The following is an 84,637-nucleotide window of genomic DNA, read 5'->3' on the forward strand; positions in this document are numbered from 1 at the left end:
GCTTGCGCCCAGCGGGTGGCTGGGATGTTCCGTCACGTCTGAACATGGCGCGTCAGTGTCTGGCCCACGCGCCCGAGCGGGTCGCGTTGATTGATCTGACCGGGGCAGGCGAGGAGCGCGTCACCTATCGGCGGCTCGCAGAAATGACGGACGGGCTTGCGCGCGCGTTGTTGAAAAAGGTGCAGCCGGGCGACCGGGTAGGCGTTCTGCTCAGCCAGTCGACCTGGTGCGCGGCGTCACATCTGGCGATCTGGAAAATCGGCGCGATCTCGGTGCCTTTGTTCAAACTGTTCAAGCAAGACGCCCTTCGATCTCGTGTGGGCGATGCCGGGGCGCGGGTCGTTCTGACCGACCCGGAAGGTGCTGCGCTGCTGGGGGATCTGGCCGAGCCGTTGATGGTCGATCAGATAGGCGAGGAAGGTGATCCGGTGCCCTTCGCCGACACCGGCCCCGAGGACCCGGCGGTCCTGATCTATACGTCCGGTACGACAGGCAGCCCAAAGGGCGCGTTGCATGGCCATAGGGTTCTGACCGGGCACCTGCCGGGCGTCTCGATCAGCCACAACAACCTGCGCGAAGGAGACTGTCTGTGGACACCCGCCGATTGGGCCTGGATCGGAGGGCTGTTTGACGTTCTTATGCCCGGTCTCGCACTGGGCATCCCGGTCGCTGCCGCGCGCCTGGACAAATTCACTCCCGAGGCCTGCGCAGACGTGATCGCGCGTGGCGGAGTGCGGAACGTATTTTTCCCTCCAACTGCGTTGCGAATGCTCAAGGCGGCGGATCAGTCCATTCCGGGGTTGCGGTCTGTTGCCTCGGGGGGTGAGCCCCTGGGGGCCGAGATGCTGGCCTGGGGTCAGCGGGCGTTTGGCTTGACGATCAACGAGTTTTACGGGCAGACCGAATGCAACATGGTCGTCTCCTCCTGCTCGGAAGACTTCCCGGTACAGCCCGGCTGCATCGGTAAACCGGTGCCGGGGCACGAGGTTGCGGTGATCGACGAAGACGGCACTCCGACCGACGAAGAGGGTGACGTGGCGATCCGGCGAGGCTCCGCCTCGATGCTGCTGGAATACTGGAAGCGCCCTGAGGCGACTGCTGAGAAATTTCACGGCGACTGGCTGATCACCGGCGACCGCGGCGTGTGGGAGGGCGACTATCTGCGCTTTGTCGGTCGCGATGACGATGTGATCACGTCCGCTGGCTATCGCATCGGTCCGGCCGAGATTGAGGATTGCCTGCTGACCCACCCGGCGGTGGCGACAGTGGGCGTCGTCGGCAAGCCCGATCCCCTGCGGACCGAGATTGTGAAGGCCTATGTGGTGTTGAAACCTGAGGCACAGGCGACGGGCGCCGAGTTGCAGGATTGGGTCAAGGACCGTCTGGCGCATTACTCCTACCCACGCGAGGTGACGTTTCTGGAGGAATTGCCGATGACAGTGACGGGTAAGGTGATCCGTAAGGAATTGAAGGCGCGGGCGGCGGGGGAAGTTATTAAATGATACGTTCGTTAATCTTGTTAGTGTTCGTTCCGACAGTTACTTTTGCCCAACAAGCTTCAGTGGATGACGCCTACATCCGGCAGTGTTTTTCCCAGGAACGGACGGGGACGAATGTACCTGAGTGCACAGGACAAGCAGCAAACACTTGTCAGGCTTCGCCGGGGAATGACACGACGATTGGGATATCTCTGTGTATTCAGGCAGAAACTGCGGTTTGGGATGCGCTTCTCAATGAACAATACAAGCTACGTCGCTCAGAATTAGCTGAACAAGACCCAGAACTGGCAAACCAATTGCGAGATGTCCAGCGGGCGTGGATCAGATTCCGGGATGCTGAGTGCGGGTTGCAATATAGCTTGTGGTCAGGCGGGACGATCCGAACGATCGTAGCCGCAAACTGCTATTTGGTTGAAACTGCTGAACGTGCGTTGGAACTACGCGATTTGGGGAATATGGAATGAAACTCACATCCAAAGCCATGCCCGCCTCCGAGGGCTTCAAGGCAAACCGATCTGCACACCTCGACGCGCTGGCACAAATCTCTGCCGCTGCCGAAGCGGCCCGCATGGGCGGAGGCGAGAAGTCCCGTGCGCGGCATGAATCGCGCGGCAAGATGCTGCCGCGTCGCCGCGTGGCAAACCTGCTCGATCCGGGGTCTCCGTTTCTGGAAATCGGTGCAACGGCGGCGCATGGGATGTATGGCGATGCTGCCCCGAGTGCCGGTGTTGTCGCGGGCATTGGCAGGGTGCAGGGACAAGAGGTCATGGTGGTGTGTAACGATGCCACCGTGAAGGGCGGCACCTATTACCCGATGTCGGTCAAGAAGCACCTGCGCGCGCAGGAGATCGCTGAGGAAAACAATCTGCCCTGCATCTATCTGGTCGATAGTGGCGGCGCCAACCTGCCCAATCAGGATGAGGTCTTTCCCGACCGCGACCACTTCGGCCGCATCTTCTACAATCAGGCGCGGATGAGCGCGAAGGGCATCCCTCAGATCGCCGTGGTCATGGGGTCGTGCACAGCGGGTGGGGCTTATGTGCCAGCGATGTCGGACGTGACGATTATCGTGAAAGAGCAGGGCACGATCTTTCTCGCCGGACCGCCTTTGGTCAAAGCGGCAACCGGTGAGGTGGTCAGCGCCGAAGATCTGGGGGGTGGCGATGTTCATACCCGCCTGTCCGGTGTGGCGGATTATCTGGCCGAAGACGATGCACATGCTCTGGCGTTGGCGCGTCGGGCCATGGGTTCATTGAACCAGCGCAAGCCGCAGACAGTGGATTGGGCCAACCCCGAAGATCCCGCCTATGACCCCGAGGAAATCCTGGGCGTCGTCCCTGCCGACCTACGTACGCCTTACGATATCCGCGAGGTGATCGCGAGGCTGGTCGATGGCTCGCGCTTCGATGAGTTCAAGCCCCGGTTCGGTGAGACGCTGGTGACCGGCTTTGCTCATGTCAAAGGTTGCCCGGTTGGGATCATTGCCAATAACGGCGTGCTGTTTTCGGAGGCCGCGCAGAAGGGCGCGCATTTTGTCGAGCTATGTTCGCAGCGCAAGATCCCGCTGGTGTTCCTGCAAAACATCACCGGGTTCATGGTCGGTCGGAAATACGAAAACGAAGGCATCGCGCGGCATGGGGCCAAGATGGTGACGGCGGTGGCCACAACCTCGGTCCCCAAGATAACCATGCTCGTTGGTGGCTCGTTCGGTGCTGGAAACTACGGCATGGCCGGTCGTGCCTATCAGCCACGCTTCCTGTGGACCTGGCCGAACTCGCGGATTTCCGTGATGGGCGGTGAGCAAGCCGCGGGCGTGCTGGCCACCGTAAAACGCGACGGGATCGAGCGGCAGGGCGCTACCTGGTCGGCTGAAGAAGAGGCTGAGTTCAAGCGCCCGACGCTGGAGATGTTCGAGGAGCAATCGCACCCGCTTTATGCTTCGGCGCGGCTATGGGATGACGGCATCATCGACCCGCGCAAAAGCCGCGATGTTTTGGCTCTGTCGCTGAGCGCCGCACTGAATGCGCCGATCGAGGAGACACGTTTCGGCGTGTTCAGGATGTGAACATGCCAACGTCATTCGAAAAACTGAGCATTGATTGGAATGCCGATCCAAATGCTCCGCTGCCCAAGGTAGGAATTGAGAAAAACCAGTGTTGGCTGCGTTTTGCTCCGAACGTATGGAGCAATCCAGCTGAGTTGTCACAAGGCGCGCTGTATTTGCAATTCGATAAATGCCACAGGTTCCGGTTTTTGCCATTAAATGAGGAAGGTTGGTACAAGGGACAATGCCGCTTCAGCAAACTCGCGCCGGAATGGGGAGAGTTCTTTGCTGTGACCGGTGATCTCTTGGAGGAACAGGAAAAAACTCCCTGGGTTAGGGTTGGAGAAAAGCCGACGCTTGCCAACCACTACTTATTCTATTTTCGTGATGAAACGTTCGAATGCACAGCGTCTTCATGGGATCTCAAAACTGAAATGCCAATTGGCGTGTCATTCGAAGGGCCGGTTTACAATGTTCACTAAAATCCTGATTGCGAACCGGGGTGAAATTGCCTGCCGGGTCATGGAAACGGCTCAGAAAATGGGCGTGTCCTGTGTGGCGGTGTATTCAGACGCTGATGCCTCGGCAAAGCATGTGCAGATGGCGGATGAGGCGGTCCATATCGGCGGCGCGGCCCCCGCCGAGAGCTATCTGAAGGGGGATGTGATCATTCAGGCGGCGCTGGACACAGGCGCGCAGGCGATCCATCCCGGTTACGGCTTTCTGTCCGAGAACCCCGATTTCGTGGATGCGGTCGAGGCCGCTGACCTGACCTTCATCGGCCCGTCGGCAGATGCGATCCGCAAGATGGGCCTGAAGGACGCCGCAAAGGTTTTGATGGATAAGGCAGGGGTGCCTGTCGTGCCGGGTTATCACGGCGACAATCAGGACCCTGAGCATTTGGCCGGTGCGGCTGACACGATCGGATACCCGGTTTTGATAAAGGCCGTTGCTGGCGGAGGCGGCAAGGGCATGCGGTTGGTCGAGCGTCCGGAGGATTTTGCCTCGGCGCTGGACAGTGCCCGGGGTGAGGCGCGGACCGCGTTTGGCAATGATGCGGTGCTGGTCGAAAAGTTTGTCGCCAAGCCGCGCCATATCGAGGTGCAGGTGTTCGGCGACGGCGCTCATGCTGTGCATCTGTTTGAGCGGGATTGTTCGCTGCAGCGTCGGCACCAGAAGGTGATCGAAGAAGCCCCGGCCCCCGGCATGACACCTGAGATGCGCGAGGCGATGGGGCAGGCGGGCGTGCGCGCAGCCGAGGCAATCGGTTACAAGGGCGCGGGGACGGTTGAGTTCATTGTGGATGCCTCGGACGGCCTGCGCCCGGACCGGTTCTGGTTCATGGAGATGAACACGCGCCTTCAAGTGGAGCATCCGGTAACAGAGGCGATTACCGGCGTGGATCTGGTGGAATGGCAGTTGCGTGTTGCATCAGGCGAGACGCTGCCGAAGCGTCAGGAGGACCTGTCGATTTCGGGCCATGCGTTCGAGGCGCGCCTGTACGCCGAGGATGTGCCGAAAGGCTTTCTGCCAGCGACTGGTACGCTGACACATCTGCGGTTCCCGGCGGATTGTCGCGCCGACAGCGGCGTGCGAGCAGGCGATACAATCAGCCCCTGGTACGACCCGATGATCGCCAAGGTGATCGTCCACGGCCCCACGCGTGCCGTCGCGCTGGAGCAGTTGCATCGCGCTCTGCAAGGCACCGAAGTCGCGGGAACAGTGACGAACCTCAGCTTTCTTGGCGCGCTAACCAGGCACGAGGGATTCGCCGCTGGTGATGTGGATACAGGTTTGATCGGGCGCGATCTGGGCGCTCTGGTTCAGGAGACCCCAATCCCGGCGACATCCATGGTTGCTGCCGCCATGACGGCATTGGATCTGGTCGATACCGGTGAGGAAACGGGATTTTCGCTTTGGGCCCCGCTGCATCGGGCCGTTCAGTTGCGTTCTGAGGACGTCATCGATCTGGATGTGCAGGTCGAGGGCCCAAACCGACAGCTTTGGCAGGTGGGCGGCGAGACCATCCTGTCCGAGCGTAGTGCAGGTGGATGGACTATCGGTGGCGAGGCGATGCCACGCGTTTCCATCTCGAGTTCTCGGATCACGGTATTCCGGAACTATGGGCAAGCCATTGATATCGTTGACCCGTTGGATCGGGATTCCAGTGCTGCCGGCGATACTAATGTGATCGAAGCCCCCATGCCAGGTCTGGTCAAAGCGGTCTTTGCCGAAGTGGGGCAAGCGGTGCAAGAAGGCGACCGGCTGGCAATTCTGGAAGCGATGAAGATGGAGCATTCCCTGTTGGCCGCGCGCGATGGTGTCGTTGCCGAGGTGCTGACGGGCGCGGGGGCTCAGGTCGAGGCCGGCGCCGCTCTGGTCCGGCTGGAGGAGGAATGATCTGTCCCGTTTCCGCGCAACGTGGCACAGTCGGTTTGAATACGGCAATCAGAAAAGGGCACAGCCATGGGTGATCGGGTCGAAATCTTTGAGGTGGGTCCGCGAGACGGATTGCAGAACGAAAAGCGAGAAATACCAGTCTCCGAAAAGGTGGCTCTGGTTGATTGCCTCAGTCGGGCCGGTTTCAACCGTATCGAAGTGGCCAGCTTTGTTTCACCCAAATGGGTGCCGCAAATGGCAGGCAGCGCGGATGTGTTGGCGGGGATTAAGCGGGCCGATGGAGTGCGCTATGCTGGGCTGACACCAAACATGCGGGGCTACGAGGACGCGCTAGCGGCCAAAGCGGACGAAATTGCGGTGTTCGCTTCCGCCTCCGAAGGATTTTCGAAGGCAAACATCAACGCTACCATCGAGGAGTCTATTGAGCGCTTTACGCCGATCTTAGAAGCCGCGCGCCATATTGACCTGCCGGTGCGTGGCTATGTGTCCTGCGTCACCGATTGTCCCTACGACGGTCCAACTCCGCCTGAAAAAGTGGCTGAGATCGCGGACCGGCTGTTCTCGCTGGGATGCTACGAGGTCTCGTTGGGGGACACGATCGGGCAGGGGACACCCGACACCATCGCCCATATGCTGCTGGCGGTGCGTGAGCGTGTGCCGATGACCCGCTTGGCAGGTCACTTCCATGACACCAACGGGCGGGCGATTGACAATATCGACGCTGCGCTGGCGCTTGGCGTTCGGGTTTTTGACAGTGCTGTCGGTGGGTTGGGTGGCTGTCCTTACGCGCCCGGAGCTGCAGGGAACGTGGCCACCGAGGCCGTCGTCGCCCACTTGGAAAGGCTTGGATATCAGACTGGGATTGACCCGGACGTCATCGAAGAGGCCGCGCAGATGGCGCGCGCCATGCGGTCGGAGTAAGGAGCAGTCATGTTCGAAACGATTTCGGTGACCGCGGACGCCCGCGGCGTGGCCACCCTGACTTTGGATCGCGCTGAAAAGCACAACGCCATGTCGGCGCAGATGATCACCGAGTTGACACAGGCGGCTGGTCAGCTTGGGGCGGATAATGCTGTGCGGGTAGTTGTGCTAACCGGTGCGGGAAAGAGCTTTTGCGCGGGAGGCGATCTGGGCTGGATGCAGGCGCAAATGGCAGCCGACCCCGAAACGCGATTTGTCGAAGCGCGCAAGCTTGCGGAAATGCTGCAGGCGCTGAACTCACTGCCCAAGCCTCTGATCGGCGCGATACAGGGCAATGCGTTTGGCGGCGGCGTCGGGATGGCATCGGTCTGTGATATGGCGGTTGGTGTCGATACGGTCAAAATGGGACTGACGGAAACCAAGCTGGGTTTGATCCCCGCGACGATTGGTCCCTATGTCATCGCTCGCATGGGTGAAGCCCGCGCGCGGCGCGTGTTCATGTCTGCTCGGCTATTCGATGCAGCTGAAGCAGTGGAGCTCGGACTGCTGGCCAAAACTGTGCCCGCCGATGGTCTTGGCGACGCGATCGAGGCGGAAGTCTTGCCCTACCTTTCCTGTGCGCCGGGGGCGGTTGCATCCGCAAAACAACTGGTTCGGCAGCTGGGGCCATGCATTGACGATGCCGTTATCGATCACACGATCCGCCAACTGGTTGAGAGGTGGGAAACCGACGAGGCCAAAGAGGGAATCGGCGCATTCTTCGAAAAACGAAAACCTGCATGGATTAGTTAGGTTTAGGCGCTACTTGCGAAGCGTTTGCGACTGGATGTGCAAAGCATCTGCCAGCGGCTGCGCCGGGACGAATATTAGTCGCCTGCGCGTTTCTGTTCGGTTGACCCTCTGACCCCGCGCGGATAGAGAATGTCCAGTCAACACGCCAATTGACGGCGCACCCGTTCAGGGTATGCGCAGGAAAGGAGCTGTACGTGGAAGACCTATTGCGGGAGTACCTCCCGATTCTGGTGTTTCTGGCCGTAGCTGTAGGCCTTGGAATCGTCCTGATTCTGGCTGCTGTCGTTCTGGCGGTCCGTAATCCCGACCCCGAAAAAGTCAGCGCATATGAATGTGGTTTCAACGCCTTTGACGATGCGCGGATGAAATTCGATGTCCGGTTCTATCTGGTCTCGATTCTCTTTATCATCTTCGATCTGGAAATTGCCTTCCTGTTCCCGTGGGCCGTCGGCTTCAAGGACATCAGCGACGTGGGGTTCTGGTCCATGATGGTGTTCCTGGGCGTTCTGACTATCGGCTTTGCCTATGAATGGAAGAAGGGGGCCCTGGAATGGGAGTGATGACGGGCGCAAACACCGCTGGCGTCGACAAAGAAGTCGCCACCCAAGCCCTGAACGCCGAGTTGCAGGACAAAGGGTTTCTGCTGACCTCTACCGAGGACATTATCAACTGGGCCCGCACCGGTTCGCTGCACTGGATGACCTTTGGTCTGGCCTGCTGCGCGGTTGAAATGATGCACACCTCAATGCCGCGCTATGATGCTGAACGGTTTGGCATCGCGCCGCGTGCGTCGCCCCGTCAGTCTGACGTGATGATCGTGGCGGGCACACTTACCAACAAAATGGCTCCGGCGCTGCGCAAGGTTTACGACCAAATGCCCGAGCCGCGCTATGTCGTTTCGATGGGCTCCTGCGCGAATGGCGGTGGTTATTATCACTATTCCTATTCTGTTGTGCGCGGCTGTGATCGTGTCGTTCCGGTGGACATTTATGTGCCCGGCTGCCCTCCGACTGCCGAAGCACTGCTGTATGGTCTGATGCAGTTGCAACGTAAAATCCGCCGCACCGGCACAATCATACGCTGAGGAGAGAGCTGATGAGCGAAGCACTCAAGGAACTCGGCGCGCAGCTGGAACTGAAGCGGGCAGACTGCGTGTTGTCATGGGATGTGACCCACGGTGAGCTGAACGTGGATGTTGCCCTGTCGAACGTCGTGGAATTCATTGAATTTCTGAAGTCCGACCAGAACTGCAAGTTCACGACCCTCGTGGATATCACTGGTGTCGATTACCCCGAACGCGCCAAGCGATTCGACGTGGTTTATCACTTCCTGTCGATGTACCAGAACCAGCGCATTCGCCTGCGGGTCTCGATCCGCGAAGAAGATATGGTGCCCTCAATCACTGACGTTCACCCCTCGGCCAACTGGTTCGAGCGTGAGGTGTTCGACATGTTCGGCATTCTGTTTTCCGGCCACCCGGATCTGCGGCGCATCCTGACCGACTATGGGTTCCGCGGCTATCCGTTGCGCAAGGACTTCCCGACCACCGGCTATACCGAAGTGCGATACGACGAGGCGCAAAAGCGTGTGGTCTACGAACCGGTCAGCCTTGTTCAGGAATACCGTCAGTTTGATTTTATGTCCCCATGGGAAGGGGCGAATTACATTCTGCCCGGGGATGAGAAACAGGAGACCTAATCATGTTCGAGTTCCTGATCTGGATAGTTTTGGTGGTGGCAACGGTCGTTCCGATGATCAAGCTGCTGCCGCATTTCGGGATCAACAAGAACTGGGCGTTTGCATGCATCATCTCTCCAGTCGTGATCGTCCTGCTGTGGATGATGGCCATGAAGCTGCAAGAGATGGAGCGCCGCTGACATGATAGGCGAATTGATCGTTTTGGGCGCGCTGGGGGTGCTGCTGGCAGGGGCCGCGGCAAAGGCGGCTGAGGCGGAAAAGGTCCGGGTTCGGGCCGAAGCGAAAAAGAAACGGGGGCGTTGATGGACGGCTCAAGATACGATGACGGCAGCACGGACGCGCTGAGCGGAGAACAGAAGATCCGCAATTTCAACATTAACTTCGGCCCGCAACACCCTGCGGCGCATGGGGTTCTGCGTCTGGTGCTTGAGCTGGACGGCGAGATCGTCGAACGCTGCGATCCGCATATTGGTCTGCTGCACCGTGGCACCGAAAAGCTGATGGAAAGCCGGACGTATCTGCAAAACCTGCCGTATTTCGACCGTCTCGACTATGTGGCGCCGATGAACCAGGAACATGCCTGGTGTCTGGCCATCGAAAAGTTGACCGGTGTCGAGGTGCCGCGCCGGGGCTCACTGATCCGGGTTCTGTATTCCGAGATCGGGCGCATCCTGAACCACCTGCTGAACGTGACCACGCAGGCGATGGACGTGGGCGCGCTGACCCCGCCTCTGTGGGGGTTCGAGGAACGCGAAAAGCTGATGGTGTTTTACGAGCGTGCCTGTGGTGCGCGCCTGCACGCCGCTTATTTCCGCCCCGGGGGTGTGCATCAGGACCTGCCGCCGGAACTGCTGGACGATATCGAGGCATGGAGCCATGAATTCCCAGCCGTTCTGGATGATATCGACGGTCTGCTGACCGAAAACCGCATCTTCAAACAACGCAACGCCGATATTGGCGTGGTGACCGAGGATGACATCCAGAAATACGGCTTCTCGGGCGTGATGGTGCGTGGATCGGGTCTGGCATGGGACCTGCGTCGCGCGCAGCCCTATGAATGCTATGACGAGTTCGAATTCCAGATCCCCGTAGGCAAGAATGGCGACTGCTATGATCGCTATCTCGTCCGCATGGAAGAGATGCGCCAGTCGCTGCTGATCATCCGTCAGGCCATTTCCAAAATCCGTGAATGCCCCGGTGACGTTCTGGCCCGTGGCAAGATCACCCCGCCGAAACGCTCGGACATGAAGACCTCGATGGAAAGTCTGATCCATCACTTCAAGCTGTACACCGAAGGCTTCCACGTCCCTGCGGGCGAGGTCTATGCCGCCGTCGAGGCCCCCAAGGGCGAATTCGGCGTCTATCTGGTCGCCGACGGCACCAACAAACCTTACCGGGCCAAACTGCGTGCCCCGGGTTATTTGCATCTGCAAGCCATGGATCATGTCGCTAGGGGCCACCAACTGGCCGACGTCGCCGCGATTATCGGGACGATGGATGTTGTGTTCGGGGAGATTGACCGGTGACCAAGGCCGTTCTGATCCTGAGTATTGCTGCTGCCTTCAACGCGGCGGGCGTTGCCGCCGCGCAGCACCCCACTGCTAAGGTATTGGAGGTGATGCGTGAAAGCGGTTGTCGACTACATACAGCGAATGCCGAAAACGCGTTCTCTTCGCGAGGATTGACTCCAGAGGATGTCAGCGCTGTGATCAATGGCTGGGCCGAACAAGGGCTGGCTGGCTTGGATGGCTCGGTTTTTGAGATTGCTCCGGCGATTTGTGGCGCACATGGTCTGGCGGCGGAGGATGCCGAGGGTCGTGTAGATGCGTTGTATGAGTTCGTTCGCCTAAACGGGTGCCGCATGGGGGAAGAGGAGGCCGAGATCAAACTACGGCCTGCTGGTTTCACCGAGACCGAAACTCCGGTCCTGATAGACCGGCTGATCGCTGACGGCCGTGCGCATCAAGAAGATCCCTATATTATCGTGATTGGAGATGCCTGCTAATGCTGCGCCGTCTGCACCCCGAACAACCCGAGAACTTTGCCTTCACCGCTGCAAATCAGCAGTGGGCCGAAGCGCAGATTACGAAATATCCCGAAGGGCGTCAGGCCAGTGCGGTCATCCCGCTGCTGTGGCGTGCACAGGAACAGGAGGGCTGGCTGAGCCGTCCGGCGATTGAATCCGTCGCCGACATGCTGGGCATGGCCTATATCCGCGTGCTCGAGGTTGCGTCGTTCTACTTCATGTTCCAACTGCAACCGGTTGGTTCAGTTGCGCATATTCAGGTCTGCGGCACGACGTCGTGCATGATCTGCGGGGCCGAGGATCTGATTGCGGTCTGCAAGGAAAAGATCGCGGCCAAGCCGCATGCGCTGTCAGCCGACGGCAAACTGAGCTGGGAAGAGGTCGAATGCCTTGGCTCCTGCACCAATGCGCCGATGGCGCAGATCGGCAAGGATTACTACGAGGACCTGACCGCCGAGAGTTTTGGTAAGATCATCGACGATCTGGTGGCGGGAAAAGTGCCGGTTCCGGGCCCGCAGAACGGGCGTTACGCGGCAGAGCCATTGAAGGGGCTCAGCAGCCTGAACGAATATGAAGCCGGTAAGCCTCAGTATAACGCTAGTGTCGAACTGGCGACCGATTTGGGCGATACGGTCAAGCGCATCGACGGCACCGAAGTGCCGATCCTGACGCCTTGGCTCGGCCAAGATGGCAAGGCAGCGGCGTCCAAGGCGGCCCCGAACCCGCCAAAAGCCCCTCAACCCGCGAAACCCGCCGTAAAACAGGCGGAGGAGGCAAAGGCTAAGGAAGAACAACCCGAAACGCTAAGCGAGGCTCGGGGCGGCCAGCCGGATGACCTCAAGCTGCTGAAAGGTGTTGGGCCGAAGCTGGAAGAGACGCTGAACGAACTGGGCTTTTACCACTACGACCAGATCGCGAAATGGACACCGGAACAGGTGGCCTGGGTTGATGCCCGTCTGAAGTTCAAGGGGCGGATCGAACGCGATGGCTGGATCGAACAGGCTGGTAAACTAGCGGCGGGTGAGGAAACCGAGTTCGCCAAACGTGCCAAGGAAGACGGTACTTACGAAGACTAATATTGCGGTGCCCATCCGGGGTATCAAGGTGAGATGGACAAGGAAAAAGAACAGGCCATAGCCCGCAAGGGCCGACATATCGGGGTGGTCATCGCCGTGACCATGCTGCTGTGGCTTGCCATGTCGCTGTTCATCGGCCCCGCGCTAGGATTGCCGGGGCGCTATGCGCTGCTGTTTGATTTCGCCGCTCTGGCGGGGTTTATCTATGCGGGCGTGAACATTTTTCAACTCTGGCGCATGCGTCAGGACAGCTGAAGGTTAGACACGATGCTGAAGGATCAGGACAGGATCTTTACCAACATCTACGGGATGCATGAGCGCAGTTTGAAAGGCGCGCAGTCCCGCGGGCATTGGGACGGCACCGCTGGCCTGATCGGGAACGGGCGCGACTGGATCATCCAGACGATGAAGGACTCGGGCCTTCGCGGACGCGGTGGTGCGGGTTTCCCAACCGGTCTGAAATGGTCGTTCATGCCCAAGGAAAGCGATGGGCGTCCGGCCTATCTGGTCGTAAACGCAGACGAATCCGAGCCGGGAACCTGTAAAGACCGTGAGATAATGCGTCATGATCCGCATACGTTGATCGAAGGCTGTTTGATCGCGTCTTTCGCGATGAATGCGCATACCTGCTACATCTACCTGCGTGGCGAGTACATCCGCGAACGTGAGGCGCTGCAGGCGGCAATTGATGAGGCTTATGACGCGGGCTTGCTGGGCAAGAACGCTGCCGGATCGGGCTGGGATTTCGATCTGTTCCTGCATCACGGGGCCGGGGCCTATATCTGCGGTGAGGAAACCGCCCTGATCGAAAGCCTTGAGGGCAAAAAGGGCATGCCGCGCATGAAACCTCCGTTCCCGGCTGGGGCGGGGCTTTACGGCTGTCCCACGACTGTGAACAATGTGGAATCCATCGCCGTTGTGCCGACGATCCTGCGTCGCGGGGCGGACTGGTTTGCAGGCTTTGGCCGTCAGAACAACGCGGGCACCAAACTGTTTGCCATCTCGGGCCACGTAAACAACCCGTGTGTGGTCGAAGAGGCGATGTCTATCCCGTTCGAGCAGCTGATCGAAACCCATTGCGGCGGTATTCGCGGCGGTTGGGATAACCTGCTGGCGGTGATCCCCGGTGGTTCATCGGTGCCTTGTGTGCGCGGAGAGGACATGCGCGACGCGATCATGGACTTCGACCACCTTCGCAACGACTTGGGGTCGGGGCTTGGAACAGCGGCGGTGATCGTGATGGACAAGTCCACCGACATCATCAAAGCGATCTGGCGTCTGTCGAAATTCTACAAGCATGAAAGCTGCGGTCAGTGCACGCCCTGCCGTGAAGGCACGGGCTGGATGATGCGCGTGATGGATCGACTGGTAAGGGGCGAGGCCGAACTGGAAGAGATCGACATGCTGTTTGACGTGACCAAGCAGGTCGAAGGCCACACGATCTGTGCTTTGGGAGATGCGGCCGCCTGGCCGATCCAGGGCCTGATCCGCAACTTCCGGGAAGAGATTGAGGACCGTATCAAAGCGCAAAAATCGGGGCGCATGGGAGCAATGGCGGCGGAGTGATTGGAGTGCGTAACATCGAGCCAATCTCAAGCCGCGTTCTGGTGAAGGAGTAATGTCATGGAGACTTTTGCGGAGTATTCACACGCCATCGCGTCCCTCGTGATCTTTACGGTGATCATCCTGTTTTTGTCGCCGTTTTCAGCACTGGCCAAGGCTGGAAAAGGATTGGCTCCAGGCGCTACGCCGGATCAGGATTATTCGGACAAGGCCTATCGACTGAACCGGGCCTATCTGAACGGAACCGAAACGCTACCCGCCTATCTGACCGTCACAGTCGCGGCCATCCTGTTGGGTGCCAGCCCGTTCTGGGTGAACCTGCTTGCCTCGCTGGCCCTGGTTGCGCGCATCGTCATGTTGGTTATTCACATGCGTGGAATCGGAAAACCTCATAGCGGTTTGCGATCCGTGTTTTACGTCATCGGATGGGCCTGCATGGTCCTGATGGGCGTCATGGCTTTGGTGGCGGCATTTTGATGAATAAGAAAGGTATCCCTTCGTTGGCAGGAAGAAGTTTCTGGATAGGACGCGCGGCATTGGCCGGCGCGTTGGGCGTGCTGACGATCGTCTCAGCCTGTGGAATCGTGTCGCCCTCCGACGACCGAATTCTCTTTGACGGCAAGCCATTCCGGGCCAAAGCGAAAGCCGTTGATAAGAAAAAAGCGCCTGCGGATTTCACCGTGGTTGTGAACGGGGTGTCGGCTTCGTTGGATGGCGCGCGCGAAGCTGGGCGCTATGAGGGCACCAAGTTCTGTATCGCAGCCTTCGGCACTTCGAAAATCGACTGGAAAGTCGGGCCCGAGACCGAACCGCAAAATCTGCGCATCGCCGACGATAAAATGACCTTTGCCGGAACCTGCCAGCGACCATGAAGCGGTTTTTTGCATATCAACCAGCGGCATCGGGGATGTTATTGAATAGCGCCCCGAGCGCAGATCGTTTTGGAGGTTCCAAGACGAAAGGATTTGTCATGTCTGGTTTGAAACTGCTCGCTCTGCTGTTGGTGCTTGCGCTTCCGGCCGTTGCGGAAGCAAAGTCGCCCTTGCGCGAAGTCAAGGAGATTGACGACGAGCTTTATTACATCGCGATTGCAAACGAGATTTCGGAATACTGCCCGTCGATCAGCGGGCGTCGACTGAAGGCGATCGGAGTGATGTGGGGGCTGAAGTCCACAGCAAACAATCTGGGGTACTCGGACAGCGAAATCCGGGCCTACGTGGAATCGGATGCCGAAAAGAACCGGATGCGCGCCAAGGGCGAGGCTTATCTGGCCCAGCACGATGTGTCCTACGACAACCCCAGTTCCTTCTGCACGCTTGGGCAGGCGGAAATCGAAAGAAACAGCGCCATCGGCGTGTATTTGAGGGCGAACTAGACCATGTCTGACCTCCGCAAAGTGAATATCGACGGGCAGGAAATCGAAGTCGATGGTGCGATGACGCTGATCCAGGCTTGTGAGGAGGCCGGGGTCGAGGTGCCGCGCTTCTGCTATCACGAACGTCTGTCGATTGCCGGGAACTGCCGGATGTGTCTGGTCGAGGTTGTGGGCGGCCCGCCGAAACCGGCGGCCTCCTGCGCGATGCAGGTGCGCGACTTGCGTCCGGGGCCGGAAGGTCAGGCACCCGAGGTCAAGACAAACTCGCCCATGGTCAAAAAGGCGCGTGAAGGCGTGATGGAGTTTCTGCTCATCAACCACCCGCTGGACTGCCCGATCTGCGATCAGGGTGGCGAGTGCGACCTGCAGGATCAGGCGATGGCCTATGGGCTGTCGGGCTCGCGCTTCAAGGAAGCAAAGCGTGCGGTGGATGATCTGGATCTGGGCCCGCTGGTTGGCACTGCGATGACGCGCTGCATCAGTTGCACCCGGTGTGTACGGTTCACCACCGAGGTGGCCGGGATCACCCAGATGGGCCAGACGGGGCGTGGCGAGGATGCCGAGATCACGTCGTATCTGAACCAGACGCTGGATTCGAACCTGCAAGGCAACATCATTGACCTGTGCCCGGTTGGGGCACTGACCTCTAAGCCGTACGCCTTTACCGCGCGGCCTTGGGAGCTGACCAAGACTGAGAGCATCGATGTCATGGACGCTCTTGGCTCGAACATCCGTGTGGACACTAAGGGGCGCGAGGTGATGCGCTTCCTGCCGCGCAACCATGACGGCGTGAACGAAGAGTGGATCAGCGACAAAACCCGGTTCGTTTGGGATGGTCTGCGTCGTCAGCGTTTGGACAAGCCCTATGTGCGCGAGAACGGTAAATTGCGCCCCGCGAGCTGGCCAGAGGCGCTGACGAAGGCGGCGGAAGCTCTGAAAGGGGCTGAGAAACCTGCCGGAATCGTGGGTGATTTGGCCCCGGTCGAAGCTGTTTTCGCGCTGAAACAGATGATTGAGGGGCAGGGCGGTGTTGTAGAATGCCGAACCGACGGGGCGAAGTTGCCGTCCGGCAACCGTGGGGCCTATGCCGGGACAGCCGCGATTGAGGATATCGACACGGCGGAACGTATTTTGCTGATCGGCACAAATCCGCGGGATGAGGCACCGGTTCTGAATGCGCGCATCCGCAAGGCTTGGGCGCATGGGGCTGAGGTGGCTCTGGTCGGCCCTCTTGTCGATCTGACTTATGACTATCACCACGTCGGCGACGATCGTGCAGCCTTGCAAAAGGTTGTCGATATGGGAGGCGATGATGAGATCAAGGGCAAAGCCTCACTGGTTATTGTCGGGCAGGGCGCACTGCAAGAGGCCGACGGCGCAGCTGTTCTGGCCGCCGCGCAAGCCATTGCAACCAGTACCGAAAGCGGGCTTTTGATCCTGCACACCGCGGCGTCGCGTGTGGGTGCCATGGATGTGGATGCCACCAACGAAGGCGGCATGGATGCGGTCAGCACAGCGGACGTGATCTATAACCTCGGTGCGGATGAGGTCGAAATCGGCGACGGTGCCCTTGTGATCTATCAAGGCAGCCATGGTGACAGGGGCGCGCATCGCGCCGACGTGATCCTGCCGGGCGCTGCCTACACCGAGGAAAACGGCCTGTTCGTCAACACCGAAGGCCGCCCGCAATTGGCCATGCGTGCCGGTTTCGCTCCGGGTGAGGCGAAAGAGAACTGGGCCATTCTGCGGGCGCTGTCCGCCGAACTGGACGCCACGTTGCCTTTTGACTCGCTGGCGCAACTTCGCACCGCGTTAGTCGAAGCCTTGCCACATCTGGCCCGTATCGACGAAGCGATCGAGAACGAGGCGCAATCTTTGGAAGCGGCCCCGCTGGGCACGGCCACGTTCCGTAACGCGATCAAGGATTTCTATCTGACCAACCCGATTGCACGGGCATCGCAACTGATGGCCGAACTTTCCGCTCAGGCTCAGGCCCGAAATAACGGAAAGATCGCGGCCGAATGAACCAGACCCGTTTCATATCGCTGTTTGAAACCGGTGCTGCAATCCGCAGCGCGGGTGACAAGGAAATGCGCATGAGACTCAATGAAAAGGGTGGCGTGTGGGCGGCAGATGCTGTTTACACCTGCGTGCCGACCCAGCCGCAGTTTGCGCAGGCACATGGCCTCAGCTTCGCTCGCGGTAAACGGAATACCCACGGTGTGAGGACCAATGGCTGATTTCTTTAACACCCCAGGCGGAATAGCCATCATCATTCTGGCGCAAGTGCTCGCTGTAGTTGCGTTTGTGATGATCTCGCTGTTGTTCCTCGTTTATGGCGACCGAAAGATCTGGGCAGCGGTTCAGATGCGCCGCGGCCCCAACGTGGTGGGCGTTTATGGCTTGCTGCAATCGGTGGCTGACGCGCTGAAATATGTGGTTAAAGAGGTGGTCATCCCTGCCGGGGCCGATCGCACCGTCTTTATCCTTGCGCCGCTTACGTCCTTCGTTCTGGCCATGATCGCCTGGGCGGTAATCCCGTTCAATGATGGCTGGGTCCTGTCGGATATCAACGTCGCCATCCTCTATGTCTTCGCCGTATCCTCGCTGGAGGTTTATGGCGTGATTATGGGCGGTTGGGCGTCAAACTCAAAGTACCCGTTCCTGGGCTCGCTGCGCTCTGCCGCGCAGATGATTTCCTACGAAGTCTCCATCGGCCTGATCATCATCGGCATTATCATCTCGACCGGTTCGATGAATTTCGGAGACATCGTCCGCGCACAAGATGGCACTTTCGGGTTCTTCAGCTGGTATTGGCTGCCGCACTTCCCGATGGTCTTCCTGTTCTTCATCTCGGCACTGGCAGAAACCAACCGCCCGCCGTTCGACTTGCCCGAGGCGGAATCGGAACTGGTCGCCGGTTATCAGGTGGAATACTCGGCCACGCCCTTCCTGCTGTTCATGGCAGGCGAGTACATTGCAATCTTCCTGATGTGCGCGCTGACTTCGCTGCTGTTCTTTGGTGGCTGGCTGTCGCCGATCCCTGGGCTGCCGGACGGCGTGCTGTGGATGGTCGCCAAGATGGCGTTCTTCTTCTTCCTCTTCGCGATGGTCAAGGCGATCACGCCCCGCTACCGCTATGACCAGCTGATGCGGCTGGGCTGGAAAGTCTTTCTGCCGTTCTCGCTGGTCTGGGTCGTGTTTGTAGCTTTTGCGGCGAAATTCGACTGGTTCTGGGGCGCGTTTGCCCGCTGGGGTACAGGGGGCTGAGTAGTTGGGTATCGATTATACAGTCTTCTCCAAACTCGTCGATTTCTCGACGCAGTTTAAGCCTGTGTCCCGGACTCTCATGCTGGGGCGTCAGGATTTCCGACGCCCGCGCCCGCCGCGGGTCTACCTTCAAAAGCTGGGCGAAGCGGGTCTGGACCATCTTCAGCTTGACGACCTCGAACAGCCGGACGGCTTCAGCGAAACGTTTTTTCGCCATTTGGGGTTTGGCGAAATCGAAACCCTGGACTTTTCCGACTATGAAGGCGCGCAGATCCTGCATGATTTGAACCGGCCAATTCCTAAAGAGCTGGAAGGGCAGTTTGATTTCATCTTCGACGGCGGGACACTTGAACATGTTTTCAATGTACCGGTTGCGTTTCAGAATGTGTTTCACATGCTCAAGCCGGGCGGAAGGTTTGTTTCGGTGAATGGACTGAACGGTTGGCCGGGGCATGGAATGTATCAGTTCAATCCCGAGTTGGTGTACACGTTCTGGCACCGCAACGCCGGCTGCAATGTAATCCAATGCCAGGCCATTCGGCAAAGCCGCAATTTGCATCAGCAGGCCATCGACCTGTTAGATCCTGCGAGCGAGGAACGTCGAATGGAATTGGGCGACCACATCCCCGATGGGCCAGTATACTTGTATTATGAGATCGAACGCACACCAGACGCCGCTCTCAAGGATACGATCCTGCAAAGCGACTATGAAACGGACTGGCGTGAATACTCCAATGCCGGAGAAACCCGATACGATCAGAAGGTTACTTCTCCATGACCCAAATCGACTACACCCGCGCGGCCAAGTACTTTCTGCTGCAAGACTTCTGGGTCGGCATGAAGCTGGGCCTGAAGTATTTCTTTGCTCCAAAGGCCACCGTGAACTATCCGCACGAAAAGGGCCCTCTTTCGCCCCGTTTCCGGGGTGAACACGCACTGCGCCGCTATCCGAACGGTGAAGAACGCTGCATCGCCTGCAAACTGTGCGAGGCGGTCTGCCCGGCGCAGGCGATCACCATCGACGCCGAACCACGCGAAGACGGCAGCCGCCGCACCACGCGGTACGACATCGATATGACCAAGTGCATCTATTGCGGCTTCTGTCAGGAAGCCTGCCCGGTTGATGCCATCGTCGAAGGTCCGAACTTCGAATTCGCCACCGAGACCCGCGAAGAGCTGTTCTATGACAAGCAAAAATTGCTCGACAACGGCGAACGCTGGGAAGCCGAGATCGCCCGCAATCTGGAAATGGACGCGCCGTACCGATGAATGACAGCCCGACAAATCCGTTCGAGCTGATGATGAAACAGGCTCAGGACATGGCCAAGGCGATGAACCCGGCGATGGAGAACTTCTCGCCCAAGGGGTTCGAGGCGCTGTGGCCGACCATGCCGAAAGAGGTCATGGAAATGATGTTCGGCAATACCGTCAACAAGGACGGGCTAGACGCCAAGACCCGGCTGTTGCTGACATTGGCCGGGCTGACCTGTCAGGGCGCGCAGGCGGACTCAGCGGTGCGCCAGACCGTGCGTCATGCGCTGGAAGCCGGCGCCAAGAAACAAGAGATCGTGGAAACGATCGGTCAGATGTCGGTCTTTGCCGGCATCCCGGCTATGACCCGCGCGCTGGATCTGGCGCAAGAGGTCATGGGCGATAACGAGGATGAGGATCAATGACCGTCTTTGCCTTCTATCTGTTTGCCATCAGCGCCATCACCGGCGGGCTGTTCACGGTGATCAGCCGTCAGCCGGTGCACTCGGTTCTGTGGCTGATCCTGTCCTTCTTGTCCGCAGCGGGGCTGTTCGTTCTGCTGGGGGCTGAGTTCGTGGCGATGCTGCTGATCATCGTCTATGTGGGCGCGGTCGCGGTTCTGTTCCTCTTCGTGGTGATGATGCTGGATGTGGACTTCGCCGAGCTCAAGGCCGAGATGGCGCGCTATATGCCGCTGGCCCTACTGATCGGTCTGGTCATCCTGATGCAGTTCGTCATGGCCTTCGGGGCTTGGGACAGCGCGCAGGGTGCTGCGGCCAATCTGGCGCAACCCGTTCCAGCGGACCGCCACAACACCGAGGCGCTCGGCGTCATTCTTTATGATCAATACTTCCTTCTATTCCAACTGGCGGGACTGATCCTGCTGGTGGCCATGATCGGCGCTATCGTTCTGACTCTGCGCCACCGCAAGGACATCAAGCGTCAGGACATCGTCGGCCAGATGATGCGCGACCCGGCCAAGGCGATGGAGTTGAAGGACGTGAAACCGGGGCAGGGACTTTGAGACGATGATCGGACTTGAACACTATCTTACGGTCGCGGCGACACTGTTCGTCATCGGCATCTTCGGTCTCTTCCTGAACCGCAAGAACGTCATCATCCTGCTGATGAGCATCGAACTGATGCTGCTGGCGGTGAATATCAACCTCGTGGCGTTTTCCAGTTTCCTCGGCGATCTGGTCGGGCAGGTCTTCACGCTGTTCGTGCTGACCGTTGCGGCGGCCGAGGCGGCGATTGGTCTGGCCATTCTGGTCTGCTTCTTCCGCAACCGCGGCACCATCGCGGTTGAAGACGTCAATATGATGAAGGGGTAAGAGAACATGGAAACCACCATCCTCTTTGCCCCGCTGGTGGGCGCGCTGATCTGCGGTTTCGGCTGGCGGTTCATTGGCGAGAAAGCCGCCATGTGGACCGCGACAGGTCTGCTGTTTCTGGCCTGTCTGCTCAGCTGGATCGTCTTTTTCAGCTTTGACCCGTCGGCTTACCCCGGTGGCTCCTACTCGGTGCCCGTGCTGCGGTTCATCGAAAGCGGCTCGCTGTCAACCGAATGGGCGATCCGACTGGACCGGCTGACCGCGATCATGCTGATTGTGGTGACAACGGTTTCGGCCTTCGTGCACCTCTATTCCTTTGGCTACATGGACCACGATCCACAATGGCGCGAAGGCGAAAGCTATAAGCCACGGTTCTTTGCCTACCTGTCCTTCTTTACCTTCGCGATGCTGGCGCTGGTGACGGCAGACAACCTCGTGCAGATGTTCTTTGGCTGGGAAGGCGTGGGCGTCGCATCCTACCTGCTGATCGGATTCTACTATCGCAAACCGTCCGCGAACGCTGCGGCGATCAAAGCGTTTGTTGTAAACCGCGTGGGTGACTTTGGTTTTGCGCTGGGAATATTCGCGCTATTCTTCCTGACCGACAGCATCAACTTCTCGGACGTTTTCGCTTCGGCGCCGACTTTGGCCGAGACGCAGCTGAATTTCCTTTGGGGTGAGTGGAACGCCATCGAAGTCATCTGTGTGCTTCTGTTCATTGGCGCGATGGGTAAGTCGGCGCAGTTGATCCTGCACACATGGTTGCCAGACGCGATGGAAGGCCCGACACCTGTGTCCGCCCTGATCCACGCTGCGACTATGGTGACTGCAGGAGTCTTCCTGGTCTGCCGCATGTCGCCACTGATGGAGTTCGCGCCGGGTGCGACCGGGTTCATCACGGTGCTGGGGGCCTCGACCGCGTTCTTTGCCGCGACCGTGGGTCTGGTGCAAACTGATATCAAACGCGTCATTGCGTATTCGACCTGTTCGCAGCTTGGCTACATGTTTGTGGCGGCCGGTGTCGGCATGTACTCGGCGGCGATGTTCCACCTGTTCACGCACGCGTTCTTCAAGGCGCTTTTGTTCCTTGGCGCGGGTTCGGTGATCCATGCCATGCACCATGAGCAGGAGATGACCGAGTACGGCGGGTTGCGGAAAAAGATCCCGTATACCTTCTGGGCCATGATGATCGGAACGCTGGCTATTACCGGCGTGGGCATTCCGCTGACGACGATTGGTTTTGCCGGGTTCCTGTCCAAAGACGCCATCATCGAAAGCGCCTATGCGAGCGGTTCCAGCTATGGCTTCTGGATGCTGGTGATCGCGGCTGCGTTCACCTCGTTCTACAGCTGGCGCCTGATCTTCCTCACGTTCTACGGCGAGCCGCGCGGTGACAAGCACACCCATGACCACGCGCATGAAAGCCCGATGACCATGCTGGTCCCGCTTGGCGTGCTGTCCTTGGGAGCTGTCTTCGCCGGAATGATCTGGTACGGCAACTTCTTCGGCCATGCGGACAAGGTCGGCAAGTTCTATGGCATTCCCGTCGCCGAGGCGTCAGAACACGCCGAAGCCGGTGATCACGGAACGGCTGACGCGCACAGTGAGGACATTGCCCACACGGATGAGGGCCATGCGGACGATAGCCACGCCGATGCAGGCCACGCCGAAGAGGGCGCGCAGGGCGATAAGGCCGCGAAAGGTGGCGATCACCACTATGTCTTTGCCGGTCAGCCGGGTGAGGGTGCGATCTTTATTGCGCCGGACAACCATATTCTGGACGACGCACATGCTGCTCCGAAGTGGGTCAAGGTTTCTCCGTTTGTCGCGATGCTGCTGGGCTTTGTTGTGGCGTATTGGTTCTACATTGTGAACACCACGCTGCCAGCGCGTCTGGCACAGAACCAGCGTCCCCTTTACCTGTTCCTGCTTAACAAATGGTACTTTGACGAGATCTATGACGCGATCATCGTCAAGCCCACGGTGGCGCTTGGCCGATTCCTGTGGAAACGCGGCGATGGCAACACTATCGACGGCTTCCTGAACGGTGTCGCCATGGGCGTTGTACCCTTCTTCACCCGCCTCGCAGGCAAGGCGCAGACGGGCTACATCTTTACTTACGCCTTCTGGATGGTTCTGGGCATCGCCGCCCTGGTCACCTGGATGTCGATCGGCGGAGGCGCACAATAATGGATAATATCCTCTCCATCGTCACCTTCATCCCCGCAGTGGCAGCAGGCATTCTGGCCCTGTTCCTGCATGGCGATGATGTGGCCGCGCAGCGAAACGCAAAATGGGTCGCGCTGGTGGCTACCACGGTGACATTCCTGGTTTCGATCGGCATCTATACGGGCTTTGATCCATCCAATACCGGCTTCCAGATGGTGGAAGAAGGTGAGTGGTTGATGGGCCTGAAATACAAGATGGGTGTCGACGGGATCAGCGTTCTGTTCGTGTTGCTGACCACCTTCATCATGCCGCTGACCATTCTGGCCAGCTGGCAGGTCACCGACCGCGTCAAGGAATACATGATCGCCTTCCTGCTGCTGGAAACGCTGATGCTAGGTGTGTTCATGGCGCTGGATCTGGTGCTGTTCTACCTGTTTTTCGAAGCGGGCCTGATCCCGATGTTCCTGATCATCGGCATCTGGGGCGGCAAGGATCGCATCTATGCCAGCTTCAAGTTCTTCCTTTACACCTTCCTCGGTTCGGTGCTGATGCTGGTAGCAATGGTGGCAATGTACTCGGATGCAGGTACCACTGATATCGAAGCGCTGATGAGCCACCATTTCTCCTCCGAGGGGTTCAGTGTCTTGGGCATCTATGTCGTCGGTGGGTTGCAGACGTTGATGTTCCTGGCTTTCTTTGCATCCTTCGCGGTGAAGATGCCGATGTGGCCGGTACACACCTGGTTGCCGGATGCCCACGTTCAGGCGCCGACGGCCGGATCGGTCGTGCTGGCAGCAATCCTTCTGAAAATGGGTGGCTACGGTTTTCTTCGTTTCAGCTTGCCGATGTTCCCGGTCGGATCAGCGGTGATGACCGATCTGGTGCTGTGGATGTCGGCAATTGCTGTGGTCTACACCTCGCTTGTTGCGCTGGTGCAGGAGGATATGAAAAAGCTGATCGCATACTCCTCGGTCGCGCATATGGGGTTCGTGACCATGGGCATTTTTGCTGCGAACCAGCAGGGGATCGACGGAGCCATCTTCCAGATGCTCAGCCACGGGTTCATCTCGGCCGCGCTCTTCCTCTGTGTGGGCGTTATCTATGACCGGATGCACACTCGTGAGATCGAGGCTTATGGCGGACTGGTGATCCGGATGCCCGCCTATGCGCTGGTCTTCATGCTGTTCACAATGGCCAATGTGGGCCTGCCGGGCACCTCAGGCTTTATCGGAGAATTCCTGACGCTGATGGGGACCTTCCAGGTCAACACTTGGGTGACGGCTGTGGCCGCGACCGGTGTGATCTTCTCGGCCGCTTATGCGCTGTGGCTGTACCGCCGCGTGGTGTTTGGCGATCTGATCAAGGAAAGCCTCAAGGCGATGACCGACATGAGCTCGCGCGAGCGGCTGATCTTTGCACCGCTCATCGTGATGACCATCCTGCTGGGTGTCTATCCGTCGCTGGTGACCGATGTGATCGGCAATTCAACCGCCGCGCTGATTTCGAACTATGACATGGCTCTGGCCGCGGCTGAGGCTGCGACCCAGTCGGCCGCTTCGCATTAAGGGGGCTTTGGAGACATGATCCAGGCTGATCTGACAATAATCCTGCCGGAAATCGTTCTGGCCGTGTATGCGATGGCGGCGCTGATCGGGGCTGTCTACACGACGAAAGACGGGCTGGCACCATTGCTGGTCTGGACAACAGCGGGCCTGATGGCGTTGCTGGCGATCTGGATTGCAACCAACAGCGACGGCACCCGCGTGGCGTTCAACGGCATGTTCGTGGACGACGGGTTCGCAAGGTTCTCGAAAGTGGCGGTGCTGCTGTCGGCCGCAGCCGTTCTGGTGATGAGCCAGGAGTATATGGCGCGTCGCAACCTGCTGCGGTTCGAATTCCCTTTGCTGGTCGCATTGGCCGCTGTCGGCATGATGATGATGGTCAGCGCGGGCGATCTGATGTCGCTTTACATGGGGCTCGAACTGCAGTCCCTGTCGCTGTACGTCGTTGCCGCGCTACGTAGGGACAGCGCCAAGTCGACCGAGGCTGGCCTGAAGTATTTCGTGCTGGGCGCGCTCAGCTCGGGGCTTCTGCTGTACGGCGCGTCGCTGGTCTATGGCTTTACCGGCACCACGCTGTTCTCGGGTATTATCCAAACTGTCCATCACGGAGACGTCTCGGTTGGCCTGTTGTTCGGCCTGATCTTCCTGATCTCAGGGCTTGCGTTCAAGGTATCCGCCGTGCCGTTCCACATGTGGACGCCGGATGTCTACGAAGGTGCGCCGACGCCGATCACCGCTTTCTTCGCCACCGCGCCGAAAGTCGCCGCGATGGCGCTGTTTGCGCGCCTGATGCACGATGCCTTTGGCGGTATCATCAAGGATTGGCAGCAGGTCATCGTGCTGCTGTCAGTTCTGTCGATGCTGCTGGGCGCGGTTGCTGCGATTGGTCAGCGTGACATCAAGCGACTGATGGCGTTCTCGTCGATTGCCCATATGGGCTATGCGCTGATCGGTCTGGCGGCAGGCACCGAGACGGGCATCAAGGCGATGCTGATGTATCTGGCCATCTATGTGACGATGAATATCGGTACTTTCGCGTTCATCCTGATGATGGAGCGTGACGGCAAACCGGTGACAGATATCGATGCTCTGCGCCAGTACTCGAAGCGTGAGCCGGGCAAAGCGCTTGCAGTACTGATCCTGATGTTCAGCCTTGCGGGTGTGCCGCCGATGCTGGGGTTCTTCGCCAAGTTCGGAGTCTGGCAGGCCGGTGTCGATGCCGGGCTGACCGGGTTGGTGATTGTGTCGGCCATCGCCTCGGTGATCGGTGCATTCTATTACCTGCGGATCGTGTTCTACATGTATTTCGGGGCCGAGAACGAAGATCCGATCGAGACGCATTCCTCGCCAGTTCTGTGGGTCGCCCTGATGGGCTCGGCCGCCTTGATGCTGGTCGGTGTGTTCTATCAGTTTGGTATCGAAGGCGCGGCGGCAGCTGCGGCGGCGACACTTGTCAACTGATACACGTAACTTCTCAACGAGAGGGGCTCGGTCCACGGACCGAGCCTTTTTGACATGACAGACTGGCCACAGGGATACGGCCTGCACGTTCTGCAGGAAGTAGACAGCACTTTAAACGAAGCGGCACGCATCGCGCCAACCACGGCAGGCTCGGTGTGGATCATGGCGCATCACCAGACCGCTGCGCGCGGTCGGCGTGGTCGCGCCTGGGCAAACCCGAAGGGCAATCTGGCCGCGACTTTGTTGATGCGTCCGCAGGGTAACCCGGAACAAGCCGCGCTACGCAGCTTCGTGGCGGCTCTGGCTTTGTTTGACGCCTGCGTGGCAGTCACGGGGCGGGCGGCTGGGCTGTCGCTCAAATGGCCCAATGACGTTTTGCTGAACGGTGGCAAACTGGCCGGAATCTTGTTGGAAAGCACCGGGCAGGGGCGCGGCGTTTCGCATCTGTCCATCGGTATCGGTGTGAACCTTTCCGAAGCGCCCGGAGCGGATGTGGTGGAACCCGGCGCAGTTCGCCCGGTGTCGCTGCTGTCCGAGACCGGTGCCAATGTGACGCCCGAGGATTTCCTGACCGAACTTGCCGCCGCCTACGCCGGATACGAGATCCAGTTCACGACCTACGGATTTGAACCGATCCGTACGGCGTGGTTGGCCCGCGCCGCTAAGCTGGGAGAGGTGATTACCGCCCGTACCGCAGCGTCGGAAACGGTTGGGACCTTTGAAACGGTGGACGCAGGGGGCAACCTTGTCCTAAACACCGCCAAAGGCCGCGTCAGCATTCCTGCGGCGGATGTGTTTTTCTAAAGGAGGCTCAGATGCTTCTGGCTATCGACTGCGGTAACACAAACACCGTTTTCTCGATCTGGGATGGCGAGAGGTTCCTGTGCACCCTGCGCACCTCGACCCACCATGCGCGCACGGCGGATGCCTATTTCACGTGGTACTCGACGCTGGTGAAACACTACGGGATCGAAGCGGAAATCACTGATGTGATCATTGCCTCGACCGTCCCGCGTGTTGTTTTCAACCTGCGGGTCTTTGCGGACCGGTTCTTTGGGTGCCGCCCGCTGGTCGTTGGCAAGCCAGAGTGCTTGTTGCCGATGAACCCGCGCGTTGACGAAGGAACTGTGCCCGGGCCGGATCGCCTTGCCAACGCGGCAGCCGCGTTTGATCGCCACGGCGGCAATGTTGTCGTGGTCGATTTCGGAACGGCAACAAACTTTGACGTGGTCGCGGCAGACGGGGCCTATGTTGGCGGGATTATTGCCCCCGGTGTGAACCTCAGCCTCGAGGCGCTGCACCAGGGGGCCGCAGCTCTGCCGCATATCGATATCACTCGTCCCGAAAAAGTGATTGGCACGAATACGGTTGGCTGCATCCAGTCCGGCGTGTATTGGGGCTATTCCGGATTGATCGAGGGACTGATTTCCCGGATCAAGGCGGAGTACGGAATGCCGATGAAAGTCGTTGGAACCGGTGGGCTCGCGCCTCTGTTCGATCAGGCCGACGTGGGGTTCGACGCAATCGAAGATGATCTGACGATGCACGGGCTGACCGTGATTCATCGCTATAACAAGGACAATGGCTCGATATGAGCAGTGAAAGACTGATCTACCTGCCGCTGGGCGGTGCCGGCGAAATTGGCATGAACGCCTACGTCTATGGCTATGGTAAGCCGGGGCAGGAGAGGCTGATCCTTGTCGATCTGGGCGTCACGTTCCCCGATATGGATACGACGCCGGGCGTTGACCTGATCTACGCTGACATTTCTTGGTTGCAGGAACGTGCGGACCGCTTGGATGCTGTGTTCGTGACACACGCGCATGAGGACCATGTGGGTGCCGTGGCCCATTGTTATGACGCTTTGGGGGCACCGGTTTACGCACGTGCCTTCACAGCGAACATCGCCCGTCGCAAGATGGAAGAATATGGCCACCCTGAGGACGCTGTGCGGACCGTATCCGCGTGGCCGGAACAGATTGACGTAGGCCCGTTTAAGGTTGGTTTTTTGCCCGTCTCTCACTCGATCCCGGAAAGCGCAGCACTGGTGATCGACACCCCTGAGGGGCGGATCGTGCATTCCGGCGACTTCAAGCTGGACGAAAACCCTGTTGTGGGCGAACCGTTTGATCCGGATCTCTGGGCCGAGGTCGCCAAGCCCGGTGTCAAGGCGCTGGTGTGCGACAGCACCAACGTGTTCTCGCCTCATGCTGGCCGTTCGGAATCAGAAGTAGGCCCCGAGATCACAAAATTGGTCCAAGAGGCCAGCGGCATGGTCGTGGCGACCACATTTGCGTCCAATGTTGCGCGGGTGAAAACGCTGGCGGAAGCCGGCGAAAGGGCGGGGCGCTCGGTCGTTTTGCTGGGCCGAGCGATGCGCCGGATGATCGAGGCCGCAACGGAAACAGGTATTCTGACCGGCTTTCCTCGTGTCGTCAGCGCCGAAGAGGCCGTCGATCTGCCGCGCCAGAACCTGATGCTGATCGTGACCGGTAGTCAGGGTGAACGACGCGCCGCCAGCGCGCAACTTGCAAGGGGCAAGTATCGCGGACTGGAATTGAAAGAGGGCGACCTGTTCCTCTTCTCATCCAAGACCATCCCCGGCAATGAGCGGGGCGTGATTTTCATCATGAACCAGCTCAGCGAAAAGGGCGTCGATGTGGTGGATGACAGCTCAGGGCTGTATCACGTATCCGGCCACGCCAACCGTCCCGATCTTGAGAAAGTGCATGCGCTGATCGACCCGCAGATGGTTATCCCGATGCACGGAGAACACCGTCATCTGCGTGAACATGCCAAACTGGCCGAAGCCGGCGACCGCACGGGCATTTTGGCGGTGAACGGCACGATGGTCGACCTGTCCGGCAACGCGCCGCAAGTTGTCGATTATATCGAGACCGGGCGGACCTATCTGGACGGGACCGTCAAGATCGGTGCTTTGGACGGCGTTGTGCGCGACCGGATTCGCATGGCGCTGAACGGGCACGTGACAGTTACGGTCATTTTGGACGAAGAGGACGAACCACTGGGCGAGCCGTGGTGCGATACGATGGGGCTGCCCGAATTGGGATCGTCCCGTGCCGCGTTGATTGAAGTTCTGGAAGAGGACTTGAACCAGTTCCTCATGCGGGCCGACGCCAATACGTTGCGCGATGATGACAAGCTAGAAGAGGCTATGCGCCGGATCGTTCGCCAGACGGCGAAAGCCGAGATTGGCAAGAAGCCAGAAGTGACAACTGTTATCAGTCGAATGAAATAGATGTATCTGAGGGCCTTAGGCCCTCAGTCCGCTTCGGGCATGGGATAACCGCGAAGTTTGAGGAACAGGCTTTCTTCTTCGTTATTCAGAAAGAACGGCACGGAATCCGGTGGTGTCGGGTCGGTGACCCGCGCTGCGATCTCGGCCAGGACAACCTCGGTAATAAAGGGCAGGTCGAATTCACGCGCCCGATCCAGCGGGACCCATTGCAGGTGGGACAACTCGTCCGAAGCGTGGCTGAAATCGTCTAGATCGCCTTGGATCGCTCCAGCGTCGACCAAAAAAAAGCGCGCGTCGAAACGGCGTGGCCGGCCCGGTGGAGTGACCGCACGAAACACGAACTGAAGCGCTTGCGCGGACGGGCGATATCCCATTTTCGCGAAGGCGGCCCAATCATGAGCAAGTGGCCCCACCCAGTTTTCAGGTTGGCCCAGGATCAGCCCGGTTTCTTCCCAAAGCTCCCTGATTGCAGCAGCAGCAAGCGCATTCTGCAACCCTGTCTCGGAACGTTCGGCAAGACGCTCATGGCACAAGGGCGTGAGGTCGGTGGCAAGCCGTACGTCTCCATCGGCAGCGTCGACAGCGCCACCGGGAAAGACAAATTTGTTGGGCATGAAGGCAGCCTTTGCACCGCGCTGCCCCATCAAAATGGTTGGCTTGGTTTGGCGGTCGCGCAGAACGATAACGGTCGCCGCGTGTCGTATTGCCGTTTTGTCGACTGTCATTCGCAGGCCCGGATCACTTAGAATCGTCAAAGCCGTGCATGCGGCGCGCCCATTGATAGGCGACAACAACGCCCTTCAAACGCGGCAGCAGGAACAGCGATAAGGCCGTGCAGCCAAAGGCGAAGATCAGGAACATCGTCAGTGGCTCGGGCCGCCAATGCACATAGGATACATGCAGCGCCGGTGCCAGCAGGTGACCCACCAGCAGAATGGTCAGGTAGGCTGGTCCGTCATCGGCGCGATGGTGGAACAGTTCCTGTCCGCAGTTGGAGCATTCGTCATTAACCTTGAGATAGTTGTGCAGCAGCTTGCCCTCGCCGCATTTCGGGCAACGGCAGCGGAACCCTTTGGCCAACGCAGGCCATGTCGGGCGCTCATCCACGTTTGTGGTATCGATCGTCTGGTCTGTCATTGTGATCTCGTGCCTTCCAATGATGAGTGTATAACGCTTGTTTGATCAACCGGGAAAGGGGGTGCGTCGCTTTGCATCGCCGTGGGGGTTTCAAAAAAGTTTCCTTTCCCGCGACGGAATGTGTGGCCTGTTCCGTTTGAACCTATGTAAGCAGCGGCAATGACGCCGCGAAAACAAGGGAAAAACGTTATGAAAAGCGTCAAGTTCATTCCGGCAATTGTTGTCTCAGCGATGGCAATTACCGGCACATCCGTTTTGGCCGCTGGCCCGAAAGACCGCGAACCTGTGACCTTTCAGGAGTTGGACGCCAACGGCGACGGTCAGGTGACACAGGAAGAAATGCAGCTTCACCGGAATCAGCGTTTCACCGATGCCGACGCCGATGGCGATGGTCAGTTGAGCCTCGAAGAGATGCAGGCCGCAGGCCAGAAAAAGGTCAATGACCGTGTCGCGAAGATGTTTGAACGCCATGACGCCAACAAGGACGGATCTCTGAGCGAGGACGAGTTGCCCAAACCACGCCGTGCTGGCAAGATGTTTGACCGAATGGACGCGAACAACGACGGCGCGATCTCGGAACAGGAATTTGCCGATGCAAAAGAAAAAATGGGCAAGCGCCACAGGAAAGGTGGCAAGGCGAACTCTGACGACAGCTGATGCGGGATGGAGGATCTGACCTCTATACCACAGGACGTTCGCGGCGCGCCATGCGCCGCGGACGAGTCCGGCGACGATGCGCTGCTGAAGCGGTTTGCCGATGGGGACGCCGCTGCAGCGCGGGTGCTCACGGATCGCCTTGCGCCACGCAGTTTATCAGTGGCGCTGCGGTTTCTGGGCAATCGGGCCGAGGCGGAAGACGTCACGCAAGAGGCGATGATGCGCCTGTGGCAGATGGCACCCAAGTGGGAGCCGGGCCAGGCGAAAGTGTCGACATGGCTCTACCGCGTGACATTGAATCTGTGTGTTGATCTGCGCCGAAAAAAGACACCGGACAGGTTGGCTGACGTGCCCGAGCCCGAAGATGAAGAGGCGAGCGCGGCTGAGCGATTGCAGGACGCCGCCCGCAAGGACGCGCTGCAAACAGCGCTGTCGCAACTGCCCGAGCGTCAGAGACAAGCCGTTGTTTTGCGGCATATAGAAGAATTGCCTAACCCGGAAATCGCGGGAATCATGGGCATTTCCGTGGAAGCGGTGGAAAGTCTGACTGCGCGTGGAAAAAGGTCTCTGACCGCGATTTTGGACGGACGGCGCGATGAACTGGGGTACGACGATGACTGAAGACAAAGACAATCTGGATCTGTTGTTCGCCCAAGCCCGGGAGAACCGCCCGGAACTGCCGGATGACCTAACCGTGCGCATTCTGACGGATGCGGAAGCCGTTCGGCTGGACCGCATGAAGCCTGATCAACCGAAGGCGAAGCCGCTGTGGACACGTGTGCTCGCCGGGCTCGGCGGCTGGCAGGGAATGGGCGGTCTGGTTGCCGCCAGTATGGCCGGCGTCTGGATCGGATTTTCCGCACCGGGGTTTCTTCCTGACCCGGCCAATTACATTTACGCACAGGATGTCAGCTTTGTGGTCGCAGATCTGAGCCTGGATACGAGTTTTCTGGAGGACGCGGAATGAGCGATAATCCCAAACCCAAGAGTCGCTGGATGTCTGTTCTGCTGGTCATCTCGCTGGCTTTGAACCTGCTGGTCGTCGGTGTTGCGCTGGGGACTGTGCTACGGGTCAAAGGGGGCGATCACGCGAAGGCACCGCCGGGCTTCGGGTCAGCGCTCTATCGTGCATTGCCGAAGGACGAGCGTAAAGCCATGCGGGGCGAGCTATTTGATCGCCATAAAAAGGGTGCAAAAACCCGGTCTCAGGATTTTGCAGCGCTCAGTTCGGCTTTGCGGTCAGACCCGTTTGATCCGGCGGCGGTTCAGGCATTGTTGGATCAACAAGCGCAATTCATGGCTGATCTTCAGGATGCCCTGCAAGCGGAATGGTTATCGCGCGTCGTGGCCATGAGCGATGAAGAGCGCCTGATTTATGCGGAGCGACTGGAAGAAGTCGTCAAACGCGGCCCGCATGGGCACAAGAAAAAGGACTGAGTGACTCAGGCCGCGTTCTGCCTGATTCTGACTTGGTTGCGCCCGGCCTTCTTTGCCGCATAAAGCGCTATATCGGCAGATTTGATAACCCGTTCTAAAGGTTCACTGCTGGGCAAAGGTGGGTTGGGCGCCGTCAACCCAATACTGATGGTGACGGGGACCGGGGCAGACGCATCCGGCAGCGTGAATGGCGTCTCGCTGATGCAGTCGCGCAGTGTCTTGGCCAGCTCAATTGCTTTTTCCGGAGAGCTGTCGGGCAAGCCGATCATGAACTCTTCGCCCCCAATCCGTGCAACAAACCCTGCCGATCCAAGGGCGCGCTTCATGCGTTTTGCAGCTTCGGTCAGTACAAAGTCACCGCCAATATGTCCAAAGCGGTCGTTGATGGTTTTGAAGTGGTCCAGATCAGCCAGCATGACGACGAAACCGTGCCCAAGCTGTGATGGCTGGCGGGCCATCTGATCTATTGCCCGCATTGCGTAACGGCGGTTGTGCAGTCCGGTCAAAGGGTCGACCCAACTTTCTGCTATCCCGCGGCGCAGCGAGGCGCGCATCTGATCCGTGCGGGCTTTTCGGGCGATTTGGTTCTCCAATCGCAGCAGAACCTCGTCGGCACAAAACCCGCCCATGCAAACGGCATCAGCTCCACGATCCAGCGCTTCGGTTGCCAAAGAGGCGTCGTCCTCCGCCAGAACGGCGATCAACACTGTGTGCCGGGTGGTTCCGCGTGATTTCAGATCGGCCAACGTGCTTAGACCGGGGGTGGTTCTGCCGATTTCGACTACGACCGCGTCCGGAATCAGGCCAGACAAAAGTGCGTGCATGTTCGAAGACACATGTGTCGAAAGGCTGTGGCGCAACCGACCCGACAATGCCTTTTTCCACAAAGCTCCGGTTCGGCAGGTGTGCGCCAGAATGGCCACCCGGGCTGATTTTGGTGCCGCAATCAGGGCTGTGGCTGGCTCGGCGAAACCTATCGGGTGTGATCCGTTGCCGAGCTTCAGGTCCTGTGTTTCAGCGCGAGATCGCAGCAGGCTGCGCACCCGCGCCAACAACAACGTGTCCTTAAACGGATGTGCCAGAACATCATCCAAACCATCGGCGAGCGCCTTCAACCTGGCCGCCTTGTCATTTTGCGGTGCGATTGCGACGACCGGTACGTCCGCCAGGTCCGGATCTGCCATCAGCAACTTTTTGACGTCAGCGGCTGTGCCGTCTGGCAACGTCTGCGCAACCAGAACCAGATCGGGGCGCGTGCGCCGCAGCAGCCCGGCCAGACCGTGCAGCTTTTCCGCCTGAACGACGTGATACCAGGCCGCAGTAAGCTGAACCTTCAGCATTATGCGATTGGTCGAAGTCCCGTCGAGGACAAGGATGGTTCCCTGCACGGACATATCAGTCACCGTTGATTGCATGCGTTGCCAAAGTGTTTATGAGTCTGGTTAACAAACCCTTTCCAAGCACACGTCCGAGGCCTCTTTATGCCGATCACCGCCCAATCTGCCGAAACGCTGGCCCTGAATGTCCTTGGGTGGCTGGTCGGGAACGATGAACTGTTGCCCGTTTTTCTTGGGTCGACGGGTGCATCAACCGACGACCTGCGGGAAAGGGCTGCGGAGACTGAGTTCCTGAGTTCCGTCCTTGAATTCTTGATGCTTGACGATTCGTGGGTGATCGCCTTTTGTGACGTCAACTCCGTGCCCTACGACCTGCCGGGTCAAGCGCGGACGGTATTGTCCGGTGGTAGCGACGTTCACTGGACCTGATCCAAACTTCTGACAGGAGCATGCAATGCCCATCGACGCGATCTTGTTCGACAAGGACGGAACTCTGTTTGATTTTGCGAACACATGGGGCGGCTTCGGTCGCAGTTTGATGGAAAGACTGTCAGGCGGTGATCCCGAGCGTGCAGCGGAACTGGGTCGGGCCATCGGGTTCGATCCGGTCACTGCGGAATATTCCGAAGACAGCATTGTCATCGCTGGGACCGTGGAAGAGATCGCCGAGGCGCTTGCTCCATACTTCGCAGACACGCCGCGTGATGAGCTGATTGACGTGCTGAACACGGAATCAGCGACGGCCCCCCAGGCACCGGCCGTCCCGTTGATTCCTTTTTTGGAGGGCCTCAGGCAAGCCGGTCTCAAGCTGGGTGTGGCGACGAATGACGGAGAGGTGCCCGCGTTGCAGCACCTGGCGTCTGTGGGCATTCGCGATCACTTTGAATTCGTCGCCGGTTACGACAGCGGTCATGGGTTCAAGCCCGGTCCCGGTCAGTTGATCGCCTTTGCCGCTCATGTCGGCGTCGATCCGTCGCGCGTGGCCATGGTGGGGGACAGCCTTCATGATCTGCAAGCCGGGCGCGCCGCCGGGATGACCACAATTGGCGTTCTGACAGGGTTGGCTCCGGCCGAGGTTCTGGCGCCGATGGCGGATGTGGTGTTGCCGGATATTGGTCACATTCCCGATTGGTTGGCGGCAAATTGATCTGCTTCGGACCGATTTCGACGGTCCGGGACATAAAACCGACAGAGTTTGTCGCAGACAGAACGGCGATTGCACCGGCTTCCGGGCTTGCTTGGGGAAAGCAAGTTCCGGAGGTTTCCAATGGCTGACACACAGACTCGCAAACGCCGGGGTGGGGGACGGGCCGGCGCGGCGGCGCGCAGGGGCAGTGCGGTGATCGACCAGATGCCGTGGAACCCGCCGGTCAATATCGACAAACCCACCGAACCGCTGGATCAGTCCGGGATCGAAGCGATACATGACGGTGCAATGCGCATCCTCGAAGAGATCGGCATCGAGTTCTACAACGAAGAAGCCATCGGTATTCTAAGAGAGGCCGGTTGCACGATTGACGGTGACAACGTCCGCATGGGCCGGGACTTTGTCATGGAAATGGTTGCTAAGGCCCCGTCGAAGTTCTCGATCACGCCACGAAATCCCGACCGGACGATTGAGGTTGGTGGCAAAACCATGCTGTTCGGAAACGTGTCGTCTCCACCAAACTACTGGGATCTAGAGATCGGCACCAAGGTGGCTGGTAACCGTGAGATGTGCCGGAACCTGCTGAAGCTGACGCAATATTTCAACTGCATCCACTTTGCAGGCGGATACCCAGTCGAGCCGGTCGATATCCACGCAAGTGTCCGGCATCTGGACGTTCTCTATGACAAGCTGACGCTGACTGATAAGGCGATGCATGCCTATTCGCTGGGCAAGGAACGCGTCGAAGATGTGATGGAGATGGTCCGGATCGCCGGTGGTCACAGCCATGAGGAGTTCGAAGCGACTCCGCGCATGTATACGAATATCAATTCGACCTCGCCACTGAAACACGACCATCCGATGATTGACGGCTGCTTGCGTCTTGCGCGGCGCGGGCAGGCGATTGTCGTGACGCCGTTTACGCTGGCTGGGGCGATGGCTCCTGTGACGATGGCTGGCGCGGTTGCGCAATCGCTGGCCGAGGCGCTGTGCGCAATCGCCTTGTTCCAGTATGTCCGTCCCGGAATTCCCTGTGTTATCGGGACGTTCACGTCCAATGTTGATATGAAATCGGGTGCCCCTGCGTTTGGCACACCGGAATACATGCGCTCAACCCAGATGACCGGGCAAATGGCGCGGTACTACGGTCTGCCGATGCGGTCTTCGGGCGTCTGCGCGGCGAACGTGCCCGATGGTCAGTCCGTGTGGGAGACATCGAACTCTCTATGGGCTGCGGTGCAGTCGGGAACCAACATGGTGTACCACGCAGCCGGATGGTTAGAGGGCGGCCTGATCGCCAGCCCCGAGAAATTTATCATGGATTGTGAAATACTCCAGCAAATCCAAAGGTATATGCAGCCTGAGATTACCGCGACCGGCCCGGATGAGATTGCACTGGATGCAATCAAGGCGGTTGGAAACGACGGACATTTCTTTGGCATTCAGCACACGCAGGATCGATACACCACTGCATTCTATCAGCCGTTCCTGAGCGACTGGAAAAACTACGAAGGGTGGGATGTGGCGGGCGGCATCTGGACCGCCGAACGCGCCCATCACATGTTCAAGGAAATCATCACCAGCTTTGAACCTCCGGCAATGGACGAGGGCATCCGGGAGGAACTGGCTGACTTTGTCGCACGCCGCAAGGCCGAAGGCGGAGCTCCGACGGATTTTTAGTTTAGGCGCAACGACTTCAACATGGCGCCGCTGTCAGATTGTCACCAATACGGTGCGAATTTTGGCTATTTATTAAGGATTGTCTGACCAGATTGGAGGGAAACCAATCTGGGGCATCTCATGCATGGTCTGATCAATCGGGCGATACAATCCTTTGTATGCGCGACCTACGGGCAACCCTGCTGGCTGCGGGTGACCGAGGTGGCAGGTCTTGGCTTTACCGAATTCGAGGCGATGCTGGTCTACGAAGACGAAATGACAACGCGGGTTCTGGATGCGCTTTGTGCGGACCTGAACCGCCCACGCGCGGAAATTCTGGAAGACCTGGGAACCTATCTGGTTTCGCACCCCAATATGGAAGACCTGCGCCGTCTGCTGCGTTTTGGCGGTGTTAATTACGTTGAGTTTCTGCATTCTCTGGATGATTTGTCAGACCGGGCGAGGTTGGCCGTCTCGGACCTCCGTTTGCCGATGCTGGAGCTTCGGGAGGTCTCTCCGGCGGAATATCAGTTGTTCTGTTACCCTGGCCTGCCGGGCTATTCCAGCGTGATGGTCGGCGTGTTGCGAGCGGTTGCGGATGACTATGGGGCGCTGGCCATGCTGGCGCATGATGGGCAGCACGGCGACGCCGAGGTCATCTCGATCGTTTTGGTGGAAAGTGCCTTTACCGAAGGCCGACATTTCGATCTGGGGGCGCGCAAATCATGATTGAAGCCGCCGAACTGTCTGCACTGCTGGATACCCTGTGCCCTATGTTCGTGTTGGTGGATAAACGGGGCAAGATTGTAAATGCCGGGCCGACGTTGCAAAAACTGCGCCCGGATGAGCCGATGCAGGGCAAGGACTTTTTGGACGTGTTCGAACTGGTTCGACCACGAACCGTGACCACAATCCCGGCTATGCTGTCTCTGGCCGGAGGGAAGGTACATCTGAAATTGCACGACGAACCGCGCACCGCGCTGAAGGGGTTGATCGCACCACTCCCCAATGGACACGGAGCCATCATCAACTTATCCTTCGGGATTTCGGTACTGGATGCGGTCCGGGACTACGCTCTGACCAGCGCGGATTTCTCGGGGACAGATCTGGCGATTGAACTACTGTATCTGGTTGAAGCGAAATCAGCCGCGATGGAAGCTTCGCGGTCTTTGAACCTGCGATTGCAAGGCGCCATGCTGGCCGCTGAAGAGCAGGCGGTTACGGACATGTTGACGGGGTTAAAAAACCGTCGCGCAATGGATGTGGTTCTGGGGCACCTGATCTCTGGCAATTTTGCCTTTGCGCTCATGCATTTGGATCTGGATTTCTTCAAAAGCGTCAATGACCACCTGGGTCATGCGGCTGGAGACTTTGTGTTGCAGCAAGCCGCCCGGATTATGGAAGAAGAAACGCGAAATGAGGATACGGTTTGTCGCATTGGTGGCGATGAATTCGTTATTGTTTTTAAGAGCCTAGTCGACGAAAGTATTCTCTCCGATATTGCGTCGCGCCTGATCGGCCGTTTGCGCCAGCCTATAATGTTTGAAAACACCCCATGCCAGATTTCAGCAAGCATCGGAACGGCGCTGTCCACGCAGTTTAGTTCACCCAATGCCGCAGAACTGCTGAACGCTGCGGATCAGGCGCTGTATGAGGCGAAACGGCGAGGAAGGTCGCGGCACTGCTTGTACTCGACGCTTGTTGAGCCTGAGTGAAAACTTAGTTCGCATACAGTTTTCATCCGAGAAAACTGCGCAGGATACACATTCGATCAATTCTGCGAAAAAGCTTTGGTCAGAGAGTTCGCGATATGGCGTTTGATCGTGGGGAGTTCGCCGACCACGGGCATCACGTGCCCGCTGAAATCAGCGCGATCCAGCTCTTGCGGAACGTCATCCAGAACATGACCACCTGTGCAGGCAAAGAAGGGCAGGCATAAGGCCTGATCGCCGGCGCCCGACGCCGCCTCGGATATGGAAGGGGCTTGCTCAACAAAGCCAGGGCGGATGGAGCGGAAGGAAATAAACTCCGCCAATTCCTCTGAAAACGCGGTGGCTACTTCAGATGGGTTGCGACTGCGGCCAGAACCGTGCGCGGCCAGAACAAGATCAGTCGCAGTAGCCTCCCAATGCCGGTCCGACAGGGTATCGCGCAATGATTTCGCGACCAACGCGGGCAAATCAGGATCGACACCCAAAGGGTCCAGAATTCTGATATCACGGTCGCCCAATCGTTTGGGCAGAGCGCTTGTTACGAACCATCCCTTAGCCATGAAAAGGGGATAGATTACAGTGTCTTCCGGAAGTTCGTTCAGGCGAGTTTCCAGCATTTCCGGCGCCGCAAGCGTAGCCGAGTGGATGCTGACCCCATCGCAATATCCATCGACCTCGGCAGCATAAGTTGCCAGCGCCGCTTCGGCGGGATCGGGGTCAGAGGGTTGACCGTGGGCGACGATAAGTGCGTGCGGCATTAAGGAGAGTCCTGTCTGTTTTTTCGATAGGTGATTTGCGATGCAACAAAGTCAAGCCATAGCCATTAACGCTAGCCCAACAATGTCAGCCATAACCAGACGGTCAGGATCGAGACAGCAGTTCCGACCAGAACCGATGAGGCCGCAACCCTTTTTGCCCGCCCATACATATTGGCAAAGATGTAAGCGTTAAAGCCGGGTGCCATGGCAGCGTTCAGCACGCCCGACCGGAACAAATCCTGTGGCAGACCAACCGTTGAGCCGAACAGCCAAACCAGACCGGGATGCAGCATCAACGAAACGGCACAGACAAAAGCAATGGCACGTAGGTCTCCTTCGGGTTTGTATTTTACCAGCACGCCACCCAGCGCGAACAGCGCCCCGGGCAGTGCGGCGCGGGTCACAAGGCCCAGTGCTTCGTCCACGACTGCGGGCACGCCTACGCCCGACAGGTTGACCACAAATCCTAATGCGATGCCCAGGATCAATGCGTTGCGGAACATGGCGGACAGAATGGATTTGACCATGCGCGGGCCGCCGTGGCCCCGGTTTCGTATCACCTCCATAACCGTGATGCCGACGCCATAACAAAAGGGCGAGTGGAAGGCGATGATCGCGTAGTTGCCGGTCAGGTTTTCAGGGCCATACGCGCGCTCCGTGATCGGCAGGCCCAGCAGAACCGAATTCGAGAACAGGCAGCAAAACCCGATGGCAACACAGTCTTCCCAATCCCGGCCAAAGATAAAACGCGCGCCGAACAGGCCGGCAGTGAAACACAGGCCAGCGGCGGTATAAAAACTTGCCAGAAGTCGTGGATCAAAGCTGGCACTCAGGTCCAGATGCGAGATTGCAAGGAACAGCAGGCAGGGGATCGCAAACCCCTGGGTAAACTTCATTAACCCGTCAATGTGGATTTCCTTGAAGTACCCCGACCGGGTCGAGGCATAACCTGCTCCGATCACAAGGAAAACCGGTAGGATGACGTTGATCAGGCTTTGGAGCATCTCACCACATTGCAGGCTGCGCTGACACAAGGCCGCCGCGAGTTAAGTCGGTTGAACGAGGTCTCATAGCGCCTGATGGATCACCATTCCGTCATAGGCCGGGGTAATGTGGTCTGCGGTCTCCGCATCGACCGTGGCATAGTCCAGATCGATATGCATGTTGGTCAGGACTGCGCGTTTTGGTTCCAACTGTTCGATCCAGCCCAATGTCTTTTCCAGATGGGCATGAGTTGGGTGCGGCGACCGGCGGAGGGCGTCGATTACAAGGCAATCCAGCCCTTCCATCATCGACCAGGCATCGTCGTAGATCTCAGCGACGTCGGGCAGGTAAGCTAGTTTGCCCATGCGGAAGCCTAGCGAGTCGATTGACCCGTGGTTGACTTTGAATGGATGGAAGGGGATGGGGCCGCCGGGGCCGTCGACTTCGAATGGACCGTCAATGGTTTTGAGGTCGAGGATCGGCGGGTAGGGCGAGCTTTCCGGCTGAACAAAGGCATACCCGAACCGGCCAAGCAGGTCATTTTGCGTATCACCATCTGCCCAGACCGGCACCCGTTCACGCATGTTGAACACGATCATGCGCAGGTCGTCGATCCCGTGCACGTGGTCCGCGTGCGAGTGGGTATAGATCACCCCATCCAAACGCCCGGTGCCGGTGTCGAGCAACTGGCTGCGCATGTCCGGCGTGGTATCAATCAGAACCGAGGTCGTGCCGTCGGGGCCCTCGCGTTCCACCAGCATCGAACAGCGGCGGCGGATGTTCCTGGGGTTCTTCGGGTCGCACTCACCCCAGTGCCCGCCCAGCCGGGGCACACCGCCGGAAGATCCGCAGCCAAGGATTGTGCAGCGCAATTCGGTCATGCAGCCGCCTTGTAAGTCGCGGCTTTGGTGAACAGCCGGTCGAAATTGGCCTGCGTCTGTGCGGCGAAATCAGTGTAATCCATTCGGAACACTTCGGCCCCTTTACGCGCCGTGTGTGCGGTATAAGCGGGCTCGTTGCGTTTGCCGCGATAAGGCGGCGGGGCCAAGTATGGCGCGTCTGTTTCCACAAGGATACGGTCGACCGTCGCGGCAGCGAATATGTCGCGCAGTTCCTGGCTCTTGGGGAAAGCGGCGATACCGGACATGGAAAGGTAGAACCCTAGGTCCAAAGCGGCTTTCGCCAGTTTGGCGGAAGACGAAAAGCAGTGCATGACGCATGAATAGGGCGCGTTTCGGTATTCTTCGGCCAGAATGCAGGCCATGTCGTCGTCGGCTGCGCGGGCGTGGATGATCAGCGGTAAGCCAGTGCGCTGAGCAGCTTCGATATGGACCCGCAGCGACTGCTTCTGCACTTCTGCGCTGTCGGCTGTGTAGTGGTAATCCAGTCCGGTTTCGCCAATGCCCACAAATTTCGGATGTTGAGAAAGAGTGACCAGTTCATCTGCACTCGCCATAGGCTCGTCAGCTGCGCTCATGGGGTGTGTTCCGGCTGCGTAGAACACCGGTGCATGTGCCTCGGCAATGGCGCGAACGGAGGGTTCGTTCCGCAGGCGCGTGCAGATTGTCACCATGCGGGTCACGCCAGCTTCGGCGGCATTGGCGATGATCTGGTCCAGCTGACCTTCGAAATCGGGGAAGTCCAGATGACAATGGCTGTCGGTGATTTCGGGGGTATTGCTCATCTGCTCTGACCGGCGGTTTCCTGTATCTTGAATACCGTATCTAGGACCAGAGCCGCAGGGTCAAGGTTCACCGCCTGCCCGTGACGCGCCCGAGCTGTGATCACCGCTGCGACCTCGGCCCATTTGCGGGCCTGGTGTGGTGTTGCCGACAGGCGGGTCAGTGTTTCGGCCTCGTTTGGGGCGGCTTCGGGCATCGGGGCGCTACCGGTTGCGCCGGTCAGAGCCAACCGAGACAGGGCGACATCAATCAGCGTCAACAACAGCTCAAACCGCTCGGCCGCGCCGCGTTGAGCAGCGGCCTCGGCCAATGCCAAAGCGCGCTGGCGATCCATGCGGGGCAGGGTGCCCAGAATCGCGATCAGTTCGGCGTAAATCTCCAACCCGCCCAGAGTGATCAGGCGCACCGCATCGCCCACGGAACCGGCCGCCAGTGCGGCCAGATGTTCGGCATGTGCGGGCAGCTCTGCGCCAGTCTGCATCAGCGCCGCCTGCAAATCCTCGGGTCCCAGCGGCGACAGGCGCAACGTGCGGCAGCGCGACCGGATCGTCGGCAGCAGGCGCGAGGGCTGGTGCGAGATCAGCAGCAGTGTAGTACGCGCGGGCGGCTCTTCGAGCATTTTCAGCAGGGCGTTGGCAGCGCTGACATTCATCTCATCCGCCGCGTCCACGATGACCACCCGGCGGCCTCCGTCGGCCGAGGACAGGCCGAAGAATTTGCCCAGTTTGCGGATATCGTCCACGACGATGTCGTTCCGCAGCCGCCCCTGATCGTTCAGAGACCGGGTAATCGCGGCCAGACCGGGCTCGGCCCCAGCCAGAATGCGGTGGGCGACGGGGTGGTCTGGATTGACCTCAAGGCTGTCGGGCGGCGGCGGGGCGCCGAACAACCCGTCGTGCTCAATTGGCGGTGTCGCCAGAAGGAACCGGGCGATCCGCCAGGCGAGTGTGGCCTTACCCACGCCGCGCGGACCAGTGATCAACCAGCCATGGTGCAGACGTTCCGAAGTGTAGGCACTCAGAAATGCGTGTTCCGCCGAGTCCTGCCCAAACAGGCGCTGGGTTTCGCGCGGGTGCGGGGCACCAGGTGCCTGATCCGGGGTTGGGGTGTCGTCGCTCATCTATCGTCTATCGCAAAGCTTGCAGAACGATATCTGTCACATCCTGTGCAACGCTGTCTATGTCCCGGTTGCCGTCGATCACGCGGAAACGGTCGGAAAATTCGTCCGCAAGCGCCAGAAACCCTGCACGCATCTGCTGTTGCAGATCGAGGCCAAAGTCTTCGAATCTTTCCTCGGTTCCCTGACGCCCCTTGGCGCGGGACAGCCCGGTTTCGGGGTCCATGTCGATCAATACGGTCAGATCGGGTTCACGCCCGATCATCAGACTGTGCAACTGGTCGACCAACCCTCGAAGATCGCCGCGCGACAGGCCCTGATACATTCGCGTACTGTCTGCAAACCTATCGCAAATCACCACTTTGCCCTCGGCCAGAGCGGGCAGGATCGTGCGTTCCAGATGGTCCCGGCGCGCAGCGGTGAACAACAGGATTTCAGTTTCCGCAGACCAGCGATCCGGGTCACCTTCCAGAACGAGGCTACGGATTTCTTCCGCGCCTGCGGAACCTCCGGGTTCGCGGGTCAAAATGACATCGTGACCGAGGTCGCGCAAGTGTTCGGAAAGCATTCGCGCTTGCGATGACTTTCCAGACCCGTCAATGCCTTCGAAGGTCAGAAACAACCCGGCCTTCGTCACATTGCCCCCAGCGGATTACCGATCACGTCATTCACAACAATACCGCCCACGGTTTTCATGCGTACAACAAATCCGCCGACCGGAACTTCCTTGACCGCGACCAAGGGGCGACGGATTTCCGGCAGCCCTTCAGGCTTGATAACCAGTTCGGCCAATTTCTGACCCTTTTCCACCGGAGCGTTGATAGGGCCGTCATAGACAACCTCGGCCTCGATATTCTTGTCATTCAGAACAGGAAACAGCAGGGTCAGGTCGCCTTCGGGCACCAGACCAACGGTTTTTTCGGCACCCATCCAGATCTGAGCTTCGGCTATCGGCGAGTCGGCGTCGGCAACTGTCCTCTCGACAAAATTGCGAAACGACCAGTTAACCACGGCCTCAGCCTCCTCTGCGCGGCGTGCGGTGCTGTCGAGACCTGAAAGAACAAAAACAACGCGGCGGTCGCCTTGCTTTGCTGATCCGACAAGGCCGTAGCCCGCCTCTTGCGTGTGACCGGTTTTCAATCCGTCCGCCCCTATACCCAGCTTCAACAGAGGGTTGCGGTTGCGTTTGTTTGAAGGCGCACGGCCATCGAACTCAAACTCTTCTTCCGCGAACAGCGGGTAGTACTCGGGGAAATCCGAGATCAAACGGTCCGCCAGAATGGCCAGATCGTGAACGGACATCATATGGCCGGCGGCCGGCCAGCCGTTTGAATTGGCGAAGTTTGAGTTATCCATTCCCAACTGTTTGGCCCGTTGCGTCATGTAGCGGGCAAACCCGGCCTCAGTTCCATCGGGGCTGAGCGCCTCGGCGATCACCACGCAGGCATCGTTGCCGGACAGAACGATGATGCCGCGCAACAGGTCTTCGACCCGAACCCGGTCCTGCGTATTCAGGAACATGGTCGAGCCGCCATAGCTCATGGCGTGTTCCGAAACAGGCAGGGTTTCATCCAGTGTCAGACGCCCATCGCGCAGCGCTTCGAACGCTACGTAGAGCGTCATCAGCTTTGACATCGACGCAGGCGGCAAAGGCTGATCCGCTTCCTTGGACAGCAGCACTGTTCCGGTTGTCTGATCCATCACGTAGGCCGCGCGAGCCGTCGTGTCGAAAGCATGGACGGGCAGGGCGAACAGCGCCAGCCCAAGGGTCAAAACAGATGATCGCAGTGAGGACAGCACAGGAGCCTCCTTTGTTTCAGTTTTTGACGGTGAACGCATCGGAAAAGCCCAGATCCTTGACATCGCTTTGGATTGCGTTGCGTTCCGAGCGGGTCGAGGCCGGGCCGACCACAACTCTCCAGACGGACTTACCATCTGACTTCAGTTCGCGCACCTCGGCAGGCAACCCGTTGCGGCGTATCTTGGCGGCGGCGCTGTCGGCATTGGCCTCGACCCCGAACGTGCCCACCTGGACGAATGGTTTCGACAGCGATGATCTCGATGCGGTCGCGGTTGCCGCAGTGCTGGCCACGGGGGTAGGTTCGGACGCTTCGATCGCTGCTGCGGCGCCTGCAATCGGGTCAAGCGGGGTTTCAGTAATTTCATCCGCTTTTTTCTTTTGCCACCATTTCCGCTTGGCTGGCTTTTCAACTGGTGCCGTAACTTCGGGGTCGACCAGGACCGGGGTCGCTGCGGCTTCGGCAACGGTTTCGGTGGCCTCGGTTGCCGCTTCCGCAGTTGCGTCTGCCGCGGCATCCGTCGCGACAACGACGGCAGTCGCAGCGCCTGCAGCGGCAGCTGGTTTCTTTTTCTGCCACCATTTCCGTTTGGTAGGCTTTTCGGTCTCGGTTGTCTCAGTTTCGGCGGCGTCAGCTTGTGGTTGATCCGCATCTGCAGAAGCTGTTTCCGTTTCGACCACCTTTTCGGGTGCTGCTTCAGCTATCTGTTCTTCTTCGACCGGTTCTGGCTCGGGTTCTTTGCGGCGCAGGGCGACGACTTCAACTTTGGTCGGTGCGCCCGCCAGAATGCCCAACTTTTCCGCCGCCGCTGATGAAAGCTGCAATGCCGGACCCGGCAGGTTTCTTTCGCGGCGGAACAGGGCGCCGGTTACGGATTTGTTGTTCTTCGCGTTTTTGATGCGGACACGCTCGGGTTGGGTCACATCGGGATGAGCCACCCAGATGCCACCCAAAGATGGGCGGCCGTCCCACAATCCGGCTTCGGTCACCTGAAACACATCGGGTGCCTCGACATCGTCCTTCGGGTTACCGGCCAGTTCGGGAAAAAGCTCGACAGGGCCGTCAGAGTCGGTTTCGGAACTTTGGGCATCCGCTGAAACATTGTCTGGGGAAAGTGCCTCATCGCAACCAGCCAAACCTACGGAAACCATCGCCAGAACCGCCAACGCTCGCGGATTTGCGCGTTTCTCTGTCGCTCGCTTCATTTTGTCATCCCTTGCCTGAATGGGTCCCGTTTCCCGAGACCCGCCGCCGATTGCTGGTTCTGTATTGCCAGCCTGCTCCGGTCTTTCCTGCGGATCATAACGCGGCCAATGTGTCATGGAAAGACCGCAGCATGGGCTTCGGCAAGATTTCCCTATTTGGGCTTGCCACCGGTTCGCGTTGGCCTTAGACCCGGCCTCACGCGGGGAGGTGGCAGAGTGGTCGAATGCGGCGGTCTTGAAAACCGTTGAACGTGAGAGCGTTCCCAGGGTTCGAATCCCTGTCTCCCCGCCATAAAAATATGGCAAATCCGACCACCCTCTGACCACGTTTTGAAACCGTCGATTTTGCGGTTTCCCAAAAAGTTTCCCGCGTTCATGTTCGGTTCTTGTTCTGGTCCCGCTTGGTCTGGGCCTGCTTCGCGAGTCGCTTTTGGCTGGCGCCCTTCGAGTATTTTTGAACCATAGACAGGCTTTTGTGACCGGTGATGGCCGCGATCTGGTGGTCAGTACACCCGGCCTCTGCCAGTTCACTCGCTGCGCTGTATCGCAGGCCATGAAGACTGTAAGCGTCGAGGCCCAGCTTCTTGCGTTCTGCGATCGTGGCCTTCTGGATTTGGTCGTAGTTGAGTTTGCGGCCGTGGTCGTCGCATAGGATGTATCGAAGACTACGCCGGGGTGTTGCTGCCAACACGTCCCGAAGTCGATTGGTGAAGGGAATCCAAAGACGGGCTTCTGTTTTCCCCTGCGTGACCCAAATCCCATCATCTTCAATATGGGCCCATTCCATAAGCGTCAGATCCGTTGCGCGCTGCCCGGTCCCAATAGCCAGCTCAAAAATCAGTAGCGGCAGGCCCGAAACCTTGCTGCGGTAGGTGTTGATCGCAGACGCGGGCCAAGGTTTGTGACCATCGCCCGTTTTCAGCTTCTCGATTCCCTTTGCGGGATTGTCGCGCTGCCAATCCAAGTCGATAGCGTGTTCAAACAGGATGGAAAGCATATGAGGAATGTAGTTGGCGAACCTGGCTCGGTGGCGGTTGGCCATTTGCGCATCAATGATGGTCGAGCGCCGCATCTTGGTAGGGTCCTTTTTCCCCACCGTATCGGATAGGTATTCAAGGACTTTCGAATAGTCCGATTTGGTGCGGGGCGCGAGCCTTTGCCATTTCGGACTTTGCTTATAGCTGGCGATCAGCTTCTCAAACGTGGACCGGTTTGCAAGCTCACTACCGCCACGCATCAATCGCCAGTATTCGCGATCATACTCTTCACTGTTTGGGTCATCAGGCAAGCGCACGTACCGGCCATCCTTTCGGAAGTACTGGTATGTCCGGCCTTTGATGACCTTCGAAGCCGTGAATTTCTTCTTCACCATTTGACGTCCTCATAGCCGTCGATCATCTGGCCCCGCAGAATGGCGCGCAGCTCGTCCGCGTCCCAGCGTTCGTGTGGGCCGATTTTGCGAGGCTTTGGCAAGATGCCATCAGTCACCAAGTCTCGAAAGCTACCGACCGGCATATCGAGCATCTTAGCGGCATTCCTTTCGCTGACGGCGATTGGTGAAATCTGGCTCATGGTAGCGTACCTATGCCGCTTTGCGTTTCGGGCCCGGTCTCGAAGCCCCGGTCAGTTTCATTTTCAGCTTGGCGGCGTCCTTGTAGACGATGCTATCGGACACGCCGAGGCGCTGGGCGATCTCCGGCGCGGTCAGGTGCGAGTTGATCAGCTTCGCAACCTTATTGCGGCGCTGATCCAGCTCGTTCATGCGGGTTTCGGGTTCGTCGTCTTTCTCGCGCGGTGTGCAGCGGATGAGGTGTTCGCCGCGCCAATCTCGTTCGTTGGTGGTCATGCTGCCCCCATCCGATCTATGGCGACTGCGATGTGCCGAGTGTAAACCGACACTGCCTTCCAATAGGCTGCCATAGGTGCCTTATGAGTTTTCCACGCTTTACTTGCACGTTGCCGCGCGTCGAGCGAAATCTCACGCAAAATGTTCGCCAGCGCGACTTGTGCAGGCTTCGGCAGTCTAGCGATGCTCTTGGCAGCAGGCAGCGCAAGAACGGGGTTTCGTACCTCCGGCCGATTTGACCTCGTCATCATTGCGCAACCTCGGCATAGGCCTTACCCAGCCCTATGTTGTTCGCGAAACCGTACAGCAAAGCGCGCAGTTTCGTTTCAAGCTCGGACACGTCGGCGGGTTTGTTGGCCTCCTTGGCTACTTCAATGCGGCGCAACAGATTCCCGGCATCACGAACAACAGTTTTCGGATACCCTTTGTTCCCTGCGTCCCCTGCGATGGCGTCTTGCATTGCGCTGGGTTTTCCAAGTCCGACCTCATGGTGTTGGGCATATTCCCGTCCAAACTTCATGACCTCGGCCTCGGTGGCTTTCCACGCTTTGACTTTGACGGCGAGATCTTCCGGGGTTTCGACCAGATGGCTAGAAACGCTCATTCTAAATCACTCCTTAAGGGTGGGTAGACAGTGACGAAACCGTCGTCTTCGATCTGAGGCGCTGGGCGGCTGTCGGTGCCCCTGTCGCGCTCTGGGTGGTCTTGAGCGGACAGGGGCCGGCCGCCGTGAGTGGCATCAGGGGATTGCATGGCCGATGGCCTCGTATTGGCCGGGTTCTAGGCGCACTTGCTCGGCGTTTCGGTCTTCGACCTCGATAATGCCGGTGCCGAACTGACGGCCGCGCACAATGCCCGTTTCCGGGTGGTGGGTTGCAGAACGCTGGAACCGCACCTCGTCGCCCAACTCAGGCGTTCCCGTGGGCGGTGGAGTGGTCTGTTCACCCTCTTGCTCGGACAGGATGTTGTAAGCCGCGATCAACCAGTTCTTGGGCAGTTCCTCGACGTCCTCGGCCATCGCATAGACACCGAAGAGTTCGATCGACTTGATAAGCGGGTCATATTCGCCGTGTGCGCTGGGCAGATCCCAACGACCGCCGTTGTGAATAGCCAGGTACTTGAGAACGGGTAGCTTGCGCACCGGCGCGGTCAGTTCCAATTGCTCGACCGCAACAATGATGCGCTTTATGTCCAGACGGTCGCTCATGCCGCCATCCAGTTGGCGTAGTAGAATTCAGCATCAACATGCATCGATCACGGTCCTCTAGGAGAAAGCCGTCGTCACTGTTGACTTAGCTGCCGGTGACTGCGTCGTAACCGCGCCGAGAAAAGGGCCAGTGGGACCGGTGCCCCGCAAGATGCGCTTGCACAGCCTCGACGAGATCCGGGGGGCCTATCAGGTCCAGATCGGTTTAGCAGCAACCGACCCCGTCGCAAAAGACATCGCCGACGCCCTGAAATTCGCTGGTCAGCAACTCAAAGCTCAGGGGAAGTAATCACATGGAGCGCATGACGGCCAAACAGCTTCGCGTTCTACAGGGCGCGGAGACACCCAAAGAAGACAAGCGCCGTGTCCGTGGTGCCCAGCGCGTCACGGTCGACGGCATGACCTTTGACAGCAAAGCCGAGTATGCCCGTTGGTGCGAATTGGAGCTGCTACAGAAGGCGGGCAAAATCTCGGGCCTGCGTCGCCAGGTGGAAATTCCACTTGAGGGCCGCGACGGGCCAATTATGACAGACAGCGGTAAGCGTCAGCGGGTTTACCGTGCGGATTTTGTGTATGTCGACCACGCGCTGGGCGTTCAGGTGATCGAAGACCGCAAGGGTTACGCGACTGACGTGTTCAATCTGAAAAAAGCGATCCTTGCTGCACAGGGTATCGACGTGGTGCTTACATGACTATGACGGCGGAACTAGCGCCCCCGCTTCCAGACAGTGTTGCGGAAATTGCCGAAGTCATCGGCCGGGATCAGGCATTGCATTTGATCGGTTCGTTGCCGCAGTCGGGGTCTCGTGCCTGGCGCAAGTGCTTCTATGTGCCAAAGAGCCTTCCCTCTGTTGATCATCCCCTTGTTCATGTTCTGGGCTGGAATGATGCAAACAAGCTTGTGAATGCCTTTTCTGGGATGATCTTACAGCCTTCAAACTGCAGGTTTCTTGTACGTGCCGCTCGCAATCGGCGAATACGAGAAATGGCTGATGAGGGGTGCACAGCAAAAGAAATCGCGCACGGTGTTGATCTATCAATTGATCGCGTGCGTGAGATATTGGCGAAACCGAGTTCTCTGTGAGCGTATTCTGGAAAACTCCCGGCTTCGCTCAGTAAAACAACAAGAAATTGGAGATTTCTTTCCCAGCAACCGCTCGTCAAATTGCTGCCAAAGTTGCTAAAACTGAAAACAGAATTTTAAGCTCAGATGGCAGTCAAGTTGTTTGCTTTGCGGATCATAGCCACCAGTTCGGCAATCCGTTCTCGTAGGTCAAGGATATCAAGATCGGCGGCTTCACTGCAGATGATGTTTGCAGCCTTCACTTTATTCCCTTCTTTAAAGGTCTTTCGTTGGTCCGGCTTTTTGGGGTCTTTCCTCATGAAATAGAACGCATGATCGTACTGGCCGGTCTTTCCTTGGGCAACGTACAGTTGAGAATGAATGGTTTTCATCGCAGCTTGAAGCTTTGAACCATCAATGTAGTTCTCAACTTCACGCCCTGCGGTGACCCAAACAAGGTTTGAACCTTCACTCATTTCATTGACGATCCGAAATGCGTGCAACTTCAGGTCATCTGATGCAGAACTCCTGTCACTGTCTAGGAGAATAGCCATATTTCTATTGAGCTTTCGCAAATTAATAAATTCCGTCAGCTCTTCATCTGATGTCGTCAGATGGCTAACTAAACCTCCTCCGTAGAACATAATGCTGTAGTGGACGCCCTCAGTTAGGCTATCGTCGTATGCGCTTAGCCAGTGATTGAGATAAATGCGGTCTGATGGACCTTCGACCCAAATCACAGCGTTTGATTGGAGCAAATCAGAGGCTTGGCATCCCAAGTCATCCAATATTGCTCTGTGCTCGTTTTTGCTCAGCGCAGGTTTCACATAGGTCTGAATACCGTCATTGGAAACGTGAAAAATTGAGGAGTTCTTGGCATCAATAAATGCAGACGAGTGAGTGGCTATGAAGTACTGACTGCTCGTGTTCTCAAGCAAATAGTTGACAAGTTTTTTCTGAAGAAGCGGGTGAAGGTGTATCTCTGGTTCCTCAATGCACATAATGGACCCGTCGTGTATTGTGCAAAACGCGGCGATCAGTACAACTTCATGAATACCTGTTCCAAGGGACGAAAGTGGAAGCACTTTGTTGTCCATGTGAACTAGCAAGTGTTCCCTTTCACTGGGAACCTCTAGGAGAGCATCAGGTTTTCCTGTTATTTCACGCAAAAATTGATTGATACGCTCAAAACGAACCCGATCATCCTGTTGATCCCATTTGGGGTTTTGAAGGCTTGCCAAATGGTCAATCAATCCCCGGCCACTCAGATCTTCGAGGACCTCACCTTTTTCACCGAGCTGTCGCTTCGCGGGAATGAGGTGAATTTTGGGTAGCTCTAGGCGTACCGAACTGGCAATTGCACTAAGGGTTTCTGGCACCCAATGCGCCAAAGGACTCCCACCGCCTTGGCCGGTCAAAATCTGCCAAAAGTACTGCCATTTGTTGCTCCACTGGGCGGCGTCTTCGATATCAACAGTCGGAAACAACTCGAGATTGTTATTAATGTTCTTTGTAAGCCAAAGCATGTCATTGTGACACAGGCGGTCAAAGATATAGTTTGCGCTATCGGCCAGCTCTTTAGGTGTTCTGCCCTGAAAGTCCTCCGCGATGGTCTCGAGGAAAATTGCACGTATTTCCTCTTCCCTTTTGCAAACAGCTAATTGAAAATCTCCTGATTTCTCGCCTCGATACATGTGAACGGGGTCAATGCCGTTCGTTGGTTCAGTCGTCGTTACGTTAGAAAGGTGTTGGGCGATTACATTGAGGACGATTGATTTTCCTGCGTTGTTCGCGCCAATAAAAAAGTTCATCGTCGAAAACGGTGCTATGAACTGCGTTTCGCTTCCAATACCGCTGAAGAACCTTATGGCAAGGCCATCAAGGAAGACTGACATCTTTCTTACCTTCTTCTTCCGGATGTTTTAGATGAATTGGTTGCAAGCTATGCTACACTTCCAAAGTCGACGTCCCCTGCAACTCGTTGTCCCACAACGACTTTAGCTTTCCTGCTGTGTGGCAAGGAAATCTCTTTAGTTCGCCATTCTTTCATACCGGGGAGTTCCTTCCCACCAACTAAGGTTTTTCTTGTAATCAAAGTACCAGGAGGAGGCGAAATTTTATCTTTATTGTAGGCCACATAAGCCGTGATTTCCTGCGGCAGAGGCGACTGAATGATTGAGATCGTTGCTAGTGCCGATAGGTACATACCGGAAATCTGGTCGATAACTTTCCCAAATTCTTTCATGGTGAGGTTACTCTTCATCTCGACGATATGTAGAGAAGCAGTACCATCTCCGGATATCACGCAAAAAGCGGCTTCAGCGCACTTCTTGTTACCCAAGCACCAGACAACAGGGGCATTGTCCTTGGCTTGAATGAAGATAACGTCGTGTGGCGAGCTGAATGTGCACTTTCCGGCACCTGCTGCCTTTTTTTCTACCACTTCAATTTGAGACCCGGCGGGAATCGAATAGACATAGTCTTTGTTGACTAGGTCTTTGTGTTTAATTGGCATAAAGTATTCTCGCTGGGCGTCAGTTATCAAGGTCACTAAGTGCGTCATTTATCTGAATAGTCTCATCGGCGAGCTCTATCAGAACGCGGTTTAGCGAATTCGCTACAACCCCGTGTTTCGTGACCTGTAGCCTTTCAATATTTGTAACGCCATCAACGCAGTCGAAGTCGAAGGCGGCAACATTCTCTGGATCAAGAAACGCCTCTTCCGGAACACCTAGCGTTTCCCTCAATTCTGAATTGTTTTGAAGGTGATGTAGGGAAATTAAGTTGTTAAGTTGCTGTAGGAAGGTATCACTATGCGTAGTTATGAGAACTCTTACGCCAGCGTTAACCATCTTCGCCAGGGATCTCGCCATTTCGCGCTGGGCGCTCAAGTGGAGGTGAGCCTCTGGTTCCTCAAAAATGAGCAAGGTTCTTTGAGTCATCTTGGGGGACAAAACAGAGAGTGCCGCTAACTCTGTGACCAGCGAAGATGTCGAGGCAAGAGGAATGTTCCCCTTTCCATTTTCGATAGAATAGACATAGTCACCCTTAGTAAAGTCTCGCCGGCTAAACTCCCCCTGAATGAGGTTGCCTAGGAGGTGGTCACGCCTTTTGCGAACCGGGAAATGCGTCCTCCGGGATAGGTTCAATGCGAAGTCTTGGATAGGCCCGGGAAGCGTTGCGCTTTCTTCAAGCTCCTTTTCCCGCATCTTGGATCTGTCAAGTGTGCCGCTAACAAAGTAGTCAAGCGCAAGCATGATGCCTGTTCTTGCGGCGGGCAAGTAAATTACGTTACGCATTCCAAGCCAGTCCAACCCCAGACAAGATACGCCGACTAGGGCTAGTCGCATGTTGTGTTCAACGAAGCTGACAGGAATGTCTAGGTCGAAATTTTGGTAGCTAAAGAGTTCTTTTCCGTTTTCACCATATGAAATTCTACAAGTATAACTGAAGCGTTCCACGGATTGAAGTTCAACTCCAAAAGCGTCTTCGTCGTCTTCAGTCTCCGCTTCAACTTCTTCAACTGTCTCACGTTTGGCCACTGCAATTTGTATTGAGATCGCAGAAGGTTGAGCTTCACCGATAATGTCAACTTTGCTCTCAGAAAAACCATCATATCCGATGGCTTCTTGTAAAATATGCTTAATGTTACGGTTAAAGCCCTTGAGTACATAGGCCCGAATTTTTTTTACGTCCGTTGGCGCGAGCGTGCACTCAAAATAGCCAGGATTGCCGCTTGTTACTTCGGAAAAGAAACTCGTTAGCTCTGGGAAGCGGTGAAGAACTAACGTTCTTTCAGGATTTCTAATGTAACGCAACATCGCCCAAAATGTGCTTGCCGCGTATGTTTTTCCACTATCGTTTTGTCCGACAAACATTGTCAGTGGCTTCGCGTCGAACTCTCCCTCGGAAATCCGTCCAACGTTTTGAATTTTTAGTTTCACACTGAACCTTCCTTTGGCCCGGGACTACATAGGCACTCAGCAGTAGTTAGCAGGTCTAATCTCCATGAGCTACCTGGAAGTCCTAACACCAATCTTTCCATAATGTTAATCCACTAAACGCAGAAAACGACAGTCGCTTGATACAAGTGAGAGGTGAACAAAAACCTATGGCTAAACTTCGTCACGAGCAGCTTCTCTATCGGTTCGAAGCCGCAGCGATGTATCGAACTTGCGCGTGCCAAGTCTTATCAGCCGCTCAGCTCCTTCGTTTATAGTAGGTATGTCTGCCTGTCTGTCTTTGAGCGCAATTCTATAGCGCTGATGTACGTCACGACGCTCATTCGACCGAATGAACCGTCGGGTGTGTGATCTTGGAGTATAGCTGTCTTAGTACCGGAAACCGCCAGAGGATCGTAATTGCCAGCCGTGAAAAACTACAAGCAACGTTGTCATTGCGGAAGGTCCGAATGAGCAAAGCAAACTACGATGCTTGTTTAAATCATGTGCTGAAATGGGAAGGCGGCTATGTCGACCACCCGAAAGACCCGGGCGGCGCGACAAACCATGGAATCACACACGAGACGCTTTCGGCTTTTCTCGATCGACCGGCTACTAAGGCCGAGGTGAAGGCCCTGACCATCGCGCAGGCCGGGAACATCTACCGCTTGCGCTACTGGAACAAGGTCAAGGGCGATGAGTTGCCCCAAGGGTTGGATGTGGTGGCGCTGGATGGCGCTGTGAACTCTGGTCCGTCGCGCGGAGCGAAGTGGCTGCAAAAGGCTTTGGGTGTCATGGCTGACGGCGTCATCGGCCGTGCAACGCTCGGCGCTGCCATCAACGCGCGTGACGTCGTTCCTGTGATCCAGAAGGCCTGTGCCGCGCGCATGGGGTTCCTGCGCAAGCTGCGCACATGGTCGACGTTTGGGCGCGGTTGGGCCCGTCGTGTGGCTGATACAGAGGCCGAGGCTGTCGCCATGGCGACGCAATCACCCGAGCGCGTAAAGATCGAGGCAGACTACGCCCAAAAGGCCCGCGCCACGCAGGCCAAGGGCGCGCGTGCAGCCCCAGTGGGCGGTGTTGCTCTGCTGACGGATCTGCCGGAATGGGCCTTGTGGTCCGTTATCGGCGTTCTGACCGTCTGCACCCTGATCCTTGCCTTAAACGCAGCGCAGCACGCGCGCCGGGCAGATGCTTACCGAAAAAAATTTGAGGAAATGACCAATGGCTAAACCGTGGTGGTTGTCGAAAACCATTTGGTTCAATTTTGTTATGGCGTTGGTGACGTTCGCCGCTGAAATGTTGCCCTTGCTCGACCAGTTCGTAGCATTGGGCTTGCCCGTTCAATATGAGGTTTTCGCCCGTACCGTTCTGACGGTGGTTCTGATGGTGGGCAATGTGATCTTGCGAACGGTCACAGATAAGCCGTTGGCGCTGCGATGAAGAAGGTCCTCGGCGCTCTGATCCGATTTGGCTTTGGCGGCATTGTCGACAAGGCCATTTCGCACTTGGAACGCCGGGCCGAACTGGAAAACGACAAAGAGCGCTTGAAGACCATGGCGGTGATCGAACTCGCGCGCCAGGCAGTGGCCGAAGCTCAGATCATGGCCGATTACAACAAGGCCAAGCTGCACTTTCCTTGGTTCTGGTTGTTCGCCGGCATGTTCCTTGTGCCCCTCGCGATGTGGTGGGCGGCGGTCATCATCGACAGCATTCCGTATGTGCGCGACGTGTTCGCTGATCAGCAAGTGTCGGACCTGCCAACACCACAGATGCAACAATGGGCGGGCAATATGATCCAGTGGTTGTTCTTTGTCGGATCTGGCGTTGGGGCGTGGAAGGCTTTGAGGCGATGATCGCGGGTCCTTCCGGCGGGGGTAAGGCCTGTGGGTGGGAACGGGCGCAAAAAACTATTTGTGCGAGGGCCCGGGAAACGTGGCCTACTACTATTACTTGAGGCAGTGGCGTGAGCAATAAAGTCGGTCGTGGTCGAAATCTGAACCGGGCAGAAATGGCCGAATTTTGCGGTATCGCATTGACAACGTTGGATGATTGGTTGCGCCGTGGGTGTCCTTTTGAGCAGCGAGGCTCGAAAGGTAAGGCGTGGGTGTTCAACTCTGCGAAAGTAGTTTCGTGGCGCGCTGACGATATCAGATCTGAAACCGCCGGCGTGCAGGTTGCCAGCGCCGAAGAACTCAAGCGCCGAAAACTCGAAGCCGAAACCGAGCTGGTCGAACTTGAGCTGGCCGAGGCCAAAGGGTTGGTGGCACCTATCGAGCAAATGGAACGTGCGCAGGCGAAGGCCTTTGGTGAGGTCCGCGCAAACATGCGCAACGTGCTGCCGCCACGCGCGGCGAGCCGGATTGTCGGCGTGAAAAGCGAGACCAAGATCAAAGCGGTTCTGCTGGAAGAAATCGACCTGGCTCTTGAGGCTCTGGCCGATGGCGATCTGATCTCGGAATCGGATCTCGATATTGAAGACGACGAGGAAGACGACGGGGAAAACGATTGAATGCCCGTGCTGACTTTTCAAACGCGACCTCAGTCGTTCGTGCGACCCGATACGTCTCCTGTTTCCGTGCAATACTCGGTGACCGAGTTTGGTCAGACTGCTCTTTGTTTTCTTGATGAACTTCGAAAGTGGAGCGAAGAATTGCCTCAAGAGCTGGACCGAACCACTTGATTTAAAAAGGGACCGAGTCTTTGGGCAGTCTGAAATCAATCCATCATGCTGCAGTCATCTGTTCGGACTATGAACGGTCCAAGGCGTTTTATTCAGAAACGCTAGGATTGCAGATAATTGCGGAAAACTTCAGGGCAGAGCGGCAATCCTGGAAGCTGGATTTGGCGTTGCCTGATGGGTCTCAGATCGAGTTGTTTTCTTTTCCCAACCCGCCCAAACGCACGTCTCGCCCCGAAGCACGAGGTCTGCGGCATCTTGCGTTTGTTGTAGATGATATCGAGGCGCTGAAAGTCCGTCTGGAACAGAAGGGTGTTCCCGTCGAAGACATCCGTGTCGATGAATACACCGGACGTCGGTTTGCGTTTTTCAGAGATCCGGACGATCTTCCATTGGAATTGTATGAAGCCGCGCCGCTTGCGTTGAAGTGATATTCCTCGTTCTTTAGGCTGAGTAAAGCAGGGAGGAAGGCGCATGGAGATAAAACCTCTCACCGGTGGATTGGGCGCGGAAATCGTCGGGGCGGACATCCGGCGCGAAGATCAATTTGATGCGATAAATACGGCCTTTGCAGAGTATTCTGTAATCGTTCTGAGGGGCCAAAGCGTTAGCCCGCAAGAGCATCTGTCCTTTGCGCGAAGGTTCGGCCCGATCAACGTGAACCGCTTTTTCAAACCTGTCGACGGCTATCCCGAGATCGCCACGGTTTTGAAAGAAAAAGATCAGAAAGAAGCTGTGGGAGAGGGCTGGCACACCGACCACTCCTATGATCAGGAACCGGCCATGGGCTCAATTCTGCACGCCTTGGAAGTCCCGCCGCACGGCGGCGACACGCTGTTTGTGTCAATGGCTGCTGCCTACGAGGCTTTGTCGCCCACGATGCGTGGTTTTCTGGATGGTCTATGGGCGGTGCATTCCTCTCGCCATGTCTTTGGCGCCAGCATCATGGATTCAGAAGCCGCAAAAAGCGGTCGTTTGGGTAATGCAGAAGCCGCCACGCAAGACGCATTGCATCCCGTTGTCATCACGCATCCGCTGAGCGGCAGGCGTGGACTGTTCGTCAATCCTGTGTTCACCACGGAAATCAAGGGGTTGAGCGCAGATGAGTCTGCGGCCGTGCTTGGAATGCTCTATGATCATTGCAAGCAGCCAGAATTCCAATGCCGCCTCCGTTGGCAGGCAGGGGACGTCGCCATTTGGGATAACCGAGCAAGTTGGCACAAAGCGATAAACGACTATCACGGTTTTCGGCGCCTGATGCACCGGGTGACGGTTGAAGGGGTTGCTTTGAAACAGTGAGGCAAGTGGCACAAGGCTGCCCCCTTCGACTCAGTTTGGGCGCGACGACGCTGTGACACCCCTTCGATTCCCGGCGCCCTTTTGTAAAAGGGCGGCCGGTGTCAAATTTTCTGTTTATTTTCTAATACCTAGAATGCTTGCCGAATTTCCCCTTGCCACAATTGGAACGTTCCATTAATAGTTTTGGAACGTTCCAATTGTGGGGTAAGAGGATGAATTGGGCATTTGTCGGAGCGAGCACAATAGCTTCGCAATACATGTTGGACGCGGTGCGCCGGCAGGCAGGCAACAACGTGACCTGGGTCGTCAGTAATTCTCCGGATCGGGTTCAGACCTGGGCTAAGCAATACGGAATTCCCAACGCAACGACAGACTTGGACGCTGCGCTTTCTGACGAGAACGTTCAGGCTGTTTATGTTTCCTCGACCAATGAAAAGCACCACGGTCAGGCAATGGCAGCCATTTCGGCTGGTAAGCATGTTCTATGTGAAAAGCCGCTTGGGATGACGCAGGCGGAAGCTGTCGAAATGGTGCACGCAGCCGAAGCAGCTGGCGTGACTTTTGGTACAAATCACCACCTGCGATGCTCCGGCAGCCATCGTGCCATTCGCAACCTCATTGCAGACGGGCGCATCGGCGACGTTCTTTCGCTGCGTATACATCACGCGGTATATTTGCCGGGGAACCTACAGGGGTGGCGCATCAACTCAGCAGATGCTGGCGGCGGCGTTATCCCCGACATCGTCGTTCATGATGCGGATGTCACGCGGTTCCTGCTCAATGAGGACCCGATTTCTGTCGTCGCGCAAATGGCCAGCTCTGGGATGGGGCAGGGGGTCGAAGACTCGTGTATGTCCGTATGGACGATGCCATCGGGCGCAATGATCATGACGCACGAAAGCTTTACGCACCCCTTTGCCGGGTCGGGCCTTCAAGTGCATGGGACCAGGGGCTCGATTTTTGCGGAAGATGTCATGACGCAGCGCCCGGTTGGCGCAATAAAACTGGTGACTGAAGCCGGAAACGAAGAAATCCCGTTTTCGGATCATTCGCTCTATATTCAGGGCGTTTCCGAATTCGTCGCGGCAACAGCGGGTCAGGGCCGTCCAGCCGCGGATGGACCTGATGGAGTGAAATCGCTGTCCGTTGCGCTGAGCGTTCGTGAGGCCGCAGCGTCAGGTAAGCGAATCAACATAGACTATGGTGGCTTCTGATGACCAAGCTCGTTTCCGTTTCCGAGGCCGTTTCTCGCATTCCTGACAATGCGGTGGTAACCGTTTCATCGTCCTCGGCACTGGGGTGCCCTGACCTTGTGCTGAAGGCGATTGGAGAGCGGTTTCGCTCGGAGGGGCATCCGCGCAACATTACAACGCTGCACCCTATAGCCGCCGGGGATATGTATGGCGTGAAGGGCATGGATTATCTGGCGCAGGATGGGCTGCTCAGCCGCGTTCTTGCCGGATCGTACCCGTCGGGCCCTTCCAGCCTTGAGATGCCGGAAATCTGGAAAATGATCGTCGAGGATCGGGTCGCCGCATATAACGTGCCGTCGGGCATTCTGTTCGACATGCATCGCGAAGCCGCAGCGCATCGCCCCGGTGTTTTGACCCAAGTCGGTCTTGAGACCTTCGTTGATCCGGTGCGCGAGGGGTGCGCGATGAACGAACGCGGGTCAGTCGCGCCCATCGTCGCAAGAAAAGAGTTTGACGGTCAAACCTGGCTGCACTTCCCAAACATCAACCCGAATGTCTGCGTGTTGCGCGCGACCACGGCAGATGAATTCGGCAACCTGACTTACGAGCATGAAGGCGCATACCTTGGTGGACTGGAGCAAGCGATTTGCGTCCGCAACCACGGTGGGATCGTGATCGCTCAGGTTCAACGCGTAACCGCCGAGGGCAGCCTGCGCCCGCATGATGTGCGTGTGCCGGGGCATCTGGTCGATCTGATCGTTGAAGATCCAGAGCAGATGCAGACGACCGAAACGTCCTATGATCCCGCAATCTCTGGCCAGATCATGCGCCCTTGGGACAGCTTTTCCCTAGCCGAGCATGGTGTCGAAAAGGTCATCGCCCGCCGCGCCGCGCAAGAGCTTCGCACTGGCATGAGTGCCAATTTAGGCTTCGGCATCAGCGCCATGGTCCCGCGCGTCCTGTTGGAAGAGGGGCATCCTCAGGCTGTGACATGGGCGATCGAGCAGGGGGCCGTTGGTGGTGTTCCATTGACCGGTTTTGCCTTTGGATGTGTGTCCAACGCACATGCTTTCGTGCCGTCTCCGCAGCAATTTATCTACTTCCAGGGCGGAGGGTTCGACATGTCGTTCCTGTCCTTCCTAGAGGTTGATGTCGAAGGCAACGTGAACGTCTCCAAACTGGGAAAGAAGCCTTACCTGACGGCAGGGTGCGGCGGCTTTGTTGACATCACGGCGCGGGCCAAGAAGATCGTGTTCTCAGGCTGGTTCGAAGCTGGAGCCAAGATCGATCTGGCCGATAATGGTATCCGCGTGAATGCGCCCGGCAAGTTCACCAAGATGGTGGATCAGGTTGAACATGTCACATTCTCAGGCCGCCGAGCCCGCGAGACCGGACAGGATGTTCTGTATGTGACCGAGCGTTGCGTCATTCGCCTGACGGATCAGGGGCTGGTCGCGACGGAAATCATGCCCGGTATCGAGGCGCAGCGCGACATTGTCGAAGCATCGGGTGGTCGCGTCAAAGTCGCGGAAAGTGCGGTTCAGATGCCCAAATCTCTGTTCGCTTTAGGCCCGATGGGGATGACCCTGTGAGCAAGCTTGGGGTTCATATCGAGGGTCCGACAGCCGTACTTACATTGGACAACGTACCCAAGCTCAATGCTCTGACCGTAGACATGCTGGATGCGTTGGAGGCTCGCTTGCGAGAGGTCGAGCGTGACGCGTCCATTCGTGCGCTTGTTCTGACTGGCGCAGGAGAAAAAGCGTTCTGTTGCGGAGCCGATATTGGAGCATGGGGTGGTCTGAGCCCCGCCGAGTTTGCGCGTCACTGGGTCCGAGACGGACACAGAATCTTTGATCGGCTGGCACGGATCGGCAAACCGACTATCGCTGCGATCAACGGTCACGCCTTCGGCGGCGGTCTGGAGTTGGCCAGTTGCTGCGATCTGCGCCTGATAACCCCGCGTGCCACGCTGGCTTTACCTGAAGCTCGGGTTGGGATCGTGCCGGGCTGGTCGGGGACGCAGCGGTTGACCCGGCTGCTCCCCGAGGCTGCGGTCAAGGAGATGGCACTCTTCGGGCGCCGTATTGGTGCCGACCGAGCGCTGGCCCTAGGCTATGCGACCGAGGTGACTGACGATGTTCTGGCGCGCGCGATTGAGATCTCTGCAGACCTGAGTGGCCTCTCGCCCCGCGCCACCGAAATCTCAAAAAACATGATCCATGCAGCGGTTGGTGAAGACGCCCATGCCGCGGTCGAAGCCCTCGGCAGCGCAGCAATCGCCGCCGCGGCGGACCGCGAAGAAGGCGTCGCGGCGTTCATGGAAAAACGAAACCCCACATTTTCGGGCCTTTGAAGATATGAAAGACATCACAATCAACCCTGCCATCCCGTTCGAGCTGCCGCCTCTGTTTGAAGGTCGGCACCTCATAGATGGCACGTGGCAGGAAAGCGCTTCGGGCGAGACGTTCGAGCGCCGCTCACCCTCGCACGGCCATATCGTCAGCCGCTCGGCCACTGGGGGCGAGGTTGAGGCCGAGGCCGCGATTCAGGCGGCGCGCAAGGCGTTCGACAGCGGTGTCTGGAGCCGTGCATCGGGCAAGGAACGCGCAGCAGTCCTGCTGAAAGTCGCGGACCTGATTGAACAGAATGTCGACCGGATCGCCCTGATCGAAACGCTGGAAAGCGGCAAGCCGATCAGCCAATCCAAGGGCGAGGTTGGCGGTGCCGCGGATCTGTGGCGCTATGCGGCTTCATTGGCGCGCAGCACCCACGGCGACAGTCACAATACACTTGGCGCGGACATGATGGGTGTCGTTCTGAAGGAACCCATCGGTGTCGTCTCCATCATCACGCCATGGAACTTTCCGTTCTGGATCCTTAGCCAGAAACTGCCATTTGCACTGGCCGCAGGCTGCGCTGTCGTCGTGAAGCCGTCCGAGATGACGCCGTCGACGACCTTGATGCTGGGCGAGTTGCTGATTGAGGCCGGACTGCCCGCCGGTGTCTGCAATATCGTTCTGGGTTACGGCGTTCCCGTCGGAAGCGTGATGTCCAGCCACGACAGCGTGGATATGGTCAGCTTTACCGGCTCGACAGTCGTGGGTAAGACGATCAGCGCAGTTGCATCGGACACGCTCAAGAAAATAGCGCTGGAGCTTGGCGGCAAAAACCCGCAGGTCATCTTTCCCGATGCCGATCTGGATGCAGCGGCGGATGCCGTTGTTTTCGGCGTCTATTTCAATGTTGGGCAGTGCTGCAATTCAAGCAGTCGCATCATTGTGCACGAAGACATCGCCGACGATTTCCGTGAGCGTGTCGTTGCCTTGTCGCGCAAAGTCAAATTCGGCGATCCACTGGACCCGACGACGCAAGTCGGAGCAATCGTAACACCGGAGCACAACTCAAAAATCGACGCTTATGTTAAACAAGCGCAGGCGTCCGGCGCGACTATAGATCTGGGTGGTAAGCCGCTAGAGGTCGAAGGTTTGGGCGATCAGTTCTACCAGCCGACAGTGATTTCTGACGTGTCGCCAGAAATGCCCATTGCCCGCGATGAGGTTTTTGGACCGGTTCTGTCCGTTTTGACCTTCAAAACACTGGACGAAGCAATCGCGCTAACCAATGATAGCGGTTACGGTCTGTCGGCAGGGGTCTGGAGCGAAAACGTTCATACCTGCCTGGAATTCGCCCGACGCGCAGAAGCGGGCACGGTCTGGACCAACACCTGGATGGACGGGTTCCCCGAGGTCGCGTTTGGGGGCGTCAAGCAATCCGGGCAGGGGCGGGAAATCGGACGCTACGGGTTCGAGGAATTCTTCGAAGTGAAATCAGTAGTCATGCGCATCGGGAACAGCCGAGTGCCATGGGTTCCGAAAGATTAAATCCGGGCACCGGATTGGTCCCGAATAAGAATAACGCATTAAGGGAGGAAACAAGAATGCGTAAACTGCTGAAGACAAAAACGCTGTTTGTGGCCGGTCTGCTGTGCACGACCAGCCTTGCGCACGCTGAAGACGTGGAAGTTCTGCACTGGTGGACTTCAGGCGGTGAGGCCGCCGCGTTGAATGTTCTCAAGGACGACCTGTCCGGGCAAGGAATCGGCTGGACGGACATGCCCGTTGCGGGCGGTGGTGGCGAACAGGCGATGACAGTTCTGCGCGCACGCGTCACCGCTGGCAACGCTCCAACAGCCGTTCAGGCCCTGGGTTTTGACATTGTCGACTGGGCCAATCAGGGTGCGCTGGCTGATCTGAACGAAGTGGCCGCCAAGGAAGGTTGGGATGACGTCGTTCCAGATGCTCTGAAAGCCTTTGCTAAGCATGACGGTAAATGGGTTTCGGCACCAGTAAACGTGCACTCGACCAACTGGGTCTGGGCTAACAAGGCGGTGCTGGATGCCAACGGTATCGCACAGCCCACCAACTGGGACGAGTTCGTCGCAGCGGTTGAGGCGTTGAAAGCTGCCGGTGTCACTCCGATCGCGCATGGTGGTCAGGCCTGGCAGGATGCGACTATATTCGATGCGGTGGCGATGTCGACACTTGGGCCAGATGGCTACAAGGCAGCGTTCATTGACCTGGACGAGGAAACGCTTGGTGGCGACGCTATGAAAGAAGCGTTCGAACGTATGGCATTCATCCGCGACAACGTGGACGAGAATTTCTCAGGCCGCGATTGGAACCTGGCGACTGCAATGGTCATCAACGGTGAAGCCGGTTTCCAAATGATGGGTGACTGGGCCAAAGGTGAATTTTTGAATGCGGGCAAGGTGCCGGGTGAAGATTTCCTGTGTTTCCGCTTCCCCGGCACTCAGGATCAGGTCACCTTCAATGCTGACCAGTTCATGATGTTCGATCAGGGCGGTTCGGTATCGGCTGAACAGGCCGCGCTGGCCAGCGCGATCCTGTCGCCATCCTTCCAGATTGCCTTCAACAAGGTGAAGGGGTCTGTCCCCGCGCGTACCGATGTGGATGGAAGTGATCTGGATGCCTGTGGTCAGCAGGGCATGAAGGATCTGGCAGCTGCTGCTTCCTCGGGCAACCTGTTCGGTTCGATGGCCCATGGCCATGCCGCACCGGCATCTGTGAAGAACGCGGTCTATGACGTCGTCACAGCCCATTTCAACGGCGAATATGACAGCGAGACTGCTGTCGTTGAACTGGTCGACGCAGTTTCGATCGCCAAATGATCTTATCGTGATCCTCCCGATGGGGCGGCGGGTTGGTCGCCCTGTCACCAAGAGGGCGCAATCGCTCCGACCCACAACTACTCGAACGAGGAGGGCGCGCCATGGCTGGTTCAGCCGACGCGGATTTCAAGACACGCCTTCAGAACTGGATTCCCAAGCTGGTCCTGTCCCCATCGATCGCGATGATGACGGTCTTTGTCTACGGCTTCATTCTGTTTTCGGTCTATCTTTCCTTTACTGACAGCCGCATTCTGCCAACCTTTGGTTGGGTCGGCTGGGAAAACTACGACAAGCTGTGGCGGCTGAGCCATTGGGAAACATCGCTGATCAATATGGGTATCTACGCCAGCCTGTATATCGTGATCTGCACATGCCTTGGGCTGGGTCTGGCGATTTTCCTCGATCAGAAAATCCGCGGTGAGGGGCTGCTGCGCCCGATCTACCTGTACCCGATGGCGCTGAGCTTCATCGTCACCGGTACCGCATGGAAATGGTTTCTGGATCCCGGCATCGGCTTGGAAAACGTAATGCACACATGGGGTTGGACGAGCTTTGAGTTCGATTGGATCAAGAACCGCGACTATGCGATTTACACGGTCGTTCTGGCAGCGGTCTGGCAGACCAGCGGCTTCGTGATGGCAATGTTTCTGGCTGGCCTGCGTGGGATCGACAACGAAATTCTGCGGGCTGCGCAAATGGATGGGGCCTCGAACTGGAACCTCTATCGCCGGATCATCATCCCGCAATTGCGTCCGGCGTTCCTGTCGGCCTTCGTGATCCTCAGCCACCTTGCGATCAAGACCTTTGACCTTGTGATCGCCCTGACCGGGGGTGGGCCCGGTCGGGCCACCGAACTGCCCGCGACCTTCATGTATTCCTATACGTTTACACGGAACCAGATGGGCATCGGTGCGGCCTCGGCCACGATCATGTTGATGACAATTGCGGCGATCATGATCCCCTATCTCTACGCCGAATTGCGGGAGAAACGCTGATGTCCCAAGCAACTCAGGATACCGCAATCCGAGTCGGCCGCGTTATGCGCACACTGATCTATCTGGTGCTGTTACTCTTCGGTCTGTTCTACCTGCTGCCGCTCTACGTCATGCTGGTAAATTCGGTGAAGCCGCTTGAGGAAATCACCGGCGGTGGCATGATGAATCTGCCGCAGGTGTTCACGATTGAACCCTGGCTCAAGGCATGGTCCTCGGCGCAGATCGGCGTCGATCCTACGGGGTTGAAGCCCTACTTCTGGAACTCGATCAAAATGGTAGTTCCGGCGGTGATCGTCTCGACCATCCTTGGCGCGCTGAACGGCTATGTATTGACCAAGTGGCGCTTCAAGTATGACACCATCCTGTTCGGTCTGATGCTGTTCGCCTGCTTCATTCCGTTCCAGATCGTGCTGATCCCGATGGCGCGGATGCTGGGTATCATCGGGCTGGCGGGAACCACTTGGGGTCTTGCGCTGGTGCACGTGGTCTATGGGATTGGCTTCACCACGCTGTACTTCCGCAACTACTATGCCGTGTTCCCGACTGAGCTGATCCGCGCGGCGCAGATCGATGGGGCCGGGTTCTTCCAGATCTTCTGGCGCATCCTGTTGCCCAGTTCCGGACCGATCGCAGTGGTTTCGATCATCTGGCAGTTCACCAACATCTGGAATGACTTCCTGTTCGGTGCGTCCTTTGCTGACGCCAACAGTCAGCCGATGACAGTGGCGCTGAACAACCTCGTACAGTCGTCAACTGGTGTGAAGGAATACAACGTTCATTTCGCAGGCGCCATTCTGGCGGCCATGCCAACTCTGCTCGTCTACATTGTGGCCGGACGTTACTTCGTCCGCGGCCTGATGGCGGGTTCCGTGAAAGGATAAGACCTTATGGGTTTTCTGGACATAGACAACGCGACCAAGTCCTACGGATCGGTCGAGGTTCTGCACAAGGTCGATATTTCGGTGCAGGAGGGCGAGTTCCTCGTGCTGGTCGGTCCGTCGGGCTGTGGCAAGTCGACCCTGCTGAACATGATCGCAGGGCTGGAGGAGATCACCAGCGGCGAAATCCGCATCAAGGATCAGGTGATGAACGGGGTGCACCCGTCGAACCGCAACATCGCCATGGTTTTCCAAAGCTATGCTTTGTATCCCAATATGACAGTCGGGCAGAACATCACCTTCGGGCTTGAGATGCATGGCGTGCCAAAGCCCGAGCGTGAGAAGGCCATGCAAGAGGTCGCCAAGCTGTTGCAGATCGAGCAACTGCTGGATCGTAAACCCGGCCAACTGTCAGGTGGTCAGCGTCAGCGGGTGGCTATGGGCCGTGCGCTGGTACGGAACCCCGATGTGTTCCTGTTCGATGAACCGCTTTCCAACCTCGACGCCAAGCTGCGCGTCGATATGCGGACCGAGATAAAGAAGCTGCACCAGAACCTTGGCACGACCATTGTTTACGTGACCCACGACCAGATCGAGGCGATGACCCTATCTAGCCGCATTGCGGTCATGAACGGTGGCTATGTGCAGCAACTGGGCACGCCGCAAGAGATCTATGACACGCCAGCCAATATCTTTGTGGCAACTTTTATGGGCTCACCCGCGATGAACGTTTTGCCTGCGAAAGTGACCGTTCTGAACGGCCGACCACATGCCGAGGTCGCCATTCACGACGGGTCGATGGCGCAACTCCCCTTCAGTCAGGATAACCTGACGGCATGGGATGGGCGCGACATTCTGTTGGGTATCCGTCCGGAAACTATAACCGATATGGATGGCGCGGATCGGAAGTCTTCGAATATTGCGCAAATGGCCAATCGTATTGTGGTCACGGAACCTGCAGGGTCTGACACGTTTGTGTCGATGCAACTGGGCGGGCGCGACGTGATCGCCCGGATGCGCTCGGATGCCGAGGTCGCACCGGGTCAGGATTTCCCCTTTGCCGTGAACATGGAAAAGGCCGTTGCCTTTGATCCGGAAAGCGAGATGCGGATCCTTCCATGACCCGTGCTGACGTCATCATCATTGGGTCGGGTATCGGCGGGGCAACTCTGGCTGCAGCACTCGCGCCGTCCGGTTGCCGCATCCTGATCCTTGAACGAGGTGAGCGTTTGCAACCCTCGCCGCAGGATCGGGACCCACAGGCGATCTTTGCCGACGGGCATTTTCGCCCCGATGAAACATGGCTGGATGGGGCAGGTAAACCCTTCAACCCGGGAAACTATTATTGCGTGGGCGGAAACTCCAAGTTCTACGGAGCGGCATTGATCCGTTACCGGAAAGAGGATTTTGAGCCGCGTCAGCATATGGGCGGCCATTCGTCCGGCTGGCCCATGTCGTATGAAGAGCTGGAGCCCGACTATACTAGGGCCGAGGAGCTCTACGACGCGCACGGGACCACTGGCGAGGATCCCACCGAACCGCCGCACAGCAGAGGCTATCCATTCCCACCAGTGCCGGATGAAGCGGACATTGCCGACCTGAGGGTTCGGTTAACCCACACCGGGCTGACACCGTCCTCGGTGCCGTTGGGCGTGGACATCGATGCATGGCTTGCGGCGGGACAAACCACTTGGGATGCGTTTCCAAACACGCGCGGCGGCAAAATGGATGCGGAAACCCGTGCGCTTTCCGCGGCTTTGAAACACGACAATGTTGAATTGTTGACTGGTGCCCGCGCCCGGAAGCTTATTGCCGGCGGTGACGGGCTTATCGCCAGCGTTAACGTTGACGGGCATGGCACCTTGGACGCGCCGATTATCGTTCTGGCGGCCGGGGCGGTTCAGTCGGCGGTCTTGTTGCTGCAATCTGCGAATGACAATTGCCCAACTGGTCTTGCAAATCGCTCGGATCAAGTTGGGCGGAACTTTATGAACCACAATTGCTCGGCAGTACTGGCCTTGCATCCGCTGCGACGGAACCGCGCTGTTTATCAGAAGACACTGATGTGTAACGACTATTACAACGGTGACGAAGAAGGCGGTGCGCCGCTGGGCAATATTCAGATGCTGGGTAAGATCACCGGGCCGATCCTTGCATCACAAACCCATTTGCCGGGTCCAATTGCTGCGCTGATCGCCAATCGAAGCTTCGATTTCTATGCTATGTCCGAAGATCTGCCCAATCCGGACAGCCGCGTGACGGTTGAAGGCGACCAGATCAGGCTGGATTGGAAGCGCTCAAATTGGGCGGCGCATGAGGCCCTTGTAGCCCGGTTGAAGGCGCATCTTAAAAAAGCGGGTTTTCCGGTGGTGCTGTCACGGCCATTTGACCGGCGCACGCCGTCGCACCAATGCGGGACGGCTCGGATGGGAAATGATCCGGCTAGCAGCGTCGTCGACACGTATTGCCGCAGTCACGACCACAAGAACCTGTTCATCGTCGACGCTTCGGTCCTTCCGACGTCTGGTGCGGTTAACCCGGCCCTTACGATAGCCGCACTGGCGTTCAGGGCAGGTCGTCACATCATTGATACGGAGTTTTCCGCATGACCGGAACAGCATTGGTGACCGGAGGACAACAGGGCATTGGTCTTGGGATCGCGCGCGCCTTGATCGCGGCGGGGTACAAGGTGGCACTAGCCTCTCGCTCGACACCCGACAAACCGGTCGTTAAGGCGGCTTTGGTAGAGCTTGGTCCAAGTGCAATTTATGTGCAGCACGACGTGTCCGACATTGATCACGTTCCGGCGCTACTGGATCAGGTCGAAGCCGATTTGGGCCCGATCACCGCGTTGATAAGCAACGCAGGGGTGGGAGCGCCGGTGCGTGGTGACATGCTGGATCTGAAGCCCGAGAACTGGGATTTCGTGCAGAACATCAACCTGCGTGGACCGTTTTTTCTGGCGCAAGAGGTGGCCCGGCGTATGTTGGAGCAGCCGCAAGAAACCTATCGTTCGATCACCTTTGTCACTTCGGTCAGCGCGACGATGGTGTCGATTGAACGGGCCGAGTACTGCGTGTCCAAAGCGGCGGCGGCGATGATGGCCCAACTGTTCGCGGTGCGCATGGCCCCCCATGGTATCGGCGTTTTTGAACTGCGACCGGGCATAATCGCGACTGAGATGACGGCAGGCGTACGCGACAAGTACACCGACCGTATCGAAGGCGGTCTTGTTCCCGCGGCACGCTGGGGTGAGCCCGAGGATATTGGGTGCATCGTCGTCCCGCTGGTTCAGGGGCAGATGCATTTTGCGAACGGTGCCGCCATCCCGGTGGATGGCGGCCTGTCAATCTTACGTCTGTAAGTCAGGACACATAAGAATGTCTGAAGGATTTGATTTCATTGTCATCGGAGGTGGCTCAGCAGGATCGGTGATCGCTGCGCGTCTTTCCGAAGAGCCGTCGGCGAGTGTGCTGTTGCTAGAGGCCGGCTCAACCGACCGCCACCCATTCTTTCACCTGCCGGCCGGATTCGCAAAGATGACCAAGGGTATAGGCAGCTGGGGTTGGTCCACGGTTCCGCAAAAGCATATGCAGAACAAGGTCTTCAACTACACCCAGGCCAAGGTGATCGGAGGGGGATCGGCGATCAACGCGCAGATCTATACTCGTGGCGCGGCGCAGGATTACGATGACTGGCGGCAGATGGGTTGCGAGGGGTGGGGCTACACCGACGTGCTGCCCTATTTCAAAAAGTCCGAAGACAACGACACCTACGATGACGAATTTCACGGCAAAGGCGGACCGCTAGGCGTGTCCATGCCCGCAGCACCTCTGCCAATCTGTGATGCCTATATCAAGGCAGCCGGGGAAGTGGGAATTCCCGAAACACACGATGTGAATGGCGCCAAACAGGACGGAGCTGGGTACTATCAACTGACCCAACGCAACGCTCGGCGCTCATCTGCCGCGATGGCGTTTATTGCGCCGAACCGCAGCCGCCCGAACCTAACCGTGCGCACCGGAGCGCAGGTCCGCCGCATCACGGTGGACAAAGATAGGGCAACCGGTATTGAGATGATGAATGGTGACAAGATCGCCGCCGCGAAAGAAGTCATTCTGTCCTCGGGTGCCATTGGTTCACCGCGTTTGTTGCAACTGTCCGGTATAGGTCCGGCGGATCAATTAGACGGTCTCGGCCTAGACGCGGTTTATCATCAGCCTCAGGTCGGCGCGAACCTGCAAGACCATCTGGATCTGTATTCCATTTGCGAGGTGACCGGGCCGCACACCTATGACCGTTTTGCCAAACTGCACCTCTCGGCCTTGGCCGCGCTGCAATACGCGTTCACCCGCAAAGGGCCGGTTGCGTCCAGCCTGTTTGAAACGGGTGGGTTCTGGTACGCCGATCCGGATGCACGCTCGCCCGACATTCAGATGCATCTGGGGCTGGGCACGGGCATCGAGGCGGGCGTCGAGGCAATGCCAAACGGTGGGGTCACCCTAAACGCCTGTTTCCTGCGACCAAGGTCGCGCGGAACGGTTAGGCTGCAAAGCTCCGACCCTGCGGTCATGCCACTGATCGATCCCAACTATCTGGCGGATCCTTATGATCGGGAGATGTCCATTCGTGGGTTGAAACTGGTGCAGAACGTCCTCGCACAGGAGGCCTTGAAACCTTACATCCTCGCCGAACGCCTGCCGGGGCCGGACGTGCGGACCGAGCAGGAGTATTTCGACTTTATCTGCGTGCATTCCAAAACCTCGCACCACTGCGCGGGCACCTGCCGGATGGGCAGCGATGCAGAGGCCGTTTTGGACCCGCGTCTGCGGTTCAATGGGATCGAAGGGCTGCGCGTCGCGGATGCGTCGATCATGCCGACGGTCAATTCCTCGAACACCAACGCTCCGACAATCATGATCGGCGAAAAGGCTGCTGACATGATTAAACAAGACCAAGGTTTCTGAACATGATCCGCCATATCGTACTGACCAAGTTCCGCCCTGACGTGACCGAAGAGACCATCGGGGCCATTTATAAAGGCCTTGCAGCCGTGGCTGAGGCGCTGCCGGGGGCCAGCGGGTTCACCGGTGGCCGTAGTGAAAGCCCCGAGCAGATCGAACGCGGATACATGCATGGGTTCGTGATCGACTTCGAAGATTGGGCGGCGCTGGAGACCTATCAAAACAACGAAACGCACAAGGCGCTGGGCGCGCAACTGGTCGAGAACGCCGTGGGCGGCATCGACGGCATTCTGGTTCTGGATTTGGAGGTCTGAGACAATGAAACTGATTTTGCCAAATCCTGAGGGGCAGCTTGAACCCTATGCGCTGACCGGAATTCCGTTAGTGCCGCGCGCGCCGCAGGTGCCTTTGACGCGGACAGCCTTTGCGGCGGCGCACGTTGTCTCGGACCCGCTGGCGGAACGCGACCCCTGGGATGGTCGCCCGGCAGTGGATTGGGATGCGACCTTGCGCTTTCGTCAAGGGCTGTGGGATCAGGGTTTGGGTCTGGCCGAGGCAATGGATACTGCTCAGCGCGGGATGGGTGTGGATTGGGCGACTGCGTTGGAGCTGATCCAGCGCACAATGACAGCCGCAAAGGCGCACCCAATGTCACCACGTGTCGCCTGTGGGGCAGGGACAGATCACCTGCCGCTGCGCGCGTTGAATACCGCTGGCGAAATCCTGTCGGCTTACGAACATCAGGCTGAAGCGATTGAGGCTGCCGGTGGTCAATTGATCCTGATGGCTTCGCGCGCTTTCCCGGCGATCAACGCGGGCCCGGATACCTATCATGACGTCTATCGCGCGCTGATTGACGGTGCGGCGGAACCGGTGATCCTGCATTGGCTGGGCGACATGTTTGACCCTGCTCTGACCGGCTATTGGGGCAGTGCGGATGTCGATACCGCCAGCAATTTCGTCCTGTCTATGATCAATGAGAATCCGGCCAAAGTGGACGGGATCAAAATTTCCTTGCTGGACCAAGCGCACGAAGAAGCCTTCCGCGCGCGATTGCCGGAAGGCGTGCGTCTATACACCGGTGATGACTTTAACTATGCGGATCTAATTGCCGGGGAAGACACGCATTTCTCGCATGCGTTGCTTGGAATTTTTGCCGCCATTGCCCCTGCGGCCAGTCAGGCGCTTGAAGCGTTGGCGATGGGTGACATGGATCGCTACAATGCGCTGTTCGCGCCGACCGTTCCCCTCAGCCGAGAGATATTCAAGGCCCCGACGCGGTTCTACAAAGCAGGGATCGCGTATCTGGCGTGGCTGAACGGGTCGCAGTCCCATTTCATCATGCCGGGCGGGTTCCAATCCAGCCGCGACATCTGCCACTACGCGCAAGTCTTCAGGCTTGCGGATCAGGCCGGTTTGCTCTCGGACCCGGAACTGGCTAAAGCACGGATGACCACGCTTCTCAGCCTGCATGGAGTTGAACAATAACCTGAATGCGCAGACCCACGATCATAGATGTTGCCAACTCGGCAGGCGTTTCAAAATCCACGGTCAGCCTGGTTCTGCAAGGCAGCCCGCAGGTGAAGCAAGAGACGCGCAAGCTGGTTCATGCCGCGATGAAAGAGATCGGGTACGTCTATAACCGATCGGCGGCAAATCTACGGTCAACGGGAACAGCGCTTATTGGTTTGGTAATCAACGACCTGACCAACCCATTTTTCACTGAGTTTGCGACTTCCTTGCAGATGGCACTGGGGTCCCGAGGCTATGCGGTCGTTGTGGCCAATACAAACGAAGACCCCGAGCTTCAAGATCAGGTGGTGGGCGCGATGCTGGAGCATGGGGTTTCCGCCTTGATCCTATCGCCTGCTTATGGCGATGTCTCGAACACCTTGTCCGCGGTCGAGCGAGCTGGCATCCCTTTGATGCAGGTCTTGCGGCAAGCTGAAAGCGAAACGGCGAGATTTCCCTTTATCGCCCCCGACTATGCAGAGGGTGGTCGAGCCGCTACGCAGTACCTGATCGAAACGGGTGCGCGGAACATCGCTTTCATCGGTGGTCTGGATGGCGCCGAAGTTACTCGCGAAAGACTGTCTGGCTACATTGGTGCAATGAGGTGCAACGGCATACAGCCTATTGTGAAGACAGGGGAATCCAGTCGGTCATTTGGGCATGAAGCAACGATCAGCCTTTTCAAGGAGCATCCGGAGTGCGACGCCGCAGTTTGCTTTAATGACCTTATTGCCTTTGGGATGATTAATGCCTGCCATGAAGCGCAAATTAAGATTGGCACGGAGTTTCAGATCGTCGGTTTCGACGATATCAAGGAAGCCTCGGAATGCTGGCCAGCACTGTCTACGGTACACTGCGGCGTCTCTGAGTTTGGCGAACAAGTGGCAGACATTGTTTTGCTATGGCTGCAGGATGGAGTTACGCCGGCACAACATGCGCGCACTTCCACGCGTTTGGTTTTGAGGCAAACCACGAAAGACAAAGAATAGCCTGAGGGTCTTGTCAGAAGAACTTGGCTTGAGGCGGGCAGGCGTGTTGCGTAGCTTTTTCCCATGACCAGACCTGCCTCTTTCAAGTATTTCAAAACCAGTCCTGAGATCATCCGTCTTGCGGTGATGCTGTACATCCGTTTCCCGCTCTCGCTTCGGAATGTCGAAGATCTGCTGCACGAGAGAGGCATCGACGTGAGCCACGAAACTGTCCGATATTGGTGGAACCGGTTTGGCCCGATGTTTGCTGCTGAAATCAGACGGAAGCGTGTTCAGCAGCTGCGCGCATTCTCCAAATGGAAGTGGCACGTGGACGAGGTTTTCGTGAAGGTAAATGGCAAGCGGCATTACCTTTGGCGGGCTGTTGATCACGAAGGCGAGGTGCTGGAAGCCGTTGTCACCAAACGCCGAAACAAAGCTGCAGCACTGAAGTTCCTCAGGAAATTGATGAAGCGGCACGGTTGCGCCGAAGAGATCGTCACAGATCGCTTCGCTTCTTACAAGGCTGCTCTCAGAGAGCTTGGTGCGACCGAAAAACAGCATACGGGCAGGTGGCTCAACAACCGCGTCGAGAATTCGCACCTTCCTTTCCGACGGCGCGAACGCGCCATGCAACGTTTTAGGCGGATGCGAAGTTTGCAGAAGTTCGCCGCCGTCCATTCCTCCGTCTACAACCATTTCAACCAGGAAAGATCGCTAGCCAGTTGAGACATCTTCAAGCTGACCCGCGCCGCCTCTCTTAGCGAGTGGCGTCAACTTTGTTCCGGATAGGTTCGCGGTTTCCGCGGCAAACTGAGACTGGTTCGAATTCGTCTGACAGCACCTTCTCCGGACCTCATGACTGCGCCGATTTGGTGAATAGCTTGCAAGCCGTTGGATTTGATAGGTTCTTCTATTGCATAACTGAACACTTCGACACGGGTGGCGTTCGCGAGATGGAACCGGCATCGAACATCTCGTCAGAACACGCGGTCGGCGATTTTCTCCAAAGCCCCTACTTGTCCTCAAGGAGGTCGGGCTGTTCTGGTGCCGCACCACCCGTGGCGAACAGCGACTCTATGATGTCTTTCAGGACGCGCCGCCGCTCCATGATGGTCTTCAGCCTGTCAATAAACTGCGGGTCTTCATCGTTTTTTGGGGAGATGTTCTTCTCGACCAGCCGAACCGACGGTGGATCGAAATTCAACATCTCGGAGAAGACCTCGTTCGGACGGTTCTCCAGTCCTTCCCGTAGGCTGTCATCGTCAGACCGATTTCCCCAGCGCGTCATGTAGTCCGGCGGCGCTGCCTTCCATCTGGGGAGAAATTCAGCCACGAAGTTATCGCGGAAAGTCTTCCGGTGCGCATCGAGCGCTTCTCGGACTTTTTTACGATAACGCTCACGACGCGGAATGGTACGTGCAGCGTCACTGTGTTGGGGATCGGCGTCCTGCTGGGCATGCCGCCGCCTCAATGGGTTAATTGCCTATATGGAGAAAGGCAAAGGAGTCGTGGCAACAGGACCCACATACGATTGGTGCTTCGCGCTTGGTCGAGACGAGTTCGTTGACAAGATCACGCAAAATGTACTGGACCGCTTCACCTCTTAGCGGCTTTGGTGTTGGCAAGATAGATAATTGAAATATTCGCTATGCGTTGCCATAGCGGTAAGCGCTGTGCGGTTTGGGTTCAGTGAGAGCCTCCGCTAGCTGTTCATATTTTTGTTCTATTGCGTCTCTAGAGCGGTTGTTCACTCGGACCAAACATTCCGTAGTGTGATTAACGACGGCTTTGTCCGCAAAGCAGTCGTGCGAGCAACTAGCAGCGAATAGCAGCTTCGAGCCCTAAGCAGAAACGCCAAGCGATTACGCAGAAAAACCTGCTCACACCAAAAATCAGTGGTCAACAATTCTACTCAGTTTCTGAGGATCGCGCCCATAGGTTGATTTCCTCTTCCGAGCTGACCTGATCAATCTTGGCGAGTTCCGCTTCGGTAAATTCCAAATTCCGGACCGCACCTACGCAATCCACGATTTGCTCAGGTCGCGAAGCGCCAATAAGGGCTGTCGTAATCCGGTCACCTCTCAGCACCCAAGCAAGCGCCATCTGAGCTAATGATTGACCGCGTGACGCCGCTATGTCGTTTAGAGCCCTGACACTCGTCAGTGAACGTTCATTGATCATGCCTTCCAATAGAGACGTGCCTTGGGTTGCACGACTGTCTTCGGGAATGCCGTTCAGATACTTCGATGTCAAAATACCCTGAGCAAGTGGCGTAAACGCAATCGATCCCACGTTCAATTCGTCAAGCGTATCCAACAGCCCGTCCCGCTCAACCCAACGGTTGAGTAGGTTATACGACGGCTGATGGATCAGGCACGGTGTGCCAAGGTCTTTCAAGATGGCCAGCGCTTCGCGCGTTCGTTGCGAGTTGTAGCTTGAAATTCCGACGTAAAGTGCGCGTCCAGAGCGCACTATATAGTCTAGGGCTCCCATAGTTTCTTCCAGAGGGGTATCTGGATCATAGCGGTGGGAATAAAAGATATCTGCGTATTCTAGCCCCATCCGTTTGAGCGACTGATCACAAGAGGCCACAAGATACTTTCGTGATCCCCACTCCCCATAGGGGCCCGGCCACATATCATACCCTGCCTTGGTAGATATGATGAGTTCGTCCCGATAGCCTGCGAAATCAGTTTTTAGAATTTCGCCGAATGCTTCTTCCGCCGATCCCGGCGGCGGGCCATAGTTATTTGCTAAATCAAAGTGCGTTATACCCAAGTCAAAAGCAGTGCGACAGAGATCGCGCTTTGTCTGGTGCGGGGTATCTCCACCAAAGTTGTGCCATAACCCAAGGCTGATCGCGGGTAGCTTTATGCCAGACTGCCCACAACGGCGGTAGACCATTTGCTCGTAGCGGTCCGGATTGGGAAGAAACGGGCGCGGCCGAGGCTTCGGGGGGCGTTGTAATTTGCTCATCTGTCCATAATCCGAGATCATCACCCCGTGTCAATTCAACGAGATAGTAATCGGCAAACAGCGAAGCCTGCCGTATAGACGAAACATGCCTCAGGCATTGTCAGCGCAGATTGTCAAACTGCAAACTAGTCCTCGAATAACGCGCGAACCTTCGACATGTCATACGCATGTTCCGTCAGGTTTTCAGGATCCCATTCGCTTCGCCCAGCTTCAAAAAAATCCCCGCCGTATACGTGGATTGCTCCGGTCAACTTGGGGATAGGGTTTGTGACCGAGTGAATGAGGTCCTTACCAAGCGGAGCATAGTCACCCGTCGACAATGCTCGAGCCCCCGCCGCTTCAATGCGTCCGTTAGGGTCATCTGCTACGCGCCGCCAAAATATGTTATCTTCTCTACCACCATAAATACCGATCACGGCCCACATTTCGTGATTGTGGGGCATTATGGTCATTCCTGGCTTCCAAACGACGTTGACGATTGTCAGATCACCTGACTTGTAGATGGGAAAGATTCCGCTTTCGGTCGGCTCTCCCAAGGCTTGCGTCACGCCCGCGGGATCGCGCATCGCCCGGTCCACTACTTGAGCCACCGATTTGTGAGACGCGTCCCGATCCACTGCGGTCCGGCAGTCCGCCACAAACTGTTCCATGTTCCACATATCTTCAGCCCCCAATTGCATACTATAAAGGCAACAGGGTAGCACAGGCTGCAAAATAGACGAAATTGGGACCCAGATTGCAGCTGCATGTTTCGGGTATCTAAGACTTCCAATGACTGCTTGGCCTGCTTAGCGTTCGTTCGCCAAATCGGGGGAATGTCTACTTTGCGGGACATCCGTCGATTGCATCGCATACATTAGGCTGTCTGTTTGCTTAATCGAAAATGCGTTCGCCCTGCTCGTCGATCACCTGTTTCGCCTTTGCGATGCTGAAGCTTTCGCCCTGATCCCGGGTCTCAAAAACATCCGCCCGGATCACAGTATGGGTCTTGCGATCTCCGTCGATGGTCTTTTCGATACGGGCTAAAAGGCGGTATTTGCCACCTTCGGGCATCAAGTCCGGAAAGATTTCGAACCCTCTGTAAGAGACCGGCTCCGGCTCCGACTTTTCACCGCCACCGAAAAGTTTAGAGAAGAGGGACATTGGGCGGCTCCTTTCAGCGTTGCTATGACGGGAGACTAGCGCCGCTTAGGACAGGCGTGAAGCATGTCGTGCTATTGGAACATTTGTCTTCGGTCCGTTGGCACGGTCCTTGCGTTGCCTAATACGTCCAGATCCGCGGTAATAGTCCATTCCTCCGCACCACTCTCCCTTGTACGGACGGTCCAAAACCGCCATTCTGACACGCTGCCACCAACGACCGCGCTGAGCCCAGAGCAGACTAAGTAATTTTAAGTCTTAACTTAATATCACTTATCCCTGAGGTGTGTACCAGATTGGCGACGTATAGGCCCTTTCTTGTATAGACCGAGGGGCTTCGTCAGGGATCTCCGTTCCGAACACCTTTGCATCGTATGTCGTCCAGCGCGGCGTCGGTATGGCCAGCACTCTGACGTAGTAGAACGCGCTTTGCGTCGGGTCGTAGTCCGGGTCTTCGCAAAATCCGGCGAGAATTGCCTGACCGATCTCGTTTGTCCAAGACGCGTTTTCTACGTCTACCGTATTCCCAACCGGTCCGTCACAAGCCGCGTTAATAAGTGCACGCCCACCACAAGCAACATCATAAACCCGTTCCGACGTTGTGCCGTCGCTATTCAGCCAGCCTTTGATAATCTGAATGCGGTCGAGGTTCGCCCCATCGGGATCACGAAGCGCACGAACCAGAAAGCGCGGAGAGCGACCGTTACTGTCCACTGGCAAATCCGCTCCCATCGGGCCGCCATTTTCGTATCCATACTCAGCAAAGTCAGCGCGCGGCAGGTCGGTTTCATCAAATTCGTATCCAGCAAAGACGCGAACGCGCATACGCGGTCCTGTGGTTGCATAGACTTCTTTTCGAGCAAAAATATCCCAAATGGCCTCGCGGGTGTTTTTCCTTGCCCAAATGGTCGCCAAACCCGACGCCGAAGTCTGCGATGCATATTGGGCAACACTCTCGTCACCACCGATACCGCCGACGACCTCTTCAAATCGGATCGGGTCAGCAGTAGGTTCAACAGCCGCGACTTTCCCGAAGAAATTGTCCTCGCCTACCGTGGACAGCGATGTATGAGCATCAGTTGAGCCGCTCGCGCCAAATTTGAACGGGTTTGTCCCAGTTTCCGCCTCGTACCTGTCGTACCGGGTTGCCACACGGCGCCAATCCTTGAGCCTGCCAAACATGATCTCGATCCGGTTGCCGCGTTTGTATCGGCGCTTGTGGGCCTCCCATTTGCGAGAGTCAGTTTTTGGAGGAACGACGCAAGCAATGTTGGAGCAGAAAAAATCGCCAGTGCTATTCGGGCACTGATTACGTGAACGGGTGGCTGCGACTTACTGGTAGCCATAGCTATTCAAGTTCATCGGAAAAAGGGAGCAGCCAGTTGTTTTTAGGGGCCCGCTTGAGGCTGATGCCGGTTTGCCCGACCGTTTCCGCTAAGGAAGTTTATCACAATTGATGTCAACTCGTCCCAGTCTGTAAATTCCCGTGCGCCATCTCGTGGATCGATATTTTGACCGCGCAAGACGACGTGCTTTAGAATCTCCCTCTCAAAGTACCCGTAGTTTTCGGGCCTCACCGCGCCTGCGATCAACGCCGTCGCATTTGGTTCAAAACCTGTTCGCATAAGCATTTCGTTAAGATAGTCACGCGCTTCTTCTCGACCTGACTCGAAAGCAGCTTTTAGGCCGATGGAAAGCACGAGAGACTCTCGTTTCATTAAATCCTCTCGATGTGACGCGACGAATGCCTCGAATGACTCGGGGTGCCTACGCTCGTGGACAGGGGCAAGAAGAATAACCTCGGCCACATCGTCAAGCGACATGTGACCGCGCATTTCATCAGTATTGATCAGCCTTATGTCGAAACCGGCTTCCTTCGCGATATTGCCTACGAAACGTGCAATCTTTGTCGTCTGACCTTCGACTGTAGCGAAGGCGATGAGTGCGGTCATTCCGATCCTCCCAAAAATCGGTCTGAATAGATTGCTTATTATGATTAAGTGGCGTGCGTTGCCCTTGATCTCCATCAAAGGCAATTCTTGGGAACATATCGGGATAGTTTGGGTATGAAATTGCTGTCCACGCGGAGAGTGTTTTTGGGAAAGCTCTCGACGACAGCTATTTCTAAGAGTTTTTTTCGGCTGACAATTTTCAAACTAGCCAATGCATAATGGTCTGTCTTTCTACCTAAAGGAAAAGGTCAAGACAGCGATAAAGACTAAAAAACTGATACCCCACACTGCAAACTTCACCTGTCGGCGTGCGGGCAGGTTTCTGAGCAGTCTAGTCATAGTCAAACCTTTCAGACAAAATCCTGTGGGACGCGGTGCCCCGCGCGATCAGATGATCTTCGACGGCGTCCATCATGGCAGGGGGGCCGCAGAGAACAAAAAGCCAGTTTTCAAATTGTTCAGAAGACAAATTGCGGTCCAACAGGGGGCCGTCGACCAAGCCTGTCTCTCCGGACCAATCTTTTGGTGGCTCGGAAAGAACAAATACTGTTTCTTCTTCGGACAACTCCCTGGGATAAACAATCTGCTCTTCCACCCGGTTGCCATAGATAAGCTTGAGATCGCGTTGTGTTTCACTCAACCGAACCTGACGCATAATGCTCAACATGGGGGCGATCCCGACACCACCCGCGATCAGAACAATGCCTTTCTCAGGGCGGTGGCTGATCGACAGATTCCCGTGCGGGGCATCCAGATAGGCCGTGGTTTGCGGAGCGATCTGCCCGAGACCGCATGTGAAATCCCCAAGCTCCTTTATCACGAATGAAACTTCGGGGCCTTCGGCTGGTGCCGAACTAATCGAGAATGGGTTCTCGTGCAGCGAGAAAGCACTGTGGCCAACGTTTAGCCAGGCAAACTGCCCTGCTTCGAAGGTTAGTCCGTTGTGACCATTGGGCTTGAGGCGCAACTCCCATTGCTTCGGTGTTAGTCGAGACACAGAAGCAACGCGCCACGGCCTTTTTCTCTGACGTAAAGGCCGAACGAGATAGACATACAGCAAAGTTCCAACTGCAATACTGGTCAGGGCAAGCCAGAGATACGTCAATAGCGGATGCCCACCGTAGCGCCCGGCATAGACAGTGTGGTGCAACAGCAAGCACGCAATTACGACGGCTCCTAGCCCGTGCAAGAGGCGCCATGTTTCGTATTTGTAATCAAGGGATTTACGGGCAATTGCCGAGGCGACCAGAATGAACAGTAAAAAATATGCGCCGATGCCCGATACCAGCGTAGAAAAGTCGGTCGAAATCGTAAGTTGGTTTGTTTCATCCCACGGGCGTCGTCCGCCAGAAGGCGTACCCTGATACAGAAGCGGGTGTATTAGCGCAAAGCCAAGCGCTGTACGCGCCATCAACTGATGCACCCGCATGGTTACATCCATACCCAGACCGGAAGAGATGAACTTGAACCGCCCAGACAGAAGGAACTCGACTAAGATTATTGAAAAAGCGAGCATTCCAAGCCCGGACGCGAGCTCTTGATGAAATGATCGCGGTTGCCATCCCAGGGACCAAGAAAAACCCAAGGGAGCCAAGATCAGCAAAACGTAAATCAGCGCCAGATAAGGCCATTTCATACGGTTTTGCTCCACTGTGCTAGAGTTAGGCAACTCGGGCTCATTTAGATTAAACGCTAAGCTGACCTGGGGCTCCGATCAAGACTACTGAGATTAGTGTTAAGTCCGCTACGACGCGGCAGGTTTGTTGGACGACGATTCCCGTTTCTGTTCATTCAGCCGGTGTGTGCGATCTGGCGAAAGATGAGGTTGCATGCTTGCGCAAGATCAAGGTCTTAGACCGCGCTTTCTGTCATAATATTGCGCGCGCGAAATCCGACCAAAGGAGGAGGCTGAAAAATGCTAGAAGACAAAAAGTCCCCGCAACTTTTCACTGGAACGCATCCGCTCTCCGACAACTTTCGGCGTGAAATGGAAACCCTGATGTCGCGTTTTTTGGGGGGAGGATCACCTTTCCTGCCAATGGAAACAACCGCGCAACGCACGGGTTTTCCGTCTCTTGACATGACAGGTGCGATTTCACCGGCAATCGATGTCCAGGAAACGGATTCTGCGATAGTTCTTACGGCTGAATTGCCGGGGCTCGAAGAGGATGACGTTGAAATTGAAGTCAAGGACCGCAGGCTAATATTGCGCGGTCAGAAGAAGATTGCGCATGATGAAACGGGGGATCTGCGTGTCAGCGAAAGAAGCTATGGCAGCTTTTCAAGAGCCATGACGCTGCCAGACACTGTGGAAGTCGAAAAGATTTCAGCAACGTTTGACAAAGGCGTTCTGCATATCGAGATGCCGAAGGCTGAGCCCCAGGATCCAAGCCGCAAGATCAAGGTATCGACTAAGTAGACGGTCGGGTGGTTCTTAGCCTTCCGAATTCACGACAAAACTGAGGGCCGACAATCGGTCGGCCTTCTTCGAAGCGCGAACCAATAGGTTTCTTGGTTCAATCGGTTCGAACGTTGCAAGTGATTGTATCAACATCTTTTTGTACATTTACATGTGGCGATGGGATTGGTGATGCAGCGTGGTAGAATGCCCTCACGCGTTTGGATAGGGGGCCATAATGCGAAAACCAGAAACGAGCAGCATTGCATCCTCAGGGGATGGTGGTGAAGGTGAGGTGCGGGCCTTTCTGGAGAGCCTGACAGGTCCATCGCGGGGAAACGTGAACTGGCTTGTCGGTAAAGCCCTGACTGTTTCTGTTGATGATGGCAGGGTGCTAAGCCTTCGACCTAAAGATGACCTGCCTCCCCATGATAACGATATTGCCGCGCTTCACTGGGCTGACGACGGTTACACGATAACCGCGTCAGCAGGGCGCAATGTATGGGTAAACGGGCAAAAAACCTCATCGACGCTTCTGAGGCATGGCGACATGATCGAGTTCGGTGAAAGGGGCCCCATGTCTCGATACAGGTTGTGCGATCACTCATTTCCCGCGCACCACACAGTCGAAGATATCCTCAGTGACGCATATGCTTACACCCGAACGAGCCGTCGACCTTTCGCCAAAAAGATGTCTGGTGCCCTGCGCGATAGTGGGCGGCGGCTTGCGTCTCAGACCACGATCCTTTTCAGGATCACAGTACTTGCAACGCTCCTTTTGATCGCGGGGTTTGGGTACCTGCTTTACCAAAACGACCGGCGCTTGGCGGATAGTATCGAACAGGAGTCCCGCAAGATCGAAGCGGTCGCGGTTATGCTCGCCCAGACGCGAGAAGATGCACTTACGCCTGATGACTTGGCTTCTTTGCGTGACGCTTTTGAGAACCAAGTTCTGTCGACCGAGCAGCGTCTTGGAACCTTGGAGCAGCGGGCCGGCGCCCCCGCGCGGGTGATCGCTGCCTCGACCCGGTCCGTCGCTTTCCTTCAGGGGGCTTATGGATTGCGCCACGTAGAAAGCGGGAAGATATTGCGGCATGTATTGGGACCGAACGGAGAAAACCTGAAAACCCCATTCGGCCAGCCTTGGATCGAACCGGATGGGACCGGCGAACCTGCAGAATTTCAGTTCACCGGAACCGGGTTTTTGATTGCTGGTGTACCTTTGATGGCCACCAATCGCCATGTTGCTTTGCCTTGGACTTCGGGGAACCGAGAGAAAGCACTGAGTGATGCTGGTCTTGAGCCTGAGATGTTGAGGCTGCTGGCCTATTTGCCTGATCAGACGGAACCAATAGAGGCGCGTTTGGTCCGGTTCAGCGAAACGGCTGACTTGGCGATTTTGGCAGTAGAGCCAAGCCGCGTTCAGGACCTCGGAATTCCTTTGGCGGATGCCACGTCGCGCGTAGGTGAAGAGCTTTATCTGTTGGGGTATCCAACGGGTTTGAAAGCACTGATCGCGCAGGCTGGTCCGGGCTTTCTAGAGGAACTGGAAGCTGAAGGAACGTTGAACTTTTGGTCGATTGCGTCCCGGCTTTCCGCTCAAAGCAAGATTCACCCCCTAGCAAGCCGGGGGATCGTTGCGCGGACAAGTGAGAGCGCCATCGTTTATGACGCTGAGACCACGACCGGTGGGAGCGGGGGGCCAGTATTGAATCGGAGGGGTGAGGTCGTTGCCATCAATGCTGCGATCCTGCCCGAGTTTGGTGGTTCAAACATCGGCGTCCCGGTCTCACATCTCAGAGCTGTGCTGGGAGAAGCGGAAAGCCAGTGATCATTCGCTCGTTCGGAAGCGCGAGTTTTAAACGAAGAACACTGTAGCGAGTGAAACGATCACTGAGATCAGGGCCACGGAGATCAGCAGGTATCCAAGTTGACTGTAGTTTGCGGTTGGCGTGACCTCACCGGTCTCAGGGTTGGTGACAGCGCGTGTGACGACGTATGTCTGGTTGTCAACAGGTTCAGCGTGCGTCCCTGACTGTCGCAGATGGCGTGCAGTTTGGTGTTCATGCCGCCCTTGGTTCGGCCAATCAGGCGTCCACG

Annotated in this window: 94 protein-coding genes, 1 tRNA gene and 3 pseudogenes (1 of these 98 cut by a window edge); 70 read left to right on the forward strand and 28 right to left on the reverse strand. The window is 57.2% G+C overall.

The annotated features are described in order from the left end of the window. The 34 genes from ACR0J0_RS07845 to ACR0J0_RS08010 form a co-directional block, all read left to right on the forward strand. Positions 1–1,502: the 3' portion of an AMP-binding protein gene (locus ACR0J0_RS07845; protein ID WP_480662704.1), read on the forward strand. 25 nt of this gene lie to the left of the window's left edge; the window shows 1,502 of its 1,527 coding nt (coding positions 26–1,527); its start codon lies beyond the left edge, outside the window; it ends in the stop codon at positions 1,500–1,502. Continuing rightward, positions 1,499–1,963: a lysozyme inhibitor LprI family protein gene (locus tag ACR0J0_RS07850; RefSeq protein WP_480662705.1), complete on the forward strand. Its 465-nt coding sequence runs from the start codon at positions 1,499–1,501 to the stop codon at positions 1,961–1,963. Before ACR0J0_RS07845 ends, ACR0J0_RS07850 begins: the two co-directional genes overlap by 4 nt. Further along, positions 1,960–3,564 carry a carboxyl transferase domain-containing protein gene (locus ACR0J0_RS07855; protein WP_480662707.1) on the forward strand — a complete coding sequence of 535 codons (1,605 nt, stop codon included), beginning with the start codon at positions 1,960–1,962 and terminating at the stop codon, positions 3,562–3,564. The genes ACR0J0_RS07850 and ACR0J0_RS07855 overlap by 4 nt, the downstream gene beginning before the upstream one ends. A gap of 2 nt (positions 3,565–3,566) precedes the next feature. Beyond that, positions 3,567–4,025: a hypothetical protein gene (locus ACR0J0_RS07860; RefSeq protein ID WP_480662709.1), complete on the forward strand. Its 459-nt coding sequence runs from the start codon at positions 3,567–3,569 to the stop codon at positions 4,023–4,025. Next, the gene (locus tag ACR0J0_RS07865) at positions 4,015–5,943 is read left to right on the forward strand and encodes an acetyl/propionyl/methylcrotonyl-CoA carboxylase subunit alpha (protein WP_480662710.1); all 1,929 of its coding nucleotides are present in this window, start codon (positions 4,015–4,017) and stop codon (positions 5,941–5,943) included. The genes ACR0J0_RS07860 and ACR0J0_RS07865 overlap by 11 nt, the downstream gene beginning before the upstream one ends. Positions 5,944–6,009: 66 nt before the next feature. Further along, positions 6,010–6,864, forward strand: a complete 855-nt coding sequence (locus ACR0J0_RS07870; RefSeq protein ID WP_480662712.1) for a hydroxymethylglutaryl-CoA lyase — start codon at positions 6,010–6,012, stop codon at positions 6,862–6,864. Between the two features lie 9 nt (positions 6,865–6,873). After that, a complete protein-coding gene (locus ACR0J0_RS07875) occupies positions 6,874–7,656 on the forward strand; it encodes a crotonase/enoyl-CoA hydratase family protein (protein WP_480662714.1) in 783 nt (260 codons plus the stop codon). Positions 7,657–7,850: 194 nt separating this feature from the next. Next, positions 7,851–8,216, forward strand: a complete 366-nt coding sequence (locus ACR0J0_RS07880; RefSeq protein ID WP_050602775.1) for an NADH-quinone oxidoreductase subunit A — start codon at positions 7,851–7,853, stop codon at positions 8,214–8,216. Beyond that, the gene (locus ACR0J0_RS07885; RefSeq protein WP_480662716.1) at positions 8,207–8,740 is read left to right on the forward strand and encodes a NuoB/complex I 20 kDa subunit family protein; all 534 of its coding nucleotides are present in this window, start codon (positions 8,207–8,209) and stop codon (positions 8,738–8,740) included. The genes ACR0J0_RS07880 and ACR0J0_RS07885 overlap by 10 nt, the downstream gene beginning before the upstream one ends. A gap of 11 nt (positions 8,741–8,751) precedes the next feature. Then, complete coding sequence (locus tag ACR0J0_RS07890) at positions 8,752–9,354, forward strand: NADH-quinone oxidoreductase subunit C (protein ID WP_480662718.1); 603 nt, start codon at positions 8,752–8,754, stop codon at positions 9,352–9,354. 2 nt (positions 9,355–9,356) lie between these two features. Then, complete coding sequence (locus ACR0J0_RS07895) at positions 9,357–9,533, forward strand: hypothetical protein (protein WP_170422563.1); 177 nt, start codon at positions 9,357–9,359, stop codon at positions 9,531–9,533. Position 9,534: 1 nt separating this feature from the next. Continuing rightward, positions 9,535–9,657, forward strand: a complete 123-nt coding sequence (locus ACR0J0_RS07900; protein WP_480662721.1) for a hypothetical protein — start codon at positions 9,535–9,537, stop codon at positions 9,655–9,657. Further along, the gene (locus ACR0J0_RS07905) at positions 9,657–10,880 is read left to right on the forward strand and encodes an NADH-quinone oxidoreductase subunit D (RefSeq protein WP_480662722.1); all 1,224 of its coding nucleotides are present in this window, start codon (positions 9,657–9,659) and stop codon (positions 10,878–10,880) included. Before ACR0J0_RS07900 ends, ACR0J0_RS07905 begins: the two co-directional genes overlap by 1 nt. Next, positions 10,877–11,359 (forward strand): hypothetical protein, encoded by a 483-nt coding sequence (locus tag ACR0J0_RS07910; protein ID WP_480662724.1) that lies wholly within the window; start codon positions 10,877–10,879, stop codon positions 11,357–11,359. The genes ACR0J0_RS07905 and ACR0J0_RS07910 overlap by 4 nt, the downstream gene beginning before the upstream one ends. Beyond that, entirely contained in the window at positions 11,359–12,456 is a 1,098-nt protein-coding gene (gene nuoE / locus ACR0J0_RS07915; protein WP_480662726.1) for an NADH-quinone oxidoreductase subunit NuoE, read from the forward strand. The genes ACR0J0_RS07910 and nuoE overlap by 1 nt, the downstream gene beginning before the upstream one ends. Positions 12,457–12,489: 33 nt before the next feature. After that, the gene (locus ACR0J0_RS07920; protein WP_480662728.1) at positions 12,490–12,711 is read left to right on the forward strand and encodes a DUF5337 domain-containing protein; all 222 of its coding nucleotides are present in this window, start codon (positions 12,490–12,492) and stop codon (positions 12,709–12,711) included. 12 nt (positions 12,712–12,723) lie between these two features. After that, positions 12,724–14,022, forward strand: coding sequence for an NADH-quinone oxidoreductase subunit NuoF (gene nuoF, locus ACR0J0_RS07925; protein WP_480662730.1), 1,299 nt, complete (start codon positions 12,724–12,726; stop codon positions 14,020–14,022). A gap of 57 nt (positions 14,023–14,079) precedes the next feature. Next, complete coding sequence (locus ACR0J0_RS07930; RefSeq protein ID WP_480662732.1) at positions 14,080–14,496, forward strand: MAPEG family protein; 417 nt, start codon at positions 14,080–14,082, stop codon at positions 14,494–14,496. Further along, positions 14,496–14,891, forward strand: a complete 396-nt coding sequence (locus ACR0J0_RS07935; protein ID WP_480662733.1) for a hypothetical protein — start codon at positions 14,496–14,498, stop codon at positions 14,889–14,891. Before ACR0J0_RS07930 ends, ACR0J0_RS07935 begins: the two co-directional genes overlap by 1 nt. Positions 14,892–14,989: 98 nt before the next feature. Beyond that, positions 14,990–15,394 (forward strand): DUF5333 domain-containing protein, encoded by a 405-nt coding sequence (locus ACR0J0_RS07940; protein WP_480662735.1) that lies wholly within the window; start codon positions 14,990–14,992, stop codon positions 15,392–15,394. Between the two features lie 3 nt (positions 15,395–15,397). Then, positions 15,398–17,419, forward strand: a complete 2,022-nt coding sequence (nuoG, locus tag ACR0J0_RS07945) for an NADH-quinone oxidoreductase subunit NuoG (RefSeq protein ID WP_480662737.1) — start codon at positions 15,398–15,400, stop codon at positions 17,417–17,419. Next, a complete protein-coding gene (locus ACR0J0_RS07950; RefSeq protein ID WP_480662739.1) occupies positions 17,416–17,634 on the forward strand; it encodes a hypothetical protein in 219 nt (72 codons plus the stop codon). Before nuoG ends, ACR0J0_RS07950 begins: the two co-directional genes overlap by 4 nt. Then, positions 17,627–18,664 carry an NADH-quinone oxidoreductase subunit NuoH gene (gene nuoH, locus ACR0J0_RS07955; RefSeq protein ID WP_480662741.1) on the forward strand — a complete coding sequence of 346 codons (1,038 nt, stop codon included), beginning with the start codon at positions 17,627–17,629 and terminating at the stop codon, positions 18,662–18,664. The genes ACR0J0_RS07950 and nuoH overlap by 8 nt, the downstream gene beginning before the upstream one ends. 4 nt (positions 18,665–18,668) lie before the next feature. Then, positions 18,669–19,442, forward strand: coding sequence for a methyltransferase domain-containing protein (locus ACR0J0_RS07960; protein ID WP_480662743.1), 774 nt, complete (start codon positions 18,669–18,671; stop codon positions 19,440–19,442). Beyond that, entirely contained in the window at positions 19,439–19,933 is a 495-nt protein-coding gene (gene nuoI / locus ACR0J0_RS07965; RefSeq protein ID WP_170395751.1) for an NADH-quinone oxidoreductase subunit NuoI, read from the forward strand. Before ACR0J0_RS07960 ends, nuoI begins: the two co-directional genes overlap by 4 nt. Continuing rightward, positions 19,930–20,340, forward strand: a complete 411-nt coding sequence (locus tag ACR0J0_RS07970; RefSeq protein ID WP_239336956.1) for a carboxymuconolactone decarboxylase family protein — start codon at positions 19,930–19,932, stop codon at positions 20,338–20,340. Before nuoI ends, ACR0J0_RS07970 begins: the two co-directional genes overlap by 4 nt. Further along, on the forward strand, positions 20,337–20,939 hold the full coding sequence (locus tag ACR0J0_RS07975; protein WP_421599410.1) for an NADH-quinone oxidoreductase subunit J: 603 nt from the start codon (positions 20,337–20,339) through the stop codon (positions 20,937–20,939). Before ACR0J0_RS07970 ends, ACR0J0_RS07975 begins: the two co-directional genes overlap by 4 nt. A 4-nt stretch (positions 20,940–20,943) precedes the next feature. Beyond that, positions 20,944–21,249 carry an NADH-quinone oxidoreductase subunit NuoK gene (gene nuoK / locus ACR0J0_RS07980; RefSeq protein WP_005984024.1) on the forward strand — a complete coding sequence of 102 codons (306 nt, stop codon included), beginning with the start codon at positions 20,944–20,946 and terminating at the stop codon, positions 21,247–21,249. A 6-nt stretch (positions 21,250–21,255) separates the two neighbouring features. Beyond that, positions 21,256–23,439, forward strand: coding sequence for an NADH-quinone oxidoreductase subunit L (gene nuoL / locus ACR0J0_RS07985; RefSeq protein ID WP_480662746.1), 2,184 nt, complete (start codon positions 21,256–21,258; stop codon positions 23,437–23,439). Next, a complete protein-coding gene (locus tag ACR0J0_RS07990) occupies positions 23,439–24,983 on the forward strand; it encodes an NADH-quinone oxidoreductase subunit M (protein ID WP_480662748.1) in 1,545 nt (514 codons plus the stop codon). The genes nuoL and ACR0J0_RS07990 overlap by 1 nt, the downstream gene beginning before the upstream one ends. 15 nt (positions 24,984–24,998) lie before the next feature. Next, complete coding sequence (gene nuoN / locus ACR0J0_RS07995) at positions 24,999–26,441, forward strand: NADH-quinone oxidoreductase subunit NuoN (RefSeq protein ID WP_480662750.1); 1,443 nt, start codon at positions 24,999–25,001, stop codon at positions 26,439–26,441. A gap of 54 nt (positions 26,442–26,495) precedes the next feature. Then, on the forward strand, positions 26,496–27,245 hold the full coding sequence (locus ACR0J0_RS08000) for a biotin--[acetyl-CoA-carboxylase] ligase (RefSeq protein WP_480662752.1): 750 nt from the start codon (positions 26,496–26,498) through the stop codon (positions 27,243–27,245). An 11-nt stretch (positions 27,246–27,256) separates the two neighbouring features. Further along, entirely contained in the window at positions 27,257–28,036 is a 780-nt protein-coding gene (locus ACR0J0_RS08005; RefSeq protein ID WP_480662754.1) for a type III pantothenate kinase, read from the forward strand. Beyond that, complete coding sequence (locus ACR0J0_RS08010; protein ID WP_480662756.1) at positions 28,033–29,700, forward strand: ribonuclease J; 1,668 nt, start codon at positions 28,033–28,035, stop codon at positions 29,698–29,700. Before ACR0J0_RS08005 ends, ACR0J0_RS08010 begins: the two co-directional genes overlap by 4 nt. 23 nt (positions 29,701–29,723) lie before the next feature. Here ACR0J0_RS08010 and ACR0J0_RS08015 read toward each other — a convergent pair whose 3' ends face one another. Both ACR0J0_RS08015 and ACR0J0_RS08020 read right to left on the reverse strand, forming a co-directional pair. Next, on the reverse strand, positions 29,724–30,425 hold the full coding sequence (locus tag ACR0J0_RS08015; protein WP_480662757.1) for an NUDIX hydrolase: 702 nt from the start codon (positions 30,423–30,425) through the stop codon (positions 29,724–29,726). 13 nt (positions 30,426–30,438) lie between these two features. Continuing rightward, on the reverse strand, positions 30,439–30,837 hold the full coding sequence (locus ACR0J0_RS08020) for a DUF983 domain-containing protein (protein ID WP_480662759.1): 399 nt from the start codon (positions 30,835–30,837) through the stop codon (positions 30,439–30,441). A gap of 189 nt (positions 30,838–31,026) precedes the next feature. Here ACR0J0_RS08020 and ACR0J0_RS08025 point away from each other — a divergent pair, with 189 nt between their 5' ends. Genes ACR0J0_RS08025 through ACR0J0_RS08040 form a run of 4 tightly spaced genes read left to right on the forward strand, consistent with a single transcriptional unit; the run spans position 31,027 to position 32,931 of the window. Further along, positions 31,027–31,494, forward strand: a complete 468-nt coding sequence (locus ACR0J0_RS08025) for an EF-hand domain-containing protein (protein ID WP_480662760.1) — start codon at positions 31,027–31,029, stop codon at positions 31,492–31,494. Positions 31,495–31,500: 6 nt separating this feature from the next. Then, positions 31,501–32,115, forward strand: a complete 615-nt coding sequence (locus ACR0J0_RS08030; RefSeq protein ID WP_480662761.1) for an RNA polymerase sigma factor — start codon at positions 31,501–31,503, stop codon at positions 32,113–32,115. Beyond that, positions 32,108–32,461 carry a hypothetical protein gene (locus ACR0J0_RS08035; protein WP_480662763.1) on the forward strand — a complete coding sequence of 118 codons (354 nt, stop codon included), beginning with the start codon at positions 32,108–32,110 and terminating at the stop codon, positions 32,459–32,461. Before ACR0J0_RS08030 ends, ACR0J0_RS08035 begins: the two co-directional genes overlap by 8 nt. Then, positions 32,458–32,931: a periplasmic heavy metal sensor gene (locus ACR0J0_RS08040; RefSeq protein WP_480662765.1), complete on the forward strand. Its 474-nt coding sequence runs from the start codon at positions 32,458–32,460 to the stop codon at positions 32,929–32,931. The genes ACR0J0_RS08035 and ACR0J0_RS08040 overlap by 4 nt, the downstream gene beginning before the upstream one ends. A 5-nt stretch (positions 32,932–32,936) precedes the next feature. Here ACR0J0_RS08040 and ACR0J0_RS08045 read toward each other — a convergent pair whose 3' ends face one another. Next, on the reverse strand, positions 32,937–34,325 hold the full coding sequence (locus ACR0J0_RS08045) for a diguanylate cyclase (protein WP_480662767.1): 1,389 nt from the start codon (positions 34,323–34,325) through the stop codon (positions 32,937–32,939). Between the two features lie 87 nt (positions 34,326–34,412). Here ACR0J0_RS08045 and ACR0J0_RS08050 point away from each other — a divergent pair, with 87 nt between their 5' ends. The 5 genes from ACR0J0_RS08050 to ACR0J0_RS08070 all read left to right on the forward strand — a co-directional run bounded on the left by ACR0J0_RS08050 (position 34,413) and on the right by ACR0J0_RS08070 (position 38,789). Next, on the forward strand, positions 34,413–34,697 hold the full coding sequence (locus tag ACR0J0_RS08050) for a DUF3572 domain-containing protein (RefSeq protein WP_480662769.1): 285 nt from the start codon (positions 34,413–34,415) through the stop codon (positions 34,695–34,697). Between the two features lie 25 nt (positions 34,698–34,722). After that, positions 34,723–35,415 (forward strand): HAD family hydrolase, encoded by a 693-nt coding sequence (locus ACR0J0_RS08055; protein WP_480662771.1) that lies wholly within the window; start codon positions 34,723–34,725, stop codon positions 35,413–35,415. A 120-nt stretch (positions 35,416–35,535) separates the two neighbouring features. Further along, positions 35,536–37,095: a trimethylamine methyltransferase family protein gene (locus tag ACR0J0_RS08060; protein ID WP_480662772.1), complete on the forward strand. Its 1,560-nt coding sequence runs from the start codon at positions 35,536–35,538 to the stop codon at positions 37,093–37,095. A 120-nt stretch (positions 37,096–37,215) separates the two neighbouring features. After that, the gene (locus ACR0J0_RS08065) at positions 37,216–37,803 is read left to right on the forward strand and encodes a heme NO-binding domain-containing protein (RefSeq protein WP_480662774.1); all 588 of its coding nucleotides are present in this window, start codon (positions 37,216–37,218) and stop codon (positions 37,801–37,803) included. Beyond that, the gene (locus ACR0J0_RS08070) at positions 37,800–38,789 is read left to right on the forward strand and encodes a GGDEF domain-containing protein (RefSeq protein ID WP_480662776.1); all 990 of its coding nucleotides are present in this window, start codon (positions 37,800–37,802) and stop codon (positions 38,787–38,789) included. Before ACR0J0_RS08065 ends, ACR0J0_RS08070 begins: the two co-directional genes overlap by 4 nt. A gap of 56 nt (positions 38,790–38,845) precedes the next feature. On the opposite strand, the gene ACR0J0_RS08075 is transcribed toward ACR0J0_RS08070, so the two are convergent. From ACR0J0_RS08075 to ACR0J0_RS08110, 8 genes are all read right to left on the reverse strand, one after another. Continuing rightward, positions 38,846–39,544 carry a CbiX/SirB N-terminal domain-containing protein gene (locus ACR0J0_RS08075; protein WP_480662777.1) on the reverse strand — a complete coding sequence of 233 codons (699 nt, stop codon included), beginning with the start codon at positions 39,542–39,544 and terminating at the stop codon, positions 38,846–38,848. 71 nt (positions 39,545–39,615) lie between these two features. Continuing rightward, entirely contained in the window at positions 39,616–40,548 is a 933-nt protein-coding gene (locus ACR0J0_RS08080) for an AEC family transporter (RefSeq protein ID WP_480662779.1), read from the reverse strand. Between the two features lie 63 nt (positions 40,549–40,611). Then, positions 40,612–41,409, reverse strand: coding sequence for an MBL fold metallo-hydrolase (locus ACR0J0_RS08085; RefSeq protein ID WP_480662781.1), 798 nt, complete (start codon positions 41,407–41,409; stop codon positions 40,612–40,614). Beyond that, positions 41,406–42,212, reverse strand: coding sequence for a TatD family hydrolase (locus ACR0J0_RS08090; protein ID WP_480662783.1), 807 nt, complete (start codon positions 42,210–42,212; stop codon positions 41,406–41,408). The genes ACR0J0_RS08085 and ACR0J0_RS08090 overlap by 4 nt, the downstream gene beginning before the upstream one ends. Further along, positions 42,209–43,330 (reverse strand): DNA polymerase III subunit delta', encoded by a 1,122-nt coding sequence (locus ACR0J0_RS08095; RefSeq protein ID WP_480662784.1) that lies wholly within the window; start codon positions 43,328–43,330, stop codon positions 42,209–42,211. Before ACR0J0_RS08095 ends, ACR0J0_RS08090 begins: the two co-directional genes overlap by 4 nt. Before the next feature lie 7 nt (positions 43,331–43,337). Beyond that, a complete protein-coding gene (gene tmk, locus ACR0J0_RS08100; RefSeq protein ID WP_480662786.1) occupies positions 43,338–43,964 on the reverse strand; it encodes a dTMP kinase in 627 nt (208 codons plus the stop codon). Beyond that, positions 43,961–45,127: a D-alanyl-D-alanine carboxypeptidase family protein gene (locus tag ACR0J0_RS08105; RefSeq protein ID WP_480662788.1), complete on the reverse strand. Its 1,167-nt coding sequence runs from the start codon at positions 45,125–45,127 to the stop codon at positions 43,961–43,963. Before ACR0J0_RS08105 ends, tmk begins: the two co-directional genes overlap by 4 nt. A 16-nt stretch (positions 45,128–45,143) precedes the next feature. Next, complete coding sequence (locus tag ACR0J0_RS08110; protein WP_480662790.1) at positions 45,144–46,331, reverse strand: SPOR domain-containing protein; 1,188 nt, start codon at positions 46,329–46,331, stop codon at positions 45,144–45,146. Between the two features lie 202 nt (positions 46,332–46,533). On the opposite strand from ACR0J0_RS08110, the gene ACR0J0_RS08115 reads away from it, so the two are divergent. Further along, positions 46,534–46,623 (forward strand) — tRNA-Ser (locus ACR0J0_RS08115). Between the two features lie 81 nt (positions 46,624–46,704). On the opposite strand, the gene ACR0J0_RS08120 is transcribed toward ACR0J0_RS08115, so the two are convergent. The 5 genes from ACR0J0_RS08120 to ACR0J0_RS08140 all read right to left on the reverse strand — a co-directional run bounded on the left by ACR0J0_RS08120 (position 46,705) and on the right by ACR0J0_RS08140 (position 49,384). After that, positions 46,705–47,703: a tyrosine-type recombinase/integrase gene (locus tag ACR0J0_RS08120; RefSeq protein ID WP_480662792.1), complete on the reverse strand. Its 999-nt coding sequence runs from the start codon at positions 47,701–47,703 to the stop codon at positions 46,705–46,707. Further along, positions 47,697–47,903, reverse strand: a complete 207-nt coding sequence (locus ACR0J0_RS08125) for a helix-turn-helix transcriptional regulator (RefSeq protein WP_480662794.1) — start codon at positions 47,901–47,903, stop codon at positions 47,697–47,699. Before ACR0J0_RS08125 ends, ACR0J0_RS08120 begins: the two co-directional genes overlap by 7 nt. Before the next feature lie 10 nt (positions 47,904–47,913). Further along, positions 47,914–48,177: a helix-turn-helix domain-containing protein gene (locus ACR0J0_RS08130; protein WP_480662796.1), complete on the reverse strand. Its 264-nt coding sequence runs from the start codon at positions 48,175–48,177 to the stop codon at positions 47,914–47,916. A gap of 247 nt (positions 48,178–48,424) precedes the next feature. Next, positions 48,425–48,781 (reverse strand): hypothetical protein, encoded by a 357-nt coding sequence (locus tag ACR0J0_RS08135; protein ID WP_480662797.1) that lies wholly within the window; start codon positions 48,779–48,781, stop codon positions 48,425–48,427. A gap of 135 nt (positions 48,782–48,916) precedes the next feature. Then, positions 48,917–49,384, reverse strand: coding sequence for a hypothetical protein (locus ACR0J0_RS08140; protein WP_480662799.1), 468 nt, complete (start codon positions 49,382–49,384; stop codon positions 48,917–48,919). A 151-nt stretch (positions 49,385–49,535) separates the two neighbouring features. On the opposite strand from ACR0J0_RS08140, the gene ACR0J0_RS08145 reads away from it, so the two are divergent. From ACR0J0_RS08145 to ACR0J0_RS08155, 3 genes are read left to right on the forward strand one after another with little or no spacing between them, the layout of a single operon-like run. Next, positions 49,536–49,673, forward strand: coding sequence for a hypothetical protein (locus ACR0J0_RS08145; protein WP_480662801.1), 138 nt, complete (start codon positions 49,536–49,538; stop codon positions 49,671–49,673). A 4-nt stretch (positions 49,674–49,677) separates the two neighbouring features. Next, positions 49,678–50,076 carry a DUF1064 domain-containing protein gene (locus tag ACR0J0_RS08150; protein WP_480662802.1) on the forward strand — a complete coding sequence of 133 codons (399 nt, stop codon included), beginning with the start codon at positions 49,678–49,680 and terminating at the stop codon, positions 50,074–50,076. After that, complete coding sequence (locus ACR0J0_RS08155; RefSeq protein WP_480662804.1) at positions 50,073–50,468, forward strand: hypothetical protein; 396 nt, start codon at positions 50,073–50,075, stop codon at positions 50,466–50,468. Before ACR0J0_RS08150 ends, ACR0J0_RS08155 begins: the two co-directional genes overlap by 4 nt. Positions 50,469–50,590: 122 nt before the next feature. Here ACR0J0_RS08155 and ACR0J0_RS08160 read toward each other — a convergent pair whose 3' ends face one another. Genes ACR0J0_RS08160 through ACR0J0_RS08170 form a run of 3 tightly spaced genes read right to left on the reverse strand, consistent with a single transcriptional unit; the run spans position 50,591 to position 54,391 of the window. Further along, complete coding sequence (locus ACR0J0_RS08160) at positions 50,591–52,342, reverse strand: AAA family ATPase (RefSeq protein ID WP_480662806.1); 1,752 nt, start codon at positions 52,340–52,342, stop codon at positions 50,591–50,593. 47 nt (positions 52,343–52,389) lie between these two features. Then, entirely contained in the window at positions 52,390–52,998 is a 609-nt protein-coding gene (locus ACR0J0_RS08165) for a hypothetical protein (protein WP_480662808.1), read from the reverse strand. Continuing rightward, positions 52,982–54,391: an AAA family ATPase gene (locus ACR0J0_RS08170; protein ID WP_480662810.1), complete on the reverse strand. Its 1,410-nt coding sequence runs from the start codon at positions 54,389–54,391 to the stop codon at positions 52,982–52,984. The genes ACR0J0_RS08165 and ACR0J0_RS08170 overlap by 17 nt, the downstream gene beginning before the upstream one ends. 467 nt (positions 54,392–54,858) lie before the next feature. On the opposite strand from ACR0J0_RS08170, the gene ACR0J0_RS08175 reads away from it, so the two are divergent. The 21 genes and pseudogenes from ACR0J0_RS08175 to ACR0J0_RS08275 all read left to right on the forward strand — a co-directional run. Continuing rightward, positions 54,859–55,620, forward strand: coding sequence for a glycoside hydrolase family 108 protein (locus ACR0J0_RS08175; RefSeq protein WP_480662812.1), 762 nt, complete (start codon positions 54,859–54,861; stop codon positions 55,618–55,620). Further along, positions 55,613–55,831 carry a hypothetical protein gene (locus tag ACR0J0_RS08180; protein WP_480662814.1) on the forward strand — a complete coding sequence of 73 codons (219 nt, stop codon included), beginning with the start codon at positions 55,613–55,615 and terminating at the stop codon, positions 55,829–55,831. Before ACR0J0_RS08175 ends, ACR0J0_RS08180 begins: the two co-directional genes overlap by 8 nt. Next, a complete protein-coding gene (locus tag ACR0J0_RS08185) occupies positions 55,828–56,244 on the forward strand; it encodes a hypothetical protein (protein ID WP_480662815.1) in 417 nt (138 codons plus the stop codon). The genes ACR0J0_RS08180 and ACR0J0_RS08185 overlap by 4 nt, the downstream gene beginning before the upstream one ends. 110 nt (positions 56,245–56,354) lie before the next feature. Next, positions 56,355–56,900: a terminase small subunit gene (locus ACR0J0_RS08190; protein WP_480662817.1), complete on the forward strand. Its 546-nt coding sequence runs from the start codon at positions 56,355–56,357 to the stop codon at positions 56,898–56,900. A 191-nt stretch (positions 56,901–57,091) separates the two neighbouring features. After that, positions 57,092–57,499 (forward strand): SMU1112c/YaeR family gloxylase I-like metalloprotein, encoded by a 408-nt coding sequence (gene gloA2 / locus ACR0J0_RS08195; protein WP_480662819.1) that lies wholly within the window; start codon positions 57,092–57,094, stop codon positions 57,497–57,499. A 43-nt stretch (positions 57,500–57,542) separates the two neighbouring features. Further along, complete coding sequence (locus ACR0J0_RS08200) at positions 57,543–58,367, forward strand: TauD/TfdA dioxygenase family protein (protein ID WP_480662822.1); 825 nt, start codon at positions 57,543–57,545, stop codon at positions 58,365–58,367. A 212-nt stretch (positions 58,368–58,579) separates the two neighbouring features. Then, on the forward strand, positions 58,580–59,581 hold the full coding sequence (locus ACR0J0_RS08205) for a Gfo/Idh/MocA family protein (protein ID WP_480662824.1): 1,002 nt from the start codon (positions 58,580–58,582) through the stop codon (positions 59,579–59,581). After that, positions 59,581–61,152, forward strand: a complete 1,572-nt coding sequence (locus ACR0J0_RS08210; protein ID WP_480662826.1) for an acyl CoA:acetate/3-ketoacid CoA transferase — start codon at positions 59,581–59,583, stop codon at positions 61,150–61,152. The genes ACR0J0_RS08205 and ACR0J0_RS08210 overlap by 1 nt, the downstream gene beginning before the upstream one ends. Continuing rightward, entirely contained in the window at positions 61,149–61,916 is a 768-nt protein-coding gene (locus ACR0J0_RS08215; RefSeq protein WP_480662828.1) for an enoyl-CoA hydratase/isomerase family protein, read from the forward strand. Before ACR0J0_RS08210 ends, ACR0J0_RS08215 begins: the two co-directional genes overlap by 4 nt. Positions 61,917–61,920: 4 nt before the next feature. Then, a complete protein-coding gene (locus ACR0J0_RS08220) occupies positions 61,921–63,444 on the forward strand; it encodes an aldehyde dehydrogenase family protein (RefSeq protein ID WP_480662830.1) in 1,524 nt (507 codons plus the stop codon). A gap of 56 nt (positions 63,445–63,500) precedes the next feature. Further along, positions 63,501–64,751 (forward strand): ABC transporter substrate-binding protein, encoded by a 1,251-nt coding sequence (locus ACR0J0_RS08225; protein ID WP_480662832.1) that lies wholly within the window; start codon positions 63,501–63,503, stop codon positions 64,749–64,751. Positions 64,752–64,852: 101 nt separating this feature from the next. Next, a complete protein-coding gene (locus tag ACR0J0_RS08230) occupies positions 64,853–65,746 on the forward strand; it encodes a carbohydrate ABC transporter permease (RefSeq protein ID WP_170496900.1) in 894 nt (297 codons plus the stop codon). Then, complete coding sequence (locus ACR0J0_RS08235; RefSeq protein ID WP_480662834.1) at positions 65,746–66,627, forward strand: carbohydrate ABC transporter permease; 882 nt, start codon at positions 65,746–65,748, stop codon at positions 66,625–66,627. Before ACR0J0_RS08230 ends, ACR0J0_RS08235 begins: the two co-directional genes overlap by 1 nt. Before the next feature lie 6 nt (positions 66,628–66,633). Beyond that, on the forward strand, positions 66,634–67,746 hold the full coding sequence (locus ACR0J0_RS08240) for an ABC transporter ATP-binding protein (protein WP_480662836.1): 1,113 nt from the start codon (positions 66,634–66,636) through the stop codon (positions 67,744–67,746). Next, positions 67,743–69,233, forward strand: coding sequence for a GMC oxidoreductase (locus tag ACR0J0_RS08245; RefSeq protein ID WP_480662838.1), 1,491 nt, complete (start codon positions 67,743–67,745; stop codon positions 69,231–69,233). Before ACR0J0_RS08240 ends, ACR0J0_RS08245 begins: the two co-directional genes overlap by 4 nt. Then, positions 69,230–69,988: a 3-ketoacyl-ACP reductase gene (locus ACR0J0_RS08250; RefSeq protein WP_480662840.1), complete on the forward strand. Its 759-nt coding sequence runs from the start codon at positions 69,230–69,232 to the stop codon at positions 69,986–69,988. The genes ACR0J0_RS08245 and ACR0J0_RS08250 overlap by 4 nt, the downstream gene beginning before the upstream one ends. A gap of 16 nt (positions 69,989–70,004) precedes the next feature. Further along, positions 70,005–71,591 (forward strand): GMC family oxidoreductase, encoded by a 1,587-nt coding sequence (locus ACR0J0_RS08255; protein ID WP_480662842.1) that lies wholly within the window; start codon positions 70,005–70,007, stop codon positions 71,589–71,591. A gap of 2 nt (positions 71,592–71,593) precedes the next feature. Continuing rightward, a complete protein-coding gene (locus ACR0J0_RS08260) occupies positions 71,594–71,902 on the forward strand; it encodes a Dabb family protein (protein ID WP_480662843.1) in 309 nt (102 codons plus the stop codon). Between the two features lie 4 nt (positions 71,903–71,906). After that, positions 71,907–73,076, forward strand: coding sequence for a dihydrodipicolinate synthase family protein (locus ACR0J0_RS08265; RefSeq protein ID WP_480662845.1), 1,170 nt, complete (start codon positions 71,907–71,909; stop codon positions 73,074–73,076). 5 nt (positions 73,077–73,081) lie between these two features. Next, positions 73,082–74,089, forward strand: a complete 1,008-nt coding sequence (locus ACR0J0_RS08270) for a LacI family DNA-binding transcriptional regulator (protein WP_480662847.1) — start codon at positions 73,082–73,084, stop codon at positions 74,087–74,089. Between the two features lie 63 nt (positions 74,090–74,152). After that, positions 74,153–74,794, forward strand: a pseudogene (locus ACR0J0_RS08275) (IS6 family transposase); the annotation flags it as partial. Positions 74,795–75,083: 289 nt separating this feature from the next. On the opposite strand, the gene ACR0J0_RS08280 reads toward ACR0J0_RS08275, so the two are convergent. The 8 genes and pseudogenes from ACR0J0_RS08280 to ACR0J0_RS08315 form a co-directional block, all read right to left on the reverse strand. Then, positions 75,084–75,542 (reverse strand): hypothetical protein, encoded by a 459-nt coding sequence (locus ACR0J0_RS08280; protein ID WP_480662849.1) that lies wholly within the window; start codon positions 75,540–75,542, stop codon positions 75,084–75,086. 437 nt (positions 75,543–75,979) lie between these two features. Further along, entirely contained in the window at positions 75,980–77,047 is a 1,068-nt protein-coding gene (gene mgrA, locus ACR0J0_RS08285) for an L-glyceraldehyde 3-phosphate reductase (protein WP_480662851.1), read from the reverse strand. Positions 77,048–77,172: 125 nt separating this feature from the next. Continuing rightward, positions 77,173–77,697, reverse strand: a complete 525-nt coding sequence (locus ACR0J0_RS08290) for a cysteine dioxygenase family protein (protein ID WP_480662852.1) — start codon at positions 77,695–77,697, stop codon at positions 77,173–77,175. Positions 77,698–77,920: 223 nt separating this feature from the next. Then, positions 77,921–78,190 carry an HlyU family transcriptional regulator gene (locus ACR0J0_RS08295; protein ID WP_480662854.1) on the reverse strand — a complete coding sequence of 90 codons (270 nt, stop codon included), beginning with the start codon at positions 78,188–78,190 and terminating at the stop codon, positions 77,921–77,923. A gap of 270 nt (positions 78,191–78,460) precedes the next feature. Continuing rightward, positions 78,461–79,339, reverse strand: coding sequence for a DUF3604 domain-containing protein (locus tag ACR0J0_RS08300; RefSeq protein WP_480662886.1), 879 nt, complete (start codon positions 79,337–79,339; stop codon positions 78,461–78,463). After that, positions 79,319–79,408, reverse strand: a pseudogene (locus ACR0J0_RS08305) (IS5/IS1182 family transposase); the annotation flags it as partial. The pseudogene ACR0J0_RS08305 and the gene ACR0J0_RS08300, both read right to left, overlap by 21 nt. A gap of 167 nt (positions 79,409–79,575) precedes the next feature. Continuing rightward, a complete protein-coding gene (locus ACR0J0_RS08310; protein WP_480662856.1) occupies positions 79,576–80,139 on the reverse strand; it encodes a flavodoxin domain-containing protein in 564 nt (187 codons plus the stop codon). A gap of 331 nt (positions 80,140–80,470) precedes the next feature. Next, positions 80,471–81,742 carry a ferredoxin reductase family protein gene (locus ACR0J0_RS08315; RefSeq protein ID WP_480662858.1) on the reverse strand — a complete coding sequence of 424 codons (1,272 nt, stop codon included), beginning with the start codon at positions 81,740–81,742 and terminating at the stop codon, positions 80,471–80,473. Between the two features lie 312 nt (positions 81,743–82,054). Here ACR0J0_RS08315 and ACR0J0_RS08320 point away from each other — a divergent pair, with 312 nt between their 5' ends. Both ACR0J0_RS08320 and ACR0J0_RS08325 read left to right on the forward strand, forming a co-directional pair. Continuing rightward, positions 82,055–82,558 (forward strand): Hsp20/alpha crystallin family protein, encoded by a 504-nt coding sequence (locus ACR0J0_RS08320; RefSeq protein WP_480662860.1) that lies wholly within the window; start codon positions 82,055–82,057, stop codon positions 82,556–82,558. A 217-nt stretch (positions 82,559–82,775) separates the two neighbouring features. Continuing rightward, positions 82,776–84,368 carry a trypsin-like peptidase domain-containing protein gene (locus ACR0J0_RS08325; RefSeq protein ID WP_480662862.1) on the forward strand — a complete coding sequence of 531 codons (1,593 nt, stop codon included), beginning with the start codon at positions 82,776–82,778 and terminating at the stop codon, positions 84,366–84,368. 173 nt (positions 84,369–84,541) lie between these two features. Here ACR0J0_RS08325 and ACR0J0_RS08330 read toward each other — a convergent pair. After that, positions 84,542–84,637 (reverse strand): annotated as a pseudogene (locus tag ACR0J0_RS08330) (IS5/IS1182 family transposase); the annotation flags it as partial.

The sequence above is a fragment of the Ruegeria sp. BF12 genome, assembly GCF_056538705.1.

What these genes read in the sequence shown, in the direction of transcription:
- ACR0J0_RS07875 (WP_480662714.1), top strand. Translation starts at nt 6,874, where the DNA reads ATGTTCGAAACGATTTCGGTGACCGCGGACGCCCGCGGCGTGGCCACC.
- ACR0J0_RS08265 (WP_480662845.1), top strand. Translation starts at nt 71,907, where the DNA reads ATGAAACTGATTTTGCCAAATCCTGAGGGGCAGCTTGAACCCTATGCG.
- ACR0J0_RS08135 (WP_480662797.1), bottom strand. Translation starts at nt 48,781, where the DNA reads ATGAGCGTTTCTAGCCATCTGGTCGAAACCCCGGAAGATCTCGCCGTC.
- nuoK (WP_005984024.1), top strand. Translation starts at nt 20,944, where the DNA reads ATGATCGGACTTGAACACTATCTTACGGTCGCGGCGACACTGTTCGTC.
- ACR0J0_RS08045 (WP_480662767.1), bottom strand. Translation starts at nt 34,325, where the DNA reads ATGTCCGTGCAGGGAACCATCCTTGTCCTCGACGGGACTTCGACCAAT.
- nuoL (WP_480662746.1), top strand. Translation starts at nt 21,256, where the DNA reads ATGGAAACCACCATCCTCTTTGCCCCGCTGGTGGGCGCGCTGATCTGC.
- nuoG (WP_480662737.1), top strand. Translation starts at nt 15,398, where the DNA reads ATGTCTGACCTCCGCAAAGTGAATATCGACGGGCAGGAAATCGAAGTC.
- ACR0J0_RS08015 (WP_480662757.1), bottom strand. Translation starts at nt 30,425, where the DNA reads ATGACAGTCGACAAAACGGCAATACGACACGCGGCGACCGTTATCGTT.
- mgrA (WP_480662851.1), bottom strand. Translation starts at nt 77,047, where the DNA reads ATGAGCAAATTACAACGCCCCCCGAAGCCTCGGCCGCGCCCGTTTCTT.
- ACR0J0_RS08005 (WP_480662754.1), top strand. Translation starts at nt 27,257, where the DNA reads ATGCTTCTGGCTATCGACTGCGGTAACACAAACACCGTTTTCTCGATC.
- ACR0J0_RS08145 (WP_480662801.1), top strand. Translation starts at nt 49,536, where the DNA reads ATGCGCTTGCACAGCCTCGACGAGATCCGGGGGGCCTATCAGGTCCAG.
- ACR0J0_RS08085 (WP_480662781.1), bottom strand. Translation starts at nt 41,409, where the DNA reads ATGACCGAATTGCGCTGCACAATCCTTGGCTGCGGATCTTCCGGCGGT.
- ACR0J0_RS07970 (WP_239336956.1), top strand. Translation starts at nt 19,930, where the DNA reads ATGAATGACAGCCCGACAAATCCGTTCGAGCTGATGATGAAACAGGCT.
- ACR0J0_RS08325 (WP_480662862.1), top strand. Translation starts at nt 82,776, where the DNA reads ATGCGAAAACCAGAAACGAGCAGCATTGCATCCTCAGGGGATGGTGGT.
- ACR0J0_RS07940 (WP_480662735.1), top strand. Translation starts at nt 14,990, where the DNA reads ATGTCTGGTTTGAAACTGCTCGCTCTGCTGTTGGTGCTTGCGCTTCCG.
- ACR0J0_RS08020 (WP_480662759.1), bottom strand. Translation starts at nt 30,837, where the DNA reads ATGACAGACCAGACGATCGATACCACAAACGTGGATGAGCGCCCGACA.
- ACR0J0_RS08050 (WP_480662769.1), top strand. Translation starts at nt 34,413, where the DNA reads ATGCCGATCACCGCCCAATCTGCCGAAACGCTGGCCCTGAATGTCCTT.
- ACR0J0_RS08055 (WP_480662771.1), top strand. Translation starts at nt 34,723, where the DNA reads ATGCCCATCGACGCGATCTTGTTCGACAAGGACGGAACTCTGTTTGAT.
- ACR0J0_RS08160 (WP_480662806.1), bottom strand. Translation starts at nt 52,342, where the DNA reads ATGTCAGTCTTCCTTGATGGCCTTGCCATAAGGTTCTTCAGCGGTATT.
- ACR0J0_RS08150 (WP_480662802.1), top strand. Translation starts at nt 49,678, where the DNA reads ATGGAGCGCATGACGGCCAAACAGCTTCGCGTTCTACAGGGCGCGGAG.
- ACR0J0_RS07850 (WP_480662705.1), top strand. Translation starts at nt 1,499, where the DNA reads ATGATACGTTCGTTAATCTTGTTAGTGTTCGTTCCGACAGTTACTTTT.
- ACR0J0_RS07950 (WP_480662739.1), top strand. Translation starts at nt 17,416, where the DNA reads ATGAACCAGACCCGTTTCATATCGCTGTTTGAAACCGGTGCTGCAATC.
- ACR0J0_RS08025 (WP_480662760.1), top strand. Translation starts at nt 31,027, where the DNA reads ATGAAAAGCGTCAAGTTCATTCCGGCAATTGTTGTCTCAGCGATGGCA.
- ACR0J0_RS08175 (WP_480662812.1), top strand. Translation starts at nt 54,859, where the DNA reads ATGAGCAAAGCAAACTACGATGCTTGTTTAAATCATGTGCTGAAATGG.
- ACR0J0_RS08270 (WP_480662847.1), top strand. Translation starts at nt 73,082, where the DNA reads ATGCGCAGACCCACGATCATAGATGTTGCCAACTCGGCAGGCGTTTCA.
- ACR0J0_RS08075 (WP_480662777.1), bottom strand. Translation starts at nt 39,544, where the DNA reads ATGCCGCACGCACTTATCGTCGCCCACGGTCAACCCTCTGACCCCGAT.
- ACR0J0_RS08065 (WP_480662774.1), top strand. Translation starts at nt 37,216, where the DNA reads ATGCATGGTCTGATCAATCGGGCGATACAATCCTTTGTATGCGCGACC.
- ACR0J0_RS07885 (WP_480662716.1), top strand. Translation starts at nt 8,207, where the DNA reads ATGGGAGTGATGACGGGCGCAAACACCGCTGGCGTCGACAAAGAAGTC.
- ACR0J0_RS07905 (WP_480662722.1), top strand. Translation starts at nt 9,657, where the DNA reads ATGGACGGCTCAAGATACGATGACGGCAGCACGGACGCGCTGAGCGGA.
- ACR0J0_RS08010 (WP_480662756.1), top strand. Translation starts at nt 28,033, where the DNA reads ATGAGCAGTGAAAGACTGATCTACCTGCCGCTGGGCGGTGCCGGCGAA.
- ACR0J0_RS08205 (WP_480662824.1), top strand. Translation starts at nt 58,580, where the DNA reads ATGAATTGGGCATTTGTCGGAGCGAGCACAATAGCTTCGCAATACATG.
- ACR0J0_RS07920 (WP_480662728.1), top strand. Translation starts at nt 12,490, where the DNA reads ATGGACAAGGAAAAAGAACAGGCCATAGCCCGCAAGGGCCGACATATC.
- ACR0J0_RS07935 (WP_480662733.1), top strand. Translation starts at nt 14,496, where the DNA reads ATGAATAAGAAAGGTATCCCTTCGTTGGCAGGAAGAAGTTTCTGGATA.
- ACR0J0_RS08185 (WP_480662815.1), top strand. Translation starts at nt 55,828, where the DNA reads ATGAAGAAGGTCCTCGGCGCTCTGATCCGATTTGGCTTTGGCGGCATT.
- ACR0J0_RS08250 (WP_480662840.1), top strand. Translation starts at nt 69,230, where the DNA reads ATGACCGGAACAGCATTGGTGACCGGAGGACAACAGGGCATTGGTCTT.
- ACR0J0_RS08255 (WP_480662842.1), top strand. Translation starts at nt 70,005, where the DNA reads ATGTCTGAAGGATTTGATTTCATTGTCATCGGAGGTGGCTCAGCAGGA.
- ACR0J0_RS08295 (WP_480662854.1), bottom strand. Translation starts at nt 78,190, where the DNA reads ATGTCCCTCTTCTCTAAACTTTTCGGTGGCGGTGAAAAGTCGGAGCCG.
- ACR0J0_RS07865 (WP_480662710.1), top strand. Translation starts at nt 4,015, where the DNA reads ATGTTCACTAAAATCCTGATTGCGAACCGGGGTGAAATTGCCTGCCGG.
- ACR0J0_RS08290 (WP_480662852.1), bottom strand. Translation starts at nt 77,697, where the DNA reads ATGGAACAGTTTGTGGCGGACTGCCGGACCGCAGTGGATCGGGACGCG.
- ACR0J0_RS08090 (WP_480662783.1), bottom strand. Translation starts at nt 42,212, where the DNA reads ATGAGCAATACCCCCGAAATCACCGACAGCCATTGTCATCTGGACTTC.
- ACR0J0_RS07895 (WP_170422563.1), top strand. Translation starts at nt 9,357, where the DNA reads ATGTTCGAGTTCCTGATCTGGATAGTTTTGGTGGTGGCAACGGTCGTT.
- ACR0J0_RS08200 (WP_480662822.1), top strand. Translation starts at nt 57,543, where the DNA reads ATGGAGATAAAACCTCTCACCGGTGGATTGGGCGCGGAAATCGTCGGG.
- ACR0J0_RS07890 (WP_480662718.1), top strand. Translation starts at nt 8,752, where the DNA reads ATGAGCGAAGCACTCAAGGAACTCGGCGCGCAGCTGGAACTGAAGCGG.
- ACR0J0_RS08210 (WP_480662826.1), top strand. Translation starts at nt 59,581, where the DNA reads ATGACCAAGCTCGTTTCCGTTTCCGAGGCCGTTTCTCGCATTCCTGAC.
- nuoE (WP_480662726.1), top strand. Translation starts at nt 11,359, where the DNA reads ATGCTGCGCCGTCTGCACCCCGAACAACCCGAGAACTTTGCCTTCACC.
- ACR0J0_RS08320 (WP_480662860.1), top strand. Translation starts at nt 82,055, where the DNA reads ATGCTAGAAGACAAAAAGTCCCCGCAACTTTTCACTGGAACGCATCCG.
- ACR0J0_RS08220 (WP_480662830.1), top strand. Translation starts at nt 61,921, where the DNA reads ATGAAAGACATCACAATCAACCCTGCCATCCCGTTCGAGCTGCCGCCT.
- ACR0J0_RS08245 (WP_480662838.1), top strand. Translation starts at nt 67,743, where the DNA reads ATGACCCGTGCTGACGTCATCATCATTGGGTCGGGTATCGGCGGGGCA.
- nuoN (WP_480662750.1), top strand. Translation starts at nt 24,999, where the DNA reads ATGATCCAGGCTGATCTGACAATAATCCTGCCGGAAATCGTTCTGGCC.
- ACR0J0_RS08180 (WP_480662814.1), top strand. Translation starts at nt 55,613, where the DNA reads ATGGCTAAACCGTGGTGGTTGTCGAAAACCATTTGGTTCAATTTTGTT.
- ACR0J0_RS08095 (WP_480662784.1), bottom strand. Translation starts at nt 43,330, where the DNA reads ATGAGCGACGACACCCCAACCCCGGATCAGGCACCTGGTGCCCCGCAC.
- ACR0J0_RS07870 (WP_480662712.1), top strand. Translation starts at nt 6,010, where the DNA reads ATGGGTGATCGGGTCGAAATCTTTGAGGTGGGTCCGCGAGACGGATTG.
- ACR0J0_RS08060 (WP_480662772.1), top strand. Translation starts at nt 35,536, where the DNA reads ATGGCTGACACACAGACTCGCAAACGCCGGGGTGGGGGACGGGCCGGC.
- nuoI (WP_170395751.1), top strand. Translation starts at nt 19,439, where the DNA reads ATGACCCAAATCGACTACACCCGCGCGGCCAAGTACTTTCTGCTGCAA.
- ACR0J0_RS07990 (WP_480662748.1), top strand. Translation starts at nt 23,439, where the DNA reads ATGGATAATATCCTCTCCATCGTCACCTTCATCCCCGCAGTGGCAGCA.
- ACR0J0_RS07930 (WP_480662732.1), top strand. Translation starts at nt 14,080, where the DNA reads ATGGAGACTTTTGCGGAGTATTCACACGCCATCGCGTCCCTCGTGATC.
- ACR0J0_RS08035 (WP_480662763.1), top strand. Translation starts at nt 32,108, where the DNA reads ATGACTGAAGACAAAGACAATCTGGATCTGTTGTTCGCCCAAGCCCGG.
- ACR0J0_RS07900 (WP_480662721.1), top strand. Translation starts at nt 9,535, where the DNA reads ATGATAGGCGAATTGATCGTTTTGGGCGCGCTGGGGGTGCTGCTGGCA.
- ACR0J0_RS08240 (WP_480662836.1), top strand. Translation starts at nt 66,634, where the DNA reads ATGGGTTTTCTGGACATAGACAACGCGACCAAGTCCTACGGATCGGTC.
- ACR0J0_RS08120 (WP_480662792.1), bottom strand. Translation starts at nt 47,703, where the DNA reads ATGGTGAAGAAGAAATTCACGGCTTCGAAGGTCATCAAAGGCCGGACA.
- ACR0J0_RS08310 (WP_480662856.1), bottom strand. Translation starts at nt 80,139, where the DNA reads ATGACCGCACTCATCGCCTTCGCTACAGTCGAAGGTCAGACGACAAAG.
- ACR0J0_RS07860 (WP_480662709.1), top strand. Translation starts at nt 3,567, where the DNA reads ATGCCAACGTCATTCGAAAAACTGAGCATTGATTGGAATGCCGATCCA.
- ACR0J0_RS08130 (WP_480662796.1), bottom strand. Translation starts at nt 48,177, where the DNA reads ATGACCACCAACGAACGAGATTGGCGCGGCGAACACCTCATCCGCTGC.
- ACR0J0_RS08155 (WP_480662804.1), top strand. Translation starts at nt 50,073, where the DNA reads ATGACTATGACGGCGGAACTAGCGCCCCCGCTTCCAGACAGTGTTGCG.
- ACR0J0_RS07855 (WP_480662707.1), top strand. Translation starts at nt 1,960, where the DNA reads ATGAAACTCACATCCAAAGCCATGCCCGCCTCCGAGGGCTTCAAGGCA.
- ACR0J0_RS08000 (WP_480662752.1), top strand. Translation starts at nt 26,496, where the DNA reads ATGACAGACTGGCCACAGGGATACGGCCTGCACGTTCTGCAGGAAGTA.
- ACR0J0_RS08260 (WP_480662843.1), top strand. Translation starts at nt 71,594, where the DNA reads ATGATCCGCCATATCGTACTGACCAAGTTCCGCCCTGACGTGACCGAA.
- ACR0J0_RS08080 (WP_480662779.1), bottom strand. Translation starts at nt 40,548, where the DNA reads ATGCTCCAAAGCCTGATCAACGTCATCCTACCGGTTTTCCTTGTGATC.
- ACR0J0_RS08030 (WP_480662761.1), top strand. Translation starts at nt 31,501, where the DNA reads ATGGAGGATCTGACCTCTATACCACAGGACGTTCGCGGCGCGCCATGC.
- ACR0J0_RS07975 (WP_421599410.1), top strand. Translation starts at nt 20,337, where the DNA reads ATGACCGTCTTTGCCTTCTATCTGTTTGCCATCAGCGCCATCACCGGC.
- ACR0J0_RS08140 (WP_480662799.1), bottom strand. Translation starts at nt 49,384, where the DNA reads ATGAGCGACCGTCTGGACATAAAGCGCATCATTGTTGCGGTCGAGCAA.
- ACR0J0_RS08110 (WP_480662790.1), bottom strand. Translation starts at nt 46,331, where the DNA reads ATGAAGCGAGCGACAGAGAAACGCGCAAATCCGCGAGCGTTGGCGGTT.
- ACR0J0_RS08070 (WP_480662776.1), top strand. Translation starts at nt 37,800, where the DNA reads ATGATTGAAGCCGCCGAACTGTCTGCACTGCTGGATACCCTGTGCCCT.
- ACR0J0_RS08125 (WP_480662794.1), bottom strand. Translation starts at nt 47,903, where the DNA reads ATGAGCCAGATTTCACCAATCGCCGTCAGCGAAAGGAATGCCGCTAAG.
- ACR0J0_RS08225 (WP_480662832.1), top strand. Translation starts at nt 63,501, where the DNA reads ATGCGTAAACTGCTGAAGACAAAAACGCTGTTTGTGGCCGGTCTGCTG.
- ACR0J0_RS08040 (WP_480662765.1), top strand. Translation starts at nt 32,458, where the DNA reads ATGAGCGATAATCCCAAACCCAAGAGTCGCTGGATGTCTGTTCTGCTG.
- ACR0J0_RS08230 (WP_170496900.1), top strand. Translation starts at nt 64,853, where the DNA reads ATGGCTGGTTCAGCCGACGCGGATTTCAAGACACGCCTTCAGAACTGG.
- nuoF (WP_480662730.1), top strand. Translation starts at nt 12,724, where the DNA reads ATGCTGAAGGATCAGGACAGGATCTTTACCAACATCTACGGGATGCAT.
- nuoH (WP_480662741.1), top strand. Translation starts at nt 17,627, where the DNA reads ATGGCTGATTTCTTTAACACCCCAGGCGGAATAGCCATCATCATTCTG.
- ACR0J0_RS08235 (WP_480662834.1), top strand. Translation starts at nt 65,746, where the DNA reads ATGTCCCAAGCAACTCAGGATACCGCAATCCGAGTCGGCCGCGTTATG.